Raw genomic sequence first — 112,934 nt, forward strand, 5'->3', positions numbered from 1 at the left:
CGGCTTCCCTGTGGGAACCGGCTACCGGCGGCCCCGCTCGCGCTGCGGCTGGCGGCCGGCCCCGGTGCCGGAGGAGCGGTCGTCGTCCTCGGGCAGCCGGCAGACCCGCTCCAGGAAGACCGCGGCGGCCACCACCGCGATGCCGGCGAGCACCGACAGGCCGGCGTACACCGCCTGCGTCCGGCGCGGGTCCATGTCCAGCTTGTACATGATGAGGAAGACGCAGGCGCCCCCGTACAGGCCCGACACCAGCGCCGCCACCAGGGCGCTGGCCTGGCCGAAGACGACCGCGCGGGCGGCGGCCAGCGGGTCGACGCCCTTGGCGCCGGGGCGCCGCTCGCGCTGGGCCCGCAGCCGGGAGCGGATGTTCAGGGCCGTGGCGAAGAGCACGGCGGCGATCAGCGTGAGCACGATCGGCGCCGCGACGGGGACGCCGGGCAGGGTGCCCACGGTGTCCCACAGCCGCGCGCCGCCCCAGGCCAGCACGCCCGCGATCACGAAGATGCCGGCCAGCTGCCTGATCCGCAGGGTCCTCACCGGGTGTCCGCCTCCACAGTTCCATGTTCGCCGACGCCGGCCGGCGTCGTTCCCCGTCCGTCGTCGTGCTCGGTCAGCCGTCGTGCACAGCCGTCGTCGGTAGTCGTCGGTAGTCGTCAGATGGCCGGAGAGCCGATGATCCGACGGACCGACGAGCTGACGGACCGACGAACCGCCTGGCCCGCCGTCCGGACGCTGTGGCCCGGCTGTGATGCCAACGCTCACTCGGGCAGTCGGAGTTCCACGTCCGTGCGCGACCGCACGCCCTCGCGGCCGACCCGCGCCAGCAGCTCGGCGACCGGGCCGCGGCCCGGCAGTCCGGCCGCCGGGTCCACGTCGTACCACGGTACGAGGACGAACGCCCGCTCGTGGGCACGCGGATGCGGCAGGGTGAGGTCGGGGTCGTCGCTCACCACGCCCTCGTACGCGACGATGTCGACGTCGAGGGTGCGTGCCCCCCACCGCTCGGTGCGCAGCCGCAGGAAGGCGTCCTCGATGGCGTGGCCGCGTTCCAGCAGCGACTCGGGCGGCAGGGTGGTGCGCAGCAGGACGACCGCGTTGAAGTAGGCGGGCTGGCTGCCCTCGGGGACGCCCCACGGGTCGGTCTCGTAGACCGGCGAGACGGCCCTGACCCGCACGCCCGGGGTGTCCTCCAGGGCGTCCACGGCCCCTTGCAGGGTCTCCAGCCGGTTGCCGAGGTTCGCGCCGAGGGCCACCACGGCCCACTTCGGGTTCTGCAGGGTCGTGTCGGCCGCGTCGACGCGGGCGCTGACGGCCGCGGGCACGGGCTGGACGATCGGGTCGACGGGTCCGTCGAACTCGCCGCGGGCCACGGGCTCGGGGTACTGGCCGGTCACGCGCGCCTCCGGGTGATCGTGACGGTGACGTCGTCGAACGGCAGGGCGATCGGCGCCTCCGGCTTGTGCACGGTCACCTCGACCTCCTCGACCAGGGTGTGGGCGAGGCAGGTGTCGGCTATCCGCTGGGCGAGGGTCTCGATCAGGTCGACCGGCTCACCCGCCACGACCGCGGCGACCTCTTCCGCCAGCTCCCCGTAGTGCACGGTTCGCGTGAGGTCGTCCGTGGCGGCGGCCGGCGCGGTGTCCAGGCCCAGCGCGAGGTCCACGACGAAGGTCTGGCCCTCCTCGCGCTCGTGCTCGAACACCCCGTGGTTGCCGCGGACCCGCAGTCCGCGCAGCGTCACCCGGTCCACCGTCTCACTCCCTCGCCCGGCCGCTGGTGCCCTCGGGCCCGTCGCCGTCCTCGTCGTCGTCACTGCCGCTGTCGTCTTGGCCGTCACTGCCGTCACTGCCGTCGTCGTCTTCGCCGTCGTGGCTGTCGTCGCCGTCGGCGTGGCCGCCGTGGCCGGTGTCGTGGCTGCCGTCGCCGTCCGCGTCGTCGTCGTGGCCGTCGTCGCCGTCCGGTTTCCCGCCGCCACCGACGATCCCGGAGATGTCGTCGATGCCGGCGATGTCCTTCAGGTCCTCGATGGTGTCGAGGCCGTCGAGATCGCCGAGGTCGTCCAGGTCACCGACCGCGGTGCCGCCGGGCGGGTCCTCGCCGGCCTCCGGCTCGTCCGACTCCTCCGGGTCCTCCTCGGCCAGCACCGGGGAGCCGTGGTGCGCCCACAGCTGCCAGCTGCCGCCGCTGCGGCGGAAGACGTTGGTGGCCACCACCAGGCCGCCGACCAGCGAGCCGGCCGAGCCGTCGTCCTCGGCGGGACCGCCGGTGAGGATGTTCTCGGTGCAGGTCACCAGAGCGGCGTCGCCGTCGACCGCGACCTCGACGTCGGTGAGGAAGAACTGGATGTAGTCGGTGTTGGCCATGATCAGCGCGTACGAGCGCATGACCTCGCCGCGGCCGCGCAGCGCGGGCCAGCCCGGGTGGACGGTGGTCACCGACTCGGCGAGCGGGCCGGAGAGCACGATCTTCTCCAGGCCGTCCAGGTCGGAGTTCTCGATCGCGTCGTAGAACGCCTGGTTGGCGCGCTCGACGGCGCGCGCCTCCGCGGTACGGGCGGTCACCTGGCACCCGCGTCCGCGCCGCCGGCCGCGGCCTCGATGGCGTGCGCCACCCGGACGGCGTCGGCGCTGGCCCGCACCTCGTGGACCCGCACCGCCCAGGCGCCCTCGCGGGCGGCGATGGCGGTGACGGCGGCCGTGGCGGCGTCCCGTTCGCGGGCCGGCGGCGGGGCGGCGTGCGCGTCACGGGCCAGCACCCGGCCGAGGAACCGTTTACGCGAGGCGGCCACCAGCAGCGGTCGGCCCAGGGCCTCCAGCCGGGACAGGTGGGCGAGCAGCGCCAGGTCGTGGTCGGCGTCCTTGGCGAAGCCCAGTCCGGGGTCGAGCACCACCCGCTCGGGCGCGATGCCCCCGGCCACCGCTCGGTCCAGGCCGGTCCGCAGCTCGTCCAGCACCTCGCCGAGCACGTCGGCGTAGACGGCCCGGTTGTTCATGTCGATGCTCTGGCCGCGCCAGTGCATCACCACGAACGGCACCCCGGCGGCGGCCACCACCGGCACCATCGCCGGGTCGGCCTGCCCGCCGCTCACGTCGTTGACCAGCACCGCGCCGGCGTCGACGGCCTGCTCCGCGACCGAGGCGCGCATCGTGTCCACGCTGACCAGCACCCCGGCGGCGGCCAGCTCGCGGACCACCGGGACGACCCGGCGCAGCTCCTCGGCCTCGTCCACCCGGGCCGCGCCCGGGCGGGTCGACTCGCCGCCGACGTCCACCAGGTCGGCGCCCTGCGCCACCAGGTCCAGGCCGTGCTTGACGGCCAGCTCGCGGTCGAACCACTGCCCGCCGTCGGAGAAGGAGTCCGGGGTGACGTTGACCACGCCCATCACGGCGCAGCGGTCCCACGCGGGCAGCCCGAGCGGCCCGCCGTGGCGTCGCGGCTGCGCCGGGTCCCCGGACGGGTTCGGGACGGTGCCGCGCTGGTGGTCCTGCGGCCGGCCCTGTGACGTACTCATGAGCCCAGCGTACGTGTCACACGGCCGCCTTCTGGCGGGTGCCCGCGGGCGCGGGGGCGGCGTACCCCGGCTGACGGCTTCCGCCGGCCCGGCGCGCCCGCCCGGGCAGCAGGCGCTGGAGGGCCGCGGGCAGCGGCAGCGCGAGGGTCACGAACCCCTCGGCCTGCATGATCGCCAGGCCGATCCGGGGCAGGTCGCGCGAGTTCGGGAAGACCAGGAAGCGGGGCACCCACTCGGGCTGGAACTTGGCGTTGAAGCGGTACAGCGACTCGATCTGGAACCAGCGGGAGAGGAACACCAGCAGGCCCCGCCAGCCGCGCAGCACCGGCCCGGCGCCCAGCCGCTCGCCGCGGGCCAGCGCGGAGCGGAACATCGCGAAGTTCAGCGAGACCCGCCGCACGCCGAGCGAGGGCGCCTGCCGCAGCGCGGCGACGATCAGCAGCTCGTTGAGGCCGGGGTCGGCCGCGCGGTCGCGCCGCATCAGCTCCAGCGACATCCCGTGCGGGCCCCACGGCACGAAGTGCAGCACCGCCCGCAGGTCGCCCAGCTCGGGGTGGCCGCCGCCCTGCCCGGCCTCGCCGCCGTCAGGGGCCTTGTGGGCGGTGACGACGACGCAGTCGCCGTCGGCGGCCTCGCCGAACCGGCCGAGCGCCATGGAGAAGCCCCGCTCGGTGTCGGTGCCGCGCCAGGCGTCGGCGGCCAGCCGCACCCGCTGCCGCTCGTCCTCGTCCAGCTCGCTCACCCGCCGCACCCGGCAGGTGTAGCCGGAGCGCTCGATCCGGCCGACCATCTGCCGGACGTTGCGCATGGCCCGGCCGTCCAGGGTGAAGGCGGCGGTGTCGACGACGGCCTCGTCGCCCAGCTCCAGCGCGTCCAGCCCGGTCTCCCGGGTCCACACCTCGCCGCCGGTCTCGCTGCACCCGACGACGGCGGGCAGCCAGGCGTGCGCGCGGGCCAGGTCCATGAAGGCGCTGATCGCGCCGGGCCACGCCTCCACGTCGCCGACCGGGTCGCCGCCGGCCAGCGCCACCCCGGACACCACCCGGTAGCAGACGGCCGCCTTGCCGCTGGTGGAGAAGACGACGGACTTGTCGCGGCGCAGCGCGAAGTGGCCGAGGGAGTCCCGTTCGCCGTGCCGGGCCAGCAGCCCGCGCAGCCGCGCCTCGTCGGCCTCGCCGAGCTCGGCGGCCGGCTGGGCCGGGCGCAGCAGCAGGTAGGCGGTGGAGCAGGCGATGAGCAGGCCGAGGCCGCCCAGCGAGAAGCCCACGACGTCGCTGACCCGGTCGTTGGTGTAGTGCACGGGCCCCTGGAAGCCGAAGAGCCCGAAGAGGACGTGCTGGCAGCGGTCGGTGAAGCCGGGGGCGCCCTGTTCGGACGCGGGGTGGGCGCTGGTGATCACCAGGCCGAGGCAGAAGGAGGCGGCGGTCAGGCCGACCAGGTTGAACAGGGCCCGCCAGCGGGTCTGCGGGTCGGAGAGGGCGGTGAACTGCCCTCGGTGCCGGATCAGCAGCGCCAGCAGCGCCAGCGAGACCAGTGCCCCGCACAGCGAGTGCCGGTACGCCAGCTGGGTGGCGGCGCCGACCGGCAGCAGCAGCACCGCCGCCCACCAGGCACGTTGCTTTCCGCGCTTGAGGGCGTGGGCGAGCATGAGCAGCAGGACGCCGGTGACCAGCGAGGCGGCTGCCGCCAGCGAGCTGACGGTGCCGGGGAAGAACACGGCCAGCTGGTGCATCCGCCCGGTGCGGAACGCCGGGAAGACCGTGGAGACCACGTCCAGCAGGCCGATGAGGGCGGCGGCGGTGCCGAAGATCTTCGGGACGGAGGAGGCGTTCGGCAGCAGCCGGGAGTGCGGCAGCGGGCGGGGACGGTCAGCGGACACGGAAGGCTCACAGGGGACCGGTGGGGACGCGGGCGTCCAATAGGACGGCCACTCCCGTTTACGGGTTGCGTGCGGGGCGTGTCAATCCGGCCGGTGCCGCGGAAGGGCCCCTCCCCGGGCCGGTGGGCGGCGGGCGGGCAGACGGCGGACGGCGTTCGGCGGACGGGCGGTGGAACGGCGAAAGCGCCCCGGCTGGGAGTCAGCGGGGCGCTTTCGCGACCGTACGGGCGGAGCGGGCCGGCGGGCGGGCAGCCGGCCAGGACGGCGGACGGGCGCGGGACGGCGGCAGACGGGCACAGGACGGCCGGACGGCGGCCGGCCGGCTCAGCGGCCGATGATCAGGCTCATCGCCTCGGAACGGGTGGCCGGGTCGCGCAGCTGGCCGCGGACGGCCGAGGTGATGGTCTTCGCGCCGGGCTTGCGGACGCCGCGCATCGTCATGCACATGTGCTCGCACTCCACGACGACGATCACCCCGCGCGGCTCCAGGATGCGCATGAGCGCGTCGGCGATCTGGGTGGTCAGCCGCTCCTGCACCTGGGGGCGGCGGGCGTAGACGTCGACCAGCCGGGCCAGCTTGGACAGCCCGGTGATCTTGCCGTTGACCGACGGGATGTAGCCGATGTGGGCGACCCCGACGAAGGGCACCAGGTGGTGCTCGCAGGAGGACATCACCTCGATGTCCTTGACCAGCACCATCTCGTCGTGGCCGAGGTCGAAGGTGGTGGTCAGGACGTCCTCGGGGCTCTGCCACAGTCCGGCGAATATCTCGCGGTAGGCGCGTGCCACCCGGGCCGGGGTCTCCCGCAGGCCCTCCCGGTCGGGGTCCTCCCCCACCGCGAGGAGCAGCTCGCGGACCGCCGCCTCGGCGCGCTTCTCGTCGAACTCCCCGACGGGGGCGCCGTCACTGTCGAGCGTCACGGGATCGATCATGGGTGCCTCGTTTCGTCTGTCCGGTGCGCCGCGCACCGCTGCCCGGTGGGCCGGCCCGGGGCCGTCGGCCGCCGTACCGCCCGGACCGCCGTCCGGAATCCGTCCGGAATCCGTCCGGACCGCCGTCCGCAATCCGCCCGGAACGCCGCAGCGGCCCCCAGGGACGAAACCCCGGGGACCGCCGCGTGCATTCCGTCAGCTCTCCGGCCTGTCCTCGGGCAGGTCCGTGGGCTCCGCCGGCTTGGTGGTGGAGACCGGCGGGGTGCCCGTGCCGTTGATCGCCTGCGGGCCGCCGGCGCTGTTGGTCAGCGCCAGCTCCTTCGGCGAGAGCACCGGCGGACGGGTGGAGGGGGTGCGGCGCGCCGAACCCGTCCAGGCCGGCCGCGGCGGACGCTTGACGACGGGGGTGAAGATCTCGGCGATCTCCTCCTTGTTCAGCGTCTCCCGCTCCAGCAGCGCCAGCACGAGGTTGTCCAGGACGTCCCGGTTCTCCACCAGGATCTCCCACGCCTCGTTGTGCGCCGTCTCGATGAGCTTCTTGACCTCCTCGTCCACCAGCCCGGCGACCTCCTCGGAGTAGTCGCGCTGGTGGCCCATCTCGCGGCCCAGGAACGGCTCGGAGTTGTCGGAGCCGAACTTGATCGCGCCCAGCCGCTCGGTCATGCCGTACTGGGTGACCATCGCACGGGCCGTGGAGGTGGCCTTCTCGATGTCGTCGGAGGCGCCGGTGGTCGGGTCGTGGAAGACCAGTTCCTCCGCCGCGCGGCCGCCCAGCATGTAGGCGAGCTTGTCGAGCATCTCGTTGCGCGAGGTGGAGTACTTGTCCTCGTCGGGCAGCACCATGGTGTAGCCGAGCGCCCGGCCGCGGGACAGGATGGTGATCTTGTGCACCGGGTCGGAGCTGGGCGAGGCCGCCGCGACCAGGGCGTGGCCGCCCTCGTGGTACGCGGTGGTCTTCTTCTCCTTGTCCGACATGATGCGGGTGCGCTTCTGGGGGCCGGCGACCACACGGTCGATGGCCTCGTCGAGCACCGCGTTGTCGATGACCTTCTTGTCGCTGCGGGCGGTGAGCAGCGCGGCCTCGTTGAGGACGTTGCTCAGGTCGGCACCGGTGAAGCCGGGGGTGCGGCGGGCGACGGCCATGAGGTCGACGTCCGGGGCGATCGGCTTGCCCTTCTGGTGCACCGTGAGGATCTCCAGGCGGCCCTGGAGGTCCGGCGGGTCCACCGCGATCTGCCGGTCGAACCGGCCGGGGCGCAGCAGCGCGGGGTCGAGGATGTCGGGACGGTTGGTGGCGGCGATGAGGATCACACCGCCCTTGACGTCGAATCCGTCCATCTCGACGAGCAGCTGGTTGAGCGTCTGCTCGCGCTCGTCGTGACCGCCGCCGAGGCCGGCGCCGCGGTGGCGGCCGACCGCGTCGATCTCGTCGACGAAGACGATCGCCGGGGCGTTCGCCTTGGCCTGCTCGAAGAGGTCGCGCACCCGGGAGGCGCCGACGCCGACGAACATCTCGACGAAGTCGGAACCGGAGATCGAGTAGAACGGCACGCCGGCCTCACCGGCCACCGCCCGCGCCAGCAGGGTCTTGCCGGTGCCGGGGCGGCCGTAGAGCAGCACGCCCTTGGGGATCTTGGCGCCGACGGCCTGGAACTTCGCCGGCTCCTGGAGGAACTCCTTGATCTCCTGGAGCTCCTCGACGGCCTCGTCGCAGCCGGCCACGTCGGCGAAGGTGGTCTTCGGCGTGTCCTTGGTGATCAGCTTCGCCTTCGACTTGCCGAACTGCATGACGCGCGAGCCGCCGCCCTGCATCTGGTTCATCAGCAGGAAGAAGACGATCACGATCAGCGCGAACGGCAGCAGCGACAGCAGGATGCCGACGAGGGCGTTCTGCTTGGACGGCGAGACGGTGTAGCCGTCGGGCAGCGAGACGCCCTTGACCTTCCCGTTCTGGATCTTCTGGAGCTCCGCGGCGATGGCGGAGCCCTGGTTGCCGATGTAGCTGGCGCGAACCTTGTCGCTGTTCTTGATCTTGTAGCCGTCCCGCAGCTGCACCTTGATGGAGTTGTCGTCTCCGGTGGTGAGCTGTGCCGATTTGGCGTGGTTGGCCTCGATCGCGTGCAGGACCTGGCCGGTGTCGGCTGTCTTGTAGCCGTTGCCGGAGCTCACGACTTCCATCAACACGACCACGGCAAGGACAATGAGCACGATCCACATGACCGGCCCACGGAAGTAGCGCTTCACGTCCATCCATGCGGGGCGGCGACGCCCCGTCCCTCCTGCCGCAGTGAGGCACGGCCACCGCGTGGCGGTGCGTGCATCCGGTGTATGACCCGACCTTCGGACGGTTCCCCAAGTATTGTCACCCGAGGTGGCCGCCGACCGTTAACTATCCGGCTTTCCCCTGCTCCAACGGCGGGAGACCGGTGGAGGTTCCCACAGGAACCTCCCAGGTCCCGCGTGGTCGCCGCGCCCGGTCCCGTCGGGACGGGAGAGGGCGGGCGCCGCGCGGGGCGACCCGGGCCTCAGCCGCCGTAGACGTGCGGGGCGAGGGTGCCCACGAAGGGCAGGTTGCGGTACTTCTCGGCGTAGTCGAGGCCGTAGCCGACCACGAACTCGTTGGGGATGTCGAAGCCAGTGTATTTGACATCGATCTCGACCTTGGCGGCCTCGGGCTTGCGCAGCAGCGCGCACACCTCCAGGGAGGCCGGGCCGCGCGAGCCGAGGTTGCTGATCAGCCAGCCGAGCGTCAGCCCGGAGTCGATGATGTCCTCGACGATCAGGACGTGCCGGCCGGCGATGTCGGTGTCCAGGTCCTTGAGGATGCGCACGACGCCGGAGGACTTGGTGCCGGCGCCGTAGGAGGACACCGCCATCCAGTCCATCGTGACGTTGCTGGACAGCGCCCGCGCGAGGTCGGCCATCACCATGACCGCGCCCTTGAGCACGCCCACGATGAGCAGGTCCTCGCCCGCGTAGTCCCGGTCGATCTGCGCGGCCAGCTCGGCCAGCTTCGCGTCGATCTCTGCCTTGGTCAGGAGCACCTTCTCCAGGTCGGCGCCCATGTCGGTCTCGTTCACTACGCGGTACGTCCCTCGCTGGCTGTGCGGCTGCTGCTCGGCTGTGTACGGTCCTGGTTCGCCGGACGCGCGGTCCGGCCCGGGCCGGACCGCGCCACGGGACGCGGCGCGGCGTTCACGACGCCGTGAAGAACAGTCTGCCATTGGCCCGCCTGGCGGTGACGCCCCCGGGCAGGTTGAGTGCTTTCTGGCCCCTCCAGCCGGTCACCAGGCGGTCCACCTCCTCGATGTGGCGCGCGAAGAGGAAGCCGGGCGGCGAGCCGGCGGCGACCGCGGCGCGGCGCAGCACGCGGCGGCGCACCGCGGCGGGCAGCGTGTGCAGCCGTCCGACGTCCAGGCTGCCGTCGTCCCCGGCGGCGTCCGCCTCGGCGTCCGCGGCCCACTGGTCGAGCGCGTCGGCGTCGTCCCGGGAGAGCTGCGCGGTGCGGGCCAGCGCCTCGACGACGCCCTTGCCGAGCGACTTCTCCAGGACCGGCAGCGCCTCGTGCCGGACCCGGGAGCGGGTGTAGGCGGGGTCGTGGTTGTGCGGGTCCTCCCACACCGTGATGCCCTGGGCCAGGCAGCCCTGGCGGACGGTGTCGCGGTCCAGCAGCAGGAACGGCCGGCGGTAGCGCCCGCCGGCGCCCGAGACGGCGGCCATGCCGGACAGCGAGCGGGTGCCGGAGCCGCGGGCGAGGCCGAGCAGCACCGTCTCGGCCTGGTCGTCCCGGGTGTGCCCGAGCAGGACGGCGGCGGCACCGCGGCGCTCGGCGGTGGCGTCCAGGGCGGCGTAGCGGGCGTCCCGGGCGGCGGCCTCGGGGCCGACGCGGCGGGCGGTCCCACCGGTGTAGGCGTGGCTGTGGGCGGGCGCGCCGGACTGCCGCCCGACGGTCACCCTGACCACGTCGACGGGGTCGAGTCCGAGGTCGCGCAGGCGCGTCGCGACCTCCTGGGCGCGGCGTGCCGAGCCGTCCTGGAGGCCGTGGTCCACGGTGACGGCGCCGGCCCGGACACCGAGCCGGGGGGCTTCGAAGGCGAGCGCTGCGGCCAGCGCCATGGAGTCGGCCCCGCCGCTGGACGCGGCGAGTACGACGGGGTTCGGGTCGGCGGCAGCGGTGAGCACGTCCTGAAGGACGCGGCGGACCGCCAGGCGTATCGCCGCGACCGTGGGGTGGGGTCCCATGTCCGGTTCCCTCCTGGGGAGGCTGTTTGGGCCCCGCGGCGGGCGCGGAGCCGGTCGAGCGGTGGATGCGGGTGGCGTGGGGGGTGGGCTCTGCTGTGCGGGCTCGCGGTGCGGGGCTTGGGCTTGCGGTGCGGGGCTTGGGCTTGCGGTGCGGGGGCTGCAAGGAGAACGAGCGGGGGCGTTCGGAGTGGCGCTGCTTCGTACGGCCGGGGCCGCGGCGGTCGCCCGCCGCGCGCCGCGGGCGGGGTGCGGACGCCGGCCGTGGCGACCGCCGCGGCGGCGGTTGTTGACTCAGGGTGTTCAGATGGTGACAGAACCCCGGGCACAACCCGAGCATCGCACGCGGCACCCCACGCCAACGCTCCCTCGGACGGGTGAACCGGTCGCACCCGTGGCGGACGGCGCCCCCTGCGTGCCGCCACCCGCCGTCTGCCGCCCTTCGCCCTCACCACCCCCGCGCGCGCCGGTCCGCGCTGTCCGCGCCGCGCGCCCTCTTCCGCGCCGGCCCGAGCCCGCCCGCGCCCTCGCTGCCCGCTGGTGCCCCCGCCGCCCGCCCGCGAGTACCCTCGCCGACACCGGCGGCGGACGCTGACGGCCGCCTCAGGGCGGGCCCCGCCCGGCCGGGACCGCACCTCCCGCACGCTACCGGGCGCCCGGACACGCCGAGCCCGCAGGGCACCCCGGCGGGGGCCCTGCGGGCTCGGCGTACGTGGCCGCTTCCGGCACCGGGGCGCCCTGACGGGCGCGCGGGTCGGGCGGGTCAGGCGGTGCCGTGACCGGCGACGCGCCCCACCCACTCGGCGGGCGCGGCGATCTCGGCCTTCGTCGGAAGGGTGTTCGGAGAGGTCCACACGCGGTTGAACCCGTCCATGCCGATCTCGTCGACCACGGCCCGGACGAACCGCTCGCCGTCCCGGTACTGGCGCATCTTGGCGTCCAGGCCGAGCAGCCGGCGCAGCGCCTGGTCGAGCCGGCCGGCGCCGGTGGCCCGGCGGCGGCCGAACTTCTCCCGGATCTCCGCGACGGAGGGCACCACCTCGGGCCCGACACCGTCCATCACGTAGTCGGCGTGGCCTTCGAGCAGGGACATCACGGCGGTCAGCCGGGCCAGGATCTCGCGCTGGGCCGGCGTCTGCACGAGGTCGACCAGGCTGCGCCCGTCGTCCGGCCCGCCCGCGCCGGCGGTGCCGTCCGCAGTGCCGTCCACGCCGTCCACGCCGTCGGCCGGGTCGGCGCCGTCGCGTTCCCGGCCGCCGGTGAAGGTCTGCACGGCCTGCCGTACCCGTTCGATCACGGTGGAGGCGTCGAGGTCGGTCTCGGCGAGGAACGCCTGGATCTCGCCCTCGATGTGGTCGCGCAGCCACGGCACGGCGGTGAACTGGGTGCGGTGCGTCTCCTCGTGCAGGCACACCCAGAGCCGGAAGTGGTGCGGGTCGACGTCCAGCTCCCGCTCGACGTGGACGATGTTCGGCGCCACCAGCAGCAGCCGGCCGGCCCGCGACTGCCCCGGCTCCGGCCGGACCGGGCCGGCCGGCAGGTCGCGGCTGGGCGGGGCGAAGGTCTCGTACTGGCCGAGCACCCGGGAGGACAGGAAGCTCAGCAGCATCCCCACCTCGACCCCGGTGACCTTGCCGCCCACCGTGCCGAGCACCGCGCCGCCGGGGCCGCCGGGGCGGCGCGCCTGCATCTTGCCGGTCAGCGGCTTGAGCACCTCGCGGAAGCCGGCCACGTTGGCCCGCACCCAGCCCGGGCGGTCGACGATCAGCACCGGGGTGCCGCGCGGCCCGGGCGCCTCCTGACCCTCGTACATCCGGGTGAACGCCCTGACGTGCTCCTCCGACTCCCGCGCGTGCTCGCGCAGTTCGGCCACGATCGCGCGCGCCTCGTCCCGGCTCACCTCCGGCCCCGGCCGCGTCAGCCGCTGCGCGGTCGCCTCGGCGAGGCTCCAGTCGACCATCTCGCTTCCACCGATGCTCGTCATGCCTTCACCGTACGTTGCCGCCTCGGCTTTGGGGCTGCTCCGGGCGGTTCGGGATCGGTTTCCGGCTCCCCGGCGGACGGACCGGACGGTCAAGGGCGGTCGGGGGGCGGTCGGGGGCGTTCAGCGGCGGTCGGGGGGCGGTCGGCGGTGATCCGCGCGCCCTCCCCGGGCCCGACGGCGGGAGGTCCGGCAGGACGGTCCGGCAGCGGCCGCCACCCCGCGCCGCCTGGGGCGACGGAGGTTTCGAGGGGGCGGCGGACGGGGGCGCCGCGTTCACCTTCTGACGGCACGCGCGAAATTTTCCCGGACCGATCTTCGAGGCCGAAATGGGGGTCTTGCGGCGCCCGGGGCCGAGCGGGCACCTTCAGCACATCCCTCCGTATCTCACGGATACCGAGGGGCTCCCGCACACCGCGTGACCGTCACGCACCTTCGGCGTGCCCAAAACCCTCCAGCACCTTCGGCACGTCCGGCACCGTCCAGCACCTTCAGCACGTCCGGCCCATGCGGCACCCTCGGCGCGTCGAGCACGCGGCTCGGGTCCCCCCTCTGGCGTCAGCCTCCGCCAAGGGCCGGCCGCATCTCCCCCCAGGAGTCACCATGAGAGCGCTCGGAAAACTGCCCGGCACCACCTCCGCCACCGGCCACGGCACCCCCGCCGGGTCCGCCGTCCCCCGCCCGTTCGCCGTCCCCGCGCTGGCCCCCGACCGGGTCGGGCCGCTGGTGGTCGGGCTGTTCCGGATCATCGTCGGCCTGCTGTTCGCCTGCCACGGCGCCGCCAGCCTCTTCGGCGTCTTCGGCGGCCCCGAGGGCGGCGGCCCCGGCCCTGCCGCGTTCGTCTGGCCGAGCTGGTGGGCGGCGGCCATCCAGCTGGTCTGCGGCGTGCTGGCGGCGGTCGGGCTCGGCACCCGGCTGTCCGCCCTCGTGGCCTCGGGCTCCATGGCGTTCGCGTACTTCGACGTGCACCAGCGCCACGCCCTGCTGCCGATACAGAACCACGGCGAGCCCGCCGTGATGTTCTGCTGGGCCTTCCTGGTGCTGGTCGTGACCGGGGCCGGCGCCTTCTCGCTCGACGGCCTGCTGCGCCGCTCCGCCCGGACGCCCGGCACCACGGCAGCCACCGCGACCGCGACCGCCGCGACCGCGTCGGCCACGGCTGCCGCCACTCCGGCGACCCCGGCCCCGGACGTCCGGGTGGCGGCCGACGGCTGATCCGTCCCGCCACCGCTGTCCCGCCCGTCCCATCCCGCCTCCTCCCGCCTCCTCCCGCCCGGCACCGCGTCGATCGCGCCGGGCGGGACAGGGCGGGGCGGGACGGGGCGGGCGCGTTCAGGGGGCGTTCAGGCACCGTTCAGAGGGTTCGGCGGCCTTGGTCGCCCGGCCGCGTTCAGAAGCTGTAGACGGCGCGCCCTCAGTGACCGCTCGGCGGACCGCTCGGCTCGGCTCCCCGGGCCGACACCGGTCCGGTCCCGGGCCGGCTCCGGACCGGTCTTAGGGCGGTCCCGGGCCGGCTCCGGACCGGTCTTAGCGCGCTCCCGGTCCGGCCCCGGCCTGGTCTCAGGGGCCGGCGACGGCCTCGGCGAGGTGGTCCAGCGCGGTCTCGGCGGCGGTCGGCAGGGAGGTGCCCTGGGTCATGAAAGCGAAGACCAGCAGCCGCCCCGAGGCGGTGGTCGTGGTGCCCGCGATGGTGTTCGTGCCCGTGAGCGTGCCGGTCTTGGCGCGGATCAGCCCGGCCTCCCCGGAGCCCTGGAACCGGGTGCTGAGGGTGCCGGTGAAGCCCGCGACCGGGATGCCGCTGAGGACCGGCCGCAGCTCATGGTGGTCCGGGGAGGCGGCCAGCGCCAGCAGCCGGGCCAGGGTCAGCGGGGCGAGCGCGTCGCTGTGGTCCAGCCCGCTGCCGTCGTTGAAGGACGCGTGCGGCAGCGGCACCCCGTAACGGGTCAGCGCCGCCCTGATCGCGGCGGCGCCGCCGGCGAAGCTGACCGGGCGGCCGGAGGCCAGGGCGGCCTGCCGGGCCAGCGCCTCGGCCAGGTCGTTGTCGCTTTCGGTCAGCATCTGCTCGACGAGGTCGGACAGCGGCGCCGACCGGTGGGCGGCCAGCACGCTGCCGCCGTGGCCGCTCGCCGCCGCCGGCGTGCCCCGCACGGTGACGCCGTGCTTGCCGAGCAGCGTCGCGAAGTCGGCCGCCGCCGTGGCGGCCGGGTCGTAGGCGCGGGGGCGGGGCCGCTGGTGCTGGTGTCGAGCCGGCCCTCGTTCTCCATCAGGGGTGTGACGGGGGCGAGGTTGTCGTTACGCCCGATCGGGTGGAGCAGCGCGCCGGTGTAGAGCGAGGTGTCGTAGCCGAGGCGGACGGTGGTGGTACCGCGGGCCTTCAGGGCGGCGGCGGTGTCGGCGGCGAGCTGTTCCAGCCGGAGCGTCGGATCGCCGCCGCCGACCAGGACGACGCGGTCGCCGCCCGCGGCCACGACGTCGGTGGTCAGCCGGGCGTCCGGGCCGAGCAGGCCGAGCGCGGCGGTCGCGGTGGCGAGCTTCGTGGTGGAGGCGGGGGTGGTGGCCGTGCCGTCGCCGTGGTCGTAGAGGACCTTGCCGGTGGCGGCGTCCACGACCACCCCGGTGGAGAGGGTGCCCATGCCGTAGGCGGTGAGCAGCGGGTCGAGCCGGGTGCGCTCGGCGGCCGAGGAGGGCGCGGCGCCGGTGCCGGCCCCGGCCGGGGCGAGCACGGGCGCGGCCGCGGGTACGACGGCGGGCGCCGCGCCCTGCGGGGCGGCGGCTGCCGCCTGGCCGGCTTGCGCGGCGCGCGGTCTCCCGGTGGCGTCCCGGGCGGCGGCGGAGGAGCGCTCCGCGGTGCGCTGGCCGCCCCGCCAGGGCCCCGAGGCCGCGATCGCGCCGCCGGCGACCAGCACCCCTATCGCGGCGGAGCCCGCCACCACCTGCCACGTCCTGCCGAGCGGCACTGCCGACCAGCCCCTTTCGCGACCACCCCGATGCGTGGGAGACACTTAACCACCCACACGTGTGCTGATGACTTGAGGAGTAGGTCCGTGGAGTTCGACGTCACGATCGAGATCCCGAAGGGTTCGCGCAACAAGTACGAGGTGGACCACGAGACGGGTCGCATCCGCCTGGACCGGCGGCTCTTCACGTCCACCAGCTACCCCGCGGACTACGGCTTCATCGAGAACACCCTCGGCGAGGACGGCGACCCGCTGGACGCGCTGGTCCTGCTCGACGAGCCGACCTTCCCGGGCTGCCTGATCACCTGCCGGGCGATCGGCATGTTCCGGATGACCGACGAGGCCGGCGGCGACGACAAGGTGCTGGTCGTGCCGGCGTCCGACCCGCGGATGGAGCACCTGCGCGACATCCACCACGTCTCGGAGTTCGACCGGCTGGAGATCCAGCACTTCTTCGAGGTCTACAAGGACCTGGAGCCCGGCAAGTCCGTCGAGGGCGCCGACTGGGTCGGCCGCAAGGAGGCGGAGGCCGAGATCGAGGCGTCCCGCCGCCGCCTGCAGGAGAACGGCGGCCACTGAGGCCGTTCCCGGGGTGCGGGGAACCACGGTGTTCCCCGCACCCGGCACCTGGCCGCGCCGGGGCTGACCCGGGCGACGGGGGCGTACGCGGCCGTTCCCGGCGACTCGGCCGGCGACTCGGCCGGCGACTCAGCCGGCGGCGGGGTGCAGGACGGCGAACAGCCCGCGCACCCGCTCCTCCTCCTGGCCGCCGCACCACTCGGCCGTGAGCTGGGCCCGTGGCGCCGCCCCGGACGGCGCCGACTGCTCCGGCCGCAGCACCCGCACCAGGTGCAGGGTGAACGGCGCGAACGCGGGCGTCTCCACGGTCAGGTCGGTCCCGTCCGGCCCGTGTTCCACGGCGGTGACGGCGGCCTGCGCGGGCAGCGCGGGACCGCTGAGCAGCGGGGTGACGGTGGGGTCCGGGGTGTCCCCGACCGACTGCATCTGCGCGTCGGAGCGCAGGGCGAGCAGCGCCAGCAACTCGGCCTGGAGGACGGGGTCGTACGTCCCGTCGTAGACGTACCGGTGTCCCAGCACGCCGTGCTCGGTCTCCCCTATCAACGCGTGCTCCGCGCCCTCCAGCGGCGCGGAGCGGTACGTCAGCGGCACGAGGTAGTGCCGCGGCTCGCCGCCCGAGATGTCGGTGGCCACCATGAACTCGATCCCCACCTCGCCCTCCGGGTCGTCCAGCCGGAAGCCCCCGGTCTTCACCAGCTCCGTTCCGGGGGCGGGCACGCCGCCGTCCGCGCCCTGGTACCAGGGCTGGGCGGGCAGCCACGGTGCGATGAGCTCCAGCTTCCCGGGCTTCAACGTGGTCTTGTAGATGATCGACATGCCCCCAGCCAACCCGACACAGGGCACCTCCCGCATCCGGGAAACGCACAACGGCGTGTCGGCGACGTGTCAGGGGCCCCGGAAGGCCCCGGTTCAGGCCCCCGGGAACGCGTCGGCGCGCACGGCACCGACGAACGACGCCCACGCCTCGGCCGAGAACACCAGCGCGGGCCCCTGCGGGTCCTTCGAGTCCCGCACGGGCACCGCACCGGCGAAGCCGTCCGCCACCTCGACGCAGTCGCCCCCGTTGCCGTTGCTGTAGGACGACTTGCGCCAGGCGGCGGCCTTCAGCTCTGAGGCTGCGATGAACATGATGTGTGGTCCTCCAGTACGGATCGGAGCACTGCCAGGGTTCTCTCCGGCGACAACGCGAAGTCCCTGAGCTGATCGTAGGCCAACCGCAGGGTCTCCACCTCCTCTGATTCCTCGATGAGTTGGCCGCTCACGCTGCCTTCCAGATAGGCGATGTTGCGGCCGCTGGGCAGCCACAGCAGGGTCAGCGAACCGCCCAGCATGGGATGCGGCCCGGACGCGAAGTCCACGAGGTGCACGGTCACATGCGGCAGCTGCGCGGCATGGATCAGCCGTTCGAGCTGCTCGGTCCACGCGTCGTCGTCGGGCAGCCGGCGGCGGAGCGCCGACTCGTCGATCAGCACCCGGTAGGTGAGCAGGTTGGCCGTTCCGAGGATCCGCTCCTGCCGGGCCATCCGCTCACGGACCCACTCGGCGCACTGCTCCTCGGTGGCCCCCCAGGACGATCCCAGCTGTACCTGCGCGTACCGCTCGGTCTGGAGCAGTCCGGGGATCACCCCGGCCACGAACTGCTGCATACTTCCGGCCTCGGCCTCGACCTCCATGAAGCCCTCGTAGCGGCTCTTCGCGCCCTCGCGCTTGGCCAACTTCCACAGTCCGACGATGAGGTTGCCGGTGTCGTAGTAGCGGTCCAGCACGCGGGCGGCGTCGATGGAGCCGAGCCGCTCGCCGTTCTCCAGCCGGAAGAGGTACGACGGGTCGTACTTGGTCCGGCTGTTCAGCTCCCCCAACGACAGGCCCGAGCGCTCCCGCTGCCGGGCCAGCTCCGAGTGGTAGACCTTCCGGGCCGAGACGCTCTCGCCGTCGTCCATCGTGCTGTTGCTGTTGCTGTCCATCAGAGTGCAGCTCCTTCCCCTTGCCTGGAGTCCCGGACAAGCGCCCCTTCCACTCATGGCGGACGAGCGCCCCACCGGGACTTCCTCCCTCCGGCCGACCCTTTTCCGGTCCCGGGCTTGCCTCAAGGTGCAGGCAAATTAGACCAATTACCGGAATAACGGATCAGTGATGGTGATCGTAGAGGCTGGAGTTCACCCGCGTTCACGTAATGTCAGGGACTACTCACGAAAAGGTGACCCTCGATCGTTTCCGCCCCCCAACTCGACCGTGAGCTGGCTAGGAGGGCCGTCGGCCACCGCGGACGGGGCGGCCGGACGGCCCGGCTCACCCGCCCGTGACGGCCGGTTGGCGCCTCAGTGCGGGGCAGTGGCCGTCTCCGACGGGGCCGCCGACTCGGGCGCGGCGGCCGAGGGCTCGGCGGCGTCGGCCGTCTCGGCCTGTCGGCTGGGAACACGGCGCAGCAGCAGGGCCACCACGACCGCCGCGACCAGGGCCACCCCGGCGCCGGCGGCGAACGCCTGGTGGAGCCCGTCGACGAAGGCCCCGCGCGCGTCCCGCGCGACGGTGCCGCCGACGGCCTCCGCGCCGGCCAGCGAGGCGTGCGCCGCGCCCGCCGCCTTCGGCGGGAGCCCGGCCGGCAGGTCCAGGTTGTTGCGGTAGCCCGCGCTCAGCACGCTGCCGAAGATCGCGATGCCCAGCGCCCCGCCCAGTTCGCGGGAGAGGTCGTTCATCGCCGAGCCCACGTTCTGCAGGGCCCGTGGCAGCGCGTCGGTGATCTCGGTGGTGGCCGGGGTCATCGCCAGCCCCATGCCGGCGCCCAGCGGCAGCAGTCCGGCGACGACCAGCCCGTACGGGCTGTCCACGGCCAGCCGGGAGAGCACCGCCATTCCGGCCGCGACCAGCACCAGCCCGGCCGTCCACGGCCGCCGCAGGCCGATCCGCGCCACCAGGCGCGGGGTCAGCCGGGTCGCCGGCACCAGTGCCGCCGCCATCGGCAGCACGCCCACTGCCGCTGTCAACGGGCTGTCTCCGCGCACCAGTTGCAGGTACTGCATGGCCACGAAGATGAAGCCGAAGAAGACCATGAACTGGAGCGTCACCGACACCGAACCGGCCGCGAACCGCCGGTTGCGGAACAGCCGCGGGTCCAGCAGCGGGTGCTCGCGGCGCAACTCCCAGAGCGTGAAGCCGGCCAGCACGGCCAGGCCGAGCACGATGCCGCCGGAGGTGCGCGGGTCGCCCCAGCCCCGGGTCGGCGCCTCGATCACCGAGTAGACCAGCGCCAGCAGGCCGGCCACGGCGAGGAGCGCGCCGCCCACGTCCAGCCTGGGCTGACCGGGTTCCGCCGACTCCGGCACGAACGCCAGCGTGCCCGCGGCCGCGACCACCGCCAGCACCACGTTCAGCAGGAACGCCGAGCGCCACGACCACTCCTGGAGCAGCAGTCCCGTGCACAGCACCCCGACCACCGCGCTGGCGGCGGCCACCGCCGTCCACACGCTGACCGCCCGGGTCCGCTGCTCGCGCGGGAAGGTGCTGGTGATGGTGGACAGCGTCGCCGGCATCACCATGGCCCCGCCGACGCCCAGCAGGGCGCGCAGGGCGATGAGTTGGTCCGGGCTGCGGGTGAGCGTCGCCAGCACGGAGCCGCCCGCGAAGACGACCAGGCCGGCGAAGAGCAGCAGCCGACGGCCGAAGCGGTCGCCCAACGCCCCCGCCGGCAGCAGCAGTGCGGCGAACGCCAGGCTGTAGGCGTCCACCACCCAGGCCAGTTGAGTCTGGCCGGCGTGGGTGTCGCGGGCCAGGTCGGGCAGCGCGACGTTCAGCGAGGCCATCGCCGAGACGACCGCGCCGAGAGCGAGGCAGGTGATGAACAGGACCAGGCCGTGGCGGACCGGCCGGGTGCCCGCCGGCGGTCCGGCGGGGTGCTTCCCGGCCGCCCGGGGACGCGGGTCGACGGTGCGCATGGAGTTCCCCCTCCGTCAGGATTCCGTGCTGACCTGCCCACGGTCCCTCCGGCCGGCCGCCCGTCGCCACGCCGATGAATTACCGGCGGCGGTGGCGGCCGGTCCGCGGAGACACCGCCCTCCCGGACGGCCGGGTACCCGCACGCCAACGCACCGGCCCCACGCCGCCGGGCGGCCGGGAAGGCGGGCGGGGCACCGTCCGCGATGAATTCGCCTACTCGGTCCGGGGCTTGACGGCCGCACGGCGCCAACCCGCGGCCGGCCCCGGCGCTCAGCGCGTCAGAGGTCCTGCGGACGCGCGGGCCGCCGCCGCACCGGGCCCTGGAGGGCCGCCCGTACGGACGGCGTGAAGTGCCGTACGACCTCCTCCGCCGTCATGGAGGCGATCGGCTCCATCCGCAGCTGGTACCGGGTGACGATGATGCCCGCGATCTGGGTGCAGAACGCCATCGCCCGCGCCCGCGCGTGCGGTCCGCCGATCCTGTCGGCTATCCGCCCGATCACCTCACGCTCCATCACCTCCCTCACCAGGGCGGCGGCGGACGGGTCGACGGCGGTGCCGCGCAGCATCGCCAGCAGCGCGGGGCCGGACTCGGAGGAGTCCCACGCGGCGACCATCGTGCCCAGCGCCCGGGGGCCGAGCGTGGCCGGGTCGCCCCGGAGCAGCTCCGCGATCACCTCGACGGGGTTGGTCACCAGCGCCATCGCGGCGCCGAACAGCCCCCGCTTGGAGCCGAAGTAGTAGCTGACGAGTGCGGTGTCCACGCCCGCCTCCTCGGCGACGGACCGCAGCGTCACCGCGTCGTAGCCGCGCGCGAGGAACCGCCGCCGGGCTGCCGCGAGGATGGCCTCCCGTGCCCCCGTCGCCTCACCCGGCCGCCCCGGCCGCCGCCTCGCCGCAGAACCGTCACCCGTCATGGCCCGATGCTAGGCCGCCCCCGGCCCACCGTCCCAAGGGTTCGACGCCTCCCGCAGCCGCCCGTCACCGACCTCGTTACAACCGTTGCGGACAGAGCGCAGTTCTCCTATTGCGGAACGTCACGTTCCCTCCGTACGGTGCTTCCGTCATCACTCATCGCGATGTTCGGGGGCACAGTGACCGGTCCCATGGCCGACAATCCGCGGCGCGCCTGGCTCCAGCAGCTGCTGTCCAGCATGGACACCGACCTGGATGCCATGCGGCCGGTCCTGGACCGGCCCGCGCGGGACTTCGGCAGGCGAGGGAAGCGGCGCGGCGCACGCTCACAGCGAGTACTGGGATGACGGGCCGTCCTGTCCAACATGACGGACATCGTGGTGGGCCAGCCTGACAAGGTCACCGCGATGCCGAACGAGGACAAGACCGGTGCCCTGCCGGTGGACCCGCTGAACGAGGCCGACCTCGTCGGCTCGGCGGCGCAGAACGTGGGGCACAAGATCGGCGGTTACTGGGGAAGGCCACTGGAGGACGCCGGGGACTCCGTACACGCCTTCGGAGCCGCCCCAGACGACGTCGGGAGCATCGCCGGCGATCTTGAGACCGGTGGCCTCGACGGGACGGTCCACGACCTCAAGGACGCCGGTGACGCCGTGACCGACATGGGCAAGAACGCCCTTGACACCGTGACCGACTTCTTCTGACGGCAGGAGCCATGACCAGAACCCCGCGCACCGCAGGCGCGGCGACCGCCGCGCTTGTCGCGGCAGTCGCCCTCCTCGTCCTCACCAGCGGCTGCGCCGCGGTCCACCAGGGCGACGTCCAGCCGGCCGACGTCGAGAAGAAGGGGCACGCCTTCGTCCAGCAGACGTTGGCCGCCATAGGCAGCGTCACCGCCACGCCCAGGACCGCGGTGTTCGACGAGGGGTGGACCAAGTGCGCCACCGAGACCCCGGGACAGCACCGCTTCGACTACTCCTACGCCGTACGGGCCGACGTCCCGGCTGCGAAGGTCAAGGCGGCGCTCTCGGCCGTGAAAGCGGAGTACCTGCGTCACTCCTACACCCTTGAGTACCTGCCTCACCCGGAAAGCGGCGTCTCGGCGACCCTGCCCAAGAGCAATTGGCACTTCGGCGTCGACGCCAGCGGGACAACGACGCTCAGCGTCAGCGTGGACTCCGACTGCGTCTTCACCCGCCACGCCCCCAAGACGGTGAAGTAGCCCCGGACCAGGGCCGACGCGGAGGCGCAACAGCCTCGCGGGAGTGGCGCGGCTCTGGGAACGACGGCAAGGACGTTCTCCACACGGTGACCGACTTCTTCTGACAGCAGGAGCCATGACCAGAACCCCGCGCACCGCAGGCACGGCGACCGCCGCGCTTGTCGCGGCAGTCGCCCTCCTCGTCCTCACCAGCGGCTGCGCCGCCGTCCACCAGGGCGACGTCCAGCCCACCGACGTCGAGAAGAAGGGGCACGTCTTCGTCCAGCAGACCCTGGCCGCTATCCGACCCGTCACCGGAACGGCGAAGACCACGGTCTACGACCAGGGCTGGACCCAGTGCGCGACCGAGACACCAGGACAGCACCGCTTCGAGTACACCTTCTTTGTCGATGTCGCGGTACCGAAGTCGAAGTTGGGTTCCGTCGTGACCGCCGCCCGGGCGGACTTCGCACATCGTGGCTACACGAACGAGTACGTACCCGAACCAGCGACAGGTGCCGTGGCCGCTCCGCCCAAGAGTGAGTGGCGGATCAACGTCGGCGCCGGCGAGGGTGCGACCGTCCTGCTCGGCGTGGACTCCGACTGCGTCTTCACCCGCCACGACCCCAAGACGGTGAAGTAGCCCCGGACCAGGGCCGACGCGGAGGCGCAACAGCCTCGCGGGAGTGGCGCGGCTCTGGGAACGACGGCAAGGACGTTCTCCACACGGTGACCGACTTCTTCTGACAGCAGGAGCCATGACCAGAACCCCGCGCACCGCAGGCACGGCGGCCCCCGCGGCGCTTGCTGCGGCAGTCGCCCTCCTCGTCCTCACCAGCGGCTGCGCCGCCGTCCACCAGGGCGACGTCCAGCCCACCGACGTCGAGAAGAAGGCGGACGCGCTCATCGAGCGGACCGTCGCCGCGCTTCGCCCCGTCACCGGGACGACGAAGGCGACGGTCTACGACCGGCGCTGGACCCGGTGTTCGACGGAGACGCCCGGGCAGCACCGCTTCGACTACGTCTACGGCCTGTCGCTCGCGGTTCCGCAGGCGAAGGCCGCTGCCGTCATGCGAGCCGCCAACGCCTTCTTCGCCAAGCGCGGTTACAGGGTCGGCTACTCCGATGCCCCGGACAAGCGGACGAGCGCGGATCTGTCGAAGTCCCACGAGAGCATCGGACTGGGTGTCCAGAACGCCGGTCATATCGCCGTGCTGTACGACTCCGACTGCGTCTTCACCCGCCACGACCCCAAGACGGTGAAGTAGCCCCGGACCAGGGCCGGCGCGGGCCGGGCGGTGCCGCTCCAGGCGTACCGCTCGGCCCGTTCGCACGCCGGCGGCGGTCGGGGAACCCGACCCGAAAGGTCACTGGTGGTGGGCGCTTTGGGCTTGCTCGACCTCGTCGAGGTGGGACTCGCCCCAGGCAAGGAGGGGTTGCAGTGCCCGCCTGAGCGATCGCCCGAGGTCGGTGAGTTCGTATTCGACGTGGGGAGGGACGACCGGATAGACGGTGCGGGTCAGGAGGCCGCTGGTCTCCAGCGAACGGAGGTGCTGGGTGAGCACCTTGGGGGTGATGCCGACGACGGCTCGCTGCACCGCGCTGTAGCGGGCTCTCCCCTCGGACAGCGTGCACAGGATCGACAGCATCCACTTGTCGGCGACCAGGTCGAAGACCCGGCGGGTCGTGCAGCTCTGCTCCAGCCGCATCGGGGTGATACCGCCGGCGGCCTCGGCGACGCCTCGCGGCGAGGTGACACTATCCATTTGGATAGTATGGCACTTTATTGTGCATACTTCCTGGTCAGCGCAGTACTCCGGAGACTGGGTGTGTGACGACATCGGAATCTGTGGCCGCGCCCGTCCGCCGGACGGCGCATGGCTCCGCGGCGGTACTGGCCATCCTGTGCACCGCTCAGGCCCTCGACATCATGAACCTCTCCTCGGTCAACATGGCGCTGCCCGCGATGGCGCGGGACTGGGACGCCTCCCCCGAGCGGCTCTCCTGGGTGGTGTCGGCCTACTCCCTGGTGTTCGCCGGTTTCCTGATGGTGGCCGGGCGGGCCGCTGACCTGTACGGGCGACGCCGGGCGCTGCTGTGCGGGATGGTGGTGTTCGCGGGTGCGTCCGCGGTGGTGTGGGCCTCCACCTCGCTGGTGCTCGCCGTGGTGGCCCGTGCGGTCCAGGGGGCCGGCGCGGCGGTGACGGTCTCGGCCGCGCTCGGGCTGATCGGCGCGCTGTGGGACGAGGAACCGGGGCGGTCACGGGCGCTGGGGGCGTTCGGTGCCATGGGCGGCGTGGGCCTCGCGTTCGGCCTGGTCGTCGGGGGTGCGCTGGCGGGGTCGGTCGGCTGGCGGGCGATGTTCGCCGTCAACGTCCTCGTGGTGGTCGCGCTCATCGCGGGAGTGCTCGCGCTGATACCGGCGGACGGCCGTCAGGACCAGTCGCGCGGACGGCTCGATCTCCCCGGTGCGGCGCTGGTGACCCTCGGTCTGCTGGCGCTCTCCTTCGCCTTGACCCGGCTGGGCGGGAACGCGGCCGATGGTCCTGGATGGGCGGTCGCAGCCGTGGCGGTGGCCCTCCTCGCCGGCTTCGCGCTCTGGCAGCGGCGGGCGGCCCAACCGCTGGTCCCACCGGCGGTGTGGAAGCGGCCGAACCTCTCCGCGGCCCTGGTGGTCGCCGTGTTCATGTACGCGGGATGGGTCGGGGTGAACTACCTCGCCGCGCTCCTGCTGCAGAACGTCCTCGGGTTCACTCCGCTCGCCACGGGCGTGGCCTTCCTGCCGCTGGCCGTCGGCGGCACCCTCCTGCCCCTGGCCGCGGGGCGCCTGGTCCCACGCGTGGGGGTGCGCCGGCTCATGCTGTTCGGGCTGGCCTGCTCCACGGTCGGCCTCGCGCTGTTCTCCCTGGTCGGCCCCGGAACGAACTACTGGGTTGTCATCCTGCCGATCCTGGTCGTCCTCATCGTCGGCCTCTCGCAGACCTTCGTGCCGGCGAACATCACCGCGCTGTCCGGTGCGGGACCCGAAGAGCAGGCACTGGCGGGCGCCATGTTCAACACCGCGCTCCAGATCGGGGGCGGCCTCGGCCTCGCGGTCCTCTCCACCGTCGCCGCCACGGCCGGTGGCGACGTGCTGGCCGGTTACCGGGCAGGCTTCCTCACCGCCGCGGGCATCTCGCTCGCGGCACTGCTCACCGTCCTGGCCGGCATCCGCGCCCCCCGCCGTCCGAACGGCTGACCACCGCCACCACCGGCCGAACGGCCGACCACCGCCACCACCGGATGCCCGGCTGACCACCGCCGCCGCCGCCGGATGCCCGGCGGCGTCACCAACGCCACGGCCTCGTACGGCTATCGGCCGCCGAAGAGAGCGGCCGGTTCCACGGGACGGGCCGGGGTCCCGGGGGCGCGGGTCCCGGGGGCGGGGGTCCCGGGGGCGGTGGCGTCCGTGAACCACTCGTACCCGAGGACCAGGCCGAAGACCGGTGCCGGCAGGCGCAGGAGCAGGCGCAGCAGGGGGGCCAGCCGACCGGTGCCGCGCACCTGGGAACGGTGGGCGGCGAGGGCGGCCTGCTTCTGGCGGGCGTACCGCCGGACGTCGACCCGGTGGGTGATCGCCGCCCGGGGGCTGTACGCGTCGGGTGCGACGGCGTCGTGGCGGATCGGCAGCCGCAGCCGGTCGATCAGGCGCAGCACGCGGACGACCAGGTCGCGGGGCATCGTCGCCTCCAGCACCGTGTCGACGCCGCCGAGTTCGGCGGCCCGGCGGCCCACCTGGTGGACGCGGAGGTGGTCGCGGTGTCCGTAGCCGCCGTTGGCGTCGTAGCTGAGCAGCGCCCGGGGCCGTTCCTCCCGGAGGATGCCGGCCAGCCGCTGGGCCGCCTCCTCGACGTCGGCCCGGGCGAAGCGGACCCGGTCGGCCGGGTCGGGGGGGACGTCCGGGCCGTTGCCGCTGTCCGCGTACCCCAGGTGGACCACCCGGGCCACGCCGAGGACGGCCGCGCTCGCGTGCAGTTCGGCCATGCGCGCCGACCCGGCCGCCGGGACCTCACCCACCACTCCGTCGGTGGCCACGACGACGACCACCCGGTGTCCCTCGGCGGCGGCGCGGGCGAGGGTGCCGCCCGTCATCAGCACCTCGTCGTCCGGATGGGCGTGGAACGCCACAACAGTCGCCATGGCGGCCCATCCTGCCGCACCGAGGAGGCCCGGGGCCGCCGCGCACCCTAACGGGTGTACCAACCGCCCAGGCGTCCGACGAGTCCCCTGGCCCCGCCCACCGCGCGCCGCCGCGCCTGGACCTTCGACTCCCACGTCAGGAGCCGCGCGGGGCTCTGCCATGCCTGCCCTGCCAGCGCGTTGATCCTGGCCTCGACCTCGCGCAGGTGCTCGCCTATCCGCTGGATCGCCAGGTTGCTGCCGCGTACCCAGAGCACGGCGAGCGCGATCGTCAGGACGGAGACGTAGAGGTTCGGCGACCGGTAGGTCAGGCGGTTCGACGCGGCCAGCAGAGCCGAGATGACGCCGGCCAGCCCGATCATCTGCATGCGCGCGGCGACCCGCTGGGTGATCTCCTCGCGTAACGCGCGGTACTCCTCGAACAGCGCGCCGATCTCCTCGTCCACCCTGCGCTCGGGAGGGCGCGGCTCGGACGTCGGGCTCACGGATTCCTCTGGCAGCATGTGCCCCCCTGCGTCGCTTCCGCACCCTGCGGTCGGCGGACGACCCGATGCCTACCCCTGGGACCTCGCCGCCATACGGACGAAGGGCGGCTTCGGCCCGCCGCACAGCACGGCACCCGCTCCCGCGTCGGCAAACGGGAGCCCCCCGAACGCGTACGCCGCCGCTCTCCACCGGAACCGCCACCACCGCCGGTCCGAGGCGGGCACGGAGGCTCGGGCCCCGGGGTCAGAAGCCGCGGGTGCGCTTCGCGCCGCGGCGCGGGATCGCGGTGCCCGGGGTGCGCAGCGCCAGGCGGGCGATCTCGTTGCCGAGGTTCACGCCGATGGCCAGCGCGAGGGCCAGCGCCGCGGCCTTGGTCAGCTGGGTCAGGGCGGCCTGCGGATGGTGCTGGGTGAGGGCGAGCAGCCCGAAGTACGTCGCGGAGCCCGGCAGCAGCGGCGCGATCGCCGCCGTCACGTACGGCAGCACCGACACGTAGCGGTAGCGGGCCATCAGCTGGCCGAAGAGGCCGACCAGGCCCGCCGCCGCGGCCGTCGCCGCGACCTGGTTGCCGCCCGCCCTCTGGTGCAGCACCCCGAAGACGGTCCAGGCCACGCCGCCGTTGAGGGTGGCCGCCAGCAGCACCCCGCGCTCGCACTGGAGCAGGACCGCGAAGGCGAGCGTGAGCACCATCGCCGCCGGCAGCTGCACCCACGGCCGGTCGTAGGAGCGCAGCGCCTGGTCCGGGTTGAGGTCGACGCCGAGGGTGACCCCGCAGTACAGCACCAGCGTCACCCCGACGACGATGCCGACGATCAGGTAGACGACCTCCAGCAGGCGCGCCGCGGCCGTGATGTAGAAGGCGGTCAGGCCGTCCTGGACGGCCGCCACCAGGGCGCGGCCGGGCAGCAGGGCGAAGAGGCCACCGGTGATCACCGCCGAGGACTGGAGCCCGGTGGCGCCCGGAATCCAGTGGCCGTAGTGGTCCACGAGGACGCCCATCGCGGCCGCCGGCATCGCGGCCACCGCGAACTGGTAGAACTCCGGCAGCCCGCGCCCGGCCAGCAGCCACGCCAGCCGGTCGCCGAGCATCGCGGCCACCGCGGCGCCGGCGAAGATCACCGGACCGCCGCCGACCAGCACGCTCGCCGCGCCGGCGAGCAGCCCGGCCGCGCCGGTGAGCACCCACGTGCCGTACGGGTGCCGGTTGCGGCGGATGGCGGCGAGCGCGCCGTACGCCTCCTCCAGGGTGACCTCGTGCGCGGTGATCCCGTCCACGAGGTGGAAGACCGCGGCCAGCCGGGTGTAGTCGGTGCCGCGGCGCCGCACCGTGCGGCTCATGGTGAGCGGCGGCTCGGTGAGCGAGGGCTGGTGGGAGATGCCGAGCAGCGTGAAGGTGACGGTGGGCTCGACCCGGGCGAGCCCGAAGGCGAAGGCGACGCCGAACATGGCCGCCTCCACGTCCTCCGCGCCCTCCCCGCCGGCCAGCAGCAGTTCGCCGATGCGCAGCGTCAGGTCGAGGACGCGGGGTACGGAGCCGGCGCCGCGCTCGACCTGCGGCTCGGGCCGCTCGGTGGACGGCATCCGCAGCATCGCGCGCATCCGGTCCGGCCAGAGGGCGCCCTCGGGCGGCAGCAGTACCGGTATCCCGCCGGGCGGGGTGAACGCGCTGCCGCCCGGAGCCGGGACCCCTGGCGGGGTGCCCCCGGGAGGGCCGAACGCGCTGCCGCCGCCGGGCGGCGCGAAGGCGCTGCCCGGCTGGGGGGTCGGCTGAGAGCTCGGCTGAGGGCTCCCGGCGGGAGCGGACGGGGCGCTCCCCGGGAGGCCCAGCCCGCTCCCCGGAAGGCTCGACGAGCCGCTCGGGCCGCTTCCGGCGCCGGAGCCCGCCCCGGGACCAGGCCCGGAACCGGCCCCGGTACCGGCGCCCGAACCGCCATCCGGACCGGCGCCCGAACCGGAGCCGGAGCCCGTGCCCGAAGCGGCCCGAGGCCCACCCGGCTGGGTGCCGCCGTCCGGTGTGCCGCCCTCGGGAGTGCCGTCGCCGGAGCCCTCGGACGGCTGGTCGCCACCGTCGCCGTCGCCGTAGACGTCGCCGTACGCGTCGTCGTCCGGCTTGGCGTCGTCCGGCGTGTCGTCCGACCGCTCCTCGCCGTACCCGCCGTCGTACGCGCCGTCGTCCGTCATGCCGCCGTCATCCGGACCGGAGCCCGAACCGGAGCCGGAGCCCGTGCCCGAAGCGGCCCGAGGCCCACCCGGCTGGGTGCCGCCGTCCGGTGTGCCGCCCTCGGGAGTGCCGTCGCCGGAGCCCTCGGACGGCTGGTCGCCACCGTCGCCGTCGCCGTAGACGTCGCCGTACGCGTCGTCGTCCGGCTTGGCGTCGTCCGGCGTGTCGTCCGACCGCTCCTCGCCGTACCCGCCGTCGTACGCGCCGTCGTCCGTCATGCCGCCGTCATCCGGCGTGCCGCCGTCGTCATCCGGCGTACCGCCGTCATCCGGCATGCCGCCGTCCCGCCCGGCGGCATCTCCTGTGCCGCCTGCGGCGTGGTTCTCCTCGCCTTCCTCGCCGTCACCGTCCACAGCGTCAGCGCTTCTGCGCCCGGTGCCGTCCGCGCGACGGAGCGGCGGCGGCCTCGATTCCCGTCCGGGCGGCCGGGTCGGCCGGGTGGGCACCGGTGCCCCTTACGGCCCCCGCCGCTTCCGCCGACTCGACCGCGCCGGCGCTTTTCCGGCGCGAGCGCAGGTACTCGATGCTGATCGGCACCACGGAGACGAGCACGACCAGCACGAGGATGGCCTCGATGTTGTCGCGCACGAAGGCGATCTGGCCGAGCCAGTAGCCCAGCACGGTGACGCCGGCGCCCCACAGGCTGCCGCCGACCATGTTGAAGGTGAGGAAGGTCCGGTAGTTCATCCGGCTGACGCCGGCCACGATCGGGGTGAAGGTGCGCACCACCGGCACGAAGCACGCCATCACGATGGCCTTGGGTCCGTGGTGCTCGAAGAAGGCGTGTGCCTTCTCGATGTTCTCCATCTTGAACAGCCGGGAGTCCGGCCGGTTGAAGAGCGACGGGCCGACCTTCCGCCCGAAGAAGTAGCCGGTCTGCTGGCCCACCACCGCCGCGCACGCGACGAGGACGGCCACCACGGCCAGCGGCTGGTGCAGGGTGCCGGAGGCGACCAGCAGCCCGGTGGTGAACAGCAGGGAGTCACCGGGCAGGAAGAATCCGATCAGTAGTCCGGACTCGGCGAAGACGACCAGCAGCACGCCCCACAGGCCGTACGTGGTGATCAGATGGTTCGGGTCGAGCCAGCTCGGTCCGAGCGCGATGTACGTCACGGATCAAAAGTATCAATCCAGTGTTGATACAAACGTTCCGCAACCTACAGGCAGTGCATTACGGTCTGCGCAGCGTCGACGACGCATCCACGCAAGTCCGGCACGTCACACAGGTTTCCCCAAGCCACACCTGTGTCGCAAGCCCCACCCCCCACGCGTTCCGTCACTGTGTCAGTCCGAGCCACCTGGCGGCCCTCCGAATGACTCGCGCCATCGCTCTGCACGAAGTGTCCAAGTACTACCCCAAGCAGCCCGTCCCGGCGGTCGACCGCTTCTCGCTGGAGATCGAACCCGGCGAGTTCCTGGTGCTGCTGGGGCCCTCCGGCTGCGGGAAGTCCACCGTCCTGCGGATGATCGCCGGCCTGGAGGACATCACCACCGGCGAGCTCCTGCTCGACGGCGAGTACAGCAACGACCTGGCCCCGGGCGACCGGCGGATGGCCATGGTGTTCCAGAACTTCGCCCTCTACCCGAGCATGACCAGCCGGGAGAACATCGGCTTCCCGCTGCGGTTCGAGATGCCCGGCGAGGAGCCCGGGCCGCGGGTGGAGGAGACGGCGCGGATTCTCGGCATCGAGGAGATCCTGGACCGCTTCCCCGGGCAGCTGTCCGGCGGTGAGCGGCAGCGGGTCGCGATGGGCCGGGCGATCTCCCGCCACCCGTCCGTCTTCCTGATGGACGAGCCGCTGTCCAACCTCGACGCCAAGCTCCGCGCCCACCTGCGGGCCGAGATCGCCCGGCTGACCCACGGCATGGGCGTGACGACCGTCTACGTCACGCACGACCAGGCCGAGGCGATGTCGCTGGGCGACCGGGTGGCGATCATGCGCAGCGGCGTGCTCCAGCAGATCGGTCCGCCCCGGGACGCCTACAACCTGCCGGAGAACGTGTTCGTGGCGGCGTTCGTGGGCACGCCGCGGATCAACCTGCTCCAGGCGACCGTGATCGCTCCACTCAGCGGGGGGATGTGGATCGACTTCGGCCGCCAGCGGCTGGGGCTGCCGGAGCCGCTCAGCCACGACCACCAGATGCTGCGCATCCAGCAGGGCCGGCCGGTCATCGTCGGGCTGCGCTCGGAGGCGGTGCGCGTCGCGCAGCCCAGCCAGGCGCGCCCGGGCGAGGTGGTGATCAGCGGCATCGTCGAGCACGTGGAGTACCAGGGCCACGAGTCGCTGGTGCACCTGAACACCGGCTCCCGCCCGGCGGTGGTACCGGAGCTGGAGGCGCCGCGGCCCGGTCCGGCGCGGTCGGGCGGGCGCGGCGGCGGCACGGGCGCCGGGTTCGGCAGGTTCGCGCACCGGGCGGCCCGCAGAATCCAGTCGACGGTGCTGGACCGCGACTTCGGCGGGCACGGCACGCACGGCGCACACGGCGGCGCGGCGCGGGGCGGGAAGGCCGCGGCGGTGATCGACCGGCCGCCGTCCCCGCCGGAGACCGAGACCGGCGACCTGGTCGTCAGGACCGGGCCGGACCTGCGGGTGCGGCGCGGCGACCGGGTGCCGCTGCTGGTGGACCTGGCGCACCTGTACGTCTTCGACCACGAGGGCCGGCGGATCTGCCCGGCCCCGAGCCGGCAGCCCCGTCTGGAGTAGTCGGCCGGGACCGGGCCGGTGGCCGGGTGGAGCGCGCCGGCCGGTGCCCGCCGGGCGGGTGTCACGGGCCGCGCCGTCCCGTCCCGGCCGGTCCGGGTCCGTCGGAGTCTGCCCGGGTCGGGGCTGCCGGGCCGGGATGGCGGCGCCCGGCGGGGGCACACTGCGGTCATGGGTATCGACGAGTACGGCGGCGGGCAGCCGCAGGACGCGCAGGTGCTGGTGGTCACCACCAACGACGTGCCGGGCTACCGGGTGCAGCGGGTGCTGGGCGAGGTCTTCGGCCTCACGGTGCGCTCGCGCCACCTGGGCAGCCAGATCGGCGCGGGGCTGAAGTCGATGGTCGGCGGCGAGCTCAGGGGGCTCACCAAGACCCTGGTGGAGACCCGCAACCAGGCGATGGAGCGGCTGGTGGAGCAGGTGAAGGCGCGCGGCGGCAACGCGGTGCTCGCCATGCGGTTCGACGTCACCGAGAGCGGCGACGTCGGCACGGAGGTGTGCGCGTACGGGACGGCCGTGGTGGTCGTCGAGGAGTAGGCGGCCGAGGCGGCGAAACGGTGCGCCCGGCCTGACGGGCGCGCCGGCGCGGGCGGGGAGACGGGTGGTGGCCCGGGCGGGCTGACCGTACCGTCGGCTGAGGGGGCACCCGACGCCGAACCCGCGAGAGGTCGCCGCATGTCCCTGCACAAAGGCACCGACGCCGAGCACGATCTGTCGGTCAACCCCTTCTTCGGCGCCGCCGACCCGGTCGGCGGCATGGAGTCCGCTCCGCCCAAGCACCGGCTGCCGGACGGGCCGATGGCGCCGGCGGCCGCGTACCAGCTGGTCCACGACGAGCTGATGCTCGACGGCAACTCCCGGCTGAACCTCGCCACCTTCGTCACCACCTGGATGGAGCCGCAGGCGGCGGTCCTGATGGCGGAGTGCGCCGACAAGAACATGATCGACAAGGACGAGTACCCGCGGACCGCCGAGCTGGAGCGGCGCTGCGTGGCGATCCTCGCCGACCTGTGGAACGCGCCCGACCCGTCGGCGGTCGTCGGCTGCTCCACCACGGGCTCCTCCGAGGCGTGCATGCTCGCCGGGATGGCGCTCAAGCGGCGCTGGGCGAAGCGCACCCCGGGGTACCCGGCGACGGCCCGGCCGAACCTGGTGATGGGCGCGAACGTGCAGGTGTGCTGGGAGAAGTTCTGCGCCTTCTGGGAGGTGGAGGCGCGGCTGGCGCCGATGAGCGGGGACCGGCTGCACCTGGACGCCGAGGCCGCGATGGCGCTGGTGGACGAGAACACCATCGGCGTCGTCGCCATCCTCGGCTCCACCTTCGACGGCTCCTACGAACCGGTCGCCGAGATCTGCGCCGCCCTGGACGACTACGAGCGGCGTACCGGCACGCACGTCCCGGTGCACGTGGACGGCGCGTCCGGCGGCATGGTGGCGCCCTTCCTCGACCCGGACGTGGTCTGGGACTTCCGGCTGCCGCGGGTGGCCTCCATCAACACCTCGGGCCACAAGTACGGGCTGGTCTACCCGGGCGTGGGCTGGGCGCTGTGGCGGGACGCGGAGGCGCTGCCGGAGGAGCTGGTCTTCCGGGTCAACTACCTCGGCGGCGACATGCCGACGTTCGCGCTGAACTTCTCCCGGCCGGGCGCGCAGGTCGTCGCGCAGTACTACTCGTTCCTGCGGCTGGGCCGGGACGGCTACCGCGCGGTCCAGCAGAGCAGCCGGGACGTGGCGACGGGGCTGGCCGCGCGCTTCGCCGAGCTGCCGGACTTCACGCTGATCACCACCGGGGACCAGTTGCCGGTCTTCGCCGTCACCACCGCGCCGGACGTCACGGCGTTCGACGTCTTCGACGTCTCCCGGCGGCTGCGCGAACGGGGCTGGCTGGTGCCCGCCTACACCTTCCCGGCCGAGCGGCAGGATCTGGCGGTGCTGCGGCTGGTCTGCCGCAACGGCTTCTCCCAGGACCTGGCCGATCTGCTCTTCGACGACCTGCACGCGCTGCTGCCCGAGCTGCGCCGCCAGCCGCACCCGCTGAACCGGCCCGAGTCCGTGGCGACGTCCTTCCACCACTGACAGACCTCCTTCCACCACTGACAGCCGCGCGCCTTCCGGGGTACCCGTCCGCCTGGGGGAACCGGGAACAGCTGAGAACGGCCCGGGAGAGCCGGGTGTCCGAGACAAGGGAGCCCCGTCATGAGCGAGCACACCTACCGCGTCACCGAGATCGTCGGCACCTCGCCCGAGGGCGTGGACGCCGCCGTGCGCAACGGCATCCGCCGGGCCTCGCGCACCCTGCGCGGCCTCGACTGGTTCGAGATCACGCAGGTCCGCGGGCACATCGTCGACGGGGAGGTGGCGCACTACCAGGTCGGCCTGAAGCTGGGCTTCCGCCTGGAGGACAGCGGCTCGCACTGACCGGCGGGCGGTCCCCGGATCGCCGACGGCGGGCAGGAGGGCGAGAGGGGCGAGCGGGCGAGCGGACGAGCGGGGCGAGCGGGCCCCTGCGGAGACGGCCGCCGCCCGGGCCGCGCTGCGCCGAACGGGGGCTTTTGCCCGGACGGTGGCGAACCGTTCGGCCGAAGACCGGTCGCAGAAACCGATGAACCGTCAAATCCTCTTGTCATGAGGTCAGATCCCAGGCAGGCCCCGTACCGCCGCCGTACGGACCCGGCGGGCCTGCCGACGGGACACCGCTCCAGCCGGTCCGGGCGGTCGTCACGGTCGCGATCAACGCCTTCGTGATCCGGGCGCCGGCCACCCACCACCCCGCGCGCCCAGGAGGCCTGCTGTGATCCCGCTCACCCCCTCCCTCGACCAGCTGCGCCGCTGCACCATCGCGGTCGACATCGGTGCCTCCCGCACCCGCGTCTACCTGCGCCACTCCGGCCTGGTGGTGGACGAGCCGAGCGTGGCGGCGGTGGACGTCCGCACCGGCGCGCTGATCGCCGTCGGCAAGCGGGCCGAGACGATGGCCGGCCGCACCCCCGACCACATCCGGGTGGCCCGGCCGGTGGCCGGCGGCGCCGTCGTCGACATCGAGATGGCCCAGCGGATGCTGCGGCACGTGCTCGGCGACAAGCTCGGGCGCCGCTGGCTGCGGCTGTCGGTGCTGCGCGGCTCCCCGGTGCTGCGCGCGGCCGTGTGCATGCCGCACGGCAGCGAGCCGATCGCCCGCCGCGCCGCGGTGGAGACCCTGTACGGGATCGGTGCCCGCAGGGTGGAACTGGCGGACACGCTGATCTCGGCCGCGGTCGGCTGCGGGCTGCCCGTCGAGTTCCCCGAGGCGACCATGATCGTGGTCTGCGGGGCCGGCACCACGCAGGTGGCGGTGCTCTCGCTCGGCTCGATCGTCGCGGCGGAGACGGTCCCGGTGGGCGGCGAGACCATCGACCGCGCGGTGGTGGAGTACCTGCGCAGCCGGCACGAGCTGATGCTCCCCAGCCAGGCGGTACGGCCGCTGCACCAGGTGCTGGGCGCCTCCGGGGCCGGCCGCACGGCGACCACGCAGGTGGTCGGACGGGACGTGGCCAGCGGCCTGGCCCGCTCGGTGACGGTGCGCACGGACGACGTGCGCGAGGCGATGCGGACGCCGCTGAACGCGGTGATGGACGCGATCACCTCGGTCCTGCGGCAGTGCGCGCCCGACCTGGTGGCCGACCTCGCCGACCGCGGCATCATGCTGGCCGGCGGCAGCGCGCACCTGCCCGGACTGGACGGGATGCTCCGCGATGCCACCGGCATCCCGGTCCACGTCGCGCCCAATCCGGACACGGTGGCCGTGCGCGGCCTCGGCGCGATGATCGAGGGCAAGGTCAGCCCCATGACCCTGACCCCGCTGGGGGTGTGAGGGGGCGGACGGCGGTGGGCGGCGGCAGCGGGGCCGCGGCCGCTACCGGCCCGCCTGGGCGATCTCGATGGAGCCGTGCAGGTCCGTGGCCGCGTCGAGGGCGGAGGCCGCGGAGAGGACGAGGGCGGCGGCGAGAAGGGTGGCGAGCAGCCGCGGGGCGCGGGCCGCGGTGGTGACGCGGGGCGCGGGGACGGGGGACAGCAGGGCGGCCACCCGGCGGGGTACGGGGCCGGCCGTGGCGGAGAGGCCCAGGTAGGGCCGGGGCGCGGGTCGGGCGGCCAGGGCGGCGCGGCCGATCGCGCGGGCGGCCAGCCGGCGGGAGCCCACCGCCGTGGCGGCGGCCTCGTCGGCAGAGCGTTCCAGCGCGTAGGACAGCGGCGCCCGCAGCGTGCGGAGGGCCGGGTGGCAGGCGCAGGCCAGCGCCAGCACGGTGAGGAAGAGGTGGTGGCGGCCGGCCAGGTGGGCCCGTTCGTGGGCGAGCAGCGCCTCCCGCTCCTGCGGGTCGAGCGCCCGCAGCAGCCCCGCTGTCACCACGATCCGGCCCGGGCGGCCGGGCAGGGCGTACGCGTCGGGCGCGTCGTCGGCCAGGACGGTGAGGTCGCCGGCGGGCGCGCCCGCCTCGTCGACGGCCCGCCGGGTCCGTGCGGCGAGCAGCACGTGCCGCCGTACCGCCCGGGCCAGCGCGACGGCCACCACCGTGAGCAGCACCGCGGCGACGCAGGCGGCCGGCACGGTCACCTCGTCGCCGACCAGGGGCAGCACGAGGTGGCCGAGCGCCGCCACCGGGGGAGCCGCAGGGCGCCCGCGCCGGCCAGCAGGCACAGGACGGCGGTGCTGCACGCGGCCAGCAGGGCGGCGGTGGCGGTCAGCAGCCAGGCGGCCCAGCGCGGCGGCAGCACGTCCGCCAGCCGCCGGGCGGCCGGCGCGGCGACCAGCGGCACGAGCAGGGGTGTCCAGACGGAGAGGATCACGGCGCCACCCCGTCCTGGCCGGCCCGGCGGAAGCCGGGGACGTCCGGACCCGCGTGACCGGGACCGCCCGGACCGCCGTGGTCGTCCGGGCGGCCGTGGCCGTCCGGGCCGCCGTGGCCGTCCGGGCCGTCGTGGCCGGCACCGGCGGGGCCCAGGGCGTCGGCGGCCGAGGCGTCGACGGAGAGGGCCCCGGCGGGCAGGGCCTCGGCGAGCAGGTGCCCCGCTCCTTCCTGCGCGGCCAGGAGTTCGCGCAGCAGCCGCTCGTCGTCCGGGCCGAGCTCGGAGACGAAGCGGGCCAGAACCGTGCCGCGCGCGGCCTCGTCGGACTTGTCGAGCTCCGTGCGCATACGGCGGGCGGTGAGGCCCGGGGAGTCCTGGACCGGCACGTAGGCGTAGCCGCGACCGGAGCGCCGCCGGCTGACGGTGCCCTTCTCGTGCAACCGCGCCAGGATCGTCGTCACGGTGGTGCGGGCCAGCTCACGGCCGAGTTCCCGCTGGACGTCGGCGGGCGTCAGGGCGCGCCCGCCCGCCGCCCAGAGCGCGGCGAGCACGCTCGCTTCGAGTTCCCCCGAAGGACGGCGACCGGTGGTCGGCTCCGGCATGGACGGATCGCCCCTTCCCACTCGTTCGTCTACAGTGATGTAGACCGTCTACACCACTGTAGTCAGTCGGGCTGCCCGATGCGCCCGTCCAGACCATTATGGGAGGGCTCCGCCCCAATGCCCCTGCCCGTATCCGAGCTGGCCCTCAACCCGCTCGACGCCTCCTCGCTGCTGTCCGCCTTCGGAGCGCCCGGCATCGCGGTGGTGCTCTTCGCCGAAACCGGCCTGCTGGTCGGCTTCTTCCTGCCCGGGGACTCGCTCCTCTTCACCGCCGGACTGCTGTGCTCGGCGGGGACCTCGCGGTCGCTCCACCTGTCCCTGTGGCAGGTTCTCGTCGCCTCCGTCGTCGGCGCGCTGGTCGGCTCCCAGACGGGTTACCTGCTGGGCCGCCGCGGCGGTCCCGCGCTGCTGGCCAGGTCCCGATCCCGGCGGTTGCGCGAGGGCGCGGACCGGGCCGCCGAGCTGCTGGACCGCTACGGGCACGCCAAGGCGGTCGTCCTCGCCCGCTTCGTGCCCGTGGTCCGCACCGTGCTCAACCCGCTGGCGGGCGCGCTGGGGGTGCCCGCCCGGACCTTCACGCTGTGGAGCTGCGCCGGCGGCGCGGTCTGGGCGGCGGGGCTGGTGCTCGCCGGCTACGGACTCGGCTCCTCGGTGCCGAACGTCGACACGTACCTGCTGCCCGTGGTCGCGCTCATCGTCGTGGTGTCGCTCACACCGCTCGCCGTCGAGCTGCTGCGGGCCCGGCGCCGGGCCGCCACCGCCGGGCCGGAGCCGTCCGGCGCCACCAGGAGCGACGCCAGGGACACCTGGGACACCTGGGACACCAGGGGGGAAACGGAAGGAGGCCGGGGATGAGCGCACTGCACGGCTCCGGAATCGACGCCGGCGCGTACCGCTGGGTGGTGCGCGCCGCCCAGCACACCCCCGGCCCGGTGGACCACGCGGTCCGCCTGTTCAGCGACTACGGGATCGGACTGTTCGCCGCGCTGATGCTGCTGGCCTGGTGGCGGGCGCGGTCGGCGGACGGCCGCACGATGGCCGGGGCGCTGGCGACGCCGCTGGTCGTGGTGGCCGCGTTCCTGGCGAACGACGTGGTGAAGTCGGTGTTCACCGAGGTGCGGCCGTGCCGGGCGCTGCACGTCACGGGGACGGTGGAGGCGTGCCCGGGGGCGACCGACTGGTCCTTCCCGAGCAACCACGCGGCCATCGCGGCCGCCGCGGCGGTGGCCCTGCTGCTGGCCGACCGCCGGCTCGGGCAGATCGCCGTCCCGCTCGCGCTGCTCCTGGGCGCGTCCCGGGTGTGGATCGGCGTCCACTACCCGCACGACGTGCTCGCCGGCCTCGCGGTGGGCGCGCTGGCCGCCTGGCTGCTGGGCCTCGCCGCCCGCCGGGCCGCCCCGGTGGTGGACCGGCTGCGGTCCGGCCCGCTGCGGCCGGTGCTGGCCGCGCCCTGACGCCGGGGGCGACTCGTCGCCCTCTCGTCGTCGCCCTCTCGTCGTCGTCTCCGGCGCCTCTTCGCCTCAGCGGCTCCCCGCGAAGCTGGTCGTACTCGTCACCCTTGTCGTGCCCGCACGGCTCGCCCTCGTACGGCCCAATATCCGGGCGCAAGGGCTCAGCAGTGTGATCGTCGTACAGCTGAACAACAGTCAGAAGAACCGACTTCACTACGAAACGACGAACGACGACAAGGAGCGCCATGCGCACGCGTACCCTCCTCGCCGCCTGCGGGCTGGCCGCGGCCGTCCTGGCCGGCACCACCGGTGTCGCGGCAGCCCGCGGCCCGGTCGACGCGAACGGCAACGGGTCCGTCGAGTCCATCGGCAACACCAAGACCAGCGGCGTCGACAGCCCGCAGATCGGCCTGGTCCAGGGCTCGCTCAACAAGCCCTGCGTGGCCGTGCCGATCAAGGCCGACGTCGGCTCGCTGATCGGCCTGATCCCGATCACCGTCCAGGACGTCAACGTGCTGAACTCCTCGCAGAACCAGCAGTGCACGCAGAACTCCAGCCAGACCCAGGGCGACGGTCCGCTGTCGCACATCCTGTCCGACGACGCGGTGGCGTCCGGCAACGGAACGGGCAACGGCGCGGGCCACGGCCACCGCTGACCCCGACCCCGACCCCACCCCTGGTCCCCGACGTCCCCGGGGATCACGCCCGGCCGGGCCGCCCGGTCCCCGATTTCCGGGGGCCAGGCCCGGCCGGGCGTCGGCGTTCTCAGCCGCGGCGCGCCGCGCGGCGCGAACCGGCCCGCCAGACGGCTTCGACCAGCGGCACTCCGGGGCGGTAGGCGAGGTGGACGTGCGAGGGCGCGTCGAGCAGGACGAGGTCGGCGCGGGCACCGGGGGCGAGGCGGCCGACGTCCTCGCGGCGCAGCGCCCGGGCCCCGCCGGCGGTCGCCGACCACAGCGCCTCGTCGGGGGTCATGCCCATGTCCCGCACGGCGAGGGCGAGGCAGAACGGCATGGAGCTGGTGTAGGACGAGCCCGGGTTGCAGTCGGTGGAGAGCGCGACCGTCGCCCCGGCGTCGAGCAGCCGGCGGGCGTCGGGCCAGGGGGCGCGGGTGGAGAACTCGGCGCCCGGCAGCAGCGTGGCCACGGTGCCGCCCTGGGCGAGGGCGTCGACGTCCGCGTCGGTGAGGTGCGTGCAGTGGTCGGCCGAGGCGGCGCCGAGCTCCACCGCGAGCCGCACCCCGGGGCCGTGGCCGAGCTGGTTGGCGTGCACCCGGGGGACCAGGCCGCGCGCGGCGCCGGCGGTGAGGACGGCCCGGGCCTGGTCGCCGTCGAAGGCACCCTCCTCGCAGAAGACGTCGACCCAGCGGGCGTGCGGGGCGCAGGCGTCGAGCATCGGACCGGTGACGAGGTCCACGTACCCGGCCGGGTCGTCCGCGTACTCCGGGGGGACGACGTGGGCGCCGAGGAAAGTCACCTCGTCGGTGTGGGCGGCGGCGATCCGCGCGGCGCGGGCCTCGTCGCCCACCGTCAGGCCGTAGCCGGTCTTGGTCTCCACGGTGGTGGTGCCCTGGCGCAGCATCTCGGCCAGGTGCCGTTCGACGGTGGCGCGCAGTTCGGCGTCGGTGGCCGCGCGGGTGGCGGCCACGGTGGAGCGGATGCCGCCGGCGCTGTAGGCGCGGCCCGACATGCGGGCGTTGAACTCCTCGGCGCGGTCGCCCGCGAAGACCAGGTGGGAGTGGGAGTCGACGAACCCGGGGACGACGGCCCGCCCGTCCGCGTCGACGCGGCTGTCGGCGGCGGGGGCCGCCCCGGCCGGGCCCACCCAGGCGACCCGTTCGCCGTCCAGGACGACGGCGGCCTCCCGCAGCAGGCCGAGCGGACCCTCGCCCGAGGCCGGATCGTTGGTCACCAAAGAGCCGATGTTCGTGATCAGCGTGGCCCCGGTGGGCGGCACGGCGCCGCCCGGTGGCTTCGGGCCTCCGCCGCTGGGGTGAGGGCGTGACATGGGTGCCTCGCGGTGGCTCGGTGGCTCGGTGGCTCTGCGCGAACTCTCGTCGGGCTCCCACCCTAGGGCCGAGGACCACGCCGACCCGAAGGAGTGATCCACCCCTGGTACGGGTTGACGCTCACCAACCGGCATGACGACGCCTTCCCCCGACCTCCTGGCCCGTCTGGTGGCTGCGCCGCAAGCCGGACGACTGCCTCGGCGGGGTCTGTGGGAGATCCCCTCCGGCTCGTCCTCACCGAGCACGACGCCCACCAGTGGGCCCACCGCACCAACCCGCCGCCGGTCAGCGAATCCGTCCGCGACCTTGATCACCCGCTGACCCGCCCCACAGGAGCCGCACGGACGCTCCGCGCCGCCGGGACCGCCCGCTTCCGGTCCGCGGGACGGCGTACCCTCGCGGCATGTCCCAGGTTCCCGCCGCAGCCCAGGTGCTGGCCGTGCTGCGGTACCTGGCGGCGCAGGCGGGTCCGGTACCGGCGGCGGCCATCAGCCGGGACGTCGGCCTGCCCCGCTCGACGACGTACCACCTGCTGGACACACTCGCGGCCGAGGGCTTCGTCGTCCACCTGCCGGAGGAGCGCCGCTACGGGCTGGGGGTCAGCGCGTTCGAGCTGGGCTCCGGCTACAGCCGGCAGGCGCCGTTCCAGCGCCTGGCCCGGGTCCCGCTGGCCAGGCTGGTGGACCGGACCGGCCACAACGCCCATCTGGCGGTGCTGCACGGCCGCGAGGTGCTGTACGTGATCGAGGAGCGGGCGCCGGGCCGGGCGCCGCTGGTCACCGAGGTCGGCGTCCGGCTGCCGGCCCATCTGACGGCCAGCGGCCGGGCGGTGCTGGCCCGGCTCTCCCCGGCCCACGTGCGGGCGCTGTTCCCCGACCCGTCGGCGTTCGTGCTCCGCAACGGGCTGGGGCCGCGCTCGCTCTCCGCGCTGCGGCAACTCCTGGTGGAGGTGCGGCGGCGCGGGTACGCCACCGAGGAGGGCGAGGTGACGGCCGGCTTCTCGTCGGTGGCCGCCGCCGTCCTCGACCACGGCGCGCACCCGGTGGCCGGGGTCGCCGTCACCTTCCCGGGAGCGGAGGCCGACGCGGCGCGGCGGCAGGAGATCGCCGCGGAGGTGGCCAGGACCGCGCGGGAGCTGAGCCGCCGCATCGGCGGCGTCGCGGACTGAGCCGACGGGGCCGAACGGACCGACGGGCCGACGGGCCGACGGGCCGACGGGCCGAACGGAGCCGACAGGCCGACGGGCCGACTGGGCCGACGGGCCGAACGGAGCCGACAGGACCGACACCGACACCGACAGCGCCGACGGGGCCGCCCGAGCCGGGCCCGGCCGTGGTCCCGCCGGAGCCCGCCGTCGGTGCGGACCGCCCGTCAGGCCAGCGGTCCGGTCACGGTCTGCGCTGCGGCCAGCGCCCGGCCGGAGGCCACGTACCCGACCGCCGCCTCGATCTCGGGGGCGAGGTAGCGGTCGGTGCCGGGCCCCGGCACGTCGCGCCGCAGCCCGTCGCGGACGGCGGCGGTGGCCGGTGCCGGCTCCAGCGGCGCCCGCAGGTCCAGCGCGCGGGCGGCGGTGAGCACCTCGACGGCGACGACGCGGGTCAGCCCGTCCAGTGCCCGGCGCAGCTTGCGGGCCGCCGCCCAGCCCATGGAGACGTGGTCCTCCTGCATGGCGCTGGAGGGGATGGAGTCGACCGAGGCGGGCACGGCCAGCCGCTTCAGTTCGGAGACGATCGCGGCCTGCGTGTACTGGGCGATCATGTGGCCGGAGTCCACGCCGGGGTCGTCGGCGAGGAAGGCGTTGAGGCCGTGGTTGCGGGACACGTCCAGGAACCGGTCGGTGCGGCGCTCGGCGATGGAGGCGGCGTCGGCGACCGCGACGGCCAGGAAGTCCAGGACGTAGGCGACGGGCGCGCCGTGGAAGTTGCCGTTGCTCTCCACCCGGCCGTCGGGGGTGACGACGGGGTTGTCGACGGCCGCCGCGAGCTCGCGGGAGGCGACGAGTTCGGCGTGCGCCAGGGTGTCGCGGGCGGCGCCGTGCACCTGCGGCGCGCAGCGCAGCGAGTAGGCGTCCTGCACCCGGGTGCACTCCGGGCCCCGGTGGCTGGCCATGATCGCGGACCCGGCGAGCAGCGCGCGCAGGTTGGCCGCGCTGTCGGCCTGGCCCGGGTGCGGCCGGAGGGCCTGGAGGTCGGCGGCGAAGACGGCGTCGGTGCCGAGCAGCGCCTCGACGCTCATGGCGGCGGCGATGTCGGCGGTGCGCAGCAGCAGCCGCAGGTCGTGGCAGGCCAGCAGCAGCATGCCGAGCATGCCGTCGGTGCCGTTGATGAGGGCCAGGCCCTCCTTCTCGGAGAGGGTGACCGGGGTGATGCCCGCGGCCCGCAGGGCCTCGCCGGCCGGGCGCGGCTCGCCGTCGGCGTCCCGGACCTCGCCCTCCCCCATGACGGCGAGGGCGCAGTGGGCCAGCGGCGCCAGGTCGCCGGAGCAGCCGAGCGAGCCGTACTCGCGCACCACCGGGGTGATGCCCGCGTTGAGCACCGCCGCGTAGGTCCGGGCCACCTCGGGGCGGACCCCGGTGCGGCCGGTGGCCAGGGTGGACAGCCGCAGCAGCATCAGCGCCCGGACCACCTCGCGTTCGACCTCGGGGCCGGAGCCGGCGGCGTGCGAGCGGATCAGGCTGCGCTGGAGCTGGGCGCGCAGCTCGGTCGGGATGTGCCGGGTGGCCAGCGCGCCGAAGCCGGTGGAGACGCCGTAGTGCGGCTGGGCGTCGTCGGCCAGCGCCTCGATGACGGCGCGACTGCGCTCGATCTCGGCCACCGCCTCGGGCGCGAGAACCACCTGGGCGCCGTGGCGGGCGACGGAGACGACATCGTCGGCGGAGAGCGGGCCGACGTTCACAACAATGCTCATAGGTCCATGAAGTCCCATGTCAGAGGCGATATGCGAGGGCTCGTTCCGGTTCTGTGTCTGGTATCCCAGACGTTCCGCCCGGCGTGGGACGGGCCGCGGCCTGGTGGGTCTGGAATACCGGACACTTTCCGGCGCGGACGCGGGACCGCCGCCCGGCCGGAATGCGACGATCTCATCCCGTCGGCGGCGGCCGGTGCCGCCGCGCGGGCGCGCCACCCGCCACCCCACGAGCGCCCCACGAGCACCCACGACAACCCGCGGCAACCCGCGGCAACCCGCGGCAACCCGCGGCAACCCGCGAGCAGCCGCCGTCCGGCGAGGACCCGCGAGAACCCGCGAGCGCCCGGCGCGTCCCCGCCGGGCATCCCGGGCATCCCCCAGATGTCCCCGGGCGTCCCCCGGGCGTCCCCCGGGGGCATCCCCCGGCATCCCCCGCTCCCCCAGGAGGCAGCGTGACCAGCGACTCTTCCCGGCCCCGCACGATCCGCGCCCCCCGGGGCACCGAACTGAACTGCCTCGGCTGGCAGCAGGAGGGCGCCCTGCGGATGCTCATGAACAACCTCGACCCCGAGGTCGCCGAGCGCCCCGAGGACCTCGTCGTCTACGGCGGCACGGGCAGGGCCGCCCGGAACTGGGACGCCTACGACGCCATCGTCCGCACCCTGAAGACGCTGGCGGACGACGAGACGCTGCTCGTCCAGTCCGGCAAGCCCGTCGGTGTGCTGCGCACCCACCCGTGGGCGCCGCGGGTGCTGCTGGCCAACTCCAACCTGGTCGGCGACTGGGCCGACTGGGAGCACTTCCGCGAGCTGGAGGCGCGCGGCCTGACGATGTACGGGCAGATGACCGCGGGCTCGTGGATCTACATCGGCAGCCAGGGCATCCTCCAGGGGACGTTCGAGACCTTCGGCGCCGTCGCCCGCAAGCGGTTCGGCGGCACGCTGGCCGGCACCGTCACGCTCACCGCGGGCCTGGGCGGCATGGGCGGCGCGCAGCCGCTGGCGGTCACCATGAACGAGGGCGTCGCGATCTGCGTCGAGTGCGACCCGGCACGGATCGAGCGCCGTATCGCGCGCCGCTACCTGGACGTCGCGGCGGACAGCGCGGCGGAGGCGCTGCGGCTGGCCGTGGCGGCGCGCGACGCCCGCCGGCCGCTGTCCGTCGGCCTGACCGGGAACGCCGCCGAGGTCTTCCCCGCGCTGCTGGCGGCGGGCGCCCCGATCGACATCGTGACCGACCAGACCTCCGCCCACGACCCGCTGTCCTACCTGCCCGTGGGCGTGGACCTCGCGGACTGGCACGAGGAGGCCCGCCGCGACCCGGCCGGCTTCACGGAGCGTGCCCGCGCCTCGATGGCGCGGCAGGTGGCGGCGATGGTCGGCTTCCTCGACGCGGGCGCCGAGGTCTTCGACTACGGCAACTCGATCCGCGACGAGGCCCGCAAGGGCGGCTGCGCGCGGGCCTTCGACTTCCCCGGCTTCGTCCCGGCGTACATCCGGCCGCTGTTCGAGGAGGGCCTCGGCCCGTTCCGCTGGGCGGCGCTGTCCGGCGACCCGCGGGACATCGCGGCCACCGACCGGGCGGTGCTGGAGCTCTTCCCGGAGAACGAGCACCTGCGCCGCTGGATCACGATGGCCGGCGAGCGGGTGGCGTTCGAGGGCCTCCCGGCCCGCATCTGCTGGCTGGGCTACGGCGAGCGGCACCGCGCGGGGCTGCGCTTCAACGAGATGGTGGCCTCGGGCGAGCTGTCCGCGCCGGTGGTCATCGGCCGCGACCACCTCGACTCGGGCTCGGTGGCCTCCCCCTACCGGGAGACGGAGTCGATGCTCGACGGCAGCGACGCCATCGCCGACTGGCCGCTGCTGAACGCCCTGGTCAACACCGCCTCGGGCGCGTCGTGGGTCTCCATCCACCACGGCGGCGGGGTCGGGATGGGCCGCTCGATCCACGCCGGGCAGGTGTGTGTGGCCGACGGCACCGAGCTGGCCGCGCGGAAGCTCTCCCGGGTGCTGCTGAACGACCCCGGCACGGGCGTGATCCGGCACGTCGACGCCGGTTACGAGCGGGCCGCCGAGGTGGCGCGGGAGCGCGGGGTGCGCGTCCCGATGGCCGAGGGCGGCCCGGAGTGACGTCGGCACCGCGACGCCACCCCCGTGGACGCCCGCGGCACCGCCCGCTCCCGTGGAACCGGCGGCGGGCACGGCGGCGGGAGCCGACGACGGAGGACGGCGACGGCCGCCGCCCGCGCCCCTCGGCAGGGTGCGGACGGCGGCCGTCGCCGTCGTTCGGGTGATCCCGCGGGGCATCCCGCTGGGGACCGCCCGGATCAGGCGGCCTGCACGGCCTCGATCTCCAGGACGATGCGGATCTTGTCGCCCACCGCGGCACCGGCCGGGCCACCGGTCACGCCGTAGTCGCCGCGGCTGATCTCGGTCGCGGCCGAGAAGCCGGCTATGGGCGCGCCCTCGAAGTTGGTGCCGAACCCGTTGAGCTCCAGCAGCAGGGTGACCGTCCTGGTCACTCCGTGCAGGCTCAGCTCGCCGTCCACCTCGAACACCGCGGCGCTCTGGGCCCGGACCTCGGTGGAGGTGAAGGTCAGCTCGGGGAACTTCTCGACGTCGAGGAAGTCGCCGCCGCGCACGTGGGCGTCGCGGCTCTCGTTGTTGGTGTCCACCGAGGCCGTCTTGATGACGGCGCTGACCGTGGACTCCAGCGGGTTCTCGGCGGTGGTGATGCTGCCCTCGAAGGCGGAGAAGTGGCCGCGGACCTTCGACACGCCCATGTGCCGCACGTAGAAGGAGACGTCCGAGTGCACGGCGTCGATGGTCCAGGTGGAGGCTACGTAGCCGTCGATCACTTCGATCGGGGTGGTCATGGCGGGCTCCTTGTGGCAGGACAAAGAAACGGAACAACGAAGAGGTGCTGCTACCGCGGATCGACCGGTCCCCGCACCGGTGCGGCAGCGCCGCATGCCCGGACCACCGTGGGGACCACCACGTTGTTGATCTTTCCCACACGATAGCGGGCTGGTGTTGAGTGTTCAACCACTCGTATGCTGGGGTCATGAGCGACGTACGGTGGCTGACCCGGGAAGAGCAGGAGATCTGGCGGGCGTACATGACCGCGAACGTCGAGTTCTCGGCCTATGTGGACCGGCAGCTGCGCCGCGACTCCGGCATGCCCATGGCGTACTACGAGATCCTCGTGCGCCTCTCCGAGGCCGAGGGCCGGTGCCTGCGGATGAGCCAGCTCGCCGAGGCGTCCCTCTCCTCCCGCAGCCGGCTCTCGCACGCGGTGGCGGCACTGGAGAAGAACGGATGGGCCGAGCGCCGCCCCTCCGACTCGGACCGCCGCGGGTGGGTGTGCGCGCTGACCGACGCCGGGTTCGCGGCGCTGGCGGCGGCCGCGCCCGGACACGTGACGGCCGTGCGCGAGCACCTCTTCGACGTCCTCACCCCCGAGCAGCTGACCGTCCTGCGCGATGTCGGCCGGGCGATCAGCGCCGGCCTGCGCGGCGAGTGCGCGACCGCCCGGGCCGAGGACGAGGCGGCCTGCGAAGAGGCGGTCAACCTCTGCTGTCCGGGCGACGACCAGGGCGCGGGAACGCACCAGGACGCGGACGCCGACCCGGGCGCGGGCGCCTGACGGCGGCGCACCAGGACGCGGGGACGGACCAGGACGCGGACGCCGACCCGGGCGCGGGCGCCTGACGGCGGCGGCCGGTTCCCGGCCGCTCCGCGCACCGGCGCCGCCCGGGAAGGCCGTCCGGACACGCCAGAGCCCCGGCGCGGCGCGGCGGCGATGCCGCCGGCCGACCGGGGCCCGGCTCACGTCCGACGGTTCCGGGCCGCTGCGACGGCCGCCGCCCCGCGTGGGACGGTGTCCGGCGCGGCCCGTCCGGCCGGATGCCCGACCGGATCGCCTGCCGTGTCGCGAGAGCGGGTCGCGCGACCGCCCTACGGGGACGGGGTGCGCGACCGGTCGCTCGACCGGGTTACTTGACCGAGCCCGTGGCCGGCTCCGCCTGCTGCGCCTCGTTGGCGGTCAGGACGTCGCTGGGGGTGATCGCCTCCGGCGCGGGGGTGGTGCTCGCGGTGGGCGCGTCACCGGTCGCCGCGCTGTCCGACTTCATGGCCTTCGCCTCGGACTTGAGAATGCGCATCGACTTCCCCAGACCTCGGGCGGCCTCGGGGAGCTTCTTGGACCCGAACAGAACGATGACGACGATCGCCACCACGATCAGGTGCCAGGGCTCCAGCCCGTTTCGCAACATGGATCGATCCTCGCTTCTCTGGCCGACTCACAGCGTTCGACATTCGCATTGTCACCCGGCCACCACCCACGACGGCAACCCGGCTACCCAAAGCATGCGCAAAAAGCTGGTGAACCGGAAGCCCCCGCTCGTTTCGATCGTGTTCAGCAGGCACCTTTCCGGCGGCCGACCACCCGTGTCGTACGGCCCGTTCGAACCCCCGAGGCGGACTTCCGCCCCGCCCTCCCGAGGTACCGGCGGGCTTCCGCCGTGTCGGGCGCCACAGTGGCGCGGCGGCGGTCGCGGGCGGCGCGGCACTGGGGTTCGGAGCGGTCGCGGCGGCACGAAGGCGCTCCGGCCGGGCGGGGACCCGCGGGGCGCGACGGCCTCCGAGGGCGGCACGCGGGCCGGCCCGCCGGGACGCGGACGGGGCGGCGGGCAGGGGGCGGTGGGACGGGCGGTACCCGATGAACGCGGTGGGTCGGCAGAGGGAGGTGTGACGCAGTAGACACCGGCTGACCGGTGGGCGGACGCCGCTCCCGCCGAAACGCGGCGGAATCGCGACGCCATCGCGGCGGGCGCGGCCTACGTCACACCCCCTCCCCACGCCACGTCCCCCAAGCGGCCGATACGACCGGGCGACCGCGGCGACCGGGCTGGGTGATCGGGCGCGGTGATCGGGCGGCCCCTACTTGGCGACCGTCAGCAGGACGGCGGAGTCCTCCAGCGCCTCCAGGCTGTGCCGTTCCTGTGGCACGACCAGCAGGTCGCCCTCCCGCGCCTCCCACTCGTCCGGACCGCTGACCAGCCGCACCCGCCCGCGCAGCACGAAGAGCGTGGCCTCGCCGGGGTTGTCGTGCTCGGCCAGCACGGCGTCGGCCCGCAGTGCGATCACTGTCTGCCGCAGCACCTGCTCGTGGCCGCCGTAGACCGTCTGCGCGCTGCGTCCGTTGGACGCGCCGGCCGCCCGCTGCGCGAGCTCCCGCGCCTGCGCGTCGAGGGAGAATTTCCGCATTGCCCCAGTCTGTCCGCCCGGCCCGGGGCCCGCGCGGCGACGCGCCAGACGAGGTGCCCGAGCGGCGGAGGGGTGCCCGAGCCGCGCACGGAGCCGGCGGTGATCCCGGACGGAGCACGGGCGGGAATCCGCCACGCCCGGACGGGGCAGGACGCGGGGGCGCCGCCAGGCCGTATCCGGAGGTGGTCGCGGAGCGGCCGAGGAGCTGCGGGGCCGCGTCCGGCGGAGGGGCGCCGGCATGGCGCCGGGGCCGGAGAACGGCACCGGGACAGCCCCGGCAAGGCCCGTGGAACAGGAGAGGTACCGGAGAGGAACGGGCCGGCCGCGGCGGGCGTGCCCCCGTAACCGGGACTCGCCCCGTATACGCGCCCGATGCGGCCGGACCCGGTGCGCCCATCATGCGGAAGCCGGCCAACCGGCCGCTAACATACGCCTAACAGACCATCCCTCCCGGCACGGAACCCGCACCACGGCGGGAGGCCGCACCGCACGGGCCCGCACCCTCGCGGCGCGCTCGGCAGGAGGAGGCCCCGGATGCGGTTCGGTCTGCTGGGGACCCTGGCCGTGGGCCCCGATCCGGCGCCTGACGGCGCCTCGGCCGCCCGCCCGCTCGGCTCCGCCAAGCTCCGCGCCCTGCTCGCCGCCCTGCTGGCCGCGCCCGGTCGGCCGGTGCCGGCGGAGGGCCTGCGGGCGGCGCTCTGGGGTGACTCCCCGCCGCCCACCGCGACCGCCTCCCTGCACAACCACGTGGCCCGGCTGCGCCGGGTGCTGGCCGAGCGCGGCGGGGACGCCTCCCGGCTGCGGGCGGCCACCTCCGGATACCTGCTGGTGGTCGAGGCCGACGAGATCGACGCGCAGGTCTTCCGCGCCCACCACGCGGCGGCCCGCGCCGCGCACCGGATCGGCGACTGGCCCGCCGTGCTGCGCGAGACCGCGGCGGCGCTGGCCCTGTGGCGGGGGGACCCGCTGGCGGACGTGCCGCTCCTCGCCGACGTGCTGCGCGCACTGGCCGCCCACCTGGCGGAGGCGCGGCTGCTCACCCTGGAGTGGCGGTTCGACGCGGAGCTGGCCCTCGGCCGCCACCAGGGGCTCGCCGCCGAACTGGCCGGGCTGGCGGCGGCGAACCCGCTGCGGGAGACGTTCCACCGCCAGTTGATGGTCGCGCTGCACCGAACCCACCGCCAGGCGGAGGCGCTGACGGTCTATCACGCGCTACGGCGCACCCTCGTCGACGAGTTGGGGGTCGAGCCGCACCCGGCGGTCCAGACCGCGTACCGGGAGATCCTGGCCGCGCCCACCGGCGGGCCGACCGCCGCGCCGAACGCCGAGCAGCACGCCGAGCCCCCGCAGCCGCCCTCCGCCGCGCCCGCGCCCGCACCCGTACCCGCCCCCGCGTCCGTACCCGCCCCCGTCCCGCCCGCCGGGGCGCCGCCCGTCGAAGGCCCGCCCGCCGAAGGCCCGGCCGCCGCCGGGGACGGCTCCCCCGCGGACCGGCCGGACGATCCGCCGCGGCGTCCGCGGCCGGCCCAGCTGCCCGCCGACATACCGGACTTCACCGGCCGGGCCGAGGCCCTGGACACCCTGCTGCGGGCGCTGCGGGAGGAGCCCGGCGGGCACGCTCCGCCGCTGGTGGTGGTCTCGGGCATGGGCGGCGTCGGCAAGACGGCGCTGGCGGTGCGGGCCGCGCACCTGCTGCGGCCGCTCTTCCCCGACGGCCAGCTCTACGCCGACCTGCGGGGTTTCGGCGCCGGCGGGGCCCGCCGCCCCGGCGACCTGATAGCGCGGTTCATGGCCGACCTCGGCGTGGACGGCCGGCTGATGCCCGACGACCCCGACGACCGGGCCGTGCTGTGGCGGGACGCCGTGCACGGCCGGCGGGTGCTGCTGGTGCTGGACAACGCCGCCGACGCGGCGCAGGTCGCGCCGCTGCTGCCGGGCGGCGGGCGGAGCGCGGTGCTGGTGACCAGCCGCCGCACGCTGGCCGGCCTGCCCGGCGCGGTGCGGCTGCCGCTGGGGCCGCTCCCGGAGCCGGAGCAGCGGGCGCTGCTGGCCCGGGTGTGCGGGGAGCGGCGGGTGGAGGCGGAGCCCGGGGCGGCGGCGGGGGTGCTGGCGGCCTGCGGCGGGCTGCCGCTGGCGCTGCGGATCGCGGGGGCGCGGCTGGCGGCCCGTCCCACCTGGACGGTGGGCGCGCTCGCGGAGCGGCTCGACGTACGGGCCGGCGGCCGGCTGCACGCCCTGGCGGCGGGAGGTCTGGCGGTACGCGACACGTTCGCGATGAGCTACCTGGCGATGCGGGACAGCCCGTCGGCCGCGGAGCGGGCGGCGGCCGCGGCCTTCGGGGTGCTCGGGCTGTGGCCGGGACCGCCGCTGGGGCCGGCCGCCACCGCCGCGCTGCTGGGGCCGCGGCGCTGCCCGGGCGGCCCGGCGGAGGCGGAGGACCTGCTGGAGGCACTGGTCGACGCGCACCTGCTGGAGACGCCGCGGCCGGGCACGTACGCCTTCCACGACCTGGTGGGCGAGTACGCGGCGGACTGCGCGGCCCGCGGGCTGCCGCCGGAGCGGGCGCGGCCGGCGCTGCGCCGGCTGGTCCTCTGGTACGCGGCGGCGCTGGCGGCCAGCGCGGCGGCGCTGACCCCGGAGGCGCACCCGCTGCCCGCTGCGGCCGAGGAGCCGGCCGCGCCCGTACCGGAGTTCGCCTCGGACGAGGAGGCCATGGCCTGGTGCGTGCGCGAGCTGCCGGCGGTGAAGGAGGCGCTGCGGGTCGCGGTGGCCGCCGGCTGGCCGGACACGGCCTGGCGGCTGGCGGCGGGCCTGATCGGCTACGCCCAGGTGTACTGGTGGACCGGCGAGTGGGCGGACTGCCTGGAGCTGGCGATGGCCTGCGTCACCGAGCACGGGGACGCCCTGGGCCAGGGGTGGATGCACAGCCGGCTCGGTGTGGCGTACGGGATGTCGAAACGGTTCGACCTCTGCGAGCGGCACCTGATCGCCGCCCGGCGGTTCTTCGAGGGGTCCGGCGACCTGCGCGGCCTGGCGGCCACCCTCACCAACCTCTCGGCGCTGCACTGGGGCACCGGCGAGTACCGGCTGGCGCTGGAGTACGGTCTGCGGTCGCTGGAGCTGCACCGGTCGCTGGGCGACGACGACCGGGTGGCCACCGTGCTGGGCAACCTCGGGGACTGCCACATCTTCCTGGGCGCCCCGGAGGCGGCCGAGGAGTGCTTCGCGCAGGCCCTGGCGGCCTGGCGGGCGCGCGGGTCGCTGGTGAGCATCGCCCGTACGCTGACCAGCCTCGGCGAGTGCCGGATCGCGACGGGGCGGCCCGCGGAGGCGGTGGAGGCGCTGGAGGAGACGCTGGCGGTGCTGCGGCGGCTGGGCGACAGCGCCACCGGCTCGGACGTCCTGGAGACGCTGGCCCGGGCGCACCTCGCGCGCGGCGACCGGGCCGCGGCCCGCTCCTGCTGGCAGGAGGCCCTGGACCGGGCGCTGCACCACCGGCTGCCCCAGGTGGAGGAGGCGGCCCGCCGCGGCCTGGCCGAACTGGCCCACCCGGTCCCCCCGGTCCACCCCGTCCACCCGGCCTGACGCCCACGCGTTCGAGGGGGCGGTGCGGACCCGGGACCCTGGGGGTCGATGTCCGGGCCCGCGCCGCCGCGCGTCAGGCCGCTTCGTCCGTCGGAACGTCAGACCGTCGGAACGTTCTGAACATCAGACGGTCGGAACGTTCCCAACGTCAGACCGTCGGAACGTCAGACCTGCATCTCGGCAGGCACCGCGTCCAGAGCGGCCTGGATGGCGGCCACCAGCTTCTTCGCGGACTCCGCGGTCAGTTCGAGCGCGACCCTGGCGGACGGGCCCTTGGCGGGGTCGGCCACGTCGATGTTGAGGGTGTGCTCGGCCATCGCGTGGAACGGGTGGTCGTAGTAGACGGTGATGTCGGTGGCGTGGAACCAGGAGCTGTTCGGGCCCTTGGCGCTACCGTCGATCGTGTCCGTGACCGTGGTGTAGGTGCACATCGTCAGTTCCCCAGGTGGGTGCCGTAGAACGCCTCGATCCGCTCCCAGCCGTCGTTCGCGGCGGCCGCGTTGTAGCTGGGGCGGTTGACGGCGAAGAACGCGTGGCCGGCGCCCTCGTAGCGGTGGAACTCGTACGGGGTGCCCTGGCCGGTGAGGATGGCCTCGAACTCGTCGACCTGCACCGGGCCGGGGAACCGGTCCTCGTTGCCGAACAGGCCGAGCACCGGGGCCTTCAGGCCGCCGAGGCGGTCCACCAGGTTGGTGACCTTCAGCGGGAAGTCCTCGGGGACGTCGCCGGTGACGAAGGCGCCGTAGCAGTCCACGACGGCGTCGACGTCCAGCGCGGTGCCGGCCAGCACCGACTGGCGGCCGCCCGAGCAGTAGCCGATGGTGCCGACCTTGCCGTTGGAGGTCGGCAGCGCCCGCAGCCAGGCGGCGGCGCCGGCCACCTCGCCGATCAGCCGCTCGTCGGGCACGCCGCCCTGGGCGCGGGCCACGGCGGCCGCGTCGTCCGGCGAGGCGCCGGGAGCCTCGCGGTGGTACAGGTTCGGGCAGATCGCGTCGTAGCCGAGTTCGGCGAAGCGCCGCACGATCTCCTTGGACTCCCGGTCGTATCCGGGCATGTGGTGGATGACGACGACCCCGCCGCGGCGGGCGTCGCCGTGGGGACGGGCGGTGTACGCCTCGATCTCGTCACCGTCGTGCCCGGTGATGGTGAGGGTGGTCGCGGTCAGGTCTGCCAGAGGGGGTGTGCTCATGGCGCACAGCTATACCATAAGCCTCGACTGATCAGTTTATACTGATGGTTGTGCGCTCCCCCGCCCCGCAACCGCCCTCCGGGCAGGCACCCGGCGGGCCCGCGAGCCCGCGGCCGATGCCGCGACCGAGCCCCCGACCGGGGTCGCCACCGGGGTCGTGGACGCGCCTGAACCGCGGCCCGGTGCCGCGTCCCCGACCCGGCTGGCCGCCGACCTGCGGGCCACCCTCGGCCCGTTGACGCGCCGGCTGCGCCGCTGCGGTCCGGACGACGAGCTGACGCTCTCCCAGGTCTCGGTGCTGGTGCTGCTGGACCGGGAGGGCCCGGCGACCTCGTCGGAGCTGGCCGCCCGCGAGGGGGTGCGCCCGCAGTCGATGTGCGCGATCGTCGGCGTGCTGTCCGGGCGCGGGCTGGTGGAGCGCGAGCAGGACCCCGCCGACGGCCGCCGGATGGTCGTCTCGCTCACCCAGGACGGCCGCGAGGGCCTGCTGGGCGCCCGCCGGGAGCGGGCGCGGCGGCTGGCGGAGGCCGTCGAGGCGGAGCTGGACGCGGACGAACGGGAGCGGCTGGCCGCCGCCCTGCCCCTGCTGGAGAGGATCACCCGGCATGTCTGAGCAGGTACGCGGAGAGCAGGGGGCGGCCGCGGGGAGCGGCGCGGTCCGCGCCGCCGAACCGGGCGGCGGGGACCGCCCGGAGCGCTACAAGTGGATCGCGCTCTCCAACACCAGCCTCGGCATGTTCATGGCCATGGTGGACGCCTCGATCGTCATCATCTCCATGCCGGCCATCTTCCGCGGCATCCACCTGGACCCGTTCGCGCCCGGGAACATCACGTACCTGCTGTGGATGATCATGGGGTACCTGCTGGTCACCGCGGTGCTGGTGGTGTCGCTGGGCCGGCTGGGCGACATCGTCGGCCGGGTGCGCATCTACAACCTCGGCTTCGTCGTCTTCACGCTGGCGTCGGTGGCGCTGTCCTTCGACCCCTTCCACGGGGTGCACGGGGCGCTGTGGCTGATCGGCTGGCGGATCGTCCAGGCGCTGGGCGGCGCGATGCTGATGGCCAACTCGGCGGCCATCCTCACCGACGCGTTCCCGGCCCGGCAGCGCGGCATGGCCCTGGGCATCAACCAGATCTCGGCGCTCTCGGGCCAGTTCATCGGCCTGGTGCTGGGCGGACTGCTGTCGGCGTGGGACTGGCGCGCGGTGTTCTGGGTGAACGTGCCCGTGGGGCTCTTCGGCACCGTCTGGGCGTACCGCTCGCTGCGGGAGATCTCCGACCGGCGGCCGGCCCGCATCGACTGGTGGGGCAACCTCACCTTCGCGCTGGGCTGCGGCCTGATCCTGGTCTCCATCACCTACGGCATCCAGCCCTACGGCGGCCACACCATGGGCTGGACCAGCCCGAAGGTGCTCGGCGGGCTGATCGGCGGGGCGGTGCTGCTGGTCGCCTTCACGGTGGTGGAGACGCGGGTGCCGCAGCCGATGTTCCAGCTGCGGCTCTTCCGCGACCGGCACTTCGCGGCCGGCAACGCGGCGGCGCTGCTGGCCTCGGTGGCCCGAGGCGGGCTCCAGTTCATGCTGATCATCTGGCTGCAGGGCATCTGGCTGCCGCTGCACGGCTACTCCTTCGAGGACGCGCCGCTGTGGGCGGGCATCTTCCTGCTGCCGCTGACCGCCGGCTTCCTGCTGGCAGGTCCGGTGTCGGGTACGCTCTCGGACCGGTTCGGGGTGCGCTGGTTCACCACCGGGGGGCTGCTGCTGTTCGGTTCGAGCTTCGTCGGGCTGCTCCTGCTGCCGGTGGACTTCCCGTACTGGGCGTTCGCGCTGCTGGTGCTCGTCAACGGCATGGGCTCGGGGATGTTCTCGGCGCCCAACACCTCGGCGATCATGAGCAGCGTCCCGGCGTCCCACCGCGGCGCGGCGTCGGGGATGCGCTCGACGTTCCAGAACTCCGGCACGTCGCTGTCGATCGGCGTCTTCTTCTCGCTGCTGATCGTGGGCCTCGCGGACCGGCTGCCGCGCACCCTGGAGGCGGGGCTGCGCGCCCAGGGGGTGCCGGCGGGGGTGGCCCACCACGCGGCCACGCTGCCGCCGGTGTCGACGGTCTTCTCCGCGTTCCTCGGCGTGAACCCGATCGACACGCTGCTCAGGCCGTCCGGGACGCTCCAGCGGCTGCCCGCGCACAACCGGGCGGTCCTCACCGGCAAGGAGTTCTTCCCGGACCTGATCTCCTCGCCCTTCCACCACGGGCTGGTGATCGTCTTCGCCACCGCCGCCGCGATGTCGCTGCTGGCCGCCACCGCCTCGGCCCTGCGCGGCCGCCCGACCAAGCCCGACGACGCCGCCTGAACGCTTCCGCCGACCCGCCGGACGCCCCCTCCCGAGCGGTGGCTCCGGCCCACCGGACGCCCCCTCCCGAACGGTGGCTCCTACGGCAACAGCCCTCGTCCGCAGGTGCGGTACGAAGGCTGTCGTCGCGGTAGCGGCCGCATCCGACGGGGGGTTCGGTCCGTCAGTGCATGGTCCGCTGCCTCCGCCGCATCAGCCCCATCGCCATCGTCAGCAGGCCGAGCAGGATCGCCGCACCGCCCGCGAACGAGTTGCTCCAGACGATGTGCGACGTGTGCGGATGGCCGACCACCACCCAGGGGGCGAGGATCGTCCAGGCACCGATCGCGACCGCCACCCAGCCGAGGCCGTGGGTGCGCTCCAGCACCGAGCCGTACCCCAGGGCCAGGGCGGCCAGTGCGAGGCCGCAGATCAGGTTGCTGACCCGGATGGCGGCGGTGCCCTGGAAGCCCACCACCCACGGCGAGATCGCCAGGTACAGACCGGTCAGCAGACACAGGCCCTCGACGAGACCTGTCACAGGCTTGTGCGACACCGCCTGGTACTGGTTCCGCAACTCGACGATGTCCGGATGGTCCTCCATGGAGACGCGGGTCGCCGAGGACTCCGCCGGAGAGGTCGCCGCCGACGATGTCGACGAGTGGGTCGAGTGGGTGGCCATAGAAGCCACCTCCCTTTCGCAAGTGCAGTCGCTTCTGACGCCGGATGTCCTTCGGTTCTCCATTCCGAAGCTGCCGCATCCTTACTCAGCGTAAGACGGTGGGCAGCCCCACTGCCAGCCGGAATGGCCCCACTTTGCCCGTTTTCGGATCTGACGTCGCGGGCCGGCCACCAGGACGGCCGCTCCCGGCCCTGCTCAGGGGCGGTCCGGCGTCCCTGCCCGGAGCCGCCCGGGGCCCCGCGCGACAGAGTCCTGGCCGGGGCGCGGCCGGGTCGCGACACGCCCGGCCGGGCGTGTCGACGCCGGTCCCACTCGGAGCGGGACCGGCGTCGGGCGGGTCGGGCGGGTCCGGTCGTGTCCGGTGGGGCGGCCTCAGTCCCGCTTCCCGAGCGCCGAGTCGAGCAGGTCCTCCGCGGCCTCGCGCGCGAAGGCGGCCGCCTGCGGGTCGTGGTCCATGCGGGCGCTGACGCTCGCGCCGTCGTAGAGCAGGTGCAGCTTGCGGGCGAGGAGGGCCGGGTCGGGGGCCCCCGCCTCGGCGGCGAGGTCGACCAGGATGGCGCGGACCGCCCCGCGGTAGCCGCCGGCGACCTGCTCTGCGGTGCCGCGCTGCGGGGCCTCCGCCGAGGCCGCGACGAAGGCGCAGCCGTTGTACGCCGGCGCGGTCATCAACTCGCCCATCGAGTCGAAGAAGCCGAGCAGCCGCTCCCGGGGGGTGCGGAAGCGGGCCATGGCCCGGGTGATCCGGTCCAGGTTGCTGTCCCGGCGGGACTCCAGGTAGGCCCGCACCAGGCCTTCCTTGCTGCCGAAGGTGTTGTACAGCGAGGCCTTCGCCACTCCGGCGTGCTCGATGATCTGGTCGATGCCGACCGACTGCACGCCGTTGGCGTAGAACAGTTCGTTCGCCGAGGCCAGCAGGCGCTCCCGCGCCGACGGCTTGGTCGCGGTCCTCGTCGCCATCCCGATCACCCTCTCAGACAGCTCTGTCCATCGTAGCTCCCCGGACCCTCCCTGGAGCCGGTTTCCGCGCCCTTCGACGCGCCCCCGCACCCCCTTGTCGACCCCTCCCCGCACCCCGGACGCCCCCGGACGCCGCCGCGCTCAGCCCTCGTTGACGGTGACGGCGGCGGGGCCGCGCGAACGCCCCGCCAGCAGCCCGACCAGCGCCGCGACGGCCAGCACCACGACGGCGGCGCAGTACTCCCGGGTGGTGTCCAGCAGCCCGCCGCCGTCCACCACCAGGACGCCCGCGATGACCGCCGGCACGCCCATGCCCAGGTAGGAGACCACGTAGAGCAGGGAGAGCACGCCGGCCCGCTCGTGCGGCTCGACCAGCGGCACCACCAGGCGGATGCCGCCCTGGAAGCCGGCGCCGAAGCCGAACCCGGCCACCGCGCTGCCGACGAAGAACCCGGTCACCGGCAGGGTCCCGCCGGCGCCCGAGCCGACGGCGGCCACCGTGACGGCCATGCCGACGATCAGTGCGGCCACGCCCCACACCATCACCGTCCGGCTGGGCAGCTGCCGCATCACCGGCACGGACAGGGCCGCGGACCCGGCCAGCACGAACAGCGGCAGGCCGCCGTAGACCACCGACGAGGTGTGCGAGAGCAGGACGAGGATGGCCGGGCCGAGCGACCCGTACAGGCCGGCCAGCGACCACACGGCGAACAGCACGGGCACCGCCACGGCCACCGAGCCGCGCGCCGAGCGGGGCAGCGCGATCTCGGGCACCATCGAGCGGAGCGCCCCCGGCTTGCGGTCGCCGGTCTCCCGCATCACGGCCACGCCGAGGAGCTGGAGCGCGAAGACGGCGACGAGCACGTAGTAGATCGTGTGGGTGGGCGCGGGCAGGAACCGCACCACCAGGCCGGACACCAGCGCGCCGAAGGCGGTGCCGAGCGGCGGCGCGAACGAGTTGGCGGCGGCGCCCTTGACCCGGTCGATGTCCAGCAGGCCCGCGCCGATCGCGCCGAGCGCGCCGCCGGTGGCCACGCCCTGCACCACCCGGCCGGCCATCAGCGCCGCGACGCTTCCGGCCTCGGCGAAGATCACCATGGCGACGATCTGCCCGGCCAGGGCGATGAAGAGCATCGGCCGGCGGCCGACGAAGTCGGAGATCCGCCCGACGACCAGCAGTGCGACGAGGACGGCGACCGCGTACACACCGAAGACGACGGTGGTGGTGATCGCCGAGAAGCCCCAGTCGCCCTGGTAGACCGCGTACAGCGGGGTGGGAGCGCTGGAGGCGGCGAGCAGCGAGATGATGATCGACGCGAGCAGCAGCCGGGCCGCCGTCGGCGACAGCCGACGCGGGGCGCCCGCGTCGGCCCCGGGTATGGGCGGATGGGTCGTGCCGGACGTCCCGGCGGCGGCGTCGCCCTTGCGGCGGGCCGAGCCGGTGGTCTGGGTGGGCGGCATGGGGAGCTCCCTCGGACGGACGGCCGGTGCGTCCGGCCGGGTGGGTGGACAGCTCTGTCCAGCGTGTTGGACTCTCACTATACAGACCTGTCTGTCTAAGTATTCCCAGGGGGGCGTCTCCGGACCTGTGGGCAGCGGAGACGGCGGGCCGCCGGGGCGGCCGAAGGGCCCACGGGGTTTGCGGAGGGCGTCCGGGGTGAACCGGTACGGCAGGTCCGGCGCCGTTCCGCTATGGCGCGCAGGGGTGCCGTGGCCGGTGCGGGCCGGTGCGGGCGTCCCTGGCACGGCGTTCGGACGCGGCGCCCGGTACGGCAGATCCGGCGGAGGGAGCCCCCGTGCGGCCGATGCTCGCCACGCTCACCGACCGCCGTGCCTTCGACGACCGGTGGATCTTCGAGCGGAAGCTCGACGGCGTCCGGGTGCTGGCGGTGCGCGACGCCGACGGGGTGCGGCTGCTCTCGCGCACCGGCCGCCGCCTGGAGCACACCTACCCGGAGGTGGCGGCGGCGCTGGCCGCGCAGGACGTCGCCGAGTTCGCCGTCGACGGGGAGGTCGTCGCGCTGCGGGACGGGCGGACCGACTTCGCGCTGCTCCAGCAGCGGATGGGGCTGACCGACCCGAGGGCGGTGGCGGCCAGCCCGGTCGCGGTGCACTACTACCTCTTCGACCTGCTCGCGCTGGCCGGCCGGGACACCACCGGGCTGCCGCTGCGGGACCGCAAGGCGCTGCTGCGGGAGGCGGTCTCCTTCCGGCCGCCGCTGCGCTTCACCCCGCACCGCAACCACGGCGGCCCGGAACTGCTGGCCGAGGCGTGCGCCCGCGGCTGGGAGGGCCTGATCGCCAAGCGCGCCGACTCCCCCTACCAGCAGCGCCGTTCGGGCAACTGGCTGAAGCTCAAGTGCGCGGCCGGGCAGGAGTTCGTGGTCGGCGGCTTCACCGACCCGGCCGGCGCCCGCTTCGGTTTCGGCGCGCTGCTGCTCGGCACGTACGAGCCGGCCGGTGGCGCGGCGGCCCCCGAGGGCGGCTCCGGCGGCCGCCTCCTGCGGTACGCCGGGAAGGTCGGCACCGGCTTCAGCGAGCCCGTCCTGCGCTCACTGCGGGCCGAGTTGGACCGCCTGGCCCGTGCCCGCTCCCCCTTCGCCGACCGGGTCCGCGAGCGCGGCGCCCACTGGGCCGAGCCCGAACTCGTCGCCGAGGTCGCCTTCACCGAGTGGACCCGCGACGGCATGCTGCGCCACCCCCGCTACCTGGGGCTGCGCGACGACAAGCCGGCCGCGGCCGTCGTCCGCGAACGTCCGCCCTGAGCAGTCGGCTTCGGGAGGGCGGCCCCGCGTACGTCCCGCTCGGCGGGGTACGCGGTGCGGAGCGGCCGCCTCCGCGGCGGCCTCGGTGAGGCGCCCGGCCGAGGTACGGGACGAGGCGCGGGACGGGGCGTGGGGCCCGGGTCCCGGCCACGGCGCGGCGCGCGGCCGGCGGCGGGTTCCGGGAGGGGTGCGTGGCTACAGTGACAGGGGTGGAGCTGGCGACATGGGGTGAGGCGACCGGACAGGGCTGGTCGCAGATCGGCGAGCTGGGCCTGGCCCTGGTGCTCTCCGCGGCCATCGGCCTGGAGCGCGAGGTGCGCCAGAAGAGCGCCGGGGTGCGCACCCACACCCTGGTCGGGCTGGGCGCCGCGCTGATCATGCTGGTGTCGAAGTACGGCTTCTCCGACGTGCTCGGCGGGCACACCGTGCTGGACCCGTCGCGGGTGGCCGCGCAGATCGTCTCCGGCATCGGCTTCATCGGCGGCGGGCTGATCTTCGTCCGGCAGGACGTGGTGCGCGGACTCACCACCGCGGCGGTGGTGTGGATGACCGCCGCGATCGGGATGGCGGCCGGCGCCGGGCTGCCGGTGCTGGCGCTGGCCGTGGCCGCTGCGCACTTCCTGATCGTCCTCGGCTTCGCGCCGCTGGCCGCCCGGATTCCCGGCTCCACCCGCTCCCCCGCGTGGCTGCGGGTGGACTACGAGGACGGGCGCGGGGTGCTGCGGGCCGCGCTGTCGCACTGCACGGACATGGGCTTCAACGTCATCGACCTCTCCGCCGAGCACGACCAGGAGCCGGAGCACCGCGGCACCGTCACGGTCCACCTCACCGTCCAGGGGCAGCTGCCGGTGGTCGAGCTGGCGACCTCGCTGTCCGAGATCGACGGCGTGCACCGGGTGAGCACGACGCAGGACGACATCATCGAGTAGGCCCGGCCGCCCCCACCCGGCCACCCGCGCCAAGCCGCCCTCCACCCGGCCACCCACGCCAAGCCGCCCTCCACCCGGCCGACCGTGTCCGGCCACCCGCGCCCAGCGCCTCCACCCGGCGCCCGAGACCCGCCCCCGACCCCGCCCGGCCGCCCCGCGGCCAGCGCCCCGCCATCGGGACGGGCGCCCTCAGCGCGCGCCGCCGCCCGCCCGCGCTCCCGCTGTCCCCACAAGGCTCCGCAAGGCCCCAGCAGGCTTCCCGCAGGCCCCTGTGGCCTCCGCACGCCCCCTGGTTTCAATTGCTTGCCTCCAGCAAGTAATATAAGTTGCCGGGGGCAAGTAGTTTTGCTGAGGAGGCGAGGACCACGGAGACCGAGGAGCGCGGCGCCGTCGAGGACGCCGGCCGCGTCGGCCCGGAGGCCGCCGCCCGCCCGTTTCCGGACCAGGTGGTCGCGGAGAGCGCGGCCGTGGGCGACCAGATGGCGCGGCTGGTCCGCCTGGTCGGCGTCTGGAAGCAGCGGGTGCGCGACGAGGGCTACGGCGACCGCGTCCTGCTGGGCCGGCTCGCCGAGGCCGGGCCGCGCCGGGCCACCGACCTGGCCGCCGACACACTGCTGGACCTGTCGACGGTGAGCCGCCAGATCCGCTCGCTGGTCGAGCGGGGCCTGGTCGAGCGGCGCCCGGACCCCGAGGACGGGCGCGGCAGCCTGCTGTCGCCGACCGTCGCCGGGCTCGCCGCCGTCGAGCGCTACCGCGCCCAGCGCGACCAGCAGCTCGCCGAGGCGCTGGCCCGCTGGCCCGCCGGCGACCGGCGCGACTTCGCCCGGCTGCTCGAACGGTTCAACGACGACTTCGCCGAGCACCATGTGCGCCCCGCCTGCGCCCACCCGCACGGCCACGGCCACAGCCACGGCCCCGGCGGCCCCCTCGCGGGCCGCCCCACAGACCACTCCGGCTCGGAGGACGGCCACCACGGCCACACCCCCGAACCCGCCGGACACCCGCTTCCGCACCACCGTCGGGCCCGTAGCACGGGTCAGATCCAGGAGAACCCCTAAGTGAGCAGCAGCAGCCGGACCACACCAGCGTCCGGACCCGACTCGGGACCCGGTCGCGGAAAGGCACCCGCCTCCTCGACCGCGTCGGCCGCGGAGATCCCCGGCGGCCTGTCCCACCGCCAGATCCTGACCATCCTCAGCGGCCTGATGCTGGGCATGTTCCTCGCGTCGCTGGACCAGACGATCGTCAGCACGGCGATCCGGACCATAGCCGACGACCTGCACGGCCTGAACCAGCAGGCGTGGACCACCACGGCCTACCTGATCACCTCGACCATCGCGACCCCGCTGTACGGCAAGCTCTCCGACATCTACGGGCGCAAGCCGTTCTTCCTCACCGCGATCAGCGTGTTCATCGTCGGCTCGGTGATGTGCACCTTCTCGACGTCGATGATCGAGCTGGCCGTGTTCCGCGCCTTCCAGGGCATCGGCGCCGGCGGTCTGATGTCGCTGGCGCTGGCGATCATCGGCGACATCGTGCCGCCGCGTGAACGCGCCCGGTACCAGGGCTACATCCTCGCCGTCTTCGCCACCTCCAGCGTGGCCGGTCCGCTGGTCGGCGGCTTCCTCGCCGGTACGACCAGCATCCTGGGCATCTCCGGCTGGCGCTGGGTGTTCCTGGTGAACGTGCCGATCGGCATCGTCGCGCTCTTCGTCGTCGCGAAGGTCCTCAACGTCCCGCACACCCGGCGTGACCACCGCATCGACTGGTGGGGCGCGCTGACCATCGTGCTCGGTGTGGTGCCGCTGCTGCTCGTCGCCGAGCAGGGCGAGTCCTGGGGCTGGCTGTCGGGCGGCGCCATCGCCTGCTACCTGATCGGCGTCCTCGGCATCATCTCCTGGATCTTCGTCGAGAACCGGATGGGCGACGAGGCCCTGATCCCGATGCGGCTCTTCCGCAACAAGGTCTTCAGCCGCACCAGCCTGCTCAGCCTGATCGTCGGCATGGTGATGTTCGGCGGCCTGCTGATGATCCCGCAGTACCTGCAGATCGTGAAGGGCGCGAGCCCGACCAAGTCGGGTCTGCTGATGCTGCCGCTGATGCTCGGCATGATGGCCGCCTCGATCACGGCCGGCCAGTTCACCTCGCGCACCGGCCGCTACAAGATCTTCCCGGTGATCGGCACCGCGCTGATGTGCGTGACGATGCTGCTCTTCCACTTCGAGGTGCAGTGGAACACGCCGCTGCCCCCGACCATGGCGTACATGGCGCTGATGGGCATCGGGCTCGGCCTGACCATGCAGACGCTGGTGCTGTCGGTGCAGAACGCGGTGCCGCCGCAGGACATGGGTACGGCGACGGCGTCGGCGACCTTCTTCCGGCAGCTCGGCGGTACGGCGGGTACCGCGATCTTCCTGTCGATCCTCTTCAGCAGCGTCGGCAGCAAGATCACCTCGGCGATCGGCCGGGCGCACTCGCACCCGGACTTCCAGGCCGCGGTCAAGGCGAACCCGAACGCGATCTCGCCCTCGACGGTCAAGAACGTGGTCACCGACTCGTCGTTCCTGAACAAGCTCGACCCGGCACTGGCCGCGCCCTTCAAGCAGGGCTTCGCCGACTCGATGCACCTGGTCTTCATCATCGTCGCGGGCGTCGCGCTGGTCGCGTTCCTGCTGACGCTGTGGATCAAGGAGGTGCCGCTGCGCCGCCTGTCGGGCGCCCAGGCCCGGGCGCAGGCCGAGGCGGAGCTCGCCGCGGCGACCGAGCTGTAGCCGGAACCGACGCTGTCGCGGCGGGGTGCCAGGGACTCACTCAAGTCCCCGGCACCCCGCTTCGGCGTTTCCGGGGGCGGGGGCGGGACCGGGGGGCGTGGCCTTGGCCGCCGGAAAAGGACTGTACGCGGGGGCACTCGATGATCCATGATGCGTGCTCCCGTCCGCGCGCACCCGACCGGTGCCGCCGGCCGTCCGGCCTGTCCGGCCGACTCACCCGCGGCGTTCGCCGCCACCCCGCCCCTCCCGTCCGGGACGGGTGCGCCGTCGCGGCCCGAACCGCCGGGCGCGGCACCGTGGAACCGCGGCACCGTCCCAGGCCGCCTCGGCGGGACACCGCGGAAGCGATCGACGACCACCGACGAGCCCCGACAAGCCCCGACAAGCAGGGCCGTGGCCCGGTGTCGTGCGCCAGCGTGCCGACGCTGCCGTACGCCCGGGTCGAGAGCCCGAGGAGACCACTGACGTGACCCCCGACCACCGCACCACCCCGAGCACCGCCACCGCCACCGCCAGCAGCAGCGGTAAGGACGGCACCGTCCACGCCTCAGCCGCCGGGACGTGGCGGCTCGGCGACCTCACCGTCAACCGGGTCGGCCTGGGCGCGATGCGCCTCACCGGCAGCGCGCCCTTCTCGCAGGGCGAGCCCAGCGACCGCGCGACGGCGGTGCGGGTGCTGCGCCGGGCCGTCGAGCTGGGTGTCGACCACATCGACACCGCCGCCTTCTACTTCTCGCGGCTGCGCTCGGCCAACGAGCTGATCGCCGCCGCGCTCGCCCCCTACCCCGACGACCTGGTGCTGGTCACGAAGGTCGGCCCCGGCCGGGACCCGTCCGGCCAGTGGTACGCGGCGCGGCCGGACCAACTGCGCGGCCAGGTGGAGGAGAACCTGCGCCAGCTCGGCCGGGACCACCTCGACGTGGTGAACCTGCGCCGGCACTGGGCCGGTTCGATCGCGGAGCACTTCGGCGCGCTGGCCGAGCTGCGCGAGGCGGGCCTCGTACGGCACCTCGGCATCTCCAACGTGACGGTGGAGCACCTGGCCGAGGCGCGGGCCATCGCGCCGGTGGTGTGCGTGCAGAACCCGTTCGACGTGCACTCGGGCACGGACGACGAGGTGCTGCGCCGCTGCGGCGAGCTGGGCGTCGCGTTCGTGCCGTTCTACTCGATCGCCGGGTCGCGCAAGACGCCCGGCGTGGAGCCGGTCCACGCCGGGCAGGACGCGCAGGACGAGCGGGTGCGGAAGGTGGCCGGGGCGCACGGGGTGTCGGCCGCGCAGGTGCGGCTGGCCTGGACGCTGCACCAGGGTCCCCACGTGCTGGCCATCCCCGGCACCGGCAACCCGGCCCACGTGGAGGCGAACGTGGCGGCGGGCGCGCTGCGGCTCACCGAGGAGGACCTGGAGCTGCTGGCGGCGGTCTCCGGCTGAGCGCGCGGGCCGGGCGGGGCCTGGGACAGCTCGGCCCCGCCCGGGCGGCCCCGGCCGGGCGGGCCGCGCTACGTGGCGACGAACCGGCGCGGGCCGTCGGTGGTGACGACCCGGCCGAACCGCATGCCCGGGAAGTGGGCGGCGACGACGAGGTCCTCGCTGTCGGCCACCTCGTCGGCGACACCGTTGCGCACCGCCGAGGCGGCGGCCGGGTCGACGTCCCAGATCACCTGCCAGTCCCGCTCGCCGAGTTGGACGACCGAGTGCACCACGTCCCCGAGGAGCAGGGCACGCCGCCCGCCGGAGGAGACGACGTAGATCGTCGATCCCGGGGTGTGGCCGGGGGCGTGGCGGGCGTCGAGCCCCGGTGCGACGGTGAAGTCGGCGTCGAAGAGCTCCAGTCGCGGTTCGAGCGGGCTGAGCTTGCCGACGGCCCCGGGATCGGCGGCCGGGCCGGTGACGAAGTGCTCCCAGTCGGCCTGGTGGGCCCGATAGGTGGCTTGGGGGAAGACGATCTCGCCCTGGTGCGCGGCCCAGCCGACGTGGTCGAAGTGCAGGTGCGTGAAGACCACGTCCGTGACGTCGCCGGGCTCGATCCCGTAGCGGGAGAGCGAGTCGAGCAGGCCGCCCCCGGTGTACTTCCCGTCGTCGAAGGCACCGACACCCGCGTCCACCAGGACCGTCCGGTCGCCCGTACGGACGCAGAAGCCGCCCAGCGGAAGCCGCAGCGTCCCGTCCGCGCCGAGGTGTCCGCCGTGGCAGGCCCACGGATCGTCCACGCCGGGGCGCGACAGGATCTCCGCCGCGACCTCCACGCCGACCCCGTCCACGACGGGAAGCACCTCGATCTCCCCGACCCTCATCCGCGAACTCCTCCGCTGCTCTCCGCCGTTCGGCCCGTGCGGCCCAACCTCCGCTGGCCGAACGGTATTCCCACGCCCGCCGCCAACCCTCCGACTGCCCGCGGCCAGGACACGGCGGCGGGTTGAGGCGGCACGTCGGACCCGTGGCGGCCGACGCGAACCCGCCGGGCAGGGGAGGCTTGAGGAGCACACGAGCGGGTCATCGGACCCGCCGGCCCCGTCGTCAGGGAGTGCCCATGACCGCGTACCCCCAGCTGCTCCACACCGTGCTGGACACCACCCACCCAAGGGAACTCGCCGAGTTCTACCGGCAGTTGCTCGGGCTGGCCTACCGGCCGGGTGACGAGCCGCCGGCGGAGGGGGCGTCCGAAGCGCCGGACTGGCTGGTGCTGCGGCACCCCGACGGGGGCAACGTCCTCGCCTTCCAGCTGGTCGACCGCCTGCCCCCGACGACCTGGCCCGAGCACGACCTCCCGATGCGGCTGCACCTCGACTTCACCGTCCCCGACACGGCCGAGCTGGACCGGCAGCGGCAGCGGGCCGAGGCGCTGGGCGCGCGGCTCCTCCTGGACCGGTACGACGACCCCGAGGAGCCGCTCTACGTCTTCGCGGACCTCTCCGGCCACCCCTTCTGCGTCTTCGTCCGCTGAGCCGCCGAGCCGCCGAGCCGCCGAGCCGCTGAGCCGCTGAGCCGCTGAGCCGCCGCGCGTAGCGCCGTCCCGCCGTCGTCCGGTCGTACCGGGGGGTGGCGCCTCGGCCTTCCGTCAGCCGGACGGGACGGGGTGCCGGGGCAGCGGCAGCAGTTCGGCCGTCATGAAGGCGGTGACGGCCGCGAGCACGATGACCGGGATCGACCCGGAGTGCCCGAGCAGCAGGACGACGAGGACGGTGCCGCTGATCGGCAGCCGCAGCGCGGCGACCACGGCCGCTCCCATCCCCGCGGCCATCGCCGGGACCAGTCCGAACCCGGGCAGCGGGGCCATGAGGACGCCCGCCGCCCCGCCGAGGAAGACCGCGGGGAAGATCGGGCCGCCGCGCAGGCTGCCCAGGCAGAGCGTGTAGCCGATGCCCTTGAACGCGAGGACCGCGAAGAGCGCCCCCACGCTCCAGGCGTGCGGGTCGCCGGCCAGCTCGCCGAGCGCGGACTGCCCGGAGAGGACGACGTCGGCGGGGGTGCGGCCGGTGGCCGCGGTGTAGAGGGCGGCGCACCCGGCGGTGGCCAGCGCGCACACCACGGCGACCGGGAGCGGCCGGGCCGCCGCCCGCACGGCCACCCAGACGCCGCCGGCCGTGATCCGGTGCACCACCACGCCGATCACCACCCCGGCGAGGATCGACCAGACGACGTCGCCGGTGTCCAGTACGGGCGGGGCGGGCAGGCCGATGCTCAGGCTGCCGGTCTTGAGGCCGGTCCAGCGGCCGAAGCCGGTGAAGACGACCGAGCCGATGCCGCAGCACAGCAGCGCGGGCAGCATCACGGCGAACAGCTGCGGGCCGCCCACTCCGGCGACCTCCATCAGCAGCACGGCGGCGACCAGCGGGTTGCCGAAGATGACGGCGATGGCGGCGCCGGAGCCGGCGGCGGTCAGCAGCGTGTCGCCCTGCTGGCTCGCCGGGGCCCGCGCCAGGTCGCGGAAGAGCAGCGCGAGGCCGCCGCCGAGCGCGATCAGCGGCGCCTCCGGGCCCAGGACGACGCCGAGCGGCAGGCCGGCGACCGCCGCGAGGACGATGCCGGGCAGCGCGCGGACCGTCGTCCCGCCCGGGTGCAGCCCACCCGCGGGGACGTGCCCGCCACGGCCCGGCAGCCACTTCACGACGCTTCCGACGGCCACCCCGGCCACCGCGAGCGGCGGGAACGGCCACCACCACGGCGGCCGCGACCAGCCCAGGTGGTGCGGCCAGCTCTCCCAGAGCAGGTGCTGCACCTCGTGCAGCCCCGCCAGGAACCAGAAGGCGACCAGCGAGACGGGGACGCCGATGAGCGCGCAGAACACCAGCGCCTTGCGGTACTCCGGCTTGCGCAGCATCTCCCGCAGCGGGTCGGCGCCCGCCGCGGCCTTCACCTCAGCGATTGCCTCGCCCCCTCACCCGCCCCCGCACACCGAACCGGACGAACCGAACATATCGCCCCACCCCGACCCCGAGGGGCCGACGCGCCCCACGCCCGGCGCGCGGCACGAGGGGCACCGGGCGGATCCGGGCGGCACCCGGCACGGGACGGCGCCCGGCCGGCACCGCCAGGACCCGGCCGCCGCCGCGCGGGATCGCTTGCGCCACCATTCCCCTTGACGCTGCCAATTCCGACATTTAGGCTGTTCGCGCCGAACCGCTGTTTCGACGCATCGACAACGGGGTGATCCACGCAGCCATGAACGTGCAGACCTGGCCACTCGTCGGGTGGCGCGACATCGTGCACGCCTTCAGGCCCGACCATTCGGCCCGCGAGGCTCACCTGAAGACGCTGCGCCGCAACCACGTCGTCTCCGACGGCATCCGGTTCACCCGCCGAGCCAACCATCGCCTGGCGGGGGCGGGACACCTCTACAGCCACCTCAACGTCAGCGCGGCGGTGCTCCACCGCCAGGACCGGACGGAGGACGCCCGGGCGTACCGGGAGCGCGCCACCGCCCTGGAAGGGGAGTTGGCGCGGGTGTTGAGGGCGTACCACCTCGGCGCCGACGAGGTGGAGCCACTGACGGAACTGGCCTCGCGCGAGGCCCGTGGAGCCATGGCCCGCCTCAGCGACCTCACCGAGGAGGCCCTTGCCGGACTGCCGCCCGTCGCCGATCAGGACGTCACGCGCGGACTCCTGCACAGCGCGGACGGCAGGAGGGTCCGCTTCGTCGATGCCGAGGGCACCGTGGAGCGCTACCTCCCGTACGGCCTGTTGGAGTCCTCCGGCTTGTCGGTCGGCGACCACGCGGTCCTCATCAGCGAGTTCACGGGCGCCTCCCTCGTCATCCGCCTCGAACCCGGTCTCCTCGTGCAGTCGCAGCCCGGCCTGGGGACCGATGCCCAGACGGACCCGGAGGCGGATGACGCGGCCGGAGCCGAGTCCGCCGAGGGCGGCGAGCGGGTCAGAGCCCCTCTGGGCGACGACGCATACCGGGCAGCCCTGTTTGATCATCTGGACACGGAAGATGCGGACGGACCATAGAATCTTCCGATGGACGGCGTTTACTGGTCGTTTGGCACGAAATCAGACCGCGTCGAGCTGCGATCCTTCGACTGCTGTCCCGGCGACGCGGGACCACCCGTCAGGCGGCCCGACGGCAGCCGGGTGTGCCCGGAGCCGTGGTCACACGAGGTGCAGACGTACTTCCGGCAGCACGCGATCAGCGACACCAACAGGTTCAGCGCGTCGAACGACCAGCGCCTCCTGCTCTTACGGGACGGCCGGACCATCGTGGGCGCCCTGGTCCACGGCACCCAACCCCCTCTTCCCGGAGGGGCCTTCGAGCGACGCGTCGAGTACTACGCGCTGCGGACCGCCGTCCAGGGCAGGCGGCTGTCCAACGGGGAGTACGCGTCCCACGCGCTTCTGCGGGCGGGCGTACAGGACATGATGACGCGACATGACCCGGGCGAGCGGATCTACGTGACGGCCCTCGTTCGCCCGGAGAACCACGCCTCCCGGCGATGCCTGGAGCGGTACGGGTGGTCCGAGAGCAAGCCGCTCGACCTCCCGGACCTCCTCGTGTACGCCGCTCCCCTCGCCCGCGCCCGCACCGCATTGGGTATCCCGACGGCCGCCACCCCGTAGCGGGACCGGGTCTCCGGTCGGGCCGCCCTGCGGCCCTTCCCGTGACCGCCGCGCCCCCGTGCGAACGGCCTGGCCGCTCTTACGGGGGCGCGACGCCGCGATGGCCGGGTTCGTGCGCCGGAGCGGTCAGCCGCCGAGCCTGTCGACCCAGCCGGAGTACAGGTACGCGGTGCGGGCGCCCTTGGGCTCGCCGTAGATCTGGAGGGGGGCGCCGGTGCGAGGGTCGATCAGCAGGTGTTCGGTCAGACGGGCGCGCCCCCCGACCGTGAAAGTGAAGCTGACCGAGGTGCCGATGCGGCCGCGGCCGTCCTTCCGGGTGCCGTCGAGGTGCGTCCCGGGGGTGCGTGGCCAGCACCCGCCGGGCCACCCCGAACAGCCAGCCCGAGACCGTGCCGCGCGCCGGGTCGAAGCCCGACCGGCCGGAGAAGGCCCGCAGCCACACCTCGGACAGCAGGTCGTCGGCGGCGGCGGGGGCTCGCCGGGCCAGATAGCCGTGCAGCACCGCCGAGTACCGCTCGACCAGCGGCGCGAAGGCCGCCGGCTCCGTGGCGGAACGGGCCAGTAGATCGTTGTCGTCACCCTCGGGCGGCTCGTGCCCGCCGCTCTTCCCCGCCCTGCGCGGTAGCCGCATTGCCCCTCCCTAGCGGGCCGGTCCGTCCGGCCTCACCCCCTATTGCGCTTTCCGGGCCGGAGCGTTCGCGAGTCCGCCGCGAGGTGGCGTACGGCTCGGTCCGCGACGGCTTGACGGTCCCATACGCGCCCATGCGCGCCCAGACGCGCCCATGCGCGCCCAGACGCGCCCAGACGCGCCCAGACGCGCCCAGACGCGGAGGCAGGCGCGGAGGCAGGAGCGGAGGCAGGCGCGGACGGCCACGGCTGACGGGCGTCCGCCGATCCGAGCGGGCGCGCACCGGAGGCCCGCCGGTCGGACCCCGACTCCGACGCCGGCCCGACTCCCCTGATCCGCTCCCTGGTCCACGTGCGGGGCGGCCGGTGGACCGAGGTGCGTCCGGCGCCATTGACACACGGCATTCCGATCGTTGTCATGAGCACATGCAATGGTCAGTGGCCTACCCCCTTTACGGCCCGGGCCAGAAGGAGCCGCACCGTGGACGACCGCGCCCCCGTCGACGTCGCGCAGCACCGCACCCGGGCCGGTCGCTCTCCCGGCTCCCCTACCTCCCCCACCTCCTCCATTTCCCCAGGCTCCCTCGCCTTCCCGGGCCTTCACGGGCCCGGCCTCGCGGCGGAACCCCCCGACGCGGCCGACCCCGCGACCCCCGCCCGCGCGGCTGACGCGGCCGTCCGGCTGCTCGCCCGCCATCGCGGCCTCCTGGTCCACGGGCCCGCCGGGATCGGCAAGTCGACGCTGCTGGCCTCGGTGGCCGCGCGGGCGCAGGAGGAGGGCGTGCTGGTCCTGCGCTGCTCCCCCGCCGCGCAGGACGCGGACCTGCCCTTCGTCGGGGTGGTCGACCTGTTCGCGCGGGTGCCCGGCCGGGTCGTGGACGGGCTGCCGCCCGGCCTGCGGGCGGCCCTGCCGACGGCGCTGCTGGACGGTCCCGGCCCGGCCGGGCGGCCGGACGCGCTGGCGGTCCGGGTCGCGGTGCTGGAGGTTCTGCGCCGGCTGGCCGCGTACACGCCGGTCCTGGTGGCCGTCGACGGGTTGCAGTGGCTGGACCCGTCCAGCGCGGACGTGCTGGCCTTCGCCGCGCGCCGGATCGAGGACGTGGACGTGCGGGTCGTCGCCGCGCTGCGGGTCGCCGAGGGCGAGCGGCCCGGCGTGCCGGCGCTGTGCCCGCCGGGCAGCGCGCTGCTGGGGGTGCCGCCGCTGCCGGACGCCGAGGTCGCGGCGCTGCTTCCGGCGGGCGGCCCGTCCGGCCCGGTGCTGCGCGCGGTGCTGCGGATCGCCGCCGGAAACCCGTACTACGCGCAGGAGTTGGCCCGTGCCGCGCCGCGGGACGGGCTCAGCGCGGAGGCCGGCGGGCGGCTGCCGGTGCCGGGCGGGCTGCGGGCGGTGGTGCTGGAGCGGGTCGCGGGGCTGCCGGCGGCGGTGCGGCAGGCGCTGCTGGTGGCCGCGGCGGCGGCCCGGCCGGACGTTCCGCTGCTGCGGGCGGCCGGGGTGCGGGGCCCGGACGGCGCGCTGGAGGAGGCCGAGCAGGCCGGGGTGCTGGCCGTGGACACCGCCCAACAGGTGCGTTTCACGCACCCGTTGCTGGCCGCCGCGGTGTACGCGGACGCCGACGAGCGGGAGCGGCGGTCCGTCCACGCCCGGCTGGCGAGGGTGGCGAAGGAGCCGGTGGCGGCGGCGCGGCACCTGGCGCTGGCCCGGCCGGGCGAGGACGCCGGCGTGGCGACGGAGCTGATGGCCGCCGCCCGGGCGGCCCGGGAGCGGGGAGAGCCCGGCGCGGCGGCGGAGTTGGCGGCTATGGCGGTGCGCCGGACCCCGGCCCGGCGGCCGGCCGAACGCGACCGTCGGCTGCTGGCCGCCGCCGGCTTCGCCTGCGACGCCGGCCGCTGGGAGGACGCCGAGCGGGCCGCCCGCGCGGTGCTCGCCGAGTCGGCGGCGGCCCGGGACCGCGTGCACGCCCGGCTGGTCCTGCTGCGCACGGCGGGCCAGGCCCTCGGTGACCGCGGCGAGTTGATCGATGAGGCGTTGCGGGAGGCCGGTGAAGCACCGGAGTTGCAGGCTCCGCTCTACCACTGGTCAGCAGTACGCGGCCTGTTGACGGGCGCGTTGGGCGAGGCAGAGCTGCACGCGCTGCGGGCGGCGCGGTGCGCCGAGCGGGCCGGCGACCGGGGCCTGCGGGTCTCCGCGCTGGCCACGCTGGCCCGGGTACGGGCGCTGTCCGGATCGGGCGAGGCGGCCGAGCGGGCGCTGGCGCAGGCCGCGGCGCTGGCCGGTGACGGGCCGCGCAGCCGCGGCCTGACCCGGATGCGGGCGGTGCTCGCGCTGGACGCCGACCGGGTCGGCGAGGCGTTGCGGCAGCTCACCGGCCTGCTGGCCGCCACCGGTGAGGGCGACGGGGTGGAGTCCACGGTGGCCTCGCTGGTGGCGCTGACCCGGGCGCAGGTGCGGGCGGGGGCCTGCCGGGAGGCCCTGCTGACGGCTGGGCGCTGCACCCGGGTGGCGGCCGAGGCCGGCATGGAGTCGGCGCCCGCCCTGTACGCGGCGGCGCTGGCGGAGACGGTCGGCGGCAGCCCGGCGCGGGCGCGGCAGGCGGCGCTGCGGGCGGTGCGGGCCGCGGAGGAGGACGGCGACCAGTTGTTCCTGCCGCGGGCGTTGGCGGCGCTGGCGCAGGCGGGGCTGTTCGGAGGGGACCGGGCCGGGGTGGCCGAGGCGGCCGAGGTGCTGCGCCGGGCGGTGCGGATCGGGGTCGCGATGGGGGCGGCCGACCCGCCGCTGCTGGGCTGGTACGCGGACCTCGCGGAGGCGCTGGTGGCGTTGGGCGAGTCCGCGGTGGCGCGGGAGGTGCTGGACGAGGCGCACGGGCGGGCCGGGCGGCTGCCGGGCAGCGCGCGGGCGGCGCTGGAGCGGGCCGAGGGCTGCTGGCGGCGGCCGAGGGCCGGCCGGCGGAGGGCGTGGCGCTGCTGCGGGTGGCGCTGGAGCGGCTGCGGCCGCTGGAGCTGCCGGTGGACCTGGTGCGGACGCTGACCGCGCTGGGCACGGTGGAGCGGCGCTCCCGGCATAGGGCGGCGGCGCGGGAGGTGCTGGGCGAGGCGCTGCGCCGGGCCGAGGAGGCCGGGGCGGTGCCGCTCGCGGAGCAGGCGCGGGCCGAACTGGCCCGGGTGGACGCGGTGCCGGCCGCGGCGGCCGAGCGGGGCGGGCTGACGCCCGCGGAGGCACGGGTCGCCGAGCTGGTACGGGGCGGCGCCACGAACCGGGAGGTGGCGGCGCAGCTGTTCATCAGCGTCAAGACGGTCGAGGGCACCCTGTCCCGGCTCTACCGGCGCTTCGGGGTCCGCTCCCGTACCGAGCTGGCGCACCTCATCACGTCGACCACGACGCCGCGTTGACCCTTGCCGGACTCCGGCGCCGACGAACGACCGCACCCGCGCCTGGTCGACCAGGCCGCACCGCCCCGAGTCGGCCAGGCCGCACCGCGCCTCCTCAACCACACCGCGTCTCCTCGACCGCACCGCGTCTCCTCGACCGAACAGGGCGACAGGGCGGCAGGGCGGCCGGACGGCAGGGCAGCAGGGCGGCAGGGCGGCCGGACGGCAGCCCTTGGGTGAAAGCCCGGCGACATGTCACGGCGATCCGCCGCCACACGTCGACGGTCCGGCGCAACACATCCTTAACAGGCGTCGCAAGGGTTCCCACGCTTACGTCCCGTCACATGCGGAACCTAGCGTGGACACGTCCCCGAACCGGGGCCCCCGACCCACGCATGGAGGACCTTCGTGACACTCCGTCGGAAACTGCTGGTGGCCACCGCCGCCCCGGCGCTGCTGCTGGCGGCCATCCCCGCCGCCGCCCACGCCGCCTCGGGCCAGCCGGGCGCCGCCCGTACCGCGATCGCCGGCGACGCGGTGCCGAGCCTGGGTGCGCACGCGGTGCGCACCGGCTCGGTTGCGTCCAACGACCGGATATCGGTCGCGGTGAGCCTGACGCCGCGCGACGCGCAGGGGCTGGCCGCCTTCGTGAAGCAGGTCAGCGACCCGAGTTCGGCGACGTACGGCCACTACCTGACGACGTCCCAGTTCGCCGCGGAGTACGGCCGCACCAGCGCCGAGGTGAAGCAGGTCACCGACTACCTCGCCGCGCAGGGCCTGAAGGTCGGCACGGTCCACTCGGGCAACCTGCTGGTCGACGCCACCGGCACCGCCGCCCAGGTGCGCAAGGCGTTCGGCACCTCGCTGTCGACGTACCGGGACGGCTCCACCGGCAGCACCTTCTACTCCAACGACGCGGCGCCCTCGCTGCCGTCCTCGATCGCCTCGCTCGTCGGCGACGTCTCGGGCCTCAACAGCCAGGCGAAGCTGCACCACCAGCCGACCACCCTGGCCAACCCGTCGGCGAGCCCGCACAACGGCCCCGGCGGCGGCTACACGCCGGCCCAGATCAAGGGCGGCTACAACGTCTCCGGCACCTACACGGGCAGCGGCCAGAAGGTCGCGCTGCTGGAGTTCGACGGGTTCAAGCAGTCCAACATCACCTCCTACGACAGCCACTACAGCCTGAGCTCCACCGCGCCGACCGTGACGAAGGTCGACGGCGGCTCCGGCTCGCTGGGCGACGGCGAGGTCGAGGTGGAGCTGGACATCGAGGTGCTCAACGCGGTCGCCCCGGCCGCGAACGTCACCGTCTTCGAGGGCCCCAACTCCGACGCCGGCGAGGTCGACACCTACCAGGCGATCGTCGACAGCGGCATCCCCGTGACGTCGATCAGCTGGGGCGCCGCCGAGTCGCAGCGCACCGCCTCCAACATCAGCGCGGTGGACGCGGTCTTCGAGCAGGGCGCGGCCGAGGGCCTGGGCTTCTTCGCGGCCTCCGGTGACAGCGGTTCGGACGACGCGGGCACCGGCGGCACCTCCGTCGACTACCCGGCCAGCGACCCGTACGTGACCGGTGTCGGCGGCACCACGCTCACCGTGACCTCCGCGAACGCCTGGAGCAAGGAGACCGCCTGGTCCGGCGGCGGTGGCGGCAAGTCCAGCACGTTCGCCATCCCGAGCTGGCAGACGCCGGTGCAGAAGACGCAGGGCGGCGGCAAGCGGCAGGTGCCGGACGTGGCGGCGCTCGCCAACCCGTCCCCGGGCGTGTCGATCTACACCGAGGGCACCTGGGCCCAGGTCGGCGGCACCAGCGCGGCGGCCCCGGAGTGGGCGGCCTTCGCGGCGCTCTACAACCAGCAGGCGGCGGCCGCCGGCAAGGCGCGGCTCGGCTTCGCCAACCCCGCCCTCTACGCGGCGAACGGCACCGGCTTCCACGACGTCACCAGCGGCAGCAACGGCGCCTACTCCTCGGCCACCGGCTGGGACTTCACCACCGGCTGGGGTTCGTACAACGCGGCGACGCTGGCCACGAAGCTCCTCAGCCAGTGACGCGGTGAACGCTCCGCGCCCGCCGGACCGGCGATCCCGTGACCAGGCGCGGCGCACCAGCTGAACCAGGAACGGCCCTGCTGAACGGCCCTGCGGTGGCCCGCCGACCGGCGGCTCTCCCGCAGGGCCGTTCCACGTCGCGGCAGCCCGTCAGCCCGTCAACCGGCAGCCCGGAAGCCCGTCAACCGGCGGCCTTCCGGCCCGCGCCCCGGTGGGACCTGCCCTACTCGGCGGACTTGGCGGACTTGCCCGACGTGGCGGGCTTGGCGGGCTTGGCGGGCTTCAGGGCTCCGGGGTTCTCGTCGGCGGCGGGGAGGCGGCCGGAGCGGATGGCGGCGACGAGGGACGCGTGGTCGCGCTCGTTCTGGTCGGCGTAGGACTCCGCGAACTCGGCGACGGCCTCGTCGAAGACGCTCCCCCCGCCGAGGTACGCGGCGATGGCGATCCGGTCCCCGGAGCGGGCGTGCGCGCGGGCCAGGGTCGCGCCGCACAGTTCGGCGAACGCGGCCATGCCGTCCGGGACCATCCGCTCGGGCTCGGGAATGCCCTTCCAGTCCCGCAGTTGGCGTACGTAGAAGTCGCGGCGTACGCCGTCGATCCCGTCGACGCGCTCCCAGCCGAGGAAGATGTCGCTGGTCGCCTGCATCAACCGCTGTCCGGACACGACTCGTTCGCCTTCCGGGCCCTGCCAGCCCTGCCCGCCGGCGAAGGGCGCCAGCGCCGAGGGCCCGGCCTCCTTGGCCTGGAGGAAGAGCGGGTCGCCGCCGTCCCGGCCGAGCAGCAGCACGATCCAGCAGCGGGTGCCGACGCTGCCGACGCCGACGACCTTCCGCGCCATGTCCGCCACCCGGTACTGCTCCAGCAGGAACCTCCGGTCGGAGGCGAGGGTGTGGCCGTAGCGCTCCAGCAGCTGCCGGATGGCCGTCTCGACCTCCTCGCGGTCGCGCCGCTCGACCTCGGGGATCAGGTCGCGCAACGGCACCAGCAGCGGCGGGTCGGCCGCGATCCGCCGCACACCGCCGACCTCCTCGGTCAGCCGGTCGAACGCCTGGAGGGTGTCGCGGCCGCGCGCCTTGGCCGCCATCCGCTCGAACCGGCCCCGCGCCCGGTCGCTGACCCGCCCGGAGAACCGCTCCCGCACCCATGCCTCGTCGACGTGGGAGTACCAGACGGCCAGGTTGCCCATCGACGCGAACTCCCGCATCCGCTCCCGGTAGGCCCGCACCGCGCGCCGCACGATCCGTGAACGCTCCTTCGCCGAGAAGCCGTTGGCCCGCGCGGCGACGACCAGGCTGGTGGCGAAGCGCTTGACGTCCCACTCCCAGGGGCCGGGCAGCGTCTCGTCGAAGTCGTTGATGTCGAACATCATGTGGCGCTCGGGCGAGGCGAGCAGCCGGAAGTTGAGCAGGTGGGCGTCGCCGCACAGCTGGGTCTCGATCCCGGTTCTCGGCGTCCCCGCCAGGTCCTCGGCCATGACGGCCGCCGCACCCCGGTAGAAGCGGAACGGCGACTCGGCCATCCGCGCGTACCGGATCGGCACCAGCTCCTGGAGCCGGTACGCCGACTGCTGCTCGACCATCTCCACGACGTCCCGCCGGTCGGACGCGGGCTCGTACCCGGCGTGGCTGGAGCGCGGCACCCGAGCCCGCGCGCCCCGTCCGAGCTCGGCCCGCTCCTGCGGGGTACGCCGCCGCGCCGCCAGAGCCCGCGGGTCCGGGCGCGCCCGCCCGGCCCCGCCCGCCCGCCCGGCCCCGCGCGGGCCGGGCGACCTTGCCGCCTCCGGCGAACGTGCCCATCACGGGCCCGTCCACCACGGGTGCGCCCTTCGCGGACTTCGCGGCCCCGGTTGGCTTCGCGGCTCCCGTTGGCTTCGCGGACTTCGCGGGCTTCGCGGAGGAGCCGGACGCGGGCTTGGCGGACTTCGCGGAGGAGCCGGACGCGGGCTTGGCGGGCGGGGCCATGAGCTACCGCCTCTCGCCCGCGTCGTAGTGGCGGTCGTGGTCGTGGCGGTCGTAGTGGTGGTCGTGGTGGTGGAAGCTGCTTGCCAGCGCCCAGATCACGAACACGTCGATCCCGATCAGGATCAGCGCCCAGAACGGGTACCTGGGCAGCCACATGAAGTTGGCGATCAGCGACAGCCCGGCCAGGAAGATGGCGAGGAACCGTGCCCACACCGCGCCTCCGAAGAGCGCGATACCGGCCAGCACCACCAGGATGCCGAGGATCAGGTGAATCCATCCCCAGCTGGTCAGGTTGAACGAGTAGGCGTAGTGGGGACCGGCGACGAAGACGTCGTCCTTGAGGATCGCCGCGATGCCTTCCAGGATGGCCACCGCACCGCTGAAGATCAGCATGAAGGCGGCAAAGAGAATCCCGCTGGACCGCCAGATCTGCGTACTCTTGCTCTCGCCTCGCCGTACATCGGAGGACATTGCCGGGGCTCCTCTCGCCACGCCGTGGCTGGCCCGGTGCGGGTCGGCCCGATCCGGCACTCTCAGCGTGACACGTCCGGACCAATCCGGCATTACGGGGCGTAAGGCGCTGGTCTACAGCCCCGGCCACGGGTCACCCGACGTGACGACAGCACCACCTGCCGCCCGTTGGTGGAGGCGGTTGGCCCGACCACCGCGCGCAGGTATTCGCGTCAGGGGATTCTGGCGACGCCGACATGGAAGCCGCTCCGCTCGCAGGCCGGCGCCGGGCCCTCCTGGTACCACTCGGTGGCGGACACCAGCCCCGGCGCGACGAGTTCCAACCCGTCGAAGAAGAGCTCGACCTCCCCGCGCGTACGCAACCGCAGCGGGATCGCGCCCTTCTTGAACTCGGCCTCGATCTTCCCCTCCCACTCCGGGTGCTGATCGGCCGTCCCGTGCGAGAGGACCAGGTAACTGCCCGACGGAAGCCCCTCCACCAGAGCGCGCACGATGCCGTACGGGTCCTCGCCGTCGGGCAGGAAGTGCAGGAGGGCGAGCAGGGACAAGGCCACGGGACGTCCGAGGTCGAGCCGTTCACCCGCGCGCTCCAGGATGGCCGCGGGCTGCCGCACGTCCGCGTGCAGGAAGCCGGTGGCACCCTCCGGCGTGCCGGCCAGCAGCGCCTCCGCGTGCGGCAGGACGCTCGGGTCGTTGTCCACGTACACGATCCGGGCGGCGGGCACGATCGCCTGCACGACCTGGTGCACGTTGGGCTCGGTGGGAATCCCGGAACCGATGTCGAGGAACTGGTCGATGCCGTTCTTCGCCAGCCAGGCGGCCGCGCGGTGCATGAACGCCCGGTTCCGGGCCGCGTTGCCACGCGTCTCCCCCGGCAGCGCCTCACCGACCCTCCGGTCGACGGGGTAGTTGTCTCTGCCGCCCAGCAACCAGTCGTAGATGCGCGCCGGGTGCGGCGTGCTGGTATCGACGTAGGGGCGCGACGCATCGGCGGTCACTGGACGGACACTCACGGACACTCCCTCCCACCCGGCATCCGCGCAGGTCACAGGGGATGGCGCCGTTAGCGCCGACCCCCGCGGCAAGCGGTGGTCACACCGGACAGAGCTAGGACATCGGCGGCGGGCGGGACGCGACGCGTATGCGGATACGCGCAGCACACCCACCGGTGGAGAACGTTCTGTCTTCCTCATTAGAGACGCTCCCCCACGCCACCGTCAAGACCGAACGTTCTGCCTCTTCCGCTGATGGCCTGATCACCCGAGCCCAACCCCAGAAGGTGCGACCTCGTGGGTGACATCCGGCGTGACGTCCGGCGTGACGTCCGGAGCACGCAAGCGGGGCCGGGCTCCGCCGGGGGCCACGGGCCAGGGAGCACTGCCGGTCCGGAAGCGCGAGGCGTCCTCTCCGAACGTCCCGTCGGCGGCGAAGCAGGTGAGCCGGATGCCGTCCGCGTCCGCGAGCCCCAACGGCGCGCCGGGGTGCGGTCCTTCCCCGGTGATCGACATCCCAAAGGGCTCAGCCGCGCTTTCCGGCCGTGGCATCCTGGTGCGAGCCTCTGGGCGGGACGGCTCAGGAGCGTCGGACGACGGAGGACGGATGAGGTTCAGTGAGCATCCCCCGCCTCCTCGCCACCTACCGACGCTTGAATGGGCGAAGAACGCCTTGGCGGGCCGCGTGGCCGTCCTCGCGGGCCGACCGGCCGGACTGCTGGGACAGACCTCGGGCAGCCTCAACGGTTCACCCGAGCAGGTGACCGCGGTCCGAATCGAGTACCCGGACGCCGTCGTCGCGACGGTGCGGCATCCGTCGGAGATCCGTCCGGGCCTCACCATCGAGACGCTGGTCGACGAGACGGTGACCCAGTTCGAGGGGGCTCCGGACGACGTCGACGGTGACTCCGTCGAGGCATGGCTGCCGAGCCGGCGTCGCCGAGGAGCGCCCGTCCTGGAGGCGTCGCCGGAGCCCCTCGTCATCGCGGGCACGCCGTACGACTGCTTGCGCATGGCACCCAGGGACGGGATGAGCGCCCGCGTCGCCACGCTGGACGGCCTCGCGGTGATCGTGGCCGGCAGGGACATCGACCACCTCGAACTCTCCTGGGCCTGACCTGCGCGAACCCTCAGCCTGGCCAGCGCCGAGGTCAGGGTGACGGTAGGGCGCGTTCCGGCAGGTGCGGATGGCGCAGGTACTGGCCGTCGGCGCCGACGTGGAGGGTGAACGTCCCGGGTCCGGGACGGCCTGCCTCGTCGTAGGCCGTCAGTACGTCCTCCACCCGCTCCCACAACCTGAGCGGGCCGGTCTCGCGCACCCGCCAGCCGTCTCCCTCGGGGGTGAGGGTGGCGGCAGAGCCGGTGCGGACGTCCGGTCCCGGTGCCGATCTCCAGCACGGCCTGTCCCTCACCGACCTGCGCGTCGGTCCACATCCGCACCACCAGCGAGGGCAGTGTGGAGGAGGACGTGGGCGTCCCGCCATGCCGAGCGGCCATGCTGTCGGGCTCGTCGCCGTCGAACTGCGTGACCAGCGTGGTGTCGGAGTACACGGCGCCCAGCCACCGTTCACGGTCCAGTTCGGCGCTGACCGGCTCCCACACCGTCAGCCCCTGCTCGTCGCGGCGGTCGGCCGGCAGGTAGAAGCCCGGCACGAAGCGGTGCCGGGGCACCGCCTCCACCGCCGCCCTCCAGAGCGGATCACGCAGAGCGCCCCTCTCCACGAGGCTCCGCACGAGACCCTTGCGCAGCCGTGCGGCCTCAGCTTCCAACTCGGCGGGGGCCGTCATGACCTACCGCCTCCCTTCCGTGTCGAGCATGTCCGCGAACGCTGCCAAGGTGGCAATGCAATGCGGACCGACAGCGACTCGTCGAACGCTTCCGGACCGACACCGGGCTGCGCCCAGATCGCGCGAGAACGAGCGGAGAATGCCTAACGGAGTAGCAACAGCGCCGTCCAGAAGAAAGATTCGGACCCTTTGTGATCGGCCTTGCCAAGCGTCAGTGCGGTACCGGCCCTACCGGTCAGCAGTCCGGGGCCTGCGTCCGGGAGTGCCCTGTCGGGATTGACGAGAAGCGCTGTCGTGGCTCGGTGGGCTTGGTGGGCAAGGCCGGCGTGATCGTGTGTTTGGGCGACGAGGAGGACACCGGCGGTACCGTGACAGATCCCAGACCCGGCGGTTTGCCACTGGCCAACGGGTTTGCGGGCGATGGCTCCAAGAGCGTCGTAGCCACTCCTGGCGAATCGCGGTTCCTCGACGGCAGCGCCAGCGTGGATGAGGGCGTTGCCGATGCCGGCGTTGCCGTAGCACCAAGACCCGTGGCGTGCCCGCTTCGCTGAAGGCTTCGCGTTGGGACGCCGAAGGGCGGTTCCAGAGATGTGCGGTGCCCATGATCCTTCTCCGTTTCGCCAGTTGAGGAGCCACGAGGCCGCAATCGTGATGGCCTCGCTCTGTCCGTGAACGGTGTGACCGTGGATGGCCGCGACGGCCAGGAAGGCGAGGGGGCCGGCGATACCGTGGGCGAGTCCCGTTGTGGCTGCCCCGGAAGCGGGTATGGGCGTCACGGTGCGCAGATGGTGTTCGTGCGTTGGCAACCACCAACCCGGGTAGGGCAAAGGCGGCGCGACGATCATGCTGCTGAGGGTGGTCAGAGCGGCGTTGATGCCTGGTTCGGCGGCGTCATGATGTCCGGTCTGGTCTGCTGCAAGGAGAAGACGGCCGATGCCCGCAAGCCCCTTGATCGCGTCGTAGACAGCCCAGGGAGTTCCCTGGTCCCCTCGTTGGAGACGGTCACGCTGATGGCTGGCAAGACCTGTGGCGCGAGCGGAGAGCCAACCGACGGCGTTTTCGACATCTGTGTCACGGCGGTGGGCTGCGGGGAGGTAGGGGTTTCCAAGGATCAGGGAGGCAGCGAGGGCACCGGGGCCTCGGTAGATGCCGTCCGGGGTGCTGCCTTTGAGGAGACGGGCGGCAGCGTCCCAGTGCCGGCCCACAGCGTGCGCGAGCGCCGGGTCGGCGTCGGAGAGAACAGCGAGGGTGAGTGCCGTGCCGCAAAGACCGTCGTTGAGTGTCGCGGCACGGGCGGGACCGAGCGCGTGGATGAGCCGGTCGGGGTCGACGATTGCACGGGTTGTCGTCTCGATGAATTCCTGCACCCCGCTGGTCATTCGCGGTAGAGAAGGTCAAGGGCCAGGGAACGGGCGATTCGTTCGGCGGATGAGTCGAGGCCGAGGAGTCGGTTGCAGTGCATGTGGATCACGTCGGAGGCGACACGAGGCGCGATATGGGGCTGCAGCCGGTCGGCCAGTTCGGTGAGTGCTGCCCGGTGTGTTTGCTCCTTCGTGGCAGGAAGCGTGGCCTGGTGCTCGCGTGCGACCGTCCGCGCCTCTTCGCGAAGTCGCCGCTCGGACAGGCTCAGGCGGCTGGCTCGGGAGACGGCACGTAGGGCTTGACCGGGAGCCAGTACGGCGGCGATTGCCTGGATGTTGCCGGAGGCCAGGATGAGGCGGTCGCGTTCGTTGAACTCCAGGGCCCAGCAGGCGAGGTCACTGTCACTGGAGAAGACGGCTTCGGCGGCCTCAATGGCATCAGGACCGCCGTACCGCTGAGTCTCGCGGACATACGGCTCGGCATACAACAGGCCGTCGCTCAAGCGCTGGTCGGCGAGGAGTGCGGCCCACTCGCCGAGCATTTCGCGGATCGGAGCGAGGTCTGCCGGGTTCTCTGCGCGAACTCGCACACGCACGTGATGGCCGAGAGACGGGGTGCGGTAGCGCAACCAGTAACCGAGCCGGGCGCCGTGGAAGATCGGAAGCTGTTGGAGCACAGCGTTCTGGTGACGCACGGGGACGGCCAGGGCAACGGAGATCCAGCCGTCGGTTGCTCCGGTCTCATCGCTGCGCCGGGGCCGGACAGCGGTCCGCGGGTCAGGCACGGGGATTGACGCCTCCGAGTGGCGCCGGTCGAGAGGAACGACGAGTTCAAGGAGGTGTCTACCGTGCGGGGACTCTACGGGAGCGTCGCTTGGGAAGTAGCCGAGGGCTTCGGCGATCGTACGGGCACCGGCGGATACGGTGCGGCGCAGAATCTCTTGATGTTGGGGCTCGGTGAGGTCGATCAGCAGGTGCCGGTCTGATTCCTCGGCGAGGACGAGGGTCGGCACGCTGGGCTGGACGCGCGTGAGCCAGTCGTCCAGCTGTTTGACCCAGTCCGTGCGTCGCCCCGCTGCCGCGATGAGCCCGTCTGGGAGGCGCCAACGCTGCGGGAGGAAAACCGTTCCGCGGTAGGTGACTCGGGGGGTATACGACGCATGCGGAAGAACCGGCGCCCAGGTAAAGGGATGCCACGGGCGTTCGCCGTCGTGGCCGAGCAGATAGAGGAGTTGCGCTGCGGGTGGGATCAGCTCTCGCGTGATTCTGCTGAGGAGTACCGGCCTTACAGGTGCGTCGAGTTGACGCGACCAGAGGATGAGCCGGTTGCCGGTGGACGCGATGGCGAGGTCCGTCGGGAGGAGGTCGCCACCGCGAGGCGGCACACCGACGGGGATGCGATGGGGAAGGGCTTCGGTGGGCGTCGCGAGAGCGGCGGTACGAGCGGTCAGCGGCCGGCAAGCAATCTCCGCCATGACGGGAGCGTCTCGCTCGCTCAGCGACGTGGTCGGTATCAGCTCAGGCAGGAGGTGCCTGAAGCGGGCCGAGGCTGAACCGGCGTCCTGAGCGGCATGCGGTCCGACGACCAGATTGAGGGTGCCGTCCGGCTGGCAGATGACGCGCACGTGGATCTCTGCCGTGTACGGCGGCTCCGGGCCCTCTGCTGCCTCCAGGTAGAGGACATCTCGGCAGGTAAGAGCGATCTCGGGGAGGCCCTGCGCAAGCGCTTCGGTGTAGAGGGCTGTCAGGTAGCGGGCACGAGCATCGTCAAGGCCACTGCGCGCGCCGACGCTGTCCTCAGGAGTCGGGGGGCCGACTCCCATGACGGGGTCGATAGCTTCCAGCAAGGGGACAAGCCGGTGTCGCCCGAACAACTCCGTGAAGCGCCTCGTCCACGTCTCCAGCGGACCTGTGCGGTGGCCGATCCGCCAGAGTACTGATGCGGCCTCAGCGGCGCGGGCGCCAACGGTAGCGGGTAGGTGCAGTTCGGTGTCCATTGCGGTGTCGACGGTGAACGGCCGATCCACGGTGTGGAGGCGGTCGGCGACGCCACGAGCCTGCCGGAGCAGCCCGAGGCGATGTTCGCTGCCGGGCGGATGTTGGTCGGCGCGGCGCAGGAGGCTGCGCAAGTCGGCCAACGGCGCGACCTCTGGTCGCTCTTGGCCGAGCCGTTGGACGAGATGCTGCAGCGGATCCGCTCGCAGATCTTCCGGAAGCAGGTCGGTCAGGAGAAGTCCGGTGCGGACGAGATGGACGATGGCTGTGCGGGCCTTCGTCTCGTCGGCGGCGGGGTAACGGGCCTGGATCTTGTCGATCAGCTGCCGCGCAGGGACTGGAGTGCCGCATTCGCTCAGGAGCCAGTCGGACAGTTCGGTGGAGGCGACCGAGCCGAGTACGGCATCGCCGTCCTGACTTCGGTGGACGGCCTCCCAGCGTCCGCCTCGACAGACGGCCAGGTTATTCGCGGTAACAGCAAGCTGCGGCAGAGCAACTTCCACGTGGCAGTCGGCAACCGCCAGCAGCCAGGCGGGGGCCGGTAGCGTCAGTACTCGGTAACGCCCGTCCGAACGCACCCGAGTCTGCTCCGGCCCGTCGAGGACCGCGACGCCGGCTGCGCACCATACGCCGTTCGGCGTGGTGCGGGTCCCAGCGCGTAGAGCGTAGGCGGCACGCGCTGAAGCGGTACGGGGCGAAGGTGCGGCTTGGTCCAGGGAGCGGGAGGCCAGGAACACGCCCTCATCGAGCAGACCGGATCTCGGTTCCCTGAGAAAGGGAGTCAGGGGCACTCGGGCCATCGCTACTCTCCGGACCGCGAACAGATTGCGCATCAGGGGCCTTCCGAAGGGTGGCGGGGGGGCACCGGGCGCGCCGTCGTAAACGGCACGCCCGGCACCTAGGGTTGCTTGCCGGACATCAGTCAGGGATCAGGCAGCCGCTGGTGGGCCCCTGTGGCGGGGACTCGCCACAGCCGTCACCGGTCGTGTCACCATCGGTGTCGCCATCGGTGTCGAACGCCGAAATCGCGGTCATGCTCTGCTGCTGGGGGTCCAACGCGAACACGTCGAGTGTGTCCATTTCTTCCCTCCTTCCCTATGTCGGTGGTGGATACGACCCGGACGCGGGGCGTCCGGGAGATCAGAGCCGGCCTGGTCAGGGCCAGGTGAGGACCAGGCGGGGTTCCTGGTGGACCCCTTGGTGGACCAGGACGCGTCCGGTCGGTGACGCGGGGGCGTGTCCGACGCGGTAGAGCATCAGGGACGGTCCGGGGCCGCCGCGCTGCTCGCGGTCCCAGCCGCGCAGGTGCTCCACCATGCGCTCGGCGGGTTCGGGGTCGGGGCCGTGCCAGGCCACGCCGTACTCGTAGCGGGTACCGGTGCTGTCGGCGGCCCGCATCGTCACGTAGGCGAGGGTGGAACCGCTCCAGGTGGCGGAGCTGCCTCCTGACAGGGGCAGCAGGCCGCGCTCCGTGTCCTGGGGTTTCGCCGCGGAGGGGTGGAGCCGTCCGTAGCGGTCCAGGGCGGTGGCGAGCCAGAGGTCCACCACCGGACGGGTGTGCTCGGTCGCTCCGACCACGACGCCGCTCCACAGTTCCCTGCGGGTCTGCGACGCGGCGCCGGTGATCGTCGCGTCGGAGGGCAGCACGCTGTCGTGCACCCGCAGCCGTGCCCCATCGCCGAGCGCGAAGCCGACGCCTTGGTGCTGGTCTGTTCCTTCGCCGCGCATCCGCACGAAGCCGCACTGCTCCCAGCCGCCGCCACGCCAGTGGTCACCCTCGGCGGCGAACGTCAGCAGGCGCCCCATGCCGCGTACTCGCAGGGGGACGACGAGGCGTCCACCCGGTTCGAGTTGATCGAGCCAGGCGGGCTCGATCGAGGACGCCTGCACGGTGATCACGATCGCGTCGTAAGGGGCGTCGGCAGGGAGCCCGGCGCGGCCGTCGCCTTGGGCCACGTGTACGTCCTGCCAGGGGGTACCGGCCAGGCTGCGGCGGGCGCGTGCGACCACCTCGGGGTCGATGTCGATGCTCGTGACGCGCCCGCTCGGGCCTACCAGGTGGCGAAGCAGCGCCGCGTTCCACCCGCCGGAGCCGATCTCCAGGATGTGCTCACCGTCGTGCGGGGCCAGGCGCTCCAGCATCCCGGCGACCAGCCAGGGCGCGGACACCGAACTGGTAGGGGTGCCGTCGCCAGCCCGGTTGGTGAAGACGACCTCGTTGCCGTACGCCTCTCCCCGGGAGACCTCCGGCGGGATGAACCAACCACGGCGGACCGCCTCGAAGGCAGCCCCGACGCGATCGGTTCGCAGCCAGCCGGAGCTGCGGAGTTCCGCGACGAGGGTCGCGTTCAACCTCGCGTCCACGCCATCGGGCGAATCAGTGGTGAGCACAACTACCCCTTTTCTTCACGCAGTTACCTCCCGAGAACCTGGCATCCACATGCGCCCCCGTCGCCACGCCTCGCCGGTGCATCTCCCGCGGTGAGCAATCCGCGGTGGGGGCGGGCTCAGCCGGCCGGGGCGGTATCGCCCTCGTCGTCGGTGTCGTCCTCGGCGGAGGGGTGGGGCTTCGGGGTGGCCGCCGGGGCGTAGGGGTGGGAGAGGCGGGCGCCGCGGCTCTCGGCGACACGCAGCACGTCCTGGAGCGACTCGCTGAGCCGCCGCGCCAGGAACCGGATCTGCTGCGGGGTGGTCTTCGTGTCGTCGAGCAGGTCGCTCGCGTAGTCCAGCAGGTCGCCCGCCATGCCGAGTTGGACGCCCTCGATCTGGTCGGCGATCCGCGAGACCGGCCCGTCACCGCCGCCCAGCAGCAAGGCAGGCTTCCCCTCGGCGTTGGACCACGGCAACACCCGCACCCGCCTCACACCTTCGAAGCTCACGCCGCGACCTCCACCCGACGCTCGACCCGCACGCCCAGGTACACACCGTGGACGGTGACCAACAACCGCCGCCGGGGGCGCCGTTCCGACTGCCGACAGCCCTCCGAGTCCACGACGTACGGGCGGATGTACGCGACGTCCTCCCCACGCGACCGCCGGGGCAGCGTCGACTCCCGCACGACGGGCATCGGCCGGAGCCACACCGGCAACTCGGCCCGCGCCCCGCTCGGCACCACCGAAGCGGAGTCGGTGGCGGGCGCGGAAACGGGGACGACACGGTCCGGCGGCCCCTCGCCGCAACGGCACTGCCGCCCGAACGTCGGCGCCCAACGCGTCAGCGCGGCGAGGAGGCGGGAGAGGAGGTGGTGCATGGCTCACTCCGAACTGGACGGACACGGCCGGGTTCGCGGTGCGGTCTGCGACCCGCGCGCCACGATCCGTGATGAAAGCGGAACCGCTGTGTAGCGATCCACACACAGAGTGATACGAGGAGCGCTACGCTCGCTAGCCAGCAGAGGGTGACGCGGCACAGGTCACGGAGGGCTCATGTCGGAAGACAAGAAGTACGGCGAATGGATCCGCAAGCGCAGGCGCGAGGCGGGCCTGACGCAGGAGAAGTTGGCTGACCTAGCGTTCATGACGCGCTCGCACATCACCCACATTGAGGCTGGGCGCCGCAAGCCGTCCGAGGAGGATGCGCTTCGGCTCGACCAGGTACTTGGCACCGGAGACGTGCTCACCAGTTTCCGACCGCGACATGATGGCACTGTCGCCGACTACTTCGATCCCGCCCGCCAGCTGGAGCAGCAGGCTTCGCAAATCCGTGAGTTTGCGATGGTGTACGTACCGGGGATCCTCCAGACCGAGGCGTACGCGCGATCGGTGATCGGTTGCGCCTTCCCTCCGCACACCCCGCAGGAAGGTGACAAACACGTCATCACCCGACTAAACCGCGCGAAGATCCTTGAGCACCCAGTGAGCCCCGTAGTCTGGGCGCTGCTGGACGAGACAGTACTTCGACGGCCGGTCGGCGGCACACAGGTTATGGCCGAACAGATCGAGCACCTGGTCAGTTTGGTCGAGAGGGAGCGCATCCGACTCCACGTGCTTCCATTCGACTTGGGCACGCACAACCTCATGGATGGGATGCTCACACTCATGTGGTTTGAGGACCAGCCCCCGCTGCGTACACCGAAGGCGTGGCGGTCGGGCAGCTGCACGACTCGCCAGCACTCGTTCAGAATCTCCAGGATCGCTACGACCTCGTCTTGGGAGACGCACTCCCGCGACGAGAATCCCTCGCCTTCATGCAGGCCAGGGCAAAGGAATACAGAGGCCAATGATTAAGAACGTCATCCCCCACGCGTCCGCTCTGACCGGCTGGCGCAAGTCCTCTTACAGCAACAGCGAGTCCGGCAGCTGCGTCGAGATCGTGGACGGGTACAAGGCCGGTGTCCCCGTGCGGGACTCCAAGGACCCCAACGGGCCCGCCCTCCTCTTTCCCGCCCCCGCATGGTCGGCGTTCCTCGCCGAGGTGAAGGCAGGACACTTCACCGTCTGACCGCACCACTCCCGAAGGAAACGCCGTCATGACCAAGCACATCCCCACCGCATCCGCTCTGACCGGCTGGCGCAAGTCCAGCTACAGCGGGAACCAGAACGGCAGTTGCGTCGAGGTCGTGGACGGCTTCGAGGGCGGCATCCCCGTGCGGGACTCCAAGGACCCCGACGGGCCCGCCCTCCTCTTTCCCGCCCCCGCGTGGTCGGTGTTCCTCGCCGACGTGAAGGCAGGACGCTTCACCGTCTGACCGCTCGGGTCGTCGTCCGCGGGGCAGGGGGACTCGGGTGGTCAGCGGTGCTTGAACGCGTCGATGGCCGCCCGGACCGTCGCTCCCAGGGCGTCGCTTCCGGCGTGGCCTGAGTCCTCGATGATGTGGAGGCGTGCGGTCGGCCAGGCCTTCGCCAGCTTCCAGGCGGTCTGCACCGGGCTGCCCATGTCGTGCCGGCCGTGGATCAGCACCGCTGGGATTCCGGCCAGCTTGTGGGCGTCGCGCAGGAGTTGGTCCTCTTCCAGCCAGGCGCCGTTGCTGAAGAAGTGGGCGCAGATGCGTACGAAGGCGATCTGCGCGTCGGTCTCCTGGTCGCTGTACATGCCGGGGACGCCGTTGGGCTCGTTGGAGATGACCGCGTCCTCCCAGGCGAGCCAGTCGGTGGCCGCCTTCTCCCGGACCGCCCGGTCGGGGTTCTCCATCAGCCGCGCGTAGGCCGCCAGCAGGTCGCCGTCGCGCTCGTCCTCGGGGACGCCGTCGCGGAACCGGTCCCATGCCTCGGGGTGGAAGAGCCCGGCGCCCCGGTAGAGCCAGTCGATCTCGCTGCGGCGGGTGGTGGTCACCGCCGGGATGACCATCTCGCTGACACGGTGCGGGTGTTGCTGTGCGTAGGCCAGGGCGAGCGTCGAGCCCCAGGAGGCTCCGTTGATCAGCCACGTGTCGATGCCGAGGTGTTCCCGCAGCCGTTCCATGTCGTCGACCAGGTGCTGCGTGGTGTTCAGGCTCATGTCCGCGGCCGGGTCGCTCGCGTGCGGGGTGCTGCGGCCGCAGTTGCGCTGGTCGTAGCGGATGACGCGGTAGTACTCGACGTCCCAGGCCCTCGTCGGCCGCCGCATGGCGCCCGAACCCGGACCGCCGTGGACGACCAGAGCGGGCTTGCCTTCGGGGTTGCCGATCTGCTCGTAGTAGAGCTGGTTGCCGTCTCCGGTGTCGAGGAGTCCGCAGTCGTAGGGACTGGCCGGGGGATAGAGGTCAACCATGACCGTCGACTCTACCCTGATCCACGGCGGTGGTCTGGGTAACTCGCCGTCTGGACAAGGTGGTTACCGCACACCCGTCCTGCTCGTGGGGACCCTGCCCGCGTACTACTTGGGGACGGCCGGGCAGAAGCCGGTGTCGTAGCCGATGGAGTTGATCTCCACGTTGGGACGAGGGTCGTCCGCGTAGTCGAACATGTTCGTGCACCTCTCGTCCAACTGCACCGAGGTGTACGTCTGCGACGAGCCCTGCGGCTGCGGGCAGAAGCCGGTGTCGTGCCCGATGGAGTTGATCTCCACGTTGGGGCGAGGGTCGTTGCCGTAGTCGAAGCGGTTGGTGCACCTCTCGTCCAGTTGCACCGAGGTGTAGGGCTGCGTCTCCTGCGGCGCCGGCGTCTGCGTCTGCGTCTCCTGCGGCTGGTCCGCCTGCGACGCGTGCTCCGGTGCCGGGCAGGTGCCCGTGGAAGCGCCGATGGAGTTGATGTCCGCGTTGCTGCGGGGGTCGTTCGCGTAGTTGAAGCGGTTCGTGCACCGCTCGTCCGTGCTCGCCGCGCCGGACGTGCCCCCCGTACCCGAGCTGGTCGTACGGGAACCGCTCGCGCCGGACGTGCTCGCCGTGGAGTGGCCCGAGGGGGCGGCGGTGCTGCCCGAGGTGCCCGAGGCGCCAGAGGACATGGTGACCGACGGGTTCGCGGCGTTGGAAGCGGAGGTCGTGCCGCTCGATCCGCACGCCGTCAACGCCAGGCCGGCGGTCACAGCGACAACTGCCGACAGGCCCCAACGAGCAGTCCTCTTACGCATGTCTGCCTCTTCCCTCTCGCTGCGCTCACCCTGTGTAGTGGTGGCGCCGACGTCTCTCGTGCGGGCCGCCGGCGCTCCGACGGCCACCGGCTGCTGAGACGACCTTGGCACGCTCCAACACCGCAGGTCAGCCCCTGTTGCAGCGGTGTGACAGAACGCCATCGGCATGGAGAAGAAAGGAACATCCACCGCACCTACGTCACCTCGACGGGACACCGGGTCGCGTCGCGGTGCAGGTCGTCTCCGTCGTATGACGGTTGTCCCTGTTACGTCACAGCAGGTCAGAGAAGGTACCGGCGCGCTCGTACGCCGTGTCAGTCTTGGCCTCAGCCGATCTTCGTCACTGGGAGTGTCCATGAACCGCCGTCACGTCTCCGCCGCCGTCGTCCTCGCCTCCGCCGTCGCGCTCCTCACCACCGCGTGCGGGTCGTCCGGCTCCGGCTCGAACGCGTCGGCGAGTGCCCCGAGCACATCCGCGACGGCCGGCACGGCCACGACCGCCACCTCGTCCACGCCGAGCCAGTCCGGTACGGCGGACAGCTCGACCAGCGGCGGGGGTTCGAGCACGGGCGGCTCGGGGACCACCGCTTCCGCCCCCACCAAGGCAGCGACCACGGGTGGTTCGGGCACGTCGGCCGGCTCCAGCAAGAGCACGAGCGGGCAGAACATCTCCTCGGGCAGCGGCAGCAAGGGATCGGGCAGCGGTTCGAGCGTCAGCTGGAAGGCGTGCGCCGTGCCGTCGGGGTACGACGGCTTCCTCAAGCTCGACTCCGCCAAGACCTTCCAGGGCAACACGGTCGTGAACATCAGCAAGGAGACGTGCAAGGTCAACGCGAACGACGACGAGGACGTCGAGTACACCGCGATCACGTCCTCCCAGGCGTACGTCTTCAGCGAGAGCCCCTCCGTCAAGGTGCTCAGCGGTACCGACCTGGAGTCGGTCGCCCCGAGCTGGCTGGTCAGCCACCAGCTGGAGAACACCCCGTACTTCGCCTACCGGCTCAACAGCGCGAGCCAGATCACCACGCTGGAGGAGATCTACCACCCCTGATCCGGCCGGGATCGCGCCAGGCGACCGTGCTGGTGGCAGCCACTCACTGAGGGCTGTAACCAGCACGGTCGCCCTTTAGCGTCCGCCGAAGACGGTGTGTCGACCGCAGGCTCACTCCGGACGGCGACCGGCCGTCGACCCTCAGAAGCCACGCGTACGATCCCGGCGCCGGTTCCGGCTGTTGCGGTTCAGCGGTTCCTCGGTGCCGGGTCACGGGCGGTCAGGGCAGAACCGGGAGAAGTACGCACGGGGCCGACTGCGGTGACACGCGTCGCCGCAGGTGACGAGGCCGCCGTCTCATCGCAGGCCGAAACCCGTGGCCGGGCCCGGGTTTCCCGCGCTGCGACCGCTCGCCTCCCGGCGCGACCGGTCACCTCTCCCGGGAGCCCGCCTAACGGGAGTGTCCGTGCCCCGCCGAGGCACGCCTGCGCCGCTCGCCGACGGTCCCGGCCCGGTGCCGGGTGCCGGCCGTGTGCTCGGTCTGCTCGGTCCGTTCCCTGCGCCGCCGGCCGCTCACGCCGTTCGCCGTCGTCTCGCGCCGCTTCGCGGACCTCTTGCGGCGGCTACCGGAGGGGGCGTCGGGATGGGCGTCCCGATGCGGGGAGGCGTCCTCGGGGTTCGCCCTCGGTGCCTTGCGGCAGGCCTCGCCGTTGACGTACTCGGCCGCGTCTCCAGCCTCGGCGCCGGTGCTCTGGACGGTGTGGCGGGTGGTCCGTTCGGCCCCCTCCGTCGTCTTCCCCACGCCCTCGCTCACGGTGTCGGTGGCCTCCGCCGCCTCCCGGCCCGTGCCGCCTGCCGCCTCGCCCGCGCTCCGGCCGACCTCCCCGGCCGTCTCACCCGCGCCCCTGCCGACGTCCCCGGCCGCCTCCCCCGCGCCCTTCGCGGCATCCCCCGCGTCCTTCGCGACATCCCCCGCCGCCTCGCCCACACCGCCGGCCGCCTTACCCACATCACCGGCCGCCTTGCCGACGTCCCCGGCTGCCTCCCCGGCGCCCTTCGCGACGTCCCCGGCCGCCTCGCCGACCTCCCCGGCCGCCTCCCCGGCGCCCTTCGCGACGTCCCCGGCCGCCTCGCCGACCTCCCCGGCCGCCTCCCCGGCGCCCTTCCCGACACCCTCCACGGCACCACCGGCGCCCTTCCCGACGTCCTCCACAGCGCCGCCCGCGCCCTTCCCGACGTCCTCCACGGCGCCGCCCGCGCCCCTGCCGACGTCCTCCACGGCGCCGCCGGCACCACGGCCCACGTCCTCGACCGCCGAGCCCGCGCCCCTGCCGACGTCCTCCACCGCACCGCCCGCGCCACGGCCGATCTCGCCGACGGCGCGGCCCGTACCGGTGCCGACCTCCTCGACGGCCGAGCCGACCGAGGCGGTCAGGTTCTCCAGGATCTGGGGGTTGCGGTCGATGGTGGTCAGGACGCGTTCGATCATCGCGAGCACGTTGGCGAGCCGTACCTTCAGCAGCGCCTGCGCCTCGACCCCCTTGATGCCGAGGTGGACCCGGCCGAGCCCGACGTCGGCTCCGACGTTGAGCTTCAACAGGTCGAGAACCTCAGCCTGGAGTGAGACCTTGGCACGCAAGTCCTCGACGTCCAGCTCGATTTCGTCGACCTTCAGGACAGGTACGTCGAGGTAGACGTCGGGTTCGGGGTTGGGGTCGCGGGTGGGCTCGTACGCGTAGTCGTTCGCCTGGGCGTCCTCGGCGCGAGCCTGGCGGCGGCCCTCCCGCCCGCGACCGGGGGCTCGTTCCGACGCCTTCTCGATGTCGGCGCCCTTCGGCGTGCGCGTCCCGTCGTCGTCAGGAACCGCGCCTCTCCGGCTGACGGCCTCGGTGTCGGTGTCGGTGTCGGTGTCAATACCGGTTTCGGTATCGACGTCGGTGTCGGTATCGGTCCGGTCGGGGCTGTCGGTGCCGCGGCTGCCGTGCGCCATCGGCTCATTCCTTCTCGTCGTCGGCTTCGGCGGTGTCGTCGTCCTCGTCCTCCGCCTCCTCGTCGTCCGCTTCCCCGTTCTCGACCTCGTCCGACTCGTCGGCCTCGTCGGTCTCCTCGGCCTCGTCGTCCTCGGCTTCCTCCTCCTCGACCGCGTCCTCGTGCGAGCGGGTGACCTCGCCGTCCTGGATCTCACCGCGCCATCCCTCGGGGGGTTCGTCGGTGAGCGTGACGTAGCGCTGGAAGCGCTTGAGGTCGAGCCGGAGGCGGCGGCCCTGGGCGCGCCAGATGTTGCCGGTCTTCTCGAAGAAGCCGACCGGGCGGTACTCGACGACCACCACGACCCGGGTGAGGTCCGGGGTGAGTTCGTGGAAGCTGACGGCGCCGTGGGTGGTGCCCTTGTCGCCCTCGGAGTCCCAGACGATCCGCTCGTCCGGGATCTGCTCCTGCACGGTGGCCTTGAAGCTGCGGTTGGAGAACGCGACCTTGAGCTTCCAGTCGCTCTCCGTCTCGTCGTCGCCGGCGGACACGCTGGTCACGCCCTTGGCGAAGGACGAGAAGGACTCAAGGTCGGTCCAGTAGTCGTACACCTCGCGGCGCGGAAGCCCGACGTCGATGCTCTCGGTGATCACCATCGCCTTGCTGTCGCCGGCGCCGCTGCCGCCGCCGCCCACCGCGCCCTTCACGGTGTCCGTCGCCTTGTCCGCCGCGCCCTTGACCATGCCGCCGGCCTTCCCCACGGTGCCCTTCACCATGCCCCCGGCCAGCCCCTTCACGCCTCCGCCGCCCGGGAGGAAGTGCGCCAGGCCGGAGGGACCGTCGCCGTCCGAGGAGCCGAGACCGGGGATGCTCCCGGCTGCTGAGCTGATCAGGTCCTTGGCCTTGGCGCCAAGGTAGTTGGCAAGTTCGGACCTGAGTTCGTCCAGCGGTCCGGCGCCGTCGGTCGGTGCCTGTTCGGTCTTCGTCATCACTGGTCACCTCCTCGGGGCTTGCTCCTGCTACTGCTGCCGGCCGACGTCTTCCGGCCGGGCTTCCCGCCCGACGGCTTCTCGGCGGAGGTCCGGCGCCGGGAGCTCTTTCCGGCGGTCCCGGCGGGCTTCCCGCCCCGACCGGACGCGGAGGGGGTGCGGGACGACGAGGCGGACTCCCGGGAGCGGGTGGGCTTGGCCTTCCCGCTCTTCGGTGCGCGGGTGCGGCGCTCGCTGCGGCGGCGGGACTTCTCCTTCTCCGCCTTGGCGGCGTCCTCGGCCTCTTCAGAGTCCTCAGCCTCGTCGGCGTCCTCGGCCTCGTCGGAGGTGTCCTCGTCCGACCCGTCCTCGTCCTCGCCGGCTTCGGCCTCGCCGGCTTCGTCCTCGCCGGCTTCGTCCTCGCCGGTGTCCTCGTCGCCGCCGTCCTCGTCCTCGTCCTCCTCGTTCAGGAGGGCTTCGGTCCGGTTGCGGAGCGCCTCTGTGAGGGCTTCGACGCCGAGGTTCGCCCGGTCCTTGACCGCGGTGCGTCCGGTGTCCAGGATTTCGTGGCGCAGGTGATCGCTCAGCTCACCGAACTGCGGGCTCTGTGCGAGCTTGCGCATCCCCTGCCCCAGCAGGGTGGCGGGATCGAGGCTGCGCCCCGCGGCGATGGAGAGCAGGCTCAGCGCGAGCTTGCCCTTCTTCGTCCGCCCGACGACGTAGCCGGCGGTCATCCCGACGGCCAGCGTCGCCCTGGTGGTCTTGTCCATGATCTACGCCCTTGCGTCCGTCGTCCCGTCCCGGCTGAGCCGCGGCCCCGACCCGCGCAAAGGGCAGCCGTCTGGGCTTCCATACGACGCGAGCGCTGCGCTCCCGCGGGGGGTTCGCGGTGGAACCCACGCCATATCTGGAGGCGGGCACATCGATATAGCCGATATGTACCCCTTCCCCACTATCCTCCGGGGCCGGGTGGGACGCACCCTCGGCCCGCCTCCGGGGCCTGCGGGCCCCGGGCAGAGCGCGGATCGGGCTGGTCGGGCAGACGCTGGTCGGGCAGACGCCGCCCGGGGCGCCAGCCGCGACCACGGCCGACCGGCGATCACCGAGCCCGTCGCCTCGTCCCCCTGGCCCGGCCCGCCGCCGCGCCGGCGGCCCGGGACCTCCCGTCCCTCCGGAGGAGTACCAGGACCAGGACGGCCGCGCACTGGAGAGCCAGGGAGAGGAACGTCGCGTGTCCCAGCGGGTAGACGTGCGGCAGTTCCACTCCGGCCGTCAGCAGGAGCGCCATCCACACGAGGAAGCGCCACCCCTTCAGGACGCGCGTGCCCAGCAGCAGCCGAAGCGACAGGACCACTTCGGCTCCGTTGAGGATCAACTGCGCCGCGTACAACCCGCCCGCCATCCGCCCCTCTTCCTCCGCGCCCCACCCTGGTCCACCAGCGCAGATGTACCGCCGGCCGCAGGCCCGTGACAAGAGCGTCCGGGCGTGCCGTACGCCACCTCGGGCGCCGTTGACCGCGCCGCACACGAGGGCCGGTGTCCCCGCGAAGGGGACGCCGTTCGACGCCTCGCATGACATCTCCGCGGCGAACTGCCGCCAGGGGACGCTCCGTTCGGCGATCCGCAGGCCCGACTCCGGTGCGGCCAGGGCGCGGCGACAGGGCCCGGGTCGGGCCCGGCGACACGGCCCGGGCCGGGTCCTGCGACACGACCCAGGTCCGGGTCCTGCGACACGGCCCGGGCCGGCTCCTTTGCCGGAGTCCGCTCCTACGATGTGAGCAGCTGCTCGAAACCGGGGACACGACGGACCGGGACACCGTCTCCCCCCTCCGGACGCCGTCTCCCACCGGGCACCACCGACCGAAGGCTGATGCCGCATGGACGCTCGCCGCTCGCCCTGGTACGACCAGCCGCTCCCGCGCCACCCCGGCACCCGCCGCCGGCCCGCCGACGCCCTCGCGTCCTGGGCGGTCGCCACCGGCGTGGCCGTCCTCGTCCTGGCGTTGGCGCTGCCGATCGAGACCGTCGACTCCGACCGCGCGGGGGTCCAGCCGCGCGACAGCCTCTACCAGGCGCACGGCCCGCTGGTGCTGCTGCCGGCCGGGGTTCCGCTGCTGGTGGCGGCGCTCGTCGCCGTGCTGGTGCGCGCGTGCCGCCGGGGTGGGCGCGGCTGGGCCCTGCCAGTGGCCTGGGCACTGTCGGGGCTCCTGCTGGGCACGGCCGTAGCGGGCTTCCTCACCTTCCTCATCGGCGTCTTCGTCATGCCGACCGGCCTGCTGCTGGTCACCGCCGCCTACCAGGCGCAGCGGGAGCGCCTGCCGTAACCGCAGGGGCGTGAGGTGCGGGTGTTCACCGTCGGACGAAAATGCCATGACGGCACGGTCGACTGGGCAGGGTGGTGGTCATGGAAGCCCCCCTCTTCGTCCTCGTCCACAGCCCCTCGGTGGGCCCCTCGACCTGGCTGCCGGTGGCCGACCGGCTGATCACGACGGGGCACGAGGTGCGCGTGCCGTCGCTGCTGGACGTGGGCGCGGCCGAGCCGCCGTTCTGGCCGGAGGTCGTGGCGGCGGTCCGGGACGGCCTCGTCGCGGTCCCGGAGGACCAGCCGCTCGCCCTCGTCGCGCACAGCAACGCCGGGCTGTTCCTGCCCGCGATCGCCGACGGCCTGCCCAACCCCGTGGCCGCGTCGGTCTTCGTGGACGCCGCGCTGCCCGCCCGCACCGGCAGCACCCCGATGGCACCGCCCGAACTGCTCGACTTCCTCGACCCGTTGGCGGTGGACGGGATGCTGCCGCGATGGACGGACTGGTGGGACGAGGAGGACGTCGCCCCGATGTTCGCCGACCCGCTGACCCGCGCGGCGATCGTCGAGGAGCAGCCCCGGCTGCCGCTGTCGTACTACGAGCAGCACCTGCCCGTACCGGCCGGCTGGGACGACCACCCGTGCTCCTACCTGCTCTTCGGCCCGCCGTACGACGACGCCGCCGAGGAGGCTGCCGCGCGCGGCTGGCTGGTGGCGAGTTCGCCCGGCGCGCACCTCCACCAGACCGTCGACCCGGCGGGCACCGCCGCGCACATCGTCGCGCTGGCGGGCGTGGACTGAGGACGCGGGCGGGCGTGGACTGAGGACGCGGGCGGGTGTGGACTGAGGCCCGGGCGGGCGTGGACGAGGCGGCGGCCGGGACCTTCCGGCTCACGCGAACGGACCCCGGCGGCGGGAGACGCATCGTCAAGCAAGCCGCCACGCTTCGTCAAGGCGGCGGCCCGAAGGGGCGTCCTAGTCTTCCTTTCAGCGCGAGGTGACCGTCCGCCGCGGAGGACGGGATCGCGCGCACCGATCTCGCGGCCACGGTATCTCCGCGGACAGCGGGTTCCTGCCGCGATTCACGCAGGGCTAGGGGGAGCTGAAATGAAGACTCGAACCGTCGGTACGACAGCCGCTTCGCGAGCGGTCGCTCCGACCACCACGACCGCGTCCGGGCCCGGGGCCGCGGAACGTGTACGGCCCGTACAGCGCACCGTGCGGCGGATGCCCCTGTCCGGGTACCGGAAGACGAAGTACACCCTGGCCGCCACCGCCGCCGCTCTGCTGGGCACGTTGGCGCTCTCGGGAACCGCGCAGGCCGCCACCGCCACCGCCACCGTGTACGTCAACGGCTACGAGAGCGCGCAGGCCCTGTCCTACGGGGCCAACGGCGCGGTCAGGGTCTGCGACACCCACGCGGACGGGTACGGGGTGCGCGCCTACTACTACCGCGCGTCCGGGTCCGAGGCGATCCTGTACGACTCCAACGGCAGCGGCAGCTGCACCGAGACCACCGACGTCCAGTCCAACCCCATCGTCGAGATCAAGGCGTGTGTCGTCGCCTCCAGCCTCCTGTGCAGCCCTTGGGTGCCCACCGGGCGGTGATCCCACAGACCGCAGCACCGCGTCCACGGTGCTGAGTCGTCTCCACAGGGCAACGTGATCCGCCGGACGGCCACTCGGGGGGGACGTCCGCGACCCGCGCACGGCACCATCCGGTCCCGTGCCGACCCGGGTCACAACGCCAGGGAGGGACTCGTGCACCGACCGAGCCCGGCCGCCGTCTGCCCGCGCGACCAGCGGCGGCCGGGCAACCACAGATGCGCGTGCTGTGAGCGTTCGGCCGCGGAGTCGGGGGGGGCTCCGCGGCCGGACGTGGATCGATCCGCGAAACGCCGTCAAGACGCCACGTCGTCAAGGCGCCACGTCGTCAAGGCGCCACGTCGTCAAGGCGCCACGACGTCAAGGCGCCACGACGTGGCCGCGGATGTGACCGCCCGGCGCGGTCGAAGCGCGGGACCGGCCGTCCGGCGCGGCGTTTGTTTTCCGTTCAGCGACGAGTGGTTGACTCGCGCCTCCGAGGGGGCGGCGACCGCGGGCCGTCGGGACCGAGTGTCCCAGGGGAGGTGCGCATGCTGAGGGAGACCGAGTTCCGGAGCGAGGACCTGCCGGCCGCCGACCGGTTCGAGGTGTGGCAGGACCTGTTGAGCCGGACGTACGCACCCATGCACCTGAGCAGCGAGGCGGCGGCCGACTTCCACGCGCACCAACGGGTGATCACGCTGGGCGAGGTGTCGATCTGGCCGGCGACGTTCCAGCATCTGGTCTTCCGGCGGACGCCGAAGCTGATCCGGCAGTCCGACCCGGAGAACTGCCACCTCTCCCTTCTCCTGCGCGGCAGCGCGGTCGCCTCCTGGGACCGGAACGAGGCCGCCTACCGTGTTTACGACATCCACACCAACGACACCTCCCTGCCCTTCGAGCTCTCGACGGGGCACGACCGGGCCGCCATGGTCGGCATCGAGGTCCCGAAACGCCTGGTGGGCTTACCGTGGGACAGCGCCCGGCAGGTGATCGGGGGGCAGATCTCGTGGCGGAACGGGGTGGGCGCGCTGCTGGGGCAGTTCGTCTCCCAGGTGGCGGCGGACACCAGCGTCTACCGGGCCGAGGACGGACCGCGCCTCGGCCAGGTCATCAGCGACCTGGTCACCGCGCTCTTCGCGAACGTCCTGGACTCGGACGAGCACCTGCAGCCGGAAACCCGCAGCCGGACCGCCGTACTCGGGGCGAAGGCCTTCATCCGCCAGAACCTGGGCGACCCCGAACTGACCCCCAGCGCTGTCGCCGCCGCGTTGCACGTCTCACGCAGCCACCTCTACGGGCTGTTCCGCGCGGAGGGAATCGCCATCGCCGCCTACATCCGCGACCAACGGCTGGAGGCGGCACGCCACGAACTCACCGATCCGGCCCGGGCGGCCACGCCCATCCACGCCATCGCGGCCCGGTGGGGCTTCAAGGACCACGCCACCTTCACCCGCAGCTTCCGCACCGCCTACGGCACCGCGCCCAGGGACCTCCGCCACCTGCCGCCGGAACGTACGGACAGGCACGGCGGCACAGGACCGGCGTAGCACGGGTGTCGGCCCCCGGGGCGGGAGGGAAGCCGGGGCCGGGGGCCGGGTCGGCGGTCCGGGACGGCCTCGTCGCGGTCCCGGAGGACCAGCCGCTCTCCCTCGTCGCGCTGGCGGGCGTGGGCTGAGGACGCGGGGGGGTGGGGGCGCGGGAGCGCGGTGCCCGGGGCACGGGGGTACACGGCTGGGCGATGGTCGCGGGGCGCCGCAACAGGTACCCGGACGGGCGATTGGCAACATGGGTGATCAACACGCTACGCTACGTGCTCACCAGACGTTCAAATTGACCCCGGCAGTGCGCCAACACCCCGGGGTCCGACACAGAAGAGAAACCATCTTCAGTGCGTATCCATCGTACCGCCCACACGCGCTCCTTCACGGTCTTGGGCAACAGCGTCCTGCGGGACAGCCGTATCAGCTTCGCCGCCCGCGGCATCCTCGCGTACCTGCTCTCCCTGCCCGACGGCGCCCGCTCGGACGTCCGCACCCTCGCGGACGGGAACCCGGGACTCGGCCGCCGCGGCGTCGCCAAGGCCGTGAACGAGCTGATCGCCCACGGCTACTACGTCCGCAGCACCGTCCGGGACCCCGAGAGCGGGCAGGTCCGCACCGAGACCTACCTCTACGACACGCCGCGCACGACGGGGTCGCCGCTTCCCGCCCCGCCGGGCCCCGGCGCCCCGGCCAACGGCACCGCGGGAACGTCCCCTTCGGGGAGAAAGAAGCAGGGGAAAGAACCCACCCTCCCCTCCCCCGCTTTCCCTGACGTCACCTCAACTCGCCGTCGCACTAAGGCCGTCCGGGAGGTGCCGGCCGCCGCCCTTGGGCCGGATGCGACCGGCGCACCCGGCGGCCGCCCGGCAGCACCACCGGAGGCTCCCGCGCGAGGACTGGCGCTGCTGTCGCGGCTGGCCGCCGCCGAGCCCCGGCTCGCACTGGGCGCGCGGGACGCGTACGCGCTCGCCCCGCTGGCCGAGCGGTGGGCCGAGCAGGGCGTGCCCGAACCGGAGGTACGGGCTCTCCTGGCGGACGGCCTGCCGCCGATCGCGTTCAGCGCCCGCGGGCTGCTCACCGACCGCCTCGTCCGCAAGCTGCCCATTCCTCGTCCCCGCCCGCGCCGGGACGAGGCCGCGCCCGCGCCGGGACGAGGCCGCGCCCGCGCTCGGCCTGGCCGAGTGCGCACACTGCCGCGACCCGCTGCCACACGGGACGCACACAGGGATCTGCGCGGCCTGCGCGGGTACGGCCGCCACCCGTGAGCCCGCCCCTCCCGCCACCGACCGGCTCGCCGAACACCTCGCGACGGTAAGGGCGTTGCTGCGTCCCGCACCGCCCCTGGAGGCCGCCCACGCCTGAACGTAGGACCCGGCCGGGGGGTTTCGGGGCGGCAGGCGGTGGACCCCGGTCCTCCGCGCCCGGCGCCCTCAGCCCGCGTCCCCGCCGAAGCCGCGGAACACGCCGGACGGGTCAGCGGTGTCCGCATAGTCGGAGAAGTCCAGGTTCGCAAGGCTCAGGTTCACCGATATCTCGGGGAACCAGCGGGCGGGCAACCGGAACGTCCGCCCCGGCTCGGCGTACAGGTCGACGGCCAGCAGCGGGAACGCCGGGTCGCCGAGTGCGACGGCGTCGGCAAGGCAGACCTCGCACGTCCTGTCCTCGTCCTCCGCCGCCGCGTCCTCGGCGACCAGCGCCTCGACGGTGACACCGGCGAACCGGCGGTCGTCCACGTAGGTGGCGGCGGAAAACTCCTGTCCGTCGTCGAGCGCCCGCTGGAGCGCGGCCCAGGCGGCGTCGTCGGAGAAGTCGGTACGGATCACCAGAGTGGTGATGTCATCGGCTGCGGGAAGCGGCATGACCGGCATCCTGCCACTCCCCTCCGACGCCGAAGCCCGTACGGGGTGGGGACGTCAGGACCCCGGGTGGGTGGCGAGCCGGGGCCGGGGCGGGGCCGGGGCCGTTCAGCGGAGGGGCTTGTGGAGCACGACGGTGGGGCGGCCGTGGCGGAGGTCGGGGCGGCGGTCGATCTCGTGCCAGCCGAGCGAGGTCCAGAAGGCCAGGGCCGCCGGGTTGGACTCCAGCACCGCCAGCCGCAGGCCGCCCGCCGGGTGGTCGCGGAAGCGCTCCTCGGCCAGCGCCACGATGGCGCGGCCGACGCCCCGCCGGTGCAGGCGGCCGTCCACCAGGAGCAGCCCGATCCAGGGGTGGCCGTCCACCGGGTGCCGCCGCAGCAGGCACAGCACACCGACGGCCCGGCCGGAGCCGTCGCGCGCGAGCAGCACCTCGCCGCCCTCCATGGCGGCCTCCTCGCGCAGGTCGGCGGCGACCCGCTCGACCGGGATCGCGTCGGGGTCGTACTCCCCGGCGGCTCGGCAGTACTCCGGGTTGCCCGCGTACAGCGCGACGGTCTCGTCGATCTCGGCGGGCGTCAGCCCGTGGCGGACGAGGTGCAGGTCGTCGGTCATCCGTCCAGGTTAGGGGTGTTTTCCGGCGGCCCCCGCGTCCGGTCCCGCCCCCGGGAGCGTGACCGGACGGCGCGCCGCCCAGGGGCTACGGGAGGGTGCTGCCGCCGCTGAGGGAGTCGCCGGTGCCGCTTCCGGTACCGGTTCCGGAGCCGGTGCCCGTACCAGTGCCCGTTCCGGCGGAGGGGGAGGCGGGGGCGGAGGGCGTGGCCGAGGGGGTCGGCTGCGTGTCGTTCTCACCGCCGGCCGATCCGCTGCCGGTGCCGGTGCCGGTACCGCTGCCGGTCGAGCCCGCCGTTCCCGAGCCGGAGCCGCTGCCGGAGCCGTTGCCGCCGCCGGAGCCGCTGGAGGAGGTCGAGGAGTGGGAGGGCGACGGGGTCGGCGTGGAGCTGCCGTACCCCGGGGAAGTGCTGGAGCGGCCGGTGGACGAGGTGCCGCCGTCGCCGGTACCCGGGTGGGTGGCGCCGTCGGACGGCACGCCGGTGTCGGTGGGCGACGGGGCGCCGCCGCCGGAGCCGGAGGAGGTGTGGCCGGTGAAGGCGTTGCCGATCGTGGTGCCCTTGCCGTCCCCGCTGAAGCTGTGGCCGGACACCGCCTCGTAGACGGTGATCCCGCCCATCGTCAGGCCGAACGCGCAGGCCACCGCCACGGCCGGGCGCTTCCAGCCGCGCCCCCGGGCACGGTGCAGCGTGCTGGAGCTGAAGTCCCCGCCCCCCGGGCCGCCGGGGCCGGCCAGCAGGCGCGTCGCGTCATCCGGACCGGCCGCCAGCAGGCGCGTCGCGTCGTCCGGACCGGCCGCCAGCAGGCGCGTCGCGTCATCCGAACCAGCCGCCAGCAGGCGCGTCGCGTCATCCGGACCGGCTGGCGGGGCGCTCGGGGACGAAGCCGGAAGCAGGCGGGTCGCGTCGGTGGCCGCGGCGTCCAGCGCCGTCGGGCCCGGTGCCGTCGGGCCGAGGGCCGTCACGCCGAAGACCGTGGCATCGGTGGCTGTCGCATCGGAGGGGGCCAGGAGGAAGGTCTGGTCGCCGTCGGTCCAGCGCTCGGGGCGGGTGCCCGCCGCCTCCACCGGGAGCTGGCGGTTGCGCGGCAGGGCCTGGAGGGCGGCCTCCTGGACCTGCCGGCCGGTACGGCGGAAGACGTGCTGGAGGATCGAGCCGCCACAGGTGCCCAGGATGCTGACCACGCCCGCGCCCATGATCGTCCCGTACACGCCGAGGTTGGACGCCAGCTTCGCGGCGGCCACAGCGGCCACCGCGCTCCCCGCGACCTGCGGCACGTTCAGGTCGAGCCTGCCCTCCTTCTTGCCTTCCTTGCGCGGCTTCCCCGTCCCACCGGCCCGTCCTTCATCCATGCCTGTCCGCCTTGCCTGCCTTGTCCCCGAACGGTCAACCGCTGGGACTGACGTCCGCTCGGAACCGTTAGTTCCGTTTGTTCGGTTTTCGTGAGGTAGCCCACGCCCAGGACTGGGGTATCGCGTCGGCCAGTGGGAGGAGACGGGAGGAGGCAGGCGCGGCTCCCGGCCCCGCTCCGGTAGCGACTCGGGGCGCCCGCACCCCGACCCGTCCGCCGACCCCCTCCAGCCGGAGAGCCGCTGCCCGCCGTCCGCTCACCCCCGCTGGTCGCGCCGGTATGAACGTCCCCGCTCGTACCCCGCCCGTATCGCCGCCCGCAGAAGTGCCCGCTGCCGGGTCCGCCGAGGTGCCCGCTCCCGGGTCCGCTCGGACGGGGCCTCGTTTCCGCAACCCGGGAGGACGGTCAGGCGGCCAGGCGGTTGGACAGTGGGACACGGCGTCGTCGTTGGAGTGTGGGCCCACGAGCGGCCTTGTCGTCGACGCGGCGGCCGGACTCCCGCGCGGAACTCTCGTGCCACGACGCTCCGTTCGTCGAGCTTCCAAAGGGTGGGAACTGTCCGAGCGCCGCCAACTCCGTTCCACGGAACCGCTGAACCCCGCCTCTGGCATCAACACGTCTTCCCCCGGAGGAGGCTGGCGAGTCGGGAGCGGGCCGGGCTATGCTCGCGGCGATGACTACTTCTTCTCGTATGAGAATGGGGGCCCCGTCCGCGCAAGGTGAGTGCTGATGCGCTCCCCCGCCGCGAACGGCTCCTCCCGACGTTCCTTCTGGCCGCGCGTGCGCGAGTTCGCCGTGCCGCCCTCCATGATCGAGACCGCCACAGCCCGGCGCGCCGTCGGGGACTGGGCCGGTGCATGCGCCGCAGCGGGCGTGGACACCGACCTCGATCTGCGTTCCGTGGCCCGCTCCCACGGCCTCGATCTCGCCGCACGAGTCCGCCGCGACCTGCGCCACCTCGCCCCTGACCTGCTGCGCTGGCACATGCCCAGGACCGCGCCCGACGGGTTGCTGCGCCCTGGGCTGACGGCGGCCCTGGCCCGATACGACCCGGAGGGCGGCGGCGAGCCGGTGCTCCTGGTGGTCCGGACGCCGCCCGCGCGGGCGGACGCCGGGCAGCGGATGAGCCTCGCGCTGTGGTCCCGCCGGGGCGCCGACGCGGTGGCCCACCGCCACCCGCATCCGCACCCCGACCAGCGGTTCCGCCTGGACCTCCACCGCCACCTGTGGGACGCCCGCCGGACCGGTGAGCTGCCGTCCCGGTCCGGCGCCGACCTGCTGTCCCACCTGCCGTCCGACCTGCCGCCGGGCGACCCCGACCCGTACCGGCTGCTGCCGCCGGACCACGGCTGCGCCGTCGGCCGGTGGGCCGCCGAGGCGGCACTGCTGCTGCACACCGACGGACGGCGCGCGGACGGCGCGGTGGCGGTACGACTCGGCGCGCGGCACCGGCTGGTCGCACACCTGCTGCCGCCGCCGGGCGGGAACGGGCCACCGACGGTGCGCCTTTCGGCGCCGCCGGACGGCGGTCGTGGGCTACCGGTCCTGCCCGACGCGGCGACCTGGGTCCTTCCCGACCTGGAACTGCTGCGGGCCGGGTTGGTCGACGCCGACCGGCTGCACCCACTGGTCGCCGCCGCGCTGGCGCCCGGCCACCGGTCGGCCCCACCCGTGGCCGGGGGCTCCGCCACCGGGAACGCGGAGCCCGCGCCGGGCGGACGGCCTCGCATGGTGGAGTGCCGCGGCGCCATGCACCGGATCGCCCTGGTGGACGGGGTGTTGGCACCCTTGGACCACGGTCCGGACGAGGTGCGCCGGGAGGAGCTGCTGACCGCGCTGACCGGCACTCCGCTGCCCTGCCTGCGCGCGATCGACGAGGCGCACCGCCACCCCGAGCGGCTGCCAGACGTCCGGGCCCTCCTGGACCACGGCGACATCGCCCGCGCGCTCGCCGTCGTCGAGGACCTGCTCGGCCCGCAGGCCCGGCTGCGGGCCGGCACCCTGCGGGACGAGCTGGAGGCGGCGGCGCTGCGGCGGATCGACCACGGCCTGTTCCGGGCCGGCCTGGACGACCCGGCGCGCTGCCCCCGAAGGGGCAGCTCACGGCACGGCAGGGCCGCCGGTTCCGCCCACGACTCGCCACCCGATCCACCTGACGGGCGCCTGGTACCCAACTCCAGCTCTCACGACGGGGCTCGCCGCTCCCCGAGGCGCTGACCGCCTCGCCTGACGCCTCGCCTCGTCCTCGTCCCGTTCCGTCCGACCTCTCCCCTGTCCGCAGCGCCCCGTGCCGGGTGCGCTCACCGCTTCCCGACCTTTCCCGCGAGCGGGGCAGCCCTCCGCCGTACCCGCCCGCCGCGAACCCCGAAGGTGATCGCCCATGCCTACGTCCACCCTGCCCGCCACTCCGGCCTCCGCCGACGCGCCCGTTCTGGACGGATCGTTCACACCGTCCACGTCACATTCCGCGCCCACGTCCACATCCACGTCCGCGCCCACGCCCACGTCCGCGCCCACATCCACGTCCGCGCCCACATCCACGTCCGAGCGCACGCGCACGTCCACGCCGGCCGGAGCCGGCCGCCGCTCCCTCGACACCGCCGCCGACCTCCTCGCCCTGCTGGGCGAGACGACCACGGAACCGCGCCCCGACGAGCAGTTGTCGGCGCTGACGCTGGCCGTGGCCGCCGATCTGCCCGTCCTGCTGTGGGGTGACCCGGGCATCGGCAAAACCGCGGCCCTCACACAGCTCGCCGACGCCCTGGACCTGCCGCTGACCACGGTGATCGCCAGCGTCCACGAGCCGACCGACTTCTCCGGCCTGCCCGTCCTCGGTGACGATCCGGCCGAGCGGGGCGTGCCGATGGCCCCGCCGGACTGGGCGGTGCGGCTGGTGCGGGCCGGGCGGGGCCTGCTGTTCCTGGACGAGCTGTCCACCGCACCGCCCGCGGTACAGGCCGCACTGCTGCGCCTGGTCCTCGAACGGCGCGTGGGCGCCCTGCGGCTGCCGCCCGAGGTGCGGATCGTGGCCGCCGCCAACCCGCCCTCCTCGGCGGCCGACGGGTGGGAGCTGAGCCCGCCGCTGGCCAACCGGTTCGTCCACCTCCAGTGGCACTGCGACCACGAAGTGGTGGTGCGCGGACTGGGCGGCACCTGGCCCCGGGCGGAGCTGCCGCGCCTGGACCCGGACGCGCTCCCGGACGCGGTGGCCTTCGCCCGCCGCGCGGTGTGCGGCCTGCTGGCGGCCCGCCCCGCGCTGGTGCACCAACTGCCGGGGACCGAGACCCGGCGCGGCGGGGCGTGGCCGTCGCCCCGCAGCTGGGACATGGCGCTGCGGCTGACCGCCTTCGCCACCGCCGCGGGTGCCTCCCGCGACGTGCTGTCGCTGCTGGTACGCGGCACGGTGGGGGACGGCCCGGGGCTGGAACTGCTGGCCTCGCTGGACCGGATGGACCTGCCGGACCCCGAGACGCTGCTCGCCGACCCGGCCGGCGCGGTGCTGCCCGAACGCGGCGACCTGCGGCAGGCCGTGCTCGACGGCGTCGTTGCCGCCGTCCGCCGCCGCCCGGAGCGGGCCCGCTGGGACGCGGCCTGGGCGCTGCTGGTGCGGGCGTTGGAAACCGGCGCCCCCGACCTGGTGGCCGTGCCCGCGACGACGCTGGCCTCGCTGCGCCGCGAGGACTGGGACGTGCCGACAGCGGTGGAGCGGTTCGCCGGAGTGGTGGCCCTGTCCCGGCAGGCGGACCAGGTGGCGGCCAGGGTGGCGGAGCGGGACGCGCGCGGCGCGCGGGGCAGCCGATGACGGCCCCGACTCCGGTGCCGGCACCGGCCCCGACACCAGCACCGCCGAAGGCAGCGACGGGGCCGAAGCCGTCGAAGCCGTCACCGACGCCCGCACGGCCCGGGACGTCCGGGGCGTCCAGGGCGTCCGGAACATCCGGGCTGTCCGCACCGTCCGGGAGACTCGACCTCGACAAGCTGTACACCGCCCGGCTGCACGCCGCCCGGGTTCGGCCCTACCTGGCGACCGCGCTCTACGCGCTGCACACCGTGGAGTCGCCGCAGGTGCCCACGATGGCAGTGGACCGGCACTGGCGCTGCTACGTCTCACCGTCGTTCGTCGACCGCACGCCCGTGGAGGAACTGGCCGGGGTGTGGGTGCACGAGGTGTCGCACCTGCTGCGCGACCACCACGGCCGCGGCGACCGGTTCGCCCGGGAGGAGGGGGTGGACGGTCCGGCGGAGCGGCTGCGGATGAACATCGCGGCGGACTGCGAGATCAACGACGACGTCTACGGCGACGGGCTGACCGCACCCGCGGGCGCTGTCCGGCCCGAGCGGCTGCGACTGCCCACCGGCCTGCTGATGGAGGAGTACCTGCGGCAGTTCCGGCTCCAGCCGGTCACGCTGGACCTGGCCTGGCTGGACTGCGGCAGCGGCTCCGACGGGCTGGACCGTGCGTGGGAGTCGGGGCCGGACGGCGCCCACGGGCTGACCGCGCAGGAACGGGACGCGGTCCGCTTCCGGGTGGCGCGCGGGATCAACGGCGCCCCCGGCACCGCGCCGAAGGGATGGGAGCGGTGGGCGGAGGAGGTCTTCCACCCGCCGCAGCCGTGGCGGGCGCTGCTGGGAGGGGCGCTGCGGGCGGCGGCCGGCGCGTCGGGCGCGGGCGAGGACTACGGCTACGGCCGCCCCTCCCGGCGTTCCGCCGCGGTGCCCGGTGCGGTGCTGCCCAGCCTGCGGCGGCGCCCGCCGCACGTGTCGGTGATCGTGGACACCTCGGGCTCGGTGAGCGACGAGGAGCTCGGCACGGCGCTGCTGGAGATCGCCGCGATCACCCGCGCGGTGGGCGGCCGGCGCGACCTCGTCACGGTGGTGTCGTGCGACGCGTCCGCCCAGGCGGTGCACCCGCTGTGCCGGGCGCAGGGCATCCCGCTGGTCGGAGGCGGCGGCACCGACCTGCGCCAGGGGTTCGCCGCCGCGCTGCGTACCCGCCCCCGGCCGGACGTCGTCGTGGTGCTGACCGACGGCCAGACGCCCTGGCCGTCCGCGAGCCCGCCGTGTCGCACCGTCGTGGGCCTCTTTCCGCGTTCCCCGTCCGTCGGCTCCCGGTACCAGAGGCCGCAGCCGCCGGGCTGGGCCCGCGTGGTCCGCCTGGGCGGCGGGTGAGAAACCGGGCCCCGGCCGTACCACCGCCGCGCGACGCGGAGCACGGCTGCGGCGGTGGTCCGTGGACGGGAGGCGGGAGGCGGGAGGGGGTTTGCCGGTTGGGCGGCCACGACGGTCTGCGCGCCCTCGCTTCCCGGTCCACGCGGACCCTCCGGCATCCAGTTCCACGGCGGACCCTCCGGCAACCAGTTCCACGGCGATTCCACGGCGGCGAGTCGGTCCCAGGCCGCTACCGGGCCCGCGGAGCCTCGCGGCGCTCCTCGGAGCCCCTGGTCGACAAGCTGAACGCGACCAAAGCGGCCGTGGAAGCCGTTCCGCACGCCGCAGATCGACGGGTGATCGGAGGCGGGCGTGGGCAGCGAGAGCATGAGGCAATGATAGTCAACAGGTATCATTGCCTCATGCTCTACGCGACGCCGTCTCTCACCCCTGCCGACGAGCGGGTCCTCGCGGAGATCACCGCCATGCACTCCGAGCTGAGCCACGCGGTGCGCCAGGCCCCGGCGAAGTGGACCCAAGACCTGCGCCGCTCCCTGACGGCCTCGGCCATCGCCGCGTCCAACACCATCGAAGGCTTCCAGGTCGATGTGCGGGACGTGGCCGACCTGATGGACGGCGAGCGGGAGAGCATCAACGCCAGCGAGGCCGACAAGGCGGAGACCCTCGCCTACCAGCAGATGATGACGTACATCCAGTCGCTCTACGACGTGGAGGATTTCTCCTACAGCAAGGGGCTGCTCAACGCTCTGCACTGGATGCTGCAAGGCCACCACCACACCCGCCAGAGGCCGGCCGGCCAGTGGCGTCGCAAAGCGATTTTCATCAGCGCCGCGGGCGATCCGCTCAGCACGGAGTACGAGGGCCCTCGCGAGGATCGGCTGCCGGCTCTCACCGGTGAACTGGTCGACTGGCTCAACGAGGGCGACCTCGACTCGAACCCATTGGTCCGTGCCGCCATGGCCCATCTCAACCTGGTGAAGATCCACCCGTGGGTCGACGGCAACGGCCGCATGTCGCGCAGCCTGCAAACGCTGGTCATCGCCCGGCAGCGCGCGCTGGCGCCGGAGTTCTCCTCCATCGAGGAGTGGCTCGGCATGCCCGGAAACACCTGGGACTACTACAAGGTGCTTCGCGAAGTCGGCGGCCCCGTCTACTCACCGGAACGCGACACAGGTCCGTGGATCTCCTTCAACCTGCGCGCCCATCACGAGCAGGCACAGCGTGTGCGGCACCGCGTGAGGCGTTCCACCGACATCTGGCTCCTGCTCGACCAGCACGCCGCAAGCCGCGGTGTCAGCGAGCGGCAGGTGGCGGCCCTGCATGAAGTGGCCGTGGCCGGGCGGGTGCGCCGCTCGCGCTACGAGAAGAGCGAAGGGCTCAACTCCCAGCAGGCCACCCGGGACATGCAGGCTCTCGTCAGGGCGGGCATCCTCACCGCCGTCGGTCAGACCAAGGGCCGTCACTACGTGGCCGGCGACCACTTCCCCCAGGATGTCCTCGACGTCGCCCAGCGCCGTCACGTGATCCACAACCCCTACGACTCCCAGCCGCCCGCACGCGGCTTCTGAAACGGTCGCCGCGGCGGACAGCGCGGTTTCGCCGGAGGGGAGCAGGCTCATCGATCCCCTTGAACTTCACGCCCTTCGACCTTCACTCCCCTTGGCCTTCGCTCCCCTTGATCTTCGCGGCTTTCGGCCTTCGCGCCGTCGGACCGGGCCGGGGTTGTTGGCCAGCACCCGCTTGCCCTCGGTCGACAGGGGCCGGGAGCACCTCGGGGGCATCGGCGATCCGTCGAAGATCGCCGGCACGGCGATGGCCCACCACCGAGCACGCTGCCCGTCTGGAGTCAGACGGGCAGCGTGCCGGCAGCATGGGGTCAGACGGGTAGCGTGTCGGCAGCCGGGGTCAGGCGGCCTGGCCGATCGGACGGATCGTCATCGTGTTGAGGTCGACGCCCGCCGGCTGGTCGAGCGCGAAGCCGATCGCCTCGGCCACCGCGTCCGGGCTCATCGCGACGGGGGGAACCTGGCCGTACCAGAACGCGGTGTCGATCATGCCCGGGTTCACGACCGTGACTCCGATGCCGCGGGTCGTGGCGTGCATGCGGAGGTTCTCGGCGAAGCCGACCACTGCCCACTTCGTGGCGGAGTAGAGGTTGCCGGGGCTGTTCTTGGTTCCGGCCACGCTGCCGACGAGCACCAGCCGGCCGCGGGACTGCTCCAGGTGGGGCAGGGTCGCCTTGGCGAGCAGGGCCGGGCCGAGCACGTTGGCGAGGACCATCGGCGCCCACAGCTCCGGATCGCCGTCGTCGACGACGCCGGTGCTGCCCGCCCGGAAGTGATCGGGGGACGCGCTGCCCGCGTTCGCGATCGCCGCGTCGAGCGACCCGAAGCGCTCCACGGTGCTGGTGACCGCCGTGTTCGTGGAGTCCCAGTCGGAGGCGTCCGCGATCAGGCCCAGGACGCGGTCCTCGTGGCCGACCTCGTCGAGGAACGCCTTGAGCCGGCCCGGGTCGCGCCCGGTGACGGCGACCTGGTGGCCGCGCCCGAGCAGGAGCCGAGCGGTCGCGGCGCCGATCCCGCTCGTGCCGCCGGTGATCAGGACCGACTTCGCGGCGACCGGGGATGCGCCGGAGCCGGTGGGTGTGTCAGTGAGTGCGGTGTTCATGGCGTCCACTCTGTGGCGCGGCGCGGACCCGCGACAGTTGCTTCCGAAGGTGGGGACGCCGTCCCCTGGCAGGCAGCGGTGCCACACGCGGCTGACTACTCGCCGGACCTGCGGTTCAGCGCCGACGGGTCGACGTTCGCGCTTGCGGGCACGTGGTGTGGAGTCCTTCGCCGGGCCACTCCAGGTCGACCCCGTCGGCCGGCGTATCGCCTTCGTCGTCGACAATGTCGGAACGATCACCGAGTTGACCGCCGTGATCGGAAACGCCCGGGAGGCTGTGCCCATGTCGAACACGAGGTACTCCGAACTCGGCGGCTTCCTGCGTTCGCGACGCGAGCGGATCCGCCCCGAAGAGGTCGGGCTCGCGTCCGGCCCGCGGCGCCGCGTCCCCGGTCTGCGCCGCGACGAGGTCGCCGTTCTGGCCGGCGCCTCGGTGGAGTACTACACCGAGCTTGAGCGCGGTGCCGGCTCGCAGCCCTCCGAGCAGATGCTCGCCGCGCTCGCCCGCGCCCTGCGCCTCAGCCACGACGAACGCGACCATCTGTACCGGTTGGCGAACCGCCCGATCCCGCACCAGGGCGGGACGGCGTCCCACGTCCACCCCGCGATGCTCGACCTGCTGAACCGCATCGACGGGACCCCGGCGATGGTGAGCACCGACCTGCACACCGTTCTGGTGCAGAATCCGCTCGCCATCGCGCTGCTCGGCGACCTGTCCACCCACCAGGGCCGCGCGGCGAGCTTCGTCTACCGGTGGTTCACCGACCCGGCCTCGCGGCAGAACTACCCGCC

General features: G+C 73.7%; 103 protein-coding genes and 5 pseudogenes (1 of these 108 cut by a window edge). 48 read left to right on the forward strand and 60 right to left on the reverse strand.

From position 1 onward, the window contains the following. Positions 1–21: 21 nt before the first annotated feature. The 11 genes and pseudogenes from BS72_RS13605 to BS72_RS13655 all read right to left on the reverse strand — a co-directional run bounded on the left by BS72_RS13605 (position 22) and on the right by BS72_RS13655 (position 12,546). A complete protein-coding gene (locus BS72_RS13605) occupies positions 22–537 on the reverse strand; it encodes a DUF3180 domain-containing protein (RefSeq protein WP_037910699.1) in 516 nt (171 codons plus the stop codon). 221 nt (positions 538–758) lie between these two features. Further along, positions 759–1,394, reverse strand: coding sequence for a 2-amino-4-hydroxy-6-hydroxymethyldihydropteridine diphosphokinase (gene folK / locus BS72_RS13610; RefSeq protein WP_407638971.1), 636 nt, complete (start codon positions 1,392–1,394; stop codon positions 759–761). Beyond that, positions 1,391–1,750, reverse strand: a complete 360-nt coding sequence (gene folB, locus BS72_RS13615) for a dihydroneopterin aldolase (protein ID WP_037910700.1) — start codon at positions 1,748–1,750, stop codon at positions 1,391–1,393. The genes folK and folB overlap by 4 nt, the downstream gene beginning before the upstream one ends. Positions 1,751–2,072: 322 nt before the next feature. Continuing rightward, positions 2,073–2,561 (reverse strand): annotated as a pseudogene (locus BS72_RS13620) (nuclear transport factor 2 family protein); the annotation flags it as partial. Beyond that, positions 2,558–3,382 (reverse strand): dihydropteroate synthase, encoded by an 825-nt coding sequence (gene folP, locus BS72_RS13625; RefSeq protein ID WP_051951916.1) that lies wholly within the window; start codon positions 3,380–3,382, stop codon positions 2,558–2,560. The pseudogene BS72_RS13620 and the gene folP, both read right to left, overlap by 4 nt. A 145-nt stretch (positions 3,383–3,527) precedes the next feature. After that, entirely contained in the window at positions 3,528–5,390 is a 1,863-nt protein-coding gene (locus BS72_RS13630; protein ID WP_232792389.1) for a phosphatidylglycerol lysyltransferase domain-containing protein, read from the reverse strand. 324 nt (positions 5,391–5,714) lie between these two features. Beyond that, on the reverse strand, positions 5,715–6,323 hold the full coding sequence (gene folE, locus BS72_RS13635; protein ID WP_037910702.1) for a GTP cyclohydrolase I FolE: 609 nt from the start codon (positions 6,321–6,323) through the stop codon (positions 5,715–5,717). Positions 6,324–6,518: 195 nt separating this feature from the next. Continuing rightward, on the reverse strand, positions 6,519–8,573 hold the full coding sequence (gene ftsH / locus BS72_RS13640; protein WP_037910704.1) for an ATP-dependent zinc metalloprotease FtsH: 2,055 nt from the start codon (positions 8,571–8,573) through the stop codon (positions 6,519–6,521). Positions 8,574–8,848: 275 nt separating this feature from the next. Further along, a complete protein-coding gene (hpt, locus tag BS72_RS13645; RefSeq protein ID WP_063836063.1) occupies positions 8,849–9,403 on the reverse strand; it encodes a hypoxanthine phosphoribosyltransferase in 555 nt (184 codons plus the stop codon). A gap of 115 nt (positions 9,404–9,518) precedes the next feature. Then, positions 9,519–10,565 carry a tRNA lysidine(34) synthetase TilS gene (gene tilS / locus BS72_RS13650; protein WP_037910706.1) on the reverse strand — a complete coding sequence of 349 codons (1,047 nt, stop codon included), beginning with the start codon at positions 10,563–10,565 and terminating at the stop codon, positions 9,519–9,521. 760 nt (positions 10,566–11,325) lie between these two features. Next, positions 11,326–12,546 carry a zinc-dependent metalloprotease gene (locus tag BS72_RS13655; protein WP_037910708.1) on the reverse strand — a complete coding sequence of 407 codons (1,221 nt, stop codon included), beginning with the start codon at positions 12,544–12,546 and terminating at the stop codon, positions 11,326–11,328. Positions 12,547–13,242: 696 nt separating this feature from the next. Between BS72_RS13655 and BS72_RS13660 the strand changes: the two genes are divergently transcribed. Further along, positions 13,243–13,758, forward strand: a complete 516-nt coding sequence (locus BS72_RS13660; protein WP_232792609.1) for a DoxX family protein — start codon at positions 13,243–13,245, stop codon at positions 13,756–13,758. A 345-nt stretch (positions 13,759–14,103) separates the two neighbouring features. Here the strand turns inward: BS72_RS13660 and dacB are convergent, their stop codons facing one another. Both dacB and BS72_RS39535 read right to left on the reverse strand, forming a co-directional pair. Continuing rightward, on the reverse strand, positions 14,104–14,715 hold the full coding sequence (dacB, locus tag BS72_RS39530; protein ID WP_322942584.1) for a D-alanyl-D-alanine carboxypeptidase/D-alanyl-D-alanine endopeptidase: 612 nt from the start codon (positions 14,713–14,715) through the stop codon (positions 14,104–14,106). A 125-nt stretch (positions 14,716–14,840) separates the two neighbouring features. Beyond that, positions 14,841–15,176 (reverse strand): annotated as a pseudogene (locus BS72_RS39535) (D-alanyl-D-alanine carboxypeptidase); the annotation flags it as partial. A 411-nt stretch (positions 15,177–15,587) separates the two neighbouring features. Between BS72_RS39535 and BS72_RS13670 the strand changes: the two are divergent. Then, positions 15,588–16,079, forward strand: coding sequence for an inorganic diphosphatase (locus BS72_RS13670; RefSeq protein ID WP_037910710.1), 492 nt, complete (start codon positions 15,588–15,590; stop codon positions 16,077–16,079). A gap of 129 nt (positions 16,080–16,208) precedes the next feature. Here the strand turns inward: BS72_RS13670 and BS72_RS13675 are convergent, their stop codons facing one another. From BS72_RS13675 to BS72_RS13695, 5 genes are all read right to left on the reverse strand, one after another. Then, entirely contained in the window at positions 16,209–16,895 is a 687-nt protein-coding gene (locus tag BS72_RS13675; protein WP_037910712.1) for a maltokinase N-terminal cap-like domain-containing protein, read from the reverse strand. A gap of 93 nt (positions 16,896–16,988) precedes the next feature. After that, positions 16,989–17,207, reverse strand: coding sequence for a DUF397 domain-containing protein (locus BS72_RS13680; protein WP_037910714.1), 219 nt, complete (start codon positions 17,205–17,207; stop codon positions 16,989–16,991). Then, positions 17,183–18,043, reverse strand: coding sequence for a helix-turn-helix domain-containing protein (locus BS72_RS13685; RefSeq protein ID WP_051951083.1), 861 nt, complete (start codon positions 18,041–18,043; stop codon positions 17,183–17,185). Before BS72_RS13685 ends, BS72_RS13680 begins: the two co-directional genes overlap by 25 nt. Positions 18,044–18,397: 354 nt before the next feature. Continuing rightward, entirely contained in the window at positions 18,398–20,011 is a 1,614-nt protein-coding gene (locus BS72_RS13690) for an MFS transporter (protein ID WP_063836065.1), read from the reverse strand. A gap of 279 nt (positions 20,012–20,290) precedes the next feature. Next, positions 20,291–20,929: a TetR/AcrR family transcriptional regulator gene (locus tag BS72_RS13695; RefSeq protein ID WP_037910716.1), complete on the reverse strand. Its 639-nt coding sequence runs from the start codon at positions 20,927–20,929 to the stop codon at positions 20,291–20,293. Between the two features lie 189 nt (positions 20,930–21,118). On the opposite strand from BS72_RS13695, the gene BS72_RS36480 reads away from it, so the two are divergent. From BS72_RS36480 to BS72_RS13715, 5 genes are all read left to right on the forward strand, one after another. After that, positions 21,119–21,274 (forward strand): hypothetical protein, encoded by a 156-nt coding sequence (locus BS72_RS36480; RefSeq protein WP_157856219.1) that lies wholly within the window; start codon positions 21,119–21,121, stop codon positions 21,272–21,274. Between the two features lie 18 nt (positions 21,275–21,292). Next, positions 21,293–21,631, forward strand: a complete 339-nt coding sequence (locus BS72_RS13700; RefSeq protein WP_037910718.1) for a hypothetical protein — start codon at positions 21,293–21,295, stop codon at positions 21,629–21,631. A gap of 11 nt (positions 21,632–21,642) precedes the next feature. Beyond that, entirely contained in the window at positions 21,643–22,149 is a 507-nt protein-coding gene (locus BS72_RS13705; RefSeq protein WP_037910721.1) for a hypothetical protein, read from the forward strand. Positions 22,150–22,264: 115 nt separating this feature from the next. Beyond that, positions 22,265–22,771 carry a hypothetical protein gene (locus BS72_RS13710; RefSeq protein WP_037910724.1) on the forward strand — a complete coding sequence of 169 codons (507 nt, stop codon included), beginning with the start codon at positions 22,265–22,267 and terminating at the stop codon, positions 22,769–22,771. A gap of 115 nt (positions 22,772–22,886) precedes the next feature. Then, positions 22,887–23,396 carry a hypothetical protein gene (locus BS72_RS13715; protein WP_037910726.1) on the forward strand — a complete coding sequence of 170 codons (510 nt, stop codon included), beginning with the start codon at positions 22,887–22,889 and terminating at the stop codon, positions 23,394–23,396. Between the two features lie 99 nt (positions 23,397–23,495). Here the strand turns inward: BS72_RS13715 and BS72_RS13720 are convergent, their stop codons facing one another. After that, positions 23,496–23,894 carry a winged helix-turn-helix transcriptional regulator gene (locus BS72_RS13720; RefSeq protein WP_232792390.1) on the reverse strand — a complete coding sequence of 133 codons (399 nt, stop codon included), beginning with the start codon at positions 23,892–23,894 and terminating at the stop codon, positions 23,496–23,498. A gap of 65 nt (positions 23,895–23,959) precedes the next feature. On the opposite strand from BS72_RS13720, the gene BS72_RS13725 reads away from it, so the two are divergent. Next, positions 23,960–25,366 carry an MFS transporter gene (locus BS72_RS13725; RefSeq protein WP_157856220.1) on the forward strand — a complete coding sequence of 469 codons (1,407 nt, stop codon included), beginning with the start codon at positions 23,960–23,962 and terminating at the stop codon, positions 25,364–25,366. A 113-nt stretch (positions 25,367–25,479) separates the two neighbouring features. Here the strand turns inward: BS72_RS13725 and BS72_RS13730 are convergent, their stop codons facing one another. The 4 genes from BS72_RS13730 to BS72_RS13745 form a co-directional block, all read right to left on the reverse strand. Further along, positions 25,480–26,307, reverse strand: a complete 828-nt coding sequence (locus BS72_RS13730) for a PIG-L deacetylase family protein (protein ID WP_051951085.1) — start codon at positions 26,305–26,307, stop codon at positions 25,480–25,482. A 47-nt stretch (positions 26,308–26,354) separates the two neighbouring features. Beyond that, positions 26,355–26,792, reverse strand: a complete 438-nt coding sequence (locus BS72_RS13735) for a hypothetical protein (RefSeq protein ID WP_157856221.1) — start codon at positions 26,790–26,792, stop codon at positions 26,355–26,357. A gap of 244 nt (positions 26,793–27,036) precedes the next feature. Beyond that, positions 27,037–28,620: a threonine/serine exporter family protein gene (locus tag BS72_RS13740; RefSeq protein WP_232792610.1), complete on the reverse strand. Its 1,584-nt coding sequence runs from the start codon at positions 28,618–28,620 to the stop codon at positions 27,037–27,039. 751 nt (positions 28,621–29,371) lie between these two features. Next, positions 29,372–30,127 (reverse strand): DedA family protein, encoded by a 756-nt coding sequence (locus BS72_RS13745; protein ID WP_037910730.1) that lies wholly within the window; start codon positions 30,125–30,127, stop codon positions 29,372–29,374. Positions 30,128–30,327: 200 nt separating this feature from the next. On the opposite strand from BS72_RS13745, the gene BS72_RS13750 reads away from it, so the two are divergent. From BS72_RS13750 to BS72_RS13770, 5 genes are all read left to right on the forward strand, one after another. Continuing rightward, positions 30,328–31,719, forward strand: coding sequence for an ABC transporter ATP-binding protein (locus BS72_RS13750; RefSeq protein ID WP_037910732.1), 1,392 nt, complete (start codon positions 30,328–30,330; stop codon positions 31,717–31,719). Positions 31,720–31,887: 168 nt separating this feature from the next. After that, a complete protein-coding gene (locus BS72_RS13755; protein ID WP_037910734.1) occupies positions 31,888–32,253 on the forward strand; it encodes a YbjQ family protein in 366 nt (121 codons plus the stop codon). A gap of 138 nt (positions 32,254–32,391) precedes the next feature. Then, positions 32,392–33,792 (forward strand): glutamate decarboxylase, encoded by a 1,401-nt coding sequence (locus BS72_RS13760; protein ID WP_037910736.1) that lies wholly within the window; start codon positions 32,392–32,394, stop codon positions 33,790–33,792. Positions 33,793–33,912: 120 nt separating this feature from the next. Continuing rightward, on the forward strand, positions 33,913–34,134 hold the full coding sequence (locus BS72_RS13765) for a dodecin (protein ID WP_037910738.1): 222 nt from the start codon (positions 33,913–33,915) through the stop codon (positions 34,132–34,134). A 373-nt stretch (positions 34,135–34,507) separates the two neighbouring features. Next, positions 34,508–35,566: a rod shape-determining protein gene (locus BS72_RS13770; protein ID WP_232792391.1), complete on the forward strand. Its 1,059-nt coding sequence runs from the start codon at positions 34,508–34,510 to the stop codon at positions 35,564–35,566. A 42-nt stretch (positions 35,567–35,608) separates the two neighbouring features. Here BS72_RS13770 and BS72_RS39220 read toward each other — a convergent pair whose 3' ends face one another. From BS72_RS39220 to BS72_RS35455, 3 genes and pseudogenes are all read right to left on the reverse strand, one after another. Further along, complete coding sequence (locus BS72_RS39220; RefSeq protein ID WP_265736798.1) at positions 35,609–36,349, reverse strand: M56 family metallopeptidase; 741 nt, start codon at positions 36,347–36,349, stop codon at positions 35,609–35,611. Continuing rightward, entirely contained in the window at positions 36,301–36,537 is a 237-nt protein-coding gene (locus BS72_RS38240) for a hypothetical protein (protein WP_232792392.1), read from the reverse strand. The genes BS72_RS39220 and BS72_RS38240 overlap by 49 nt, the downstream gene beginning before the upstream one ends. A gap of 227 nt (positions 36,538–36,764) precedes the next feature. After that, positions 36,765–37,139 (reverse strand): annotated as a pseudogene (locus BS72_RS35455) (BlaI/MecI/CopY family transcriptional regulator); the annotation flags it as partial. Positions 37,140–37,256: 117 nt separating this feature from the next. Here BS72_RS35455 and BS72_RS13785 point away from each other — a divergent pair. From BS72_RS13785 to BS72_RS13795, 3 genes are all read left to right on the forward strand, one after another. After that, on the forward strand, positions 37,257–37,994 hold the full coding sequence (locus BS72_RS13785) for a DedA family protein (protein WP_051951086.1): 738 nt from the start codon (positions 37,257–37,259) through the stop codon (positions 37,992–37,994). After that, positions 37,991–38,593 (forward strand): phosphatase PAP2 family protein, encoded by a 603-nt coding sequence (locus tag BS72_RS13790; protein ID WP_037910741.1) that lies wholly within the window; start codon positions 37,991–37,993, stop codon positions 38,591–38,593. Before BS72_RS13785 ends, BS72_RS13790 begins: the two co-directional genes overlap by 4 nt. 242 nt (positions 38,594–38,835) lie before the next feature. After that, positions 38,836–39,246, forward strand: a complete 411-nt coding sequence (locus BS72_RS13795) for a rodlin (protein WP_037910743.1) — start codon at positions 38,836–38,838, stop codon at positions 39,244–39,246. Positions 39,247–39,355: 109 nt separating this feature from the next. Here BS72_RS13795 and hutI read toward each other — a convergent pair whose 3' ends face one another. Then, positions 39,356–40,597 carry an imidazolonepropionase gene (gene hutI / locus BS72_RS13800; RefSeq protein WP_078901345.1) on the reverse strand — a complete coding sequence of 414 codons (1,242 nt, stop codon included), beginning with the start codon at positions 40,595–40,597 and terminating at the stop codon, positions 39,356–39,358. Between the two features lie 404 nt (positions 40,598–41,001). On the opposite strand from hutI, the gene BS72_RS13805 reads away from it, so the two are divergent. Beyond that, positions 41,002–41,766 carry an IclR family transcriptional regulator gene (locus tag BS72_RS13805; protein ID WP_037910747.1) on the forward strand — a complete coding sequence of 255 codons (765 nt, stop codon included), beginning with the start codon at positions 41,002–41,004 and terminating at the stop codon, positions 41,764–41,766. 203 nt (positions 41,767–41,969) lie between these two features. On the opposite strand, the gene hutH is transcribed toward BS72_RS13805, so the two are convergent. Further along, the gene (gene hutH, locus BS72_RS13810) at positions 41,970–43,505 is read right to left on the reverse strand and encodes a histidine ammonia-lyase (protein ID WP_107498783.1); all 1,536 of its coding nucleotides are present in this window, start codon (positions 43,503–43,505) and stop codon (positions 41,970–41,972) included. Between the two features lie 452 nt (positions 43,506–43,957). Between hutH and hutU the strand changes: the two genes are divergently transcribed. Further along, positions 43,958–45,634, forward strand: a complete 1,677-nt coding sequence (hutU, locus tag BS72_RS13815) for a urocanate hydratase (protein WP_037910752.1) — start codon at positions 43,958–43,960, stop codon at positions 45,632–45,634. Positions 45,635–45,831: 197 nt separating this feature from the next. Here hutU and BS72_RS13820 read toward each other — a convergent pair whose 3' ends face one another. Then, on the reverse strand, positions 45,832–46,380 hold the full coding sequence (locus BS72_RS13820) for a YceI family protein (RefSeq protein ID WP_037910754.1): 549 nt from the start codon (positions 46,378–46,380) through the stop codon (positions 45,832–45,834). A 188-nt stretch (positions 46,381–46,568) separates the two neighbouring features. Here BS72_RS13820 and BS72_RS13825 point away from each other — a divergent pair, with 188 nt between their 5' ends. Beyond that, positions 46,569–47,150 (forward strand): MarR family winged helix-turn-helix transcriptional regulator, encoded by a 582-nt coding sequence (locus BS72_RS13825; protein WP_063836066.1) that lies wholly within the window; start codon positions 46,569–46,571, stop codon positions 47,148–47,150. Between the two features lie 349 nt (positions 47,151–47,499). Here the strand turns inward: BS72_RS13825 and tatA are convergent, their stop codons facing one another. Together tatA and BS72_RS13835 are read right to left on the reverse strand one after the other, a co-directional pair. Further along, positions 47,500–47,778 carry a Sec-independent protein translocase subunit TatA gene (gene tatA, locus BS72_RS13830; RefSeq protein WP_037910756.1) on the reverse strand — a complete coding sequence of 93 codons (279 nt, stop codon included), beginning with the start codon at positions 47,776–47,778 and terminating at the stop codon, positions 47,500–47,502. Between the two features lie 667 nt (positions 47,779–48,445). Continuing rightward, entirely contained in the window at positions 48,446–48,772 is a 327-nt protein-coding gene (locus tag BS72_RS13835; RefSeq protein WP_037910757.1) for a cupin domain-containing protein, read from the reverse strand. A gap of 534 nt (positions 48,773–49,306) precedes the next feature. Between BS72_RS13835 and BS72_RS32295 the strand changes: the two genes are divergently transcribed. After that, the gene (locus BS72_RS32295; protein WP_051951087.1) at positions 49,307–52,357 is read left to right on the forward strand and encodes an AfsR/SARP family transcriptional regulator; all 3,051 of its coding nucleotides are present in this window, start codon (positions 49,307–49,309) and stop codon (positions 52,355–52,357) included. Positions 52,358–52,521: 164 nt separating this feature from the next. Here BS72_RS32295 and BS72_RS13850 read toward each other — a convergent pair whose 3' ends face one another. Together BS72_RS13850 and BS72_RS13855 are read right to left on the reverse strand one after the other, a co-directional pair. Further along, on the reverse strand, positions 52,522–52,788 hold the full coding sequence (locus tag BS72_RS13850; protein WP_037910758.1) for a DUF6295 family protein: 267 nt from the start codon (positions 52,786–52,788) through the stop codon (positions 52,522–52,524). Between the two features lie 2 nt (positions 52,789–52,790). Next, a complete protein-coding gene (locus BS72_RS13855) occupies positions 52,791–53,546 on the reverse strand; it encodes a dienelactone hydrolase family protein (protein ID WP_037910759.1) in 756 nt (251 codons plus the stop codon). Between the two features lie 157 nt (positions 53,547–53,703). On the opposite strand from BS72_RS13855, the gene BS72_RS13860 reads away from it, so the two are divergent. Both BS72_RS13860 and BS72_RS13865 read left to right on the forward strand, forming a co-directional pair. Continuing rightward, positions 53,704–54,159 carry a MarR family winged helix-turn-helix transcriptional regulator gene (locus BS72_RS13860; RefSeq protein WP_037910760.1) on the forward strand — a complete coding sequence of 152 codons (456 nt, stop codon included), beginning with the start codon at positions 53,704–53,706 and terminating at the stop codon, positions 54,157–54,159. Further along, complete coding sequence (locus BS72_RS13865; protein WP_078901346.1) at positions 54,152–55,897, forward strand: MFS transporter; 1,746 nt, start codon at positions 54,152–54,154, stop codon at positions 55,895–55,897. The genes BS72_RS13860 and BS72_RS13865 overlap by 8 nt, the downstream gene beginning before the upstream one ends. A 163-nt stretch (positions 55,898–56,060) precedes the next feature. On the opposite strand, the gene BS72_RS13870 is transcribed toward BS72_RS13865, so the two are convergent. The 3 genes from BS72_RS13870 to BS72_RS13880 all read right to left on the reverse strand — a co-directional run bounded on the left by BS72_RS13870 (position 56,061) and on the right by BS72_RS13880 (position 58,976). Continuing rightward, on the reverse strand, positions 56,061–56,558 hold the full coding sequence (locus BS72_RS13870) for an SPW repeat protein (RefSeq protein ID WP_107498784.1): 498 nt from the start codon (positions 56,556–56,558) through the stop codon (positions 56,061–56,063). 372 nt (positions 56,559–56,930) lie between these two features. Then, a complete protein-coding gene (locus BS72_RS13875) occupies positions 56,931–57,515 on the reverse strand; it encodes a TetR/AcrR family transcriptional regulator (RefSeq protein WP_037915723.1) in 585 nt (194 codons plus the stop codon). A 141-nt stretch (positions 57,516–57,656) separates the two neighbouring features. Further along, complete coding sequence (locus BS72_RS13880; protein ID WP_232792393.1) at positions 57,657–58,976, reverse strand: MFS transporter; 1,320 nt, start codon at positions 58,974–58,976, stop codon at positions 57,657–57,659. 344 nt (positions 58,977–59,320) lie between these two features. On the opposite strand from BS72_RS13880, the gene ligD reads away from it, so the two are divergent. The 5 genes from ligD (at position 59,321) to BS72_RS13905 (ending at position 65,409) form a co-directional block, all read left to right on the forward strand. After that, on the forward strand, positions 59,321–60,280 hold the full coding sequence (gene ligD, locus BS72_RS13885; protein WP_037915729.1) for a non-homologous end-joining DNA ligase: 960 nt from the start codon (positions 59,321–59,323) through the stop codon (positions 60,278–60,280). A gap of 200 nt (positions 60,281–60,480) precedes the next feature. Then, entirely contained in the window at positions 60,481–61,209 is a 729-nt protein-coding gene (locus tag BS72_RS13890) for an MgtC/SapB family protein (RefSeq protein ID WP_198545994.1), read from the forward strand. A 326-nt stretch (positions 61,210–61,535) separates the two neighbouring features. Next, positions 61,536–62,267 (forward strand): MarR family winged helix-turn-helix transcriptional regulator, encoded by a 732-nt coding sequence (locus BS72_RS38245; protein WP_232792395.1) that lies wholly within the window; start codon positions 61,536–61,538, stop codon positions 62,265–62,267. Further along, positions 62,268–63,980: an MDR family MFS transporter gene (locus BS72_RS13900; RefSeq protein WP_107498785.1), complete on the forward strand. Its 1,713-nt coding sequence runs from the start codon at positions 62,268–62,270 to the stop codon at positions 63,978–63,980. It begins immediately after the preceding gene. Positions 63,981–64,446: 466 nt separating this feature from the next. Beyond that, on the forward strand, positions 64,447–65,409 hold the full coding sequence (locus BS72_RS13905) for an aldo/keto reductase (RefSeq protein ID WP_232792396.1): 963 nt from the start codon (positions 64,447–64,449) through the stop codon (positions 65,407–65,409). 68 nt (positions 65,410–65,477) lie between these two features. Here BS72_RS13905 and BS72_RS13910 read toward each other — a convergent pair whose 3' ends face one another. Next, positions 65,478–66,272 carry an MBL fold metallo-hydrolase gene (locus BS72_RS13910; RefSeq protein ID WP_037910766.1) on the reverse strand — a complete coding sequence of 265 codons (795 nt, stop codon included), beginning with the start codon at positions 66,270–66,272 and terminating at the stop codon, positions 65,478–65,480. Positions 66,273–66,508: 236 nt separating this feature from the next. On the opposite strand from BS72_RS13910, the gene BS72_RS13915 reads away from it, so the two are divergent. Beyond that, on the forward strand, positions 66,509–66,922 hold the full coding sequence (locus BS72_RS13915; protein WP_037910767.1) for a VOC family protein: 414 nt from the start codon (positions 66,509–66,511) through the stop codon (positions 66,920–66,922). A 114-nt stretch (positions 66,923–67,036) separates the two neighbouring features. On the opposite strand, the gene BS72_RS13920 is transcribed toward BS72_RS13915, so the two are convergent. After that, the gene (locus BS72_RS13920; RefSeq protein WP_232792397.1) at positions 67,037–68,335 is read right to left on the reverse strand and encodes a chloride channel protein; all 1,299 of its coding nucleotides are present in this window, start codon (positions 68,333–68,335) and stop codon (positions 67,037–67,039) included. Positions 68,336–68,625: 290 nt separating this feature from the next. Here BS72_RS13920 and BS72_RS13925 point away from each other — a divergent pair, with 290 nt between their 5' ends. Continuing rightward, positions 68,626–69,429 carry a hypothetical protein gene (locus tag BS72_RS13925; RefSeq protein WP_037910771.1) on the forward strand — a complete coding sequence of 268 codons (804 nt, stop codon included), beginning with the start codon at positions 68,626–68,628 and terminating at the stop codon, positions 69,427–69,429. A gap of 9 nt (positions 69,430–69,438) precedes the next feature. Next, positions 69,439–70,035, forward strand: a complete 597-nt coding sequence (locus BS72_RS13930) for a hypothetical protein (RefSeq protein ID WP_157856222.1) — start codon at positions 69,439–69,441, stop codon at positions 70,033–70,035. A gap of 79 nt (positions 70,036–70,114) precedes the next feature. On the opposite strand, the gene BS72_RS34065 is transcribed toward BS72_RS13930, so the two are convergent. Continuing rightward, the gene (locus BS72_RS34065; RefSeq protein ID WP_078901347.1) at positions 70,115–70,666 is read right to left on the reverse strand and encodes an RNA polymerase sigma factor; all 552 of its coding nucleotides are present in this window, start codon (positions 70,664–70,666) and stop codon (positions 70,115–70,117) included. Positions 70,667–71,143: 477 nt separating this feature from the next. Here BS72_RS34065 and BS72_RS13935 point away from each other — a divergent pair, with 477 nt between their 5' ends. From BS72_RS13935 to BS72_RS13940, 3 genes are all read left to right on the forward strand, one after another. Continuing rightward, positions 71,144–73,687 carry an AAA family ATPase gene (locus BS72_RS13935; RefSeq protein WP_232792398.1) on the forward strand — a complete coding sequence of 848 codons (2,544 nt, stop codon included), beginning with the start codon at positions 71,144–71,146 and terminating at the stop codon, positions 73,685–73,687. Then, the gene (locus BS72_RS38250) at positions 73,615–74,049 is read left to right on the forward strand and encodes a helix-turn-helix transcriptional regulator (protein WP_051951088.1); all 435 of its coding nucleotides are present in this window, start codon (positions 73,615–73,617) and stop codon (positions 74,047–74,049) included. The genes BS72_RS13935 and BS72_RS38250 overlap by 73 nt, the downstream gene beginning before the upstream one ends. Positions 74,050–74,436: 387 nt before the next feature. After that, positions 74,437–76,080 (forward strand): S53 family peptidase, encoded by a 1,644-nt coding sequence (locus tag BS72_RS13940; RefSeq protein ID WP_037910774.1) that lies wholly within the window; start codon positions 74,437–74,439, stop codon positions 76,078–76,080. 223 nt (positions 76,081–76,303) lie between these two features. On the opposite strand, the gene BS72_RS13945 is transcribed toward BS72_RS13940, so the two are convergent. The 3 genes from BS72_RS13945 to BS72_RS13960 all read right to left on the reverse strand — a co-directional run bounded on the left by BS72_RS13945 (position 76,304) and on the right by BS72_RS13960 (position 79,525). Beyond that, positions 76,304–77,719, reverse strand: coding sequence for a DUF2252 domain-containing protein (locus tag BS72_RS13945; protein WP_322942241.1), 1,416 nt, complete (start codon positions 77,717–77,719; stop codon positions 76,304–76,306). Between the two features lie 325 nt (positions 77,720–78,044). After that, positions 78,045–78,512, reverse strand: a complete 468-nt coding sequence (locus BS72_RS13955; RefSeq protein WP_407638972.1) for a DUF7144 family membrane protein — start codon at positions 78,510–78,512, stop codon at positions 78,045–78,047. 212 nt (positions 78,513–78,724) lie between these two features. Continuing rightward, positions 78,725–79,525, reverse strand: a complete 801-nt coding sequence (locus BS72_RS13960) for an SAM-dependent methyltransferase (RefSeq protein ID WP_407638973.1) — start codon at positions 79,523–79,525, stop codon at positions 78,725–78,727. 652 nt (positions 79,526–80,177) lie between these two features. On the opposite strand from BS72_RS13960, the gene BS72_RS13970 reads away from it, so the two are divergent. Beyond that, positions 80,178–80,621: a hypothetical protein gene (locus BS72_RS13970; RefSeq protein WP_157856223.1), complete on the forward strand. Its 444-nt coding sequence runs from the start codon at positions 80,178–80,180 to the stop codon at positions 80,619–80,621. A 34-nt stretch (positions 80,622–80,655) separates the two neighbouring features. On the opposite strand, the pseudogene BS72_RS34070 reads toward BS72_RS13970, so the two are convergent. The 7 genes and pseudogenes from BS72_RS34070 to BS72_RS38255 form a co-directional block, all read right to left on the reverse strand. Continuing rightward, positions 80,656–81,292: pseudogene (locus BS72_RS34070) on the reverse strand (hypothetical protein). Between the two features lie 143 nt (positions 81,293–81,435). Further along, complete coding sequence (locus BS72_RS34075) at positions 81,436–82,671, reverse strand: lanthionine synthetase LanC family protein (RefSeq protein WP_078901349.1); 1,236 nt, start codon at positions 82,669–82,671, stop codon at positions 81,436–81,438. Next, positions 82,668–85,481, reverse strand: a complete 2,814-nt coding sequence (locus BS72_RS13980) for a lantibiotic dehydratase (RefSeq protein WP_078901350.1) — start codon at positions 85,479–85,481, stop codon at positions 82,668–82,670. The genes BS72_RS34075 and BS72_RS13980 overlap by 4 nt, the downstream gene beginning before the upstream one ends. A gap of 85 nt (positions 85,482–85,566) precedes the next feature. Further along, positions 85,567–85,728 (reverse strand): hypothetical protein, encoded by a 162-nt coding sequence (locus BS72_RS37220; RefSeq protein ID WP_198545889.1) that lies wholly within the window; start codon positions 85,726–85,728, stop codon positions 85,567–85,569. 75 nt (positions 85,729–85,803) lie between these two features. Beyond that, complete coding sequence (gene fxlM / locus BS72_RS13990; RefSeq protein ID WP_078901351.1) at positions 85,804–87,039, reverse strand: methyltransferase, FxLD system; 1,236 nt, start codon at positions 87,037–87,039, stop codon at positions 85,804–85,806. Positions 87,040–87,155: 116 nt separating this feature from the next. Next, a complete protein-coding gene (locus BS72_RS13995; protein ID WP_051951090.1) occupies positions 87,156–87,527 on the reverse strand; it encodes a hypothetical protein in 372 nt (123 codons plus the stop codon). Next, a complete protein-coding gene (locus BS72_RS38255) occupies positions 87,524–87,898 on the reverse strand; it encodes a hypothetical protein (protein WP_037910792.1) in 375 nt (124 codons plus the stop codon). Before BS72_RS38255 ends, BS72_RS13995 begins: the two co-directional genes overlap by 4 nt. Positions 87,899–88,073: 175 nt before the next feature. Here BS72_RS38255 and BS72_RS14005 point away from each other — a divergent pair. From BS72_RS14005 to BS72_RS14015, 3 genes and pseudogenes are all read left to right on the forward strand, one after another. Further along, positions 88,074–88,870 (forward strand): annotated as a pseudogene (locus BS72_RS14005) (helix-turn-helix domain-containing protein). Next, the gene (locus BS72_RS14010) at positions 88,867–89,088 is read left to right on the forward strand and encodes a DUF397 domain-containing protein (RefSeq protein ID WP_037910794.1); all 222 of its coding nucleotides are present in this window, start codon (positions 88,867–88,869) and stop codon (positions 89,086–89,088) included. The pseudogene BS72_RS14005 and the gene BS72_RS14010 overlap by 4 nt, the downstream one beginning before the upstream one ends. Positions 89,089–89,116: 28 nt before the next feature. Then, positions 89,117–89,335 carry a DUF397 domain-containing protein gene (locus tag BS72_RS14015; RefSeq protein WP_037910797.1) on the forward strand — a complete coding sequence of 73 codons (219 nt, stop codon included), beginning with the start codon at positions 89,117–89,119 and terminating at the stop codon, positions 89,333–89,335. Positions 89,336–89,376: 41 nt separating this feature from the next. Here the strand turns inward: BS72_RS14015 and pip are convergent, their stop codons facing one another. The 3 genes from pip to BS72_RS14030 form a co-directional block, all read right to left on the reverse strand. Further along, entirely contained in the window at positions 89,377–90,336 is a 960-nt protein-coding gene (gene pip, locus BS72_RS14020) for a prolyl aminopeptidase (protein ID WP_037910799.1), read from the reverse strand. Between the two features lie 105 nt (positions 90,337–90,441). After that, a complete protein-coding gene (locus tag BS72_RS14025; RefSeq protein ID WP_157856224.1) occupies positions 90,442–91,134 on the reverse strand; it encodes a hypothetical protein in 693 nt (230 codons plus the stop codon). A gap of 366 nt (positions 91,135–91,500) precedes the next feature. Next, positions 91,501–91,896, reverse strand: a complete 396-nt coding sequence (locus BS72_RS14030; RefSeq protein ID WP_157856225.1) for a hypothetical protein — start codon at positions 91,894–91,896, stop codon at positions 91,501–91,503. Between BS72_RS14030 and BS72_RS14035 the strand changes: the two genes are divergently transcribed. Further along, entirely contained in the window at positions 91,868–92,185 is a 318-nt protein-coding gene (locus BS72_RS14035; protein ID WP_037910803.1) for a hypothetical protein, read from the forward strand. The genes BS72_RS14030 and BS72_RS14035 overlap by 29 nt on opposite strands. Positions 92,186–92,576: 391 nt before the next feature. Here the strand turns inward: BS72_RS14035 and BS72_RS38260 are convergent, their stop codons facing one another. The 4 genes from BS72_RS38260 to BS72_RS14055 form a co-directional block, all read right to left on the reverse strand. Continuing rightward, positions 92,577–94,115, reverse strand: a complete 1,539-nt coding sequence (locus BS72_RS38260) for a hypothetical protein (protein ID WP_232792399.1) — start codon at positions 94,113–94,115, stop codon at positions 92,577–92,579. Between the two features lie 4 nt (positions 94,116–94,119). After that, positions 94,120–95,082 (reverse strand): SRPBCC family protein, encoded by a 963-nt coding sequence (locus BS72_RS14045; protein WP_037910805.1) that lies wholly within the window; start codon positions 95,080–95,082, stop codon positions 94,120–94,122. Next, positions 95,082–95,831, reverse strand: coding sequence for a hypothetical protein (locus BS72_RS36485; RefSeq protein ID WP_037910807.1), 750 nt, complete (start codon positions 95,829–95,831; stop codon positions 95,082–95,084). The genes BS72_RS14045 and BS72_RS36485 overlap by 1 nt, the downstream gene beginning before the upstream one ends. A gap of 329 nt (positions 95,832–96,160) precedes the next feature. Further along, complete coding sequence (locus BS72_RS14055; protein ID WP_037910809.1) at positions 96,161–96,463, reverse strand: hypothetical protein; 303 nt, start codon at positions 96,461–96,463, stop codon at positions 96,161–96,163. Between the two features lie 475 nt (positions 96,464–96,938). Between BS72_RS14055 and BS72_RS14060 the strand changes: the two genes are divergently transcribed. The 5 genes from BS72_RS14060 to BS72_RS32305 all read left to right on the forward strand — a co-directional run bounded on the left by BS72_RS14060 (position 96,939) and on the right by BS72_RS32305 (position 101,756). After that, the gene (locus BS72_RS14060) at positions 96,939–97,385 is read left to right on the forward strand and encodes a hypothetical protein (protein WP_037910812.1); all 447 of its coding nucleotides are present in this window, start codon (positions 96,939–96,941) and stop codon (positions 97,383–97,385) included. A gap of 80 nt (positions 97,386–97,465) precedes the next feature. Continuing rightward, complete coding sequence (locus tag BS72_RS14065; protein ID WP_037915758.1) at positions 97,466–98,164, forward strand: hypothetical protein; 699 nt, start codon at positions 97,466–97,468, stop codon at positions 98,162–98,164. Positions 98,165–98,590: 426 nt separating this feature from the next. Then, positions 98,591–98,971: a hypothetical protein gene (locus BS72_RS14070; RefSeq protein ID WP_037910815.1), complete on the forward strand. Its 381-nt coding sequence runs from the start codon at positions 98,591–98,593 to the stop codon at positions 98,969–98,971. Between the two features lie 527 nt (positions 98,972–99,498). Then, positions 99,499–100,497 carry a helix-turn-helix domain-containing protein gene (locus BS72_RS14075; RefSeq protein ID WP_051951092.1) on the forward strand — a complete coding sequence of 333 codons (999 nt, stop codon included), beginning with the start codon at positions 99,499–99,501 and terminating at the stop codon, positions 100,495–100,497. A 383-nt stretch (positions 100,498–100,880) separates the two neighbouring features. Beyond that, positions 100,881–101,756, forward strand: a complete 876-nt coding sequence (locus tag BS72_RS32305; RefSeq protein WP_051951093.1) for a helix-turn-helix domain-containing protein — start codon at positions 100,881–100,883, stop codon at positions 101,754–101,756. 165 nt (positions 101,757–101,921) lie between these two features. Here BS72_RS32305 and BS72_RS14085 read toward each other — a convergent pair whose 3' ends face one another. From BS72_RS14085 to BS72_RS14095, 3 genes are all read right to left on the reverse strand, one after another. Further along, a complete protein-coding gene (locus BS72_RS14085) occupies positions 101,922–102,350 on the reverse strand; it encodes a DUF6924 domain-containing protein (RefSeq protein ID WP_232792400.1) in 429 nt (142 codons plus the stop codon). Positions 102,351–102,455: 105 nt separating this feature from the next. Next, entirely contained in the window at positions 102,456–102,959 is a 504-nt protein-coding gene (locus tag BS72_RS14090) for a GNAT family N-acetyltransferase (RefSeq protein WP_051951095.1), read from the reverse strand. A gap of 85 nt (positions 102,960–103,044) precedes the next feature. Next, on the reverse strand, positions 103,045–104,307 hold the full coding sequence (locus tag BS72_RS14095; protein ID WP_051951096.1) for a hypothetical protein: 1,263 nt from the start codon (positions 104,305–104,307) through the stop codon (positions 103,045–103,047). A gap of 728 nt (positions 104,308–105,035) precedes the next feature. On the opposite strand from BS72_RS14095, the gene BS72_RS14100 reads away from it, so the two are divergent. The 4 genes from BS72_RS14100 to BS72_RS14115 all read left to right on the forward strand — a co-directional run bounded on the left by BS72_RS14100 (position 105,036) and on the right by BS72_RS14115 (position 111,043). Then, a complete protein-coding gene (locus BS72_RS14100; RefSeq protein WP_051951097.1) occupies positions 105,036–106,523 on the forward strand; it encodes a hypothetical protein in 1,488 nt (495 codons plus the stop codon). A gap of 163 nt (positions 106,524–106,686) precedes the next feature. Further along, positions 106,687–108,108 (forward strand): AAA family ATPase, encoded by a 1,422-nt coding sequence (locus BS72_RS14105; RefSeq protein WP_232792401.1) that lies wholly within the window; start codon positions 106,687–106,689, stop codon positions 108,106–108,108. Continuing rightward, positions 108,105–109,475, forward strand: coding sequence for a vWA domain-containing protein (locus tag BS72_RS14110; protein ID WP_078901353.1), 1,371 nt, complete (start codon positions 108,105–108,107; stop codon positions 109,473–109,475). The genes BS72_RS14105 and BS72_RS14110 overlap by 4 nt, the downstream gene beginning before the upstream one ends. Before the next feature lie 401 nt (positions 109,476–109,876). Beyond that, positions 109,877–111,043: a Fic family protein gene (locus BS72_RS14115; RefSeq protein ID WP_037910817.1), complete on the forward strand. Its 1,167-nt coding sequence runs from the start codon at positions 109,877–109,879 to the stop codon at positions 111,041–111,043. 337 nt (positions 111,044–111,380) lie between these two features. Here the strand turns inward: BS72_RS14115 and BS72_RS14120 are convergent, their stop codons facing one another. Continuing rightward, positions 111,381–112,142: an SDR family oxidoreductase gene (locus tag BS72_RS14120; protein WP_051951922.1), complete on the reverse strand. Its 762-nt coding sequence runs from the start codon at positions 112,140–112,142 to the stop codon at positions 111,381–111,383. A gap of 283 nt (positions 112,143–112,425) precedes the next feature. On the opposite strand from BS72_RS14120, the gene BS72_RS14125 reads away from it, so the two are divergent. Further along, on the forward strand, positions 112,426–112,934 hold the 5' portion of the coding sequence (locus BS72_RS14125) for a helix-turn-helix transcriptional regulator (RefSeq protein ID WP_037915779.1). Its footprint extends 355 nt past the window's final position; 509 of the gene's 864 nt are visible here — the first part of the coding sequence; its start codon is at positions 112,426–112,428; its stop codon lies off the right edge, out of view.

The organism is Actinacidiphila yeochonensis CN732 (assembly GCF_000745345.1).
GTDB classification, from domain to species: Bacteria; Actinomycetota; Actinomycetes; order Streptomycetales; family Streptomycetaceae; genus Actinacidiphila; species Actinacidiphila yeochonensis.

What these genes read in the sequence shown, in the direction of transcription:
- BS72_RS13820 (WP_037910754.1), bottom strand. Translation starts at nt 46,380, where the DNA reads ATGACCACCCCGATCGAAGTGATCGACGGCTACGTAGCCTCCACCTGG.
- folE (WP_037910702.1), bottom strand. Translation starts at nt 6,323, where the DNA reads ATGATCGATCCCGTGACGCTCGACAGTGACGGCGCCCCCGTCGGGGAG.
- BS72_RS14090 (WP_051951095.1), bottom strand. Translation starts at nt 102,959, where the DNA reads ATGACCGACGACCTGCACCTCGTCCGCCACGGGCTGACGCCCGCCGAG.
- BS72_RS36480 (WP_157856219.1), top strand. Translation starts at nt 21,119, where the DNA reads ATGGCCGACAATCCGCGGCGCGCCTGGCTCCAGCAGCTGCTGTCCAGC.
- BS72_RS34065 (WP_078901347.1), bottom strand. Translation starts at nt 70,666, where the DNA reads ATGCGGCTACCGCGCAGGGCGGGGAAGAGCGGCGGGCACGAGCCGCCC.
- BS72_RS14085 (WP_232792400.1), bottom strand. Translation starts at nt 102,350, where the DNA reads ATGCCGCTTCCCGCAGCCGATGACATCACCACTCTGGTGATCCGTACC.
- BS72_RS13715 (WP_037910726.1), top strand. Translation starts at nt 22,887, where the DNA reads ATGACCAGAACCCCGCGCACCGCAGGCACGGCGGCCCCCGCGGCGCTT.
- BS72_RS14015 (WP_037910797.1), top strand. Translation starts at nt 89,117, where the DNA reads ATGACCAAGCACATCCCCACCGCATCCGCTCTGACCGGCTGGCGCAAG.
- BS72_RS13955 (WP_407638972.1), bottom strand. Translation starts at nt 78,512, where the DNA reads ATGTCCTCCGATGTACGGCGAGGCGAGAGCAAGAGTACGCAGATCTGG.
- BS72_RS14075 (WP_051951092.1), top strand. Translation starts at nt 99,499, where the DNA reads ATGCTGAGGGAGACCGAGTTCCGGAGCGAGGACCTGCCGGCCGCCGAC.
- BS72_RS13755 (WP_037910734.1), top strand. Translation starts at nt 31,888, where the DNA reads ATGGGTATCGACGAGTACGGCGGCGGGCAGCCGCAGGACGCGCAGGTG.
- BS72_RS13850 (WP_037910758.1), bottom strand. Translation starts at nt 52,788, where the DNA reads ATGTGCACCTACACCACGGTCACGGACACGATCGACGGTAGCGCCAAG.
- BS72_RS36485 (WP_037910807.1), bottom strand. Translation starts at nt 95,831, where the DNA reads ATGGACAAGACCACCAGGGCGACGCTGGCCGTCGGGATGACCGCCGGC.
- BS72_RS13910 (WP_037910766.1), bottom strand. Translation starts at nt 66,272, where the DNA reads ATGAGGGTCGGGGAGATCGAGGTGCTTCCCGTCGTGGACGGGGTCGGC.
- BS72_RS14095 (WP_051951096.1), bottom strand. Translation starts at nt 104,307, where the DNA reads ATGGATGAAGGACGGGCCGGTGGGACGGGGAAGCCGCGCAAGGAAGGC.
- BS72_RS13750 (WP_037910732.1), top strand. Translation starts at nt 30,328, where the DNA reads ATGACTCGCGCCATCGCTCTGCACGAAGTGTCCAAGTACTACCCCAAG.
- BS72_RS13785 (WP_051951086.1), top strand. Translation starts at nt 37,257, where the DNA reads ATGCCCCTGCCCGTATCCGAGCTGGCCCTCAACCCGCTCGACGCCTCC.
- tatA (WP_037910756.1), bottom strand. Translation starts at nt 47,778, where the DNA reads ATGTTGCGAAACGGGCTGGAGCCCTGGCACCTGATCGTGGTGGCGATC.
- BS72_RS14070 (WP_037910815.1), top strand. Translation starts at nt 98,591, where the DNA reads ATGCCCCTGTCCGGGTACCGGAAGACGAAGTACACCCTGGCCGCCACC.
- BS72_RS14110 (WP_078901353.1), top strand. Translation starts at nt 108,105, where the DNA reads ATGACGGCCCCGACTCCGGTGCCGGCACCGGCCCCGACACCAGCACCG.
- BS72_RS13655 (WP_037910708.1), bottom strand. Translation starts at nt 12,546, where the DNA reads ATGACGAGCATCGGTGGAAGCGAGATGGTCGACTGGAGCCTCGCCGAG.
- BS72_RS13805 (WP_037910747.1), top strand. Translation starts at nt 41,002, where the DNA reads ATGTCCCAGGTTCCCGCCGCAGCCCAGGTGCTGGCCGTGCTGCGGTAC.
- BS72_RS13675 (WP_037910712.1), bottom strand. Translation starts at nt 16,895, where the DNA reads ATGTCGATCATCTACAAGACCACGTTGAAGCCCGGGAAGCTGGAGCTC.
- folP (WP_051951916.1), bottom strand. Translation starts at nt 3,382, where the DNA reads ATGGGCGTGGTCAACGTCACCCCGGACTCCTTCTCCGACGGCGGGCAG.
- ligD (WP_037915729.1), top strand. Translation starts at nt 59,321, where the DNA reads ATGCTCGCCACGCTCACCGACCGCCGTGCCTTCGACGACCGGTGGATC.
- BS72_RS13695 (WP_037910716.1), bottom strand. Translation starts at nt 20,929, where the DNA reads ATGACGGGTGACGGTTCTGCGGCGAGGCGGCGGCCGGGGCGGCCGGGT.
- BS72_RS13710 (WP_037910724.1), top strand. Translation starts at nt 22,265, where the DNA reads ATGACCAGAACCCCGCGCACCGCAGGCACGGCGACCGCCGCGCTTGTC.
- BS72_RS13855 (WP_037910759.1), bottom strand. Translation starts at nt 53,546, where the DNA reads ATGAGCACACCCCCTCTGGCAGACCTGACCGCGACCACCCTCACCATC.
- BS72_RS38260 (WP_232792399.1), bottom strand. Translation starts at nt 94,115, where the DNA reads ATGGCGCACGGCAGCCGCGGCACCGACAGCCCCGACCGGACCGATACC.
- ftsH (WP_037910704.1), bottom strand. Translation starts at nt 8,573, where the DNA reads ATGGACGTGAAGCGCTACTTCCGTGGGCCGGTCATGTGGATCGTGCTC.
- BS72_RS13705 (WP_037910721.1), top strand. Translation starts at nt 21,643, where the DNA reads ATGACCAGAACCCCGCGCACCGCAGGCGCGGCGACCGCCGCGCTTGTC.
- BS72_RS32295 (WP_051951087.1), top strand. Translation starts at nt 49,307, where the DNA reads ATGCGGTTCGGTCTGCTGGGGACCCTGGCCGTGGGCCCCGATCCGGCG.
- tilS (WP_037910706.1), bottom strand. Translation starts at nt 10,565, where the DNA reads ATGGGACCCCACCCCACGGTCGCGGCGATACGCCTGGCGGTCCGCCGC.
- BS72_RS13700 (WP_037910718.1), top strand. Translation starts at nt 21,293, where the DNA reads ATGACGGACATCGTGGTGGGCCAGCCTGACAAGGTCACCGCGATGCCG.
- BS72_RS13765 (WP_037910738.1), top strand. Translation starts at nt 33,913, where the DNA reads ATGAGCGAGCACACCTACCGCGTCACCGAGATCGTCGGCACCTCGCCC.
- BS72_RS37220 (WP_198545889.1), bottom strand. Translation starts at nt 85,728, where the DNA reads ATGGACACACTCGACGTGTTCGCGTTGGACCCCCAGCAGCAGAGCATG.
- BS72_RS14025 (WP_157856224.1), bottom strand. Translation starts at nt 91,134, where the DNA reads ATGCGTAAGAGGACTGCTCGTTGGGGCCTGTCGGCAGTTGTCGCTGTG.
- BS72_RS13790 (WP_037910741.1), top strand. Translation starts at nt 37,991, where the DNA reads ATGAGCGCACTGCACGGCTCCGGAATCGACGCCGGCGCGTACCGCTGG.
- BS72_RS34075 (WP_078901349.1), bottom strand. Translation starts at nt 82,671, where the DNA reads ATGACCAGCGGGGTGCAGGAATTCATCGAGACGACAACCCGTGCAATC.
- BS72_RS13680 (WP_037910714.1), bottom strand. Translation starts at nt 17,207, where the DNA reads ATGTTCATCGCAGCCTCAGAGCTGAAGGCCGCCGCCTGGCGCAAGTCG.
- BS72_RS38255 (WP_037910792.1), bottom strand. Translation starts at nt 87,898, where the DNA reads ATGCACCACCTCCTCTCCCGCCTCCTCGCCGCGCTGACGCGTTGGGCG.
- pip (WP_037910799.1), bottom strand. Translation starts at nt 90,336, where the DNA reads ATGGTTGACCTCTATCCCCCGGCCAGTCCCTACGACTGCGGACTCCTC.
- BS72_RS13825 (WP_063836066.1), top strand. Translation starts at nt 46,569, where the DNA reads ATGAGCGACGTACGGTGGCTGACCCGGGAAGAGCAGGAGATCTGGCGG.
- BS72_RS13870 (WP_107498784.1), bottom strand. Translation starts at nt 56,558, where the DNA reads ATGGCCACCCACTCGACCCACTCGTCGACATCGTCGGCGGCGACCTCT.
- BS72_RS13835 (WP_037910757.1), bottom strand. Translation starts at nt 48,772, where the DNA reads ATGCGGAAATTCTCCCTCGACGCGCAGGCGCGGGAGCTCGCGCAGCGG.
- BS72_RS14045 (WP_037910805.1), bottom strand. Translation starts at nt 95,082, where the DNA reads ATGACGAAGACCGAACAGGCACCGACCGACGGCGCCGGACCGCTGGAC.
- BS72_RS13730 (WP_051951085.1), bottom strand. Translation starts at nt 26,307, where the DNA reads ATGGCGACTGTTGTGGCGTTCCACGCCCATCCGGACGACGAGGTGCTG.
- BS72_RS13795 (WP_037910743.1), top strand. Translation starts at nt 38,836, where the DNA reads ATGCGCACGCGTACCCTCCTCGCCGCCTGCGGGCTGGCCGCGGCCGTC.
- BS72_RS14060 (WP_037910812.1), top strand. Translation starts at nt 96,939, where the DNA reads ATGGACGCTCGCCGCTCGCCCTGGTACGACCAGCCGCTCCCGCGCCAC.
- BS72_RS13915 (WP_037910767.1), top strand. Translation starts at nt 66,509, where the DNA reads ATGACCGCGTACCCCCAGCTGCTCCACACCGTGCTGGACACCACCCAC.
- BS72_RS13880 (WP_232792393.1), bottom strand. Translation starts at nt 58,976, where the DNA reads ATGCCGCCCACCCAGACCACCGGCTCGGCCCGCCGCAAGGGCGACGCC.
- BS72_RS13875 (WP_037915723.1), bottom strand. Translation starts at nt 57,515, where the DNA reads ATGGCGACGAGGACCGCGACCAAGCCGTCGGCGCGGGAGCGCCTGCTG.
- BS72_RS14115 (WP_037910817.1), top strand. Translation starts at nt 109,877, where the DNA reads ATGCTCTACGCGACGCCGTCTCTCACCCCTGCCGACGAGCGGGTCCTC.
- BS72_RS13690 (WP_063836065.1), bottom strand. Translation starts at nt 20,011, where the DNA reads ATGCGCACCGTCGACCCGCGTCCCCGGGCGGCCGGGAAGCACCCCGCC.
- BS72_RS13980 (WP_078901350.1), bottom strand. Translation starts at nt 85,481, where the DNA reads ATGCGCAATCTGTTCGCGGTCCGGAGAGTAGCGATGGCCCGAGTGCCC.
- BS72_RS13760 (WP_037910736.1), top strand. Translation starts at nt 32,392, where the DNA reads ATGTCCCTGCACAAAGGCACCGACGCCGAGCACGATCTGTCGGTCAAC.
- BS72_RS14010 (WP_037910794.1), top strand. Translation starts at nt 88,867, where the DNA reads ATGATTAAGAACGTCATCCCCCACGCGTCCGCTCTGACCGGCTGGCGC.
- BS72_RS13720 (WP_232792390.1), bottom strand. Translation starts at nt 23,894, where the DNA reads ATGGATAGTGTCACCTCGCCGCGAGGCGTCGCCGAGGCCGCCGGCGGT.
- BS72_RS14055 (WP_037910809.1), bottom strand. Translation starts at nt 96,463, where the DNA reads ATGGCGGGCGGGTTGTACGCGGCGCAGTTGATCCTCAACGGAGCCGAA.
- BS72_RS14105 (WP_232792401.1), top strand. Translation starts at nt 106,687, where the DNA reads ATGCCTACGTCCACCCTGCCCGCCACTCCGGCCTCCGCCGACGCGCCC.
- BS72_RS13685 (WP_051951083.1), bottom strand. Translation starts at nt 18,043, where the DNA reads ATGGACAGCAACAGCAACAGCACGATGGACGACGGCGAGAGCGTCTCG.
- BS72_RS14100 (WP_051951097.1), top strand. Translation starts at nt 105,036, where the DNA reads ATGCGCTCCCCCGCCGCGAACGGCTCCTCCCGACGTTCCTTCTGGCCG.
- BS72_RS13865 (WP_078901346.1), top strand. Translation starts at nt 54,152, where the DNA reads ATGTCTGAGCAGGTACGCGGAGAGCAGGGGGCGGCCGCGGGGAGCGGC.
- hutH (WP_107498783.1), bottom strand. Translation starts at nt 43,505, where the DNA reads ATGAGCATTGTTGTGAACGTCGGCCCGCTCTCCGCCGACGATGTCGTC.
- hutI (WP_078901345.1), bottom strand. Translation starts at nt 40,597, where the DNA reads ATGTCACGCCCTCACCCCAGCGGCGGAGGCCCGAAGCCACCGGGCGGC.
- BS72_RS14065 (WP_037915758.1), top strand. Translation starts at nt 97,466, where the DNA reads ATGGAAGCCCCCCTCTTCGTCCTCGTCCACAGCCCCTCGGTGGGCCCC.
- BS72_RS14120 (WP_051951922.1), bottom strand. Translation starts at nt 112,142, where the DNA reads ATGAACACCGCACTCACTGACACACCCACCGGCTCCGGCGCATCCCCG.
- BS72_RS13930 (WP_157856222.1), top strand. Translation starts at nt 69,439, where the DNA reads ATGGACGGCGTTTACTGGTCGTTTGGCACGAAATCAGACCGCGTCGAG.